General features: G+C 58.0%; 99 protein-coding genes (1 of these 99 running past the window's edge). 49 read left to right on the top strand and 50 right to left on the bottom strand.

Annotated features, from left to right (window positions below; translation table 11 throughout):
- The 5 genes in view from rng to ACSSVV_RS11120 are tightly spaced (at most 29 nt apart) and all read right to left on the bottom strand, a layout consistent with a single transcriptional unit that may run on beyond the window.
- Window positions 1–686: the 5' end (the start) of a ribonuclease G gene (rng, locus tag ACSSVV_RS11140; RefSeq protein WP_454106242.1), read on the bottom strand. 796 nt of this gene lie to the left of the window's left edge; the window shows 686 of its 1,482 coding nt (coding positions 1–686); it begins with the start codon at window positions 684–686; the stop codon falls past the left edge of the window.
- A complete protein-coding gene (locus tag ACSSVV_RS11135) occupies window positions 683–1,285 on the bottom strand; it encodes a Maf family protein (RefSeq protein WP_454106241.1) in 603 nt (200 codons plus the stop codon). The genes rng and ACSSVV_RS11135 overlap by 4 nt, the downstream gene beginning before the upstream one ends.
- A gap of 4 nt (window positions 1,286–1,289) precedes the next feature.
- On the bottom strand, window positions 1,290–1,766 hold the full coding sequence (mreD, locus tag ACSSVV_RS11130) for a rod shape-determining protein MreD (protein ID WP_011786171.1): 477 nt from the start codon (window positions 1,764–1,766) through the stop codon (window positions 1,290–1,292).
- Window positions 1,766–2,632 carry a rod shape-determining protein MreC gene (gene mreC / locus ACSSVV_RS11125; protein WP_454106293.1) on the bottom strand — a complete coding sequence of 289 codons (867 nt, stop codon included), beginning with the start codon at window positions 2,630–2,632 and terminating at the stop codon, window positions 1,766–1,768. Before mreC ends, mreD begins: the two co-directional genes overlap by 1 nt.
- 29 nt (window positions 2,633–2,661) lie before the next feature.
- Window positions 2,662–3,705, bottom strand: a complete 1,044-nt coding sequence (locus ACSSVV_RS11120) for a rod shape-determining protein (RefSeq protein WP_011786173.1) — start codon at window positions 3,703–3,705, stop codon at window positions 2,662–2,664.
- Between the two features lie 392 nt (window positions 3,706–4,097).
- Here ACSSVV_RS11120 and gatC point away from each other — a divergent pair, with 392 nt between their 5' ends.
- Genes gatC through gatB form a run of 3 tightly spaced genes read left to right on the top strand, consistent with a single transcriptional unit; the run spans window position 4,098 to window position 7,350 of the window.
- Window positions 4,098–4,385, top strand: a complete 288-nt coding sequence (gene gatC / locus ACSSVV_RS11115; protein WP_014422114.1) for an Asp-tRNA(Asn)/Glu-tRNA(Gln) amidotransferase subunit GatC — start codon at window positions 4,098–4,100, stop codon at window positions 4,383–4,385.
- 33 nt (window positions 4,386–4,418) lie between these two features.
- Window positions 4,419–5,876 (top strand): Asp-tRNA(Asn)/Glu-tRNA(Gln) amidotransferase subunit GatA, encoded by a 1,458-nt coding sequence (gene gatA / locus ACSSVV_RS11110; RefSeq protein WP_454106240.1) that lies wholly within the window; start codon window positions 4,419–4,421, stop codon window positions 5,874–5,876.
- A gap of 22 nt (window positions 5,877–5,898) precedes the next feature.
- On the top strand, window positions 5,899–7,350 hold the full coding sequence (gene gatB, locus ACSSVV_RS11105; protein ID WP_454106239.1) for an Asp-tRNA(Asn)/Glu-tRNA(Gln) amidotransferase subunit GatB: 1,452 nt from the start codon (window positions 5,899–5,901) through the stop codon (window positions 7,348–7,350).
- Between the two features lie 410 nt (window positions 7,351–7,760).
- On the opposite strand, the gene ACSSVV_RS11100 is transcribed toward gatB, so the two are convergent.
- A complete protein-coding gene (locus ACSSVV_RS11100) occupies window positions 7,761–8,708 on the bottom strand; it encodes a LysR family transcriptional regulator (RefSeq protein ID WP_113880018.1) in 948 nt (315 codons plus the stop codon).
- Between the two features lie 131 nt (window positions 8,709–8,839).
- Between ACSSVV_RS11100 and ACSSVV_RS11095 the strand changes: the two genes are divergently transcribed.
- Entirely contained in the window at window positions 8,840–10,255 is a 1,416-nt protein-coding gene (locus ACSSVV_RS11095) for an acetyl-CoA carboxylase biotin carboxylase subunit (RefSeq protein WP_014422118.1), read from the top strand.
- Window positions 10,256–10,273: 18 nt separating this feature from the next.
- Window positions 10,274–12,079, top strand: a complete 1,806-nt coding sequence (oadA, locus tag ACSSVV_RS11090) for a sodium-extruding oxaloacetate decarboxylase subunit alpha (protein ID WP_454106238.1) — start codon at window positions 10,274–10,276, stop codon at window positions 12,077–12,079.
- Window positions 12,080–12,138: 59 nt separating this feature from the next.
- Here the strand turns inward: oadA and rimO are convergent, their stop codons facing one another.
- On the bottom strand, window positions 12,139–13,479 hold the full coding sequence (gene rimO, locus ACSSVV_RS11085) for a 30S ribosomal protein S12 methylthiotransferase RimO (protein WP_220150697.1): 1,341 nt from the start codon (window positions 13,477–13,479) through the stop codon (window positions 12,139–12,141).
- Window positions 13,480–13,788: 309 nt separating this feature from the next.
- Between rimO and ACSSVV_RS11080 the strand changes: the two genes are divergently transcribed.
- From ACSSVV_RS11080 to ACSSVV_RS11065, 4 genes are all read left to right on the top strand, one after another.
- Window positions 13,789–14,211 carry a PilZ domain-containing protein gene (locus ACSSVV_RS11080; RefSeq protein WP_014422121.1) on the top strand — a complete coding sequence of 141 codons (423 nt, stop codon included), beginning with the start codon at window positions 13,789–13,791 and terminating at the stop codon, window positions 14,209–14,211.
- Between the two features lie 168 nt (window positions 14,212–14,379).
- Window positions 14,380–15,294, top strand: a complete 915-nt coding sequence (cysD, locus tag ACSSVV_RS11075) for a sulfate adenylyltransferase subunit CysD (RefSeq protein ID WP_014422122.1) — start codon at window positions 14,380–14,382, stop codon at window positions 15,292–15,294.
- Between the two features lies 1 nt (window position 15,295).
- The gene (gene cysN, locus ACSSVV_RS11070) at window positions 15,296–16,954 is read left to right on the top strand and encodes a sulfate adenylyltransferase subunit CysN (RefSeq protein ID WP_454106237.1); all 1,659 of its coding nucleotides are present in this window, start codon (window positions 15,296–15,298) and stop codon (window positions 16,952–16,954) included.
- Between the two features lie 124 nt (window positions 16,955–17,078).
- A complete protein-coding gene (locus ACSSVV_RS11065; protein WP_454106236.1) occupies window positions 17,079–18,095 on the top strand; it encodes a nucleoid-associated protein in 1,017 nt (338 codons plus the stop codon).
- A gap of 7 nt (window positions 18,096–18,102) precedes the next feature.
- Here the strand turns inward: ACSSVV_RS11065 and trmH are convergent, their stop codons facing one another.
- Complete coding sequence (gene trmH, locus ACSSVV_RS11060) at window positions 18,103–18,837, bottom strand: tRNA (guanosine(18)-2'-O)-methyltransferase TrmH (protein WP_023009082.1); 735 nt, start codon at window positions 18,835–18,837, stop codon at window positions 18,103–18,105.
- A 342-nt stretch (window positions 18,838–19,179) separates the two neighbouring features.
- Here trmH and miaB point away from each other — a divergent pair, with 342 nt between their 5' ends.
- The 5 genes from miaB to lnt all read left to right on the top strand — a co-directional run bounded on the left by miaB (window position 19,180) and on the right by lnt (window position 24,888).
- On the top strand, window positions 19,180–20,526 hold the full coding sequence (miaB, locus tag ACSSVV_RS11055) for a tRNA (N6-isopentenyl adenosine(37)-C2)-methylthiotransferase MiaB (protein ID WP_183576462.1): 1,347 nt from the start codon (window positions 19,180–19,182) through the stop codon (window positions 20,524–20,526).
- A gap of 529 nt (window positions 20,527–21,055) precedes the next feature.
- The gene (locus tag ACSSVV_RS11050; protein ID WP_454106235.1) at window positions 21,056–22,042 is read left to right on the top strand and encodes a PhoH family protein; all 987 of its coding nucleotides are present in this window, start codon (window positions 21,056–21,058) and stop codon (window positions 22,040–22,042) included.
- Window positions 22,039–22,512 (top strand): rRNA maturation RNase YbeY, encoded by a 474-nt coding sequence (gene ybeY, locus ACSSVV_RS11045; RefSeq protein ID WP_023009083.1) that lies wholly within the window; start codon window positions 22,039–22,041, stop codon window positions 22,510–22,512. Before ACSSVV_RS11050 ends, ybeY begins: the two co-directional genes overlap by 4 nt.
- Window positions 22,509–23,354: an HlyC/CorC family transporter gene (locus tag ACSSVV_RS11040; RefSeq protein WP_011786186.1), complete on the top strand. Its 846-nt coding sequence runs from the start codon at window positions 22,509–22,511 to the stop codon at window positions 23,352–23,354. Before ybeY ends, ACSSVV_RS11040 begins: the two co-directional genes overlap by 4 nt.
- The gene (lnt, locus tag ACSSVV_RS11035) at window positions 23,344–24,888 is read left to right on the top strand and encodes an apolipoprotein N-acyltransferase (RefSeq protein ID WP_454106234.1); all 1,545 of its coding nucleotides are present in this window, start codon (window positions 23,344–23,346) and stop codon (window positions 24,886–24,888) included. The genes ACSSVV_RS11040 and lnt overlap by 11 nt, the downstream gene beginning before the upstream one ends.
- Window positions 24,889–24,937: 49 nt before the next feature.
- On the opposite strand, the gene ACSSVV_RS11030 is transcribed toward lnt, so the two are convergent.
- Window positions 24,938–25,486, bottom strand: a complete 549-nt coding sequence (locus ACSSVV_RS11030) for a zinc ribbon-containing protein (RefSeq protein WP_023011118.1) — start codon at window positions 25,484–25,486, stop codon at window positions 24,938–24,940.
- A gap of 152 nt (window positions 25,487–25,638) precedes the next feature.
- Here ACSSVV_RS11030 and leuS point away from each other — a divergent pair, with 152 nt between their 5' ends.
- The 5 genes from leuS (at window position 25,639) to ACSSVV_RS11005 (ending at window position 31,003) form a co-directional block, all read left to right on the top strand.
- On the top strand, window positions 25,639–28,224 hold the full coding sequence (gene leuS, locus ACSSVV_RS11025) for a leucine--tRNA ligase (protein ID WP_031210193.1): 2,586 nt from the start codon (window positions 25,639–25,641) through the stop codon (window positions 28,222–28,224).
- Window position 28,225: 1 nt separating this feature from the next.
- Window positions 28,226–28,801: an LPS-assembly lipoprotein LptE gene (locus tag ACSSVV_RS11020; RefSeq protein WP_454106233.1), complete on the top strand. Its 576-nt coding sequence runs from the start codon at window positions 28,226–28,228 to the stop codon at window positions 28,799–28,801.
- A complete protein-coding gene (gene holA / locus ACSSVV_RS11015) occupies window positions 28,798–29,811 on the top strand; it encodes a DNA polymerase III subunit delta (RefSeq protein WP_454106232.1) in 1,014 nt (337 codons plus the stop codon). The genes ACSSVV_RS11020 and holA overlap by 4 nt, the downstream gene beginning before the upstream one ends.
- Before the next feature lie 103 nt (window positions 29,812–29,914).
- Window positions 29,915–30,178 carry a hypothetical protein gene (locus tag ACSSVV_RS11010; RefSeq protein ID WP_014422133.1) on the top strand — a complete coding sequence of 88 codons (264 nt, stop codon included), beginning with the start codon at window positions 29,915–29,917 and terminating at the stop codon, window positions 30,176–30,178.
- Between the two features lie 189 nt (window positions 30,179–30,367).
- Window positions 30,368–31,003, top strand: a complete 636-nt coding sequence (locus ACSSVV_RS11005) for an endonuclease (protein ID WP_022991403.1) — start codon at window positions 30,368–30,370, stop codon at window positions 31,001–31,003.
- Between the two features lie 201 nt (window positions 31,004–31,204).
- Here the strand turns inward: ACSSVV_RS11005 and ACSSVV_RS11000 are convergent, their stop codons facing one another.
- From ACSSVV_RS11000 to bioB, 8 genes are all read right to left on the bottom strand, one after another.
- Complete coding sequence (locus ACSSVV_RS11000) at window positions 31,205–32,995, bottom strand: acyl-CoA dehydrogenase C-terminal domain-containing protein (RefSeq protein ID WP_022991404.1); 1,791 nt, start codon at window positions 32,993–32,995, stop codon at window positions 31,205–31,207.
- A 220-nt stretch (window positions 32,996–33,215) separates the two neighbouring features.
- The gene (locus ACSSVV_RS10995; protein WP_454106231.1) at window positions 33,216–35,015 is read right to left on the bottom strand and encodes an acyl-CoA dehydrogenase C-terminal domain-containing protein; all 1,800 of its coding nucleotides are present in this window, start codon (window positions 35,013–35,015) and stop codon (window positions 33,216–33,218) included.
- Between the two features lie 249 nt (window positions 35,016–35,264).
- On the bottom strand, window positions 35,265–35,981 hold the full coding sequence (locus tag ACSSVV_RS10990; RefSeq protein WP_454106230.1) for a putative metalloprotease CJM1_0395 family protein: 717 nt from the start codon (window positions 35,979–35,981) through the stop codon (window positions 35,265–35,267).
- Window positions 35,982–35,992: 11 nt separating this feature from the next.
- Window positions 35,993–36,238: a flagellar basal body rod C-terminal domain-containing protein gene (locus ACSSVV_RS10985; protein ID WP_011786197.1), complete on the bottom strand. Its 246-nt coding sequence runs from the start codon at window positions 36,236–36,238 to the stop codon at window positions 35,993–35,995.
- A 51-nt stretch (window positions 36,239–36,289) separates the two neighbouring features.
- The gene (gene bioD, locus ACSSVV_RS10980) at window positions 36,290–36,994 is read right to left on the bottom strand and encodes a dethiobiotin synthase (protein ID WP_023011122.1); all 705 of its coding nucleotides are present in this window, start codon (window positions 36,992–36,994) and stop codon (window positions 36,290–36,292) included.
- A gap of 182 nt (window positions 36,995–37,176) precedes the next feature.
- The gene (bioC, locus tag ACSSVV_RS10975) at window positions 37,177–37,995 is read right to left on the bottom strand and encodes a malonyl-ACP O-methyltransferase BioC (RefSeq protein ID WP_023011123.1); all 819 of its coding nucleotides are present in this window, start codon (window positions 37,993–37,995) and stop codon (window positions 37,177–37,179) included.
- Window positions 37,992–39,176 (bottom strand): 8-amino-7-oxononanoate synthase, encoded by a 1,185-nt coding sequence (bioF, locus tag ACSSVV_RS10970; RefSeq protein WP_023011124.1) that lies wholly within the window; start codon window positions 39,174–39,176, stop codon window positions 37,992–37,994. Before bioF ends, bioC begins: the two co-directional genes overlap by 4 nt.
- Window positions 39,177–39,182: 6 nt before the next feature.
- Window positions 39,183–40,241 (bottom strand): biotin synthase BioB, encoded by a 1,059-nt coding sequence (bioB, locus tag ACSSVV_RS10965; protein WP_014422142.1) that lies wholly within the window; start codon window positions 40,239–40,241, stop codon window positions 39,183–39,185.
- A 51-nt stretch (window positions 40,242–40,292) separates the two neighbouring features.
- Here bioB and ACSSVV_RS10960 point away from each other — a divergent pair, with 51 nt between their 5' ends.
- On the top strand, window positions 40,293–41,021 hold the full coding sequence (locus ACSSVV_RS10960) for a ComF family protein (protein ID WP_031210194.1): 729 nt from the start codon (window positions 40,293–40,295) through the stop codon (window positions 41,019–41,021).
- Here ACSSVV_RS10960 and ACSSVV_RS10955 read toward each other — a convergent pair whose 3' ends face one another.
- Window positions 41,022–42,134: an NAD(P)/FAD-dependent oxidoreductase gene (locus ACSSVV_RS10955; RefSeq protein ID WP_023011125.1), complete on the bottom strand. Its 1,113-nt coding sequence runs from the start codon at window positions 42,132–42,134 to the stop codon at window positions 41,022–41,024.
- A gap of 123 nt (window positions 42,135–42,257) precedes the next feature.
- On the opposite strand from ACSSVV_RS10955, the gene ACSSVV_RS10950 reads away from it, so the two are divergent.
- The 5 genes from ACSSVV_RS10950 to cmoB are packed head-to-tail and all read left to right on the top strand — an operon-like array spanning window position 42,258 to window position 45,866.
- On the top strand, window positions 42,258–42,680 hold the full coding sequence (locus ACSSVV_RS10950) for a hypothetical protein (protein WP_022991410.1): 423 nt from the start codon (window positions 42,258–42,260) through the stop codon (window positions 42,678–42,680).
- A gap of 5 nt (window positions 42,681–42,685) precedes the next feature.
- Window positions 42,686–43,705, top strand: a complete 1,020-nt coding sequence (locus ACSSVV_RS10945) for a serine/threonine protein kinase (RefSeq protein WP_023011126.1) — start codon at window positions 42,686–42,688, stop codon at window positions 43,703–43,705.
- Window positions 43,706–43,725: 20 nt separating this feature from the next.
- A complete protein-coding gene (locus tag ACSSVV_RS10940) occupies window positions 43,726–44,106 on the top strand; it encodes a hypothetical protein (protein ID WP_011786206.1) in 381 nt (126 codons plus the stop codon).
- Entirely contained in the window at window positions 44,099–44,851 is a 753-nt protein-coding gene (cmoA, locus tag ACSSVV_RS10935; RefSeq protein WP_011786207.1) for a carboxy-S-adenosyl-L-methionine synthase CmoA, read from the top strand. Before ACSSVV_RS10940 ends, cmoA begins: the two co-directional genes overlap by 8 nt.
- Before the next feature lie 22 nt (window positions 44,852–44,873).
- Window positions 44,874–45,866: a tRNA 5-methoxyuridine(34)/uridine 5-oxyacetic acid(34) synthase CmoB gene (cmoB, locus tag ACSSVV_RS10930; RefSeq protein ID WP_454106229.1), complete on the top strand. Its 993-nt coding sequence runs from the start codon at window positions 44,874–44,876 to the stop codon at window positions 45,864–45,866.
- A gap of 76 nt (window positions 45,867–45,942) precedes the next feature.
- Here the strand turns inward: cmoB and ACSSVV_RS10925 are convergent, their stop codons facing one another.
- The 11 genes from ACSSVV_RS10925 to ACSSVV_RS10875 all read right to left on the bottom strand — a co-directional run bounded on the left by ACSSVV_RS10925 (window position 45,943) and on the right by ACSSVV_RS10875 (window position 58,850).
- The gene (locus ACSSVV_RS10925; RefSeq protein WP_121207141.1) at window positions 45,943–47,238 is read right to left on the bottom strand and encodes an adenylosuccinate synthase; all 1,296 of its coding nucleotides are present in this window, start codon (window positions 47,236–47,238) and stop codon (window positions 45,943–45,945) included.
- Between the two features lie 73 nt (window positions 47,239–47,311).
- Window positions 47,312–48,493 (bottom strand): ATP phosphoribosyltransferase regulatory subunit, encoded by a 1,182-nt coding sequence (locus ACSSVV_RS10920; RefSeq protein WP_011786210.1) that lies wholly within the window; start codon window positions 48,491–48,493, stop codon window positions 47,312–47,314.
- Between the two features lie 191 nt (window positions 48,494–48,684).
- The gene (gene hflC, locus ACSSVV_RS10915) at window positions 48,685–49,560 is read right to left on the bottom strand and encodes a protease modulator HflC (RefSeq protein WP_011786211.1); all 876 of its coding nucleotides are present in this window, start codon (window positions 49,558–49,560) and stop codon (window positions 48,685–48,687) included.
- A 3-nt stretch (window positions 49,561–49,563) separates the two neighbouring features.
- Window positions 49,564–50,748, bottom strand: coding sequence for an FtsH protease activity modulator HflK (gene hflK / locus ACSSVV_RS10910; RefSeq protein ID WP_022991411.1), 1,185 nt, complete (start codon window positions 50,746–50,748; stop codon window positions 49,564–49,566).
- A 78-nt stretch (window positions 50,749–50,826) separates the two neighbouring features.
- Window positions 50,827–52,125 (bottom strand): ribosome rescue GTPase HflX, encoded by a 1,299-nt coding sequence (gene hflX / locus ACSSVV_RS10905; RefSeq protein WP_022991412.1) that lies wholly within the window; start codon window positions 52,123–52,125, stop codon window positions 50,827–50,829.
- Between the two features lie 94 nt (window positions 52,126–52,219).
- Window positions 52,220–52,471, bottom strand: coding sequence for an RNA chaperone Hfq (hfq, locus tag ACSSVV_RS10900; protein ID WP_011786214.1), 252 nt, complete (start codon window positions 52,469–52,471; stop codon window positions 52,220–52,222).
- Between the two features lie 37 nt (window positions 52,472–52,508).
- A complete protein-coding gene (gene miaA, locus ACSSVV_RS10895) occupies window positions 52,509–53,498 on the bottom strand; it encodes a tRNA (adenosine(37)-N6)-dimethylallyltransferase MiaA (RefSeq protein WP_220150698.1) in 990 nt (329 codons plus the stop codon).
- 57 nt (window positions 53,499–53,555) lie between these two features.
- A complete protein-coding gene (gene mutL / locus ACSSVV_RS10890; RefSeq protein ID WP_014422152.1) occupies window positions 53,556–55,445 on the bottom strand; it encodes a DNA mismatch repair endonuclease MutL in 1,890 nt (629 codons plus the stop codon).
- 20 nt (window positions 55,446–55,465) lie between these two features.
- Complete coding sequence (locus tag ACSSVV_RS10885; protein WP_014422153.1) at window positions 55,466–56,797, bottom strand: N-acetylmuramoyl-L-alanine amidase; 1,332 nt, start codon at window positions 56,795–56,797, stop codon at window positions 55,466–55,468.
- On the bottom strand, window positions 56,794–57,291 hold the full coding sequence (gene tsaE, locus ACSSVV_RS10880) for a tRNA (adenosine(37)-N6)-threonylcarbamoyltransferase complex ATPase subunit type 1 TsaE (protein ID WP_011786218.1): 498 nt from the start codon (window positions 57,289–57,291) through the stop codon (window positions 56,794–56,796). The genes ACSSVV_RS10885 and tsaE overlap by 4 nt, the downstream gene beginning before the upstream one ends.
- Window positions 57,288–58,850, bottom strand: coding sequence for an NAD(P)H-hydrate dehydratase (locus ACSSVV_RS10875; RefSeq protein ID WP_114434169.1), 1,563 nt, complete (start codon window positions 58,848–58,850; stop codon window positions 57,288–57,290). Before ACSSVV_RS10875 ends, tsaE begins: the two co-directional genes overlap by 4 nt.
- A 136-nt stretch (window positions 58,851–58,986) precedes the next feature.
- Between ACSSVV_RS10875 and queG the strand changes: the two genes are divergently transcribed.
- The gene (gene queG, locus ACSSVV_RS10870) at window positions 58,987–60,075 is read left to right on the top strand and encodes a tRNA epoxyqueuosine(34) reductase QueG (protein ID WP_014422155.1); all 1,089 of its coding nucleotides are present in this window, start codon (window positions 58,987–58,989) and stop codon (window positions 60,073–60,075) included.
- Here queG and orn read toward each other — a convergent pair.
- Window positions 60,070–60,612, bottom strand: a complete 543-nt coding sequence (gene orn, locus ACSSVV_RS10865; RefSeq protein WP_011786221.1) for an oligoribonuclease — start codon at window positions 60,610–60,612, stop codon at window positions 60,070–60,072. The two genes, queG and orn, sit on opposite strands and share 6 nt — an antisense overlap.
- 105 nt (window positions 60,613–60,717) lie before the next feature.
- Between orn and rsgA the strand changes: the two genes are divergently transcribed.
- A complete protein-coding gene (gene rsgA / locus ACSSVV_RS10860; RefSeq protein ID WP_041654876.1) occupies window positions 60,718–61,773 on the top strand; it encodes a small ribosomal subunit biogenesis GTPase RsgA in 1,056 nt (351 codons plus the stop codon).
- Between the two features lie 16 nt (window positions 61,774–61,789).
- Here rsgA and motB read toward each other — a convergent pair whose 3' ends face one another.
- Window positions 61,790–62,749, bottom strand: coding sequence for a flagellar motor protein MotB (gene motB, locus ACSSVV_RS10855; RefSeq protein WP_014422157.1), 960 nt, complete (start codon window positions 62,747–62,749; stop codon window positions 61,790–61,792).
- Window positions 62,750–62,779: 30 nt separating this feature from the next.
- Complete coding sequence (gene motA, locus ACSSVV_RS10850) at window positions 62,780–63,631, bottom strand: flagellar motor stator protein MotA (protein ID WP_141067191.1); 852 nt, start codon at window positions 63,629–63,631, stop codon at window positions 62,780–62,782.
- A 195-nt stretch (window positions 63,632–63,826) separates the two neighbouring features.
- Between motA and asd the strand changes: the two genes are divergently transcribed.
- A complete protein-coding gene (gene asd, locus ACSSVV_RS10845) occupies window positions 63,827–64,687 on the top strand; it encodes an archaetidylserine decarboxylase (protein WP_454106228.1) in 861 nt (286 codons plus the stop codon).
- Window positions 64,688–64,693: 6 nt separating this feature from the next.
- Here asd and epmA read toward each other — a convergent pair whose 3' ends face one another.
- Both epmA and efp read right to left on the bottom strand, forming a co-directional pair.
- On the bottom strand, window positions 64,694–65,662 hold the full coding sequence (gene epmA, locus ACSSVV_RS10840; protein WP_454106227.1) for an EF-P lysine aminoacylase EpmA: 969 nt from the start codon (window positions 65,660–65,662) through the stop codon (window positions 64,694–64,696).
- A 9-nt stretch (window positions 65,663–65,671) separates the two neighbouring features.
- Window positions 65,672–66,247 carry an elongation factor P gene (efp, locus tag ACSSVV_RS10835; protein ID WP_011786227.1) on the bottom strand — a complete coding sequence of 192 codons (576 nt, stop codon included), beginning with the start codon at window positions 66,245–66,247 and terminating at the stop codon, window positions 65,672–65,674.
- A 45-nt stretch (window positions 66,248–66,292) separates the two neighbouring features.
- Here efp and epmB point away from each other — a divergent pair, with 45 nt between their 5' ends.
- From epmB to ACSSVV_RS10820, 3 genes are all read left to right on the top strand, one after another.
- Window positions 66,293–67,360 (top strand): EF-P beta-lysylation protein EpmB, encoded by a 1,068-nt coding sequence (epmB, locus tag ACSSVV_RS10830; RefSeq protein WP_454106226.1) that lies wholly within the window; start codon window positions 66,293–66,295, stop codon window positions 67,358–67,360.
- A 177-nt stretch (window positions 67,361–67,537) separates the two neighbouring features.
- Window positions 67,538–69,352 carry a hypothetical protein gene (locus tag ACSSVV_RS10825; protein WP_011786229.1) on the top strand — a complete coding sequence of 605 codons (1,815 nt, stop codon included), beginning with the start codon at window positions 67,538–67,540 and terminating at the stop codon, window positions 69,350–69,352.
- Between the two features lie 102 nt (window positions 69,353–69,454).
- A complete protein-coding gene (locus tag ACSSVV_RS10820) occupies window positions 69,455–71,539 on the top strand; it encodes an EAL domain-containing protein (protein ID WP_454106225.1) in 2,085 nt (694 codons plus the stop codon).
- A gap of 51 nt (window positions 71,540–71,590) precedes the next feature.
- On the opposite strand, the gene serB is transcribed toward ACSSVV_RS10820, so the two are convergent.
- Together serB and parC are read right to left on the bottom strand one after the other, a co-directional pair.
- The gene (gene serB / locus ACSSVV_RS10815; protein WP_113879993.1) at window positions 71,591–72,823 is read right to left on the bottom strand and encodes a phosphoserine phosphatase SerB; all 1,233 of its coding nucleotides are present in this window, start codon (window positions 72,821–72,823) and stop codon (window positions 71,591–71,593) included.
- On the bottom strand, window positions 72,816–75,122 hold the full coding sequence (parC, locus tag ACSSVV_RS10810; protein ID WP_454106224.1) for a DNA topoisomerase IV subunit A: 2,307 nt from the start codon (window positions 75,120–75,122) through the stop codon (window positions 72,816–72,818). Before parC ends, serB begins: the two co-directional genes overlap by 8 nt.
- A 173-nt stretch (window positions 75,123–75,295) precedes the next feature.
- On the opposite strand from parC, the gene ACSSVV_RS10805 reads away from it, so the two are divergent.
- A complete protein-coding gene (locus ACSSVV_RS10805) occupies window positions 75,296–75,550 on the top strand; it encodes a hypothetical protein (protein WP_011786233.1) in 255 nt (84 codons plus the stop codon).
- A 93-nt stretch (window positions 75,551–75,643) separates the two neighbouring features.
- The gene (locus tag ACSSVV_RS10800) at window positions 75,644–77,281 is read left to right on the top strand and encodes a methyl-accepting chemotaxis protein (protein ID WP_022991421.1); all 1,638 of its coding nucleotides are present in this window, start codon (window positions 75,644–75,646) and stop codon (window positions 77,279–77,281) included.
- 33 nt (window positions 77,282–77,314) lie between these two features.
- On the opposite strand, the gene ACSSVV_RS10795 is transcribed toward ACSSVV_RS10800, so the two are convergent.
- On the bottom strand, window positions 77,315–77,896 hold the full coding sequence (locus tag ACSSVV_RS10795) for a YceI family protein (RefSeq protein ID WP_011786235.1): 582 nt from the start codon (window positions 77,894–77,896) through the stop codon (window positions 77,315–77,317).
- Between the two features lie 60 nt (window positions 77,897–77,956).
- Entirely contained in the window at window positions 77,957–78,505 is a 549-nt protein-coding gene (locus tag ACSSVV_RS10790) for a cytochrome b (protein ID WP_011786236.1), read from the bottom strand.
- A gap of 579 nt (window positions 78,506–79,084) precedes the next feature.
- On the opposite strand from ACSSVV_RS10790, the gene ACSSVV_RS10785 reads away from it, so the two are divergent.
- Window positions 79,085–80,368 carry an EAL domain-containing protein gene (locus tag ACSSVV_RS10785; RefSeq protein ID WP_454106223.1) on the top strand — a complete coding sequence of 428 codons (1,284 nt, stop codon included), beginning with the start codon at window positions 79,085–79,087 and terminating at the stop codon, window positions 80,366–80,368.
- Here the strand turns inward: ACSSVV_RS10785 and ACSSVV_RS10780 are convergent.
- The 8 genes from ACSSVV_RS10780 to ACSSVV_RS10745 all read right to left on the bottom strand — a co-directional run bounded on the left by ACSSVV_RS10780 (window position 80,356) and on the right by ACSSVV_RS10745 (window position 92,562).
- Entirely contained in the window at window positions 80,356–82,122 is a 1,767-nt protein-coding gene (locus tag ACSSVV_RS10780; RefSeq protein WP_454106222.1) for an SLC13 family permease, read from the bottom strand. The genes ACSSVV_RS10785 and ACSSVV_RS10780 overlap by 13 nt on opposite strands.
- A 96-nt stretch (window positions 82,123–82,218) precedes the next feature.
- Entirely contained in the window at window positions 82,219–84,114 is a 1,896-nt protein-coding gene (gene parE, locus ACSSVV_RS10775) for a DNA topoisomerase IV subunit B (protein WP_454106221.1), read from the bottom strand.
- A 94-nt stretch (window positions 84,115–84,208) separates the two neighbouring features.
- Window positions 84,209–84,706: a protease complex subunit PrcB family protein gene (locus ACSSVV_RS10770; RefSeq protein WP_454106220.1), complete on the bottom strand. Its 498-nt coding sequence runs from the start codon at window positions 84,704–84,706 to the stop codon at window positions 84,209–84,211.
- Complete coding sequence (locus ACSSVV_RS10765; RefSeq protein WP_454106219.1) at window positions 84,703–87,282, bottom strand: S8 family serine peptidase; 2,580 nt, start codon at window positions 87,280–87,282, stop codon at window positions 84,703–84,705. The genes ACSSVV_RS10770 and ACSSVV_RS10765 overlap by 4 nt, the downstream gene beginning before the upstream one ends.
- A gap of 150 nt (window positions 87,283–87,432) precedes the next feature.
- The gene (locus ACSSVV_RS10760) at window positions 87,433–89,484 is read right to left on the bottom strand and encodes a TRAP transporter large permease subunit (RefSeq protein ID WP_454106218.1); all 2,052 of its coding nucleotides are present in this window, start codon (window positions 89,482–89,484) and stop codon (window positions 87,433–87,435) included.
- Window positions 89,485–89,499: 15 nt separating this feature from the next.
- Window positions 89,500–90,510 (bottom strand): putative solute-binding protein, encoded by a 1,011-nt coding sequence (locus tag ACSSVV_RS10755; RefSeq protein WP_011786243.1) that lies wholly within the window; start codon window positions 90,508–90,510, stop codon window positions 89,500–89,502.
- Between the two features lie 63 nt (window positions 90,511–90,573).
- Entirely contained in the window at window positions 90,574–91,638 is a 1,065-nt protein-coding gene (locus ACSSVV_RS10750) for a hypothetical protein (RefSeq protein ID WP_014422168.1), read from the bottom strand.
- Window positions 91,639–91,932: 294 nt separating this feature from the next.
- Window positions 91,933–92,562, bottom strand: a complete 630-nt coding sequence (locus tag ACSSVV_RS10745) for a TetR/AcrR family transcriptional regulator (RefSeq protein ID WP_011786245.1) — start codon at window positions 92,560–92,562, stop codon at window positions 91,933–91,935.
- A 132-nt stretch (window positions 92,563–92,694) separates the two neighbouring features.
- On the opposite strand from ACSSVV_RS10745, the gene ACSSVV_RS10740 reads away from it, so the two are divergent.
- The 8 genes from ACSSVV_RS10740 to ACSSVV_RS10705 all read left to right on the top strand — a co-directional run bounded on the left by ACSSVV_RS10740 (window position 92,695) and on the right by ACSSVV_RS10705 (window position 104,305).
- Complete coding sequence (locus ACSSVV_RS10740) at window positions 92,695–94,491, top strand: acyclic terpene utilization AtuA family protein (protein ID WP_022991430.1); 1,797 nt, start codon at window positions 92,695–92,697, stop codon at window positions 94,489–94,491.
- Between the two features lie 224 nt (window positions 94,492–94,715).
- Window positions 94,716–95,582, top strand: coding sequence for an SDR family oxidoreductase (locus tag ACSSVV_RS10735; protein WP_011786247.1), 867 nt, complete (start codon window positions 94,716–94,718; stop codon window positions 95,580–95,582).
- A 9-nt stretch (window positions 95,583–95,591) separates the two neighbouring features.
- Window positions 95,592–97,208: an acyl-CoA carboxylase subunit beta gene (locus tag ACSSVV_RS10730; protein WP_022991431.1), complete on the top strand. Its 1,617-nt coding sequence runs from the start codon at window positions 95,592–95,594 to the stop codon at window positions 97,206–97,208.
- Between the two features lie 30 nt (window positions 97,209–97,238).
- Window positions 97,239–98,399 carry an acyl-CoA dehydrogenase family protein gene (locus tag ACSSVV_RS10725; RefSeq protein ID WP_011786249.1) on the top strand — a complete coding sequence of 387 codons (1,161 nt, stop codon included), beginning with the start codon at window positions 97,239–97,241 and terminating at the stop codon, window positions 98,397–98,399.
- Between the two features lie 181 nt (window positions 98,400–98,580).
- Window positions 98,581–99,399, top strand: coding sequence for an enoyl-CoA hydratase/isomerase family protein (locus tag ACSSVV_RS10720; protein ID WP_222196926.1), 819 nt, complete (start codon window positions 98,581–98,583; stop codon window positions 99,397–99,399).
- A 228-nt stretch (window positions 99,400–99,627) separates the two neighbouring features.
- On the top strand, window positions 99,628–101,586 hold the full coding sequence (locus ACSSVV_RS10715; protein WP_454106217.1) for an acetyl/propionyl/methylcrotonyl-CoA carboxylase subunit alpha: 1,959 nt from the start codon (window positions 99,628–99,630) through the stop codon (window positions 101,584–101,586).
- Window positions 101,583–102,407, top strand: a complete 825-nt coding sequence (locus ACSSVV_RS10710) for an SDR family oxidoreductase (RefSeq protein ID WP_454106216.1) — start codon at window positions 101,583–101,585, stop codon at window positions 102,405–102,407. Before ACSSVV_RS10715 ends, ACSSVV_RS10710 begins: the two co-directional genes overlap by 4 nt.
- 68 nt (window positions 102,408–102,475) lie before the next feature.
- Entirely contained in the window at window positions 102,476–104,305 is a 1,830-nt protein-coding gene (locus tag ACSSVV_RS10705; RefSeq protein WP_113879982.1) for a long-chain-acyl-CoA synthetase, read from the top strand.
- A 396-nt stretch (window positions 104,306–104,701) separates the two neighbouring features.
- On the opposite strand, the gene ACSSVV_RS10700 is transcribed toward ACSSVV_RS10705, so the two are convergent.
- Both ACSSVV_RS10700 and ACSSVV_RS10695 read right to left on the bottom strand, forming a co-directional pair.
- Entirely contained in the window at window positions 104,702–105,682 is a 981-nt protein-coding gene (locus ACSSVV_RS10700; RefSeq protein ID WP_454106215.1) for an NADPH:quinone oxidoreductase family protein, read from the bottom strand.
- A 155-nt stretch (window positions 105,683–105,837) separates the two neighbouring features.
- Window positions 105,838–106,407 carry a BLUF domain-containing protein gene (locus ACSSVV_RS10695; RefSeq protein ID WP_454106214.1) on the bottom strand — a complete coding sequence of 190 codons (570 nt, stop codon included), beginning with the start codon at window positions 106,405–106,407 and terminating at the stop codon, window positions 105,838–105,840.
- Between the two features lie 183 nt (window positions 106,408–106,590).
- Here ACSSVV_RS10695 and ACSSVV_RS10690 point away from each other — a divergent pair, with 183 nt between their 5' ends.
- The 5 genes from ACSSVV_RS10690 (at window position 106,591) to ACSSVV_RS10670 (ending at window position 111,255) form a co-directional block, all read left to right on the top strand.
- On the top strand, window positions 106,591–107,208 hold the full coding sequence (locus ACSSVV_RS10690) for a trimeric intracellular cation channel family protein (protein WP_011786256.1): 618 nt from the start codon (window positions 106,591–106,593) through the stop codon (window positions 107,206–107,208).
- 132 nt (window positions 107,209–107,340) lie between these two features.
- Window positions 107,341–108,639 carry an NCS2 family permease gene (locus tag ACSSVV_RS10685; RefSeq protein ID WP_011786257.1) on the top strand — a complete coding sequence of 433 codons (1,299 nt, stop codon included), beginning with the start codon at window positions 107,341–107,343 and terminating at the stop codon, window positions 108,637–108,639.
- 31 nt (window positions 108,640–108,670) lie between these two features.
- Window positions 108,671–109,213, top strand: a complete 543-nt coding sequence (locus ACSSVV_RS10680; RefSeq protein ID WP_011786258.1) for an adenine phosphoribosyltransferase — start codon at window positions 108,671–108,673, stop codon at window positions 109,211–109,213.
- A 14-nt stretch (window positions 109,214–109,227) separates the two neighbouring features.
- Window positions 109,228–109,890 carry a fumarylacetoacetate hydrolase family protein gene (locus ACSSVV_RS10675; RefSeq protein ID WP_022991437.1) on the top strand — a complete coding sequence of 221 codons (663 nt, stop codon included), beginning with the start codon at window positions 109,228–109,230 and terminating at the stop codon, window positions 109,888–109,890.
- Between the two features lie 60 nt (window positions 109,891–109,950).
- Window positions 109,951–111,255 carry an ABC1 kinase family protein gene (locus ACSSVV_RS10670; protein ID WP_011786260.1) on the top strand — a complete coding sequence of 435 codons (1,305 nt, stop codon included), beginning with the start codon at window positions 109,951–109,953 and terminating at the stop codon, window positions 111,253–111,255.
- 8 nt (window positions 111,256–111,263) lie between these two features.
- On the opposite strand, the gene ACSSVV_RS10665 is transcribed toward ACSSVV_RS10670, so the two are convergent.
- Together ACSSVV_RS10665 and ACSSVV_RS10660 are read right to left on the bottom strand one after the other, a co-directional pair.
- A complete protein-coding gene (locus ACSSVV_RS10665; protein WP_454106213.1) occupies window positions 111,264–111,941 on the bottom strand; it encodes an SIR2 family NAD-dependent protein deacylase in 678 nt (225 codons plus the stop codon).
- Complete coding sequence (locus ACSSVV_RS10660; protein WP_014422184.1) at window positions 111,941–113,344, bottom strand: FAD-binding oxidoreductase; 1,404 nt, start codon at window positions 113,342–113,344, stop codon at window positions 111,941–111,943. Before ACSSVV_RS10660 ends, ACSSVV_RS10665 begins: the two co-directional genes overlap by 1 nt.
- Window positions 113,345–113,533: 189 nt before the next feature.
- Here ACSSVV_RS10660 and serA point away from each other — a divergent pair, with 189 nt between their 5' ends.
- Complete coding sequence (gene serA / locus ACSSVV_RS10655) at window positions 113,534–114,763, top strand: phosphoglycerate dehydrogenase (RefSeq protein WP_011786263.1); 1,230 nt, start codon at window positions 113,534–113,536, stop codon at window positions 114,761–114,763.
- Window positions 114,764–114,951: 188 nt separating this feature from the next.
- Window positions 114,952–115,236: a sll1863 family stress response protein gene (locus ACSSVV_RS10650; RefSeq protein WP_011786264.1), complete on the top strand. Its 285-nt coding sequence runs from the start codon at window positions 114,952–114,954 to the stop codon at window positions 115,234–115,236.
- The last annotated feature ends 107 nt before the right edge of the window (window positions 115,237–115,343 follow it).

The raw sequence follows: 115,343 nt of genomic DNA, 5'->3' as shown, positions 1-115,343 counted from the left end.
CGGATCAGATCCCGGATGGTGCGAATAAACAACGGCAAATCCTGATAGACCACTGAGGGTGCCGGCGCTTTGGCAATGCGCTCCTGGATCGACTGGCTGAGCCGGTGCAGGTAGGTCATATCCGCAATCAGGTCTTCGGCTGAGGCAGCCTCCGCCGCGGTGCGGATGATATAGCCACCCTGCACATCATCATGTTCCGCTGCGCCTTCCTCAATCAGGGATTTCAGCCGCGCGCGCTCATTATCATCTTCAATGCGCTGGGAAATCCCGACATGGCAAACGCCTGGCATGAACACCAGATAACGGGACGGAATGGAAAGCTGGGTGGTGAGTCGCGCGCCCTTGGTACCAATCGGATCCTTGGTTACCTGCACCACCAGGGACTGCCCTTCCCGTAACAGGGTACGGATATCCGGTACAGTCCTGGGGGCATCCGACGGTTCGTCGCCAGACGCCTGGCCACTGACGACATCGGATGCATGAATGAAGGCCGCCCGTTCCAGGCCGATGTCCACGAACGCCGCTTCCATGCCGGGCAGCACCCGAACCACCTTGCCCTTGTAGATGTTGCCAACAATCCCCTTGCGACTGGTGCGCTCGATATAGGCTTCCTGCAACATGCCGTTTTCAACGAGGGCCACCCGGGTTTCTACCGGAGTCACGTTGATCAGGATCTCTTCACTCATGCTTGGCTCTCCTTACTGCATGGCCAGTGGCGCCAGACAGGGTCGCCGGCATTTGCCAATAACTCTGCGGTTTCCTGCAAGGGCAAACCCACCACAGCGCTGTAGCTGCCCTTGAGTTCCTGAACAAAGATACCACCAAGTCCCTGAATTCCGTAGCTTCCCGCCTTGTCCATGGGTTCACCGGTAGCGACGTAGGCAAGGATTTCGGCCTCTGAGAGCTCCCGAAAGCTGACATCGGTGACCACCACCAATGACCGACACGTCTGCTCCTGCGCCAGAGCGATCGCGGTCATCACCTGATGGGTTCTTCCAGATAACCGGCGCAACATCTCACAAGCCTGAGTATCGGACTCCGGTTTCCCAAGAATCTCTCCGTCTACAACAACAGAGGTGTCAGACCCCAGTACCCGGGCACCCGGAGCTCCACCGGCAACACAAGAGGCTTTCTCCCGGGCCAGGCGCTCAACATAGTGCTGAGCCGATTCACCCGGTTGCGGAGTCTCGTCTATCTCGGCGGGCGCCACCTGAAAGTCAGCACCGATCTGTCTCAGCAACTCAGCCCGGCGCGGTGATGCCGAGGCCAGAATGAGGCAGCTCATACAGTTATCCCAGTTTACGGTTGATTGTGTCCAGTACGCCACTGACCACAGGCCAGGCCAGAGCGCTCGTCAAGGCTGGCCACAAGTAGCTGAAACCGGCGCTTTCAGCACCTAGTAACTGTTTCACGAAATGTACCAGCATCTGGTTGATGCCCAATAACAGAAACACCATCAGGCACTGCTGAGGCAGCGGATACATCCGCAACCGCTGGTGAATGGTCAGAACCAGAAAGGCGATCAGGGCCATGCCCATGGCATTCACGCCCAGCGGGGTAGACTCGAGAATATCCAGTAACAACCCCAGGCACCAGGCCATCAGAATGCCAAACTGGGCCGGGGCGCGGAAGGTCCAGTAGAAGACAATCAGTCCGAGCCACTCCGGGCGAAACTGAAACCAGTCCACCGGGAACAGGGAGATACTCAGCACCAACGATAACACCACGGTGATGGCGAACAGCGGATAACTGATGACAGACAACATCAGTTTGCCTCCTCGTTATCCGGGGCCGCCTGCCCATTTTCGGGCACCGAGCGCTCTTCCGGCTGAAACACGATCAGCACCAGCCGGCTCTGGTTGAGGCGGGCTTTCGGCGCGGCCTGAATGGTCACAAAAGGCTCCCCCGGCTCTTTCTCGATCGAGCTGACCTCAGCCACCGGATAACCTCTGGGGAAGCGCCCGCCAAGGCCGGAGCTCACCAACATGTCGCCCTCGCGGATATCGGCAGTATCTGGTACGTGAACCAGATCCAGTTCATCGGTTTCGCCGTTGCCCAACAAAATCGAACGCAGACCGTTACGTACCACCTCAACAGGAACGGCGTGACTGCTGTCGGACACCAGGAGGACACGGGAGGTGAACTGGCTGGTCTGGATCACCTGGCCCATCAGGCCCTCTGCGTCCAGTACCGCCTGACCAGTCGTGACACCATCACTCTCGCCTTTGTTAATGATGATCTCGTGGGAGAACGGATCCGGGGAGACCCCCACCACTTCGCCCACAATGACCCGGTCATCCAGTACTTCGGAAGAATTCAGCAGCCGGCGCAGCTCGTTATTCTCCGACGCCAGAGCCGCGTACTTGAGAGCACGGCGTTCCAGAATCAGCAGTCGGGTTTTGAGCTCTTCGTTCTCCTGCTGCAGATCATCACGGCTGACAAACAGGCCGGAAAACCAGTCGGCAAAGGAATATGGGGCATTGCCAAGCCAGTACACCGGAGCCAGCCCGGTGGCAAGAGTGCTGCGGACGGTGGTGAGCTTGTCAAAACGGGCATCGGCAGCGATTAACGCTGCCGATAACAGAACGACGAGAAACAGCCGGAAACCGGGTACCGGTCCCTGGACAAATATGGTCTTAATGGCTTAGCCCTCCCACGGGGTTACCCCTCCTGGGAGAACATTCCGATGCCACCGCGATCAATCACTTCCAGGGCTTTACCGCCGCCACGGGCTACGCAGGTCAGCGGATCTTCCGCAATAATGACCGGCAGGCCGGTCTCTTCGCTGATGAGCTTGTCCAGGCCCCGCAGCAACGCTCCGCCACCGGTCAGCACAATGCCGCGCTCAGCGATGTCGGAGGCCAGCTCAGGCGGAGACTGTTCCAGGGCGCTCTTCACGGTCTGGACGATCTGGGCCAGGGATTCCTGAAGCGCGTCGAGAATTTCTTCGCTGTTCAGGGTGAAGGCCCGGGGCACACCTTCAGCCAGGTTGCGACCACGAACGTCGATTTCTCGCACTTCAAGGCCTTCATAGGCACAGCCGATTTCATGCTTGATACGCTCGGCTGTGGAATCGCCGATCAGGCTGCCGTAGTTGCGACGGACGTAAGTAACGATGGCTTCGTCGAACTTGTCGCCACCAACCCGGACGGATTCGGCATAGACGATGCCATTCAGGGAGATAATGGCGATCTCGGTGGTACCGCCACCGATGTCGACAATCATGGAGCCGCTGGCTTCTTCCACCGGCAGGCCGGCACCAATGGCGGCCGCCATGGGTTCTTCGATCAGGAACACCTCGCGGGCGCCTGCACCCAGGGCCGATTCGCGGATGGCCTTGCGCTCTACCTGGGTAGATTTGCTGGGCACACACACGAGTACGCGGGGGCTCGGGGTAATGAAACTGTTTTCGTGCACTTTGTGAATAAAGTGCTGGAGCATTTTTTCGGTCACGACGAAGTCGGCGATCACACCATCTTTCATGGGACGGATGGCGGTAATATTGCCCGGGGTGCGGCCCAACATGCGTTTGGCTTCGGACCCGACGGCAGCGACCATTTTCTGGGAGTTATTGGTACGGATGGCCACGACAGAGGGTTCGTTAAGTACAATGCCGCGTTCGCGCACGTAGATAAGGGTGTTGGCGGTGCCCAGGTCGATGGACAGGTCGCTTGAGAATAAGCCTCGGAGTCTTTTGATTAACATTCGTGTTGTTTCAACCTGAGAGTTGCGGTTGCAGAAAAGAATGCGGCAACTTTAGCAGTGAGCACCTACTCAGGCAAGGCGCCATCGGGGCTTCGGGGCTTACCATTCTCACATTTTATGGCTTTAGACGGGGCCAATGTTGCGCGCGGTTCTGGTAATATGTCGGGCTTTGTTGTCGCCAGGGTTCCGCGCGCAGTTAACCGTGGAGCATGGCTGCTTGTGAGGATGGCTTTCCAAAACACGCTCCTTCGGCACATCCCTGTGTCGCTTGAGCTCCGCCATCCATGGCTTCGCACAGTTTTGGAAAGCCATCCTCACAAGCATCCCCATACGTTATTCCTGGCTTCTAACCTGACATTAAATTGTTTTCACACACGCTTTTTGGAGGCAACGTGAGCATTTCCCGCGAGGACATCGAGAAAGTTGCCGTGCTCGCCCGCATCAAAGTGGACGGCGAGCAGGTTTCGGCTCTGGAGAAGGATCTGGGCAATATCCTGGACCTGGTGGATCAGTTGAGTGCCGCGGATACCGATTCGGTGGAGCCCATGGCCCATCCGCTGGATGCGGTGCAGAAGCTGCGGCCGGATGTGGTTACCGAAACCAATCAGCGGGAGGCGTTCCAGGCGATTGCGCCGGCTACCGAGGATGGGTTGTATCTGGTGCCCAGGGTTATCGAGTGATTTGGTCGTCCATCAGAGATTTCGGGATTTATCATGCATAACAAGTCTGTAGCAGAGCTTTCCAGAGAGCTGGAGAGTGGCAGGATTTCGAGTGTGGAGCTGACTCAGCAGTTCCTGGACCGTCTGAAAACGGAAGACGGCAAGTACAACAGTTTTATTACCATCTCAGACGAGCAGGCGCTGGCTGAGGCGAAGGCCGCTGATGAGATGCGCGCAGCCGGTAAGGCCACGGTGTGGACCGGGGTGCCCTTTGCTCACAAGGATATCTTCTGCACCAGCGGCATTCGCACCAGTTGCGGGTCGAAAATGCTGGATAATTTTGTGCCTCCCTACGACGCGACCGTGACGGCTAACTTCAAGGCGGCTGGCGCGGTGTGCCTTGGCAAGACCAACATGGACGAGTTCGCCATGGGCTCGTCTAACGAGTCCAGTTTTTATGGCGCCGTGACCAACCCCTGGGGCCTGTCCGGTGGTGACAAGCGGGTACCAGGTGGTTCATCCGGTGGTTCTGCGGCTGCGGTAGCGGCACGACTGGTGCCGGCGGCGACGGGCACGGATACCGGTGGCTCAATCCGTCAGCCGGCGGCATTGTGCGGCATCACCGGTTTGAAGCCGACCTATGGCCGGGTATCCCGGTACGGGATGATTGCCTTTGCCTCTTCCCTGGATCAGGGCGGGCCGATGGCGCGCACGGCAGAAGATGCCGCGCTGATGTTGAATGTGATGGCGGGGCACGATCCGAAGGACTCCACCTGCATTGACCGGGAAGTACCGGATTACACGACCACCCTGAACGAGCCGCTGAAGGGCCTGAAGATTGGCCTGCCGAAGGAATACTTCAGTGACCAGCTGGCTCCGGCTATGGAAGAGCAGGTTCGTAACGCCATTCGCGAGTATGAAAAGCTGGGCGCGACGGTGAAGGAGGTTTCCTTGCCAAACGCGAAGCTGGCCATCGCAGCGTATTACGTGATCGCTCCGGCGGAGGCGTCCGCCAACCTGTCCCGGTTTGACGGCGTGCGCTATGGCTACCGCTGCGAAGACCCGAAAGACCTGATGGACATGTACACCCGCACCCGGGCGGAAGGCTTCGGCAACGAGGTGAAGCGCCGGATTCTGGTGGGTTCCTATGCCCTGTCCGCCGGTTATTTCGATGCCTATTACCTGAAGGCCCAGAAGGTGCGCCGCCTGATCCAGCAGGATTTCATCAATGCGTTCAAGGAAGTGGACGTGCTGATGAGCCCGGTGTCGCCAACGCCGGCGTTCAAGCAGGGCGAGAAGAACACCGATCCGGTGTCCATGTACCTGGAAGACGTGTTCACCATCGCCATTAACCTTGCAGGCATTCCGGCCATGTCGGTTCCGGCCGGGTTTGTCGACGGCTTGCCGGTGGGGCTGCAGATTATCGGGGATTACTTCTCCGAAGCGCGCCTGCTGAACGCCGCCCATCAGTTCCAGCAGGTGACCGACTGGCACCAGCGTGAACCTCAATAAGCCCGGATTAGGAGACGAACACATGCAGTGGGATATCGTGATCGGGCTGGAAATTCACGTTCAGCTCGCCACCCAGACCAAGATTTTCTCCGGCTCCAGCACCGCTTACGGTGCCGAGCCCAACACCCAGGCCAACGCGGTTGACCTGGCGATGCCCGGCACCCTGCCGGTACCCAACGAACAGGCGTTCCGCTACGCGGTAATGTTCGGCCTGGCCACCAACGCAGAAATCGGCCGTCGCTCGGTGTTCGAGCGCAAGAACTACTTCTACCCGGACCTGCCCAAGGGCTACCAGACCACCCAGCTGGCCCAGCCCATCGTTGGCCCCGGCTACGTCGACATCGACCTGGCCGATGGCAGCACCAAGCGCGTGCGCATTCACCACGCCCACCTGGAAGAGGACGCCGGTAAATCCCTGCACGAGGATTATCATGGCATGACCGGCATCGACCTGAACCGCGCCGGCACCCCGCTGATCGAGGTGGTGACCGAGCCGGATATGACCAGCGCCGAGGAAGCCGTGGCTTTTGCCAAAAAGCTGCACAGCATCGTCACTTCACTGGGCATCTGCGACGGCGATATGTCCCAGGGCTCCATGCGCTTTGACGTCAACATCTCTCTGAAGCCAAAAGGCTCTGACACCCTGGGCACCCGCACCGAGACCAAGAACCTGAACTCGTTCCGGTTCATGGAACAGGCCATCGCCCACGAGGTGGAGCGGCAGATGGATATCCTGGAAGACGGCGGCGTGATTGTGCAGGAAACCCGCCTGTACAACGGTGACCGGGACGAGTCCCGCTCGATGCGCACCAAGGAAGAAGCCAACGACTATCGCTACTTCCCCTGCCCGGACCTGCTGCCGGTGGAAATCGACGATGCCTTCATCGAAGACGCCCGCAGCCGCCTGCCGGAACTGCCGGACGCTCGCAGGGCGCGTTTCAAGGAGCAATACGGCCTGAACGACTATGACGCCGGCATCCTGTCTGCCGACGCCAAACTGGCTGCATTCTTCGAAGAAACCGTGGAACACGGCAAAGATGCCAAGCTGGCCGCCAACTGGATTCAGGGCGAGTTCTCCGCTCGCCTGAATGCGGAGGAGAAGTCCGTCGCCGAGGCGCCGATTACCGGCGCACAACTGGGCGCCATGGTGACCCGCATCGCCGATAACACACTGTCCTCCGCCGGTGCCAAGAAGGTGTTCGACGCGCTATGGACGGGCGAAAACAACGATGTCGATGCCATTATCGAAGCCAAGGGCCTGAAGCAGGTGTCGGATACCGGCGCTCTGGAAACCATGGTGGATGAGGTGCTGGCCGGCATGCCGGATCAGGTGGCTCAATACCAGAACGAGGAAGATCCGAAGAAGCGCAAGAAGATGCTTGGCGGCTTCATGGGCCCTCTGATGAAGGCTTCCAAGGGCCAGGGTAATCCCAAGCTGTTCAATGAGATTCTCGTTCGCAAGCTGGACGGCTAGACCTCTAACCAGGTTGGGGCCCGCTATCTGGGCCCTAGCCTGCCGATTTTGGTGCGGGCAGGATTTGGGCTTCCTTCCCAAAAACCGCTACAAGCACTTCCATGTGCGCTTCTCTCCGGCCATCCATGGCCTCCGAAATTTTTGGGAAGGAAGCCCAAACCCTGCCGATCAAACGTGTTTGCAGCACGCTCGGAAAAACAATGCTCAAAGGGCCCCGCAACATCAAGTCAGTACGAAGGCTTGCGAGACGTTGATGAGCCACAGCGGGAGACGCCTCCCAAAAATTTGTGGAGCCAGGGATGGCGGAACAGAAGCGTCACACGGATGTGCCGAAGGAGCGTTTTTTGGGATGCGTCTCCCGCTGTGGCTAACTCCAGACTCAGAAGGCTGGGCGAAGGAGAACACCAACATTAAGAAGCGAGCCGCCGAAACACCCGTTCAAACTGCGCAATATTTTGCTGGATGTAATCAATAAAGGCCTGCATGGCCGGCGTCGGATGCCGGGCCTGAGGGTAGACCACACACCAGCTACGGCGCAAGGGGAACCCGGTTATGTTGAGGGCATGAAGCGAGCCCAGCGCCAGCTCTGAAACGACACTGAGCTTCGGCACCACCGCCACTCCGAGCCCCGCCAATACCGCGTGTTTTACCGCATCGTTCGAACCCAGTTCCATGGCGGATTCCATTTTCAAACGGTGCTGCTGGCAATAAACCTCCAGCGCCAGACGACTGCCGGAACCGGGCTCACGGGTCAGAAGCTGGTTCTTCAGAAACTCCCCGGCACTGACAGACTGCAGATTTAGCAGTGGGTGGCCATCAGGAACAATCGGAATCAACTCGTTATCCAGAAAGGGAAACGAGGTCAGCGGCCGGTCTGGAGGAACCATCCCCATAATGACCAGATCGCCGCTGTTATCGCTCAGCCGTTCCAGGGCAGCCGCCCGGTTGACCACTGCGACCGAAACATTCACTTGCGGGTTAATCTGCAGAAACGACCGCAAAAGATAAGGCACCACATACTGCGCGGTATTGACCGCCACCAGCTTGAGATCCCCCGCCACGCGACCTTCCAGCGCCGCCATCCGGTTCTGCATGTCCGTCAACTCGCGAAACACCGAGCCTACGCAAGCTGCCATCTCCTCGCCAGCGGCGGTGCAATACAGCTTCCTGCCCACGTACTCAAACATAGGCATCCCAACTGCCTGCTCCAGATGACGCATCTGGCTGGATACGGCGGGCTGGGTCAGTCCAAGCAGATCACCGGCCTTGCTGTAGCTTTTCAGATCGTAAACGGCCTTGAACACCTGCAGCTGCCGAAATGTAAGGCGGCTAGCCAGTTTCTGGACACTTAATGGCACAGGTTCTCCCGACTCACCTATTCATAAGTCATTACTTATATATAACCCAAATAATATCAATTTTAACTCATCAGTTGCCATCGTTAGGCTTTTAACACCTTCATTCGGGACGACGAAACGAGGAATCGCCCATGTTGAAGAAAGTACTGATCGCCAACCGAGGCGAAATTGCGGTGCGTATCGTGCGGGCCTGCGCCGAGGCCGGGATCCGGTCTGTGGCGATCTACACCGAGCCCGATCGCTACGGCTTGCACGTCAAGCGCGCTGATGAAGCCTACTCCCTGGGCGAGGATCCGATTGCCGGCTACCTGGATCCCGCCCGCATCGTCAATCTCGCCCTGGAGGTGGGCTGCGATGCCATTCATCCTGGTTATGGCTTCCTGTCGGAGAACGCCCGCTTCGCTCAGCTGTGCGAAGAAAAGGGTCTGACCTTTATTGGCCCGAAATCCGACGTTATTCACAAGATGGGTGACAAGACCCAGGCCCGCGACAGCATGCGGGCGGCCGGCGTGCCCATTACTCCCGGCTCCGAGGGCAATCTGGCCGATCTGGATGAGGCCCTGAAGCTGGCTAATGAGATTGGCTATCCGGTGATGCTGAAGGCCACCTCCGGCGGTGGCGGCCGGGGGATTCGCCGTTGCGATACACCGGAGGAGCTTAGAACCCAGTACCCACGGGTGATTTCGGAGGCCACCAAGGCTTTCGGCTCGGCCGAGGTGTTCATGGAAAAATGCATCGTCAATCCGCGCCATATCGAGGTGCAGATTCTAGCGGATAGCCGGGGCAACGCCATTCACCTGTATGAGCGCGATTGTTCCATTCAGCGTCGTAACCAGAAACTGATTGAGATCGCCCCCAGCCCGCAACTGACACCGGAACAGCGCCAGTACATCGGCAGCCTCGCCGTCAAGGCCGCAAAAGCCGTGGGCTACGAGAATGCCGGCACGGTGGAGTTTCTACTCTCGGGCAACGAGGTGTACTTCATGGAGATGAACACCCGGGTGCAGGTGGAGCACACCATCACCGAAGCCATTACCGGGGTGGATATTGTCCGGGAACAGTTGCGGGTCGCCGCGGGGGAATCCCTCAGCTACCGGCAGGAGGATATTTCGTACCGGGGCTATGCGCTGCAGTTCCGCATCAACGCCGAAGATCCCAAAAACGACTTCTTGCCCAGTTTCGGGCGCATTACCCACTACTACGCCCCCGGTGGCCCAGGTGTTAGAGTGGACACCGCCATCTACACGGGCTACGAGATTCCACCCTACTACGACTCCATGTGCCTGAAACTGGTGGTCTGGGCACTGACCTGGGATGAAGTTATCGCGCGCGGCAAGCGGGCTCTGGATGACATGCGCCTGCATGGCATCACCACAACCGCCAACTATTACCAGCAAATACTGGATCATCCGGATTTCCAGGCTGGCGTGTTTGACACCAGTTTCGTGCCCAGCCATCCGGAGCTGTTGAACTATTCCACCAAACGCCACCCCAGCGAAATTGCGCTGGCCATCGCAGCCACGATCGCGGCCCACGCCGGCTGGTAATCCACAGGAGGATTGAATATGAGCAACGCCAAAAAAATTGAAGTTACCGATCTTATCCTTCGTGATGCCCACCAGTCCCTGATTGCGACCCGCATGCGCACCGAAGACATGCTGCCGATCTGTGACAAGTTGGACCAGGTGGGTTACTGGTCCTTGGAGGTCTGGGGCGGCGCCACTTTCGACGCCTGCGTGCGCTTTCTGAAAGAGGACCCCTGGGAACGCCTGCGCCAGTTGCGCAAGGCGCTGCCCAACACCCGCCTGCAAATGCTGCTGCGGGGGCAGAACCTGTTGGGTTACCGTCACTACGCTGACGATGTGGTGGAAGCGTTCGTGCAAAAAGCCGCCGACAACGGCATTGATGTGTTCCGCATCTTTGATGCCCTGAACGATCTGCGCAATCTGGAAACCGCCATGAAAGCGGTGAAGAAGGCGGGCAAGCACGCTCAGGGTACCATTTGCTATACCACCAGCCCGGTGCATACACCCGAGCTTTTCGTGAAGCAGGCCCAGGAACTCAAGGCCATGGGCGCCGACTCCATTGCCATCAAGGACATGGCCGGGCTGCTAACTCCTTACGCCACCTACGAGTTGACCAAAGCCATTAAATCGTCCGTGGATCTGCCTCTGGTCATCCATAGCCACGCCACCGCCGGCCTGGCCGCCATGTGCCAACTGAAAGCGGTGGAAGCCGGCGCAGACCGTATCGACACCGCCATTTCCGCCTTTGCCAACGGCACCAGCCATCCTGCAACAGAATCCCAGGTGGCCGCCCTGAAGGGCACGGACTATGACACCGGGCTGGATCTGGAGCTGTTAAGCGAGATTGCCGACTACTTCCGGGAAGTGCGCAAGAAGTACCACCAGTTTGAAAGCGAATTTACCCGCGAGGACATTTCGGTACAGATCAATCAGGTGCCGGGCGGCATGATGTCCAACCTGGCCAACCAGCTCAAAGAGCAGAACGCCCTGGACCGCATACGCGAGGTCTTCGACGAGATTCCCCGTGTGCGCAAGGATCTGGGCTACCCGCCACTGGTCACCCCCACCTCCCAGATTGTGGGGACCCAGGCGGTCTATAACGTGCTGGCTGGTCAACGCTACAAGACCATCACCAACGAAGTGAAACGCTACCTTCAGGGAGGTTACGGCCAGCCACCTGCCGAGGTGAACGCCGAAATCCAGAAAAAGGCTATCGGCAACGAAACCGTCAATGACGGTCGCCCCGCCGACCTGCTTAGCCCGGAACTGAACAAGCTGCGAGAAGACATTGGCAGCCTGGCCACCAGCGAGGAAGACGTGCTGACTTACGCCATGTTTCCGGATCTTGGCCGGGAATATCTGCAACAACGGCAGGATGGCACACTGAAGCCCGAAGAGTTGCTACCGGCCGAGCAAAAGGGCCGGGACCGCCTGGGCACCGCCATCGCCACCGAGTTCCGCATTGACGTACACGGCGAAAGCTACGAAGTGGCCGTTACCGGTGTTGGCGGCTCAGGACCGGGCAAGCGCAAGCTCTATCTGTCTCTGGACGGCATGCCCCAGGAAGTGGTGTTTGAATCCCTGAACGAATACGAAGCCGGCGCCGGCAGCGGTCGGAAACAGGCCACCGATCCCGGCCACGTCACCACGACCATGCCGGGCAATGTGGTGGACGTGCTGGTTAAGGAAGGTGACACCGTAAAAGCTGGCCAGGCGGTACTGATTACCGAGGCCATGAAAATGGAAACCGAGGTACATACAAGTGTTGATGGCACGGTGAAAGGTGTGTATGTCGCCAAAGGCGATCGGGTCACGCCAGGCGAAGTGCTGATCGAAATCGCCTGACCCCAAACGCAAGCGGGGCAACCGATTGGCTGCCCCGCTTCGCCGACGCATTGATCAAGTCAAACCAGAACCGCCCAGAGATCATGCTCGTCGGCATGCTCAACCACGGCCTGAACGATCTGACCGGGAACCAGGTCGGTTTCGTCGTTCAGGTAGACCATCCCGTCAATCTCAGGCGCGTCGGCTTTTGATCTGCCAATCGCACCCTCCTCGTCCACTTCATCAATCAGCACATCAATGGTCTTGCCAATCTTTGCCTTAAGGCGGGCAGCCGAGATTTCTGCCTGTTTGGCCATAAAGCGAGCCAGGCGATCTTCCTTCACGTCCTCGGGGACCGCACCTTCGAGCTCGTTCGCCGGCGCCCCTTCCACCGCGCTATAAGTGAAGGCGCCGACTCGATCCAGCTGAGCCTCGTCCAGCCAGTCCAGCAGGTACTGGAAATCTTCCTCGGTTTCCCCCGGGAAACCCACGATGAAGGTGGAACGAATAGTCAGTTCCGGGCAGATTTCCCGCCACTTCCTGATGCGCTCCAGGGTCTTGCTGTCATGGGCCGGGCGCTTCATGGCTTTGAGTACTCCAGGACTGGCGTGCTGGAACGGGATGTCCAGGTACGGCAGGATCTTGCCTTCGGCCATCAGCGGAATGATGTCGTCCACATGGGGATAGGGATAGACATAGTGCAACCGAACCCACACGCCCATCTCACCCAGCGCTTCACACAACGCCTGCATTTTGGTCTTTACCGGGCGCCCCTGCCAGAAACCGGTGCGGTATTTGATGTCGACGCCGTAGGCGGAGGTGTCCTGGGAAATCACCAGAATCTCTTTCACCCCCGCATCCACCAACCGTTTGGCCTCGTCCATCACGTCGCCAATCGGGCGACTGACAAGGTCACCCCGCATTGAGGGAATGATGCAGAAGGTGCAACGGTGGTTACAGCCTTCCGAGATTTTCAGGTAGGCATAGTGGCGGGGCGTCAGCTTGACGCCCTGCGGCGGCACCAGGTCCACAAACGGGTCATGCTCTTTCCTGGGCGGCACATACTGGTGGACGGCGCCGACCACTTCTTCGTAGGCATGAGGACCGGACACTGCGAGCACGCCCGGATGGGTTTCACGGATCCGGTCGGCCTCAACCCCCATGCAACCGGTGACGATGACCTTGCCATTCTCACTGATTGCCTCACCAATGGCGTCCAGGGATTCCTGCTTGGCGGCATCTATAAAACCACAGGTGTTCACCACCACAATATCGGCGTCGTCGTAGGTGGGCACCACATCGTAGCCGTCCAGGCGCAACTGGGTCAGGATACGTTCAGAATCTACCAGCGCCTTCGGGCAACCAAGGCTGATAAAGCCTACTTTTCCGCTCTGGGGCGCGTTTTGCGTTTTCTCGGTCATAAAAGCCTGCAGGATGTCCGGAGCCATGCTCCCGATGAGTGTAGCGGGCAATTTTACCTCACGACCGGAAGAACTGCAGCAGTAGCACCACCTACTCCGCCACCACAAATCCGCTGACGCAGATCAACTTACCGACTAAAACTGTGACACCGTGTTCAGAATTTTGTAGTAAAAGTGCCACAATTACCGACAGGATTCTTGCTGTTCACTTTTTAAACAGCTAAACTTTCAATCGTTTATGCGTTTTTCTGGAAGGCGTTTATGGGAAAGGCAACTTCTTTTCAAACCACACATGCCAGAAGAGTGAACATGAAACCTCTTGCCGCCAAACCCAATCTGCGAAACCAGCAGCGGGTGGACGTTTCAACCGACATTACCATCGAAAAGCCGGATGGCTGCTGCCTTACCTGCCAGGTATCCAACCTGTCCCGCTCAGGCGTGATGCTCTCCTGTGATCAGGACACCGTCAAACAGCTGGTTCCGGGCCTGAAAACACCGGCCCCCGGCCACTGGATCGAAGTCAAAACCCGTTTTTCGGTGCCCGTCATTGCAAACCAGCCGGTCACGGTGCTTGCCGATGGGAACATCGTACACATGCGTCGCATTGCCCGAGACGAGTTCCAGATTGGTATCCAGTTCTGTGAATTCGAAGGTAACGGCTTTGACTATGTCGATCGTTACGTTGCCAAATTGCTTTCGGACGCACGTAATCCCTCCAGCGAAGCTCACTGAAGGAAGCCAGTGGCGACGTCGCTGGCGTTTACACCCGCCTCCAGACACCGGCGAAGGCTATATTATTAGAACCTGAAATTCTTACAGCACTCCTTCTTATACCCTAAGCTGCTCTGATATAGTTGTTCATCTAAATAACAGCCATTACTTCGCCCTCCATGGCAACGGATGAACATGACCACATATAACCTCACCCATCTCAAACAGCTGGAAGCCGAAAGCATCCACATCATTCGGGAAGTGGCCGCCGAGTTCGACAACCCGGTCATGCTCTACTCCATCGGTAAAGATTCTGCCGTGATGCTGCATCTTGCCCTGAAAGCCTTCTACCCGGGCAAGCCACCGTTCCCGTTGCTTCACGTGGATACCACCTGGAAGTTCCGGGACATGATCTCGTTCCGGGATAATGTAGCGGAGAAGTTCGGGCTAGACCTGATCGTGCACATCAATGAAGAAGGCGTGAAGCAAGGCGTCGGCCCCTTTACTCATGGCAGCGCCAAGCACACGGACATCATGAAAACCCAATCCCTGAAGCAGGCCCTGAACAAGTACAAGTTCGACGCCGCCTTCGGGGGCGCCCGCCGGGACGAAGAAAAATCACGCGCCAAGGAGCGGGTATATTCCTTCCGTGACGAACACCACCGCTGGGACCCGAAGAACCAGCGCCCGGAGCTCTGGAATATTTACAACGGCAAAGTCAACAAGGGCGAAAGCATCCGGGTCTTCCCGCTGTCCAACTGGACTGAGCTGGACATCTGGCAATACATCTACCTTGAAAACATTGACATCGTTCCCCTCTATTACGCAGCGGTGCGGCCCGTGGTAGAGCGCGATGGCACCCTGATCATGGTGGACGACGACCGCATGCCCCTGAAAGAAGGTGAAAAGCCGATGATGAAATCGGTACGCTTCCGCACCCTGGGCTGCTATCCGCTGACCGGCGCCATTGAATCCGAGGCCAACACCCTGCCCGACATCATTCAGGAAATGCTGCTGGCCACCAGCTCAGAGCGGCAAGGCCGGGTGATCGACCACGACTCAGCGGGCTCCATGGAACAGAAAAAGCGGGAAGGGTATTTCTAACATGTCACACCAGTCTGATCTGATCGCAGAAGATATTCAGGCTTACCTGAAGCAACACGAGAACAAGGAACTCCTGCGCCTGCTCACCTGCGGCAGCGTGGATGACGGCAAGAGCACGCTGATTGGCCGGCTGTTGCATGACACCAAGATGATCTATGAAGATCACATGGCCAGCCTGAAAACTGACAGCGCAAAAATGGGCACCACCGGCGAAAAACTGGACCTGGCACTGCTGGTGGATGGCCTTCAGGCCGAGCGGGAACAGGGCATCACCATTGATGTCGCCTACCGTTATTTCAGCACCGACAAGCGCAAGTTCATCATCGCGGACACCCCGGGCCATGAGCAGTACACCCGCAACATGGCCACCGGCGCATCCACTGCGCAACTGGCCATCCTGATGATTGATGCCCGCCACGGCGTACTCACCCAGACCCGCCGGCATTCCTACATTGCTTCGCTGCTGGGCATCCGGCACATCGTGGTCGCCGTGAACAAAATGGATCTAGTGGACTTCAGCGAAGAGCGCTTCAATGAAATCCGCGACGACTACCTGGCCTTCGCCTCACGACTGGGCCTCAAGGATATCCGATTTGTTCCCATCTCGGCGCTGGACGGAGACAACGTCGTCAACAAGAGCAAGAACACCCCCTGGTTTACCGGCCAGCCGCTGATGGAAATTCTGGAAACGGTGGAGGTGTCCCGTGACAAGAACCTGGAGCATTTCCGCTTCCCGGTGCAGTACGTGACCCGTCCGAACCTGAACTTCCGCGGCTTCTGCGGCACCATCGCCTCAGGCGTGATTCGCCCCGGCGATGAAGTGATGGCCCTGCCCTCACGCCGTACCACCAAAGTGAAGGAAGTCGTGACCTTCGACGGCAACCTGGACGAAGCCTACATCGACCAGGCGGTTACCCTGACCCTGGAAGACGAGATCGACATCAGCCGTGGCGACATGCTGGTGAAAGTGGAGGACGAACCGGAAGTCCACAACCGCTTCAATGCCAACATTGTCTGGATGACCGACGCACCGCTGGAAACCGGCCGGCTGTATGACATCAAGCTGGGCCCCACCTTTACTTCCGGTACCGTGAAGAAAATCCACCATCAGACCGATGTAAACACTCTGGATCAGCAAGCCAATCCCAGCCAACTGGCCCTGAACGAGATCGGCCTGTGCGAACTGACCCTGAACCAACCGGTCGCGTTTGACGCCTATCAGCGTAACCACGCCACCGGCAGCTTCATCGTCATTGACCGCCTGACCAACGTAACCATCGGGGCGGGCATGATCGCTGGCCTGGCCGATGGCCTGGAATCCCTGGACCCGGTCACCGCCGAGGAACGCGAACGACGCATGGCCCAGAAACCGGCCATCATCGCCTGTAACGGCAAACATGGCCCGGAACTGGCACTGGCCGTTGAGCGAGCTCTGTTCGATCAGGGCAAGACCGCCGTCGTGGTATCCGAAGAAAATGCGGGCGACGCAGACGAACGCCGTCGGGTAGCGCAGTTGCTGACCGCTCACGGGCTGGTAGCCATTGCCGTGAACCTGGGTTCGGACATTGCCAACGCCAGTGCCAACGCAGAGAACGAAGCTGACATTCCCGGCGCCGTCTCGACACTGGTCCAGGAACTGATTCGCAGCAAGCGAATCTGATTTCCATACCCGCCCATTGAGAACCCCGGCCCGAACGAAGACGTCGGGACCGGGGTTTCTTTCTCTGCCAACCGTGGCACAATCACGCTCCGCCAAGCCGACTGAATCTGACAGGAGCTGACCCATGGCCATCAAACACCTGCGCACCGCCTTCGCAAGCCAATACCAGCCGGGCCAACCTGCCCGCCTCGTAGCGGGCGAGGCCCTGCAGGAACCGGGCGGCGACTACGAAGCCCTGCACAAGCAGATGAAGCGCCTGTTCAACAGCAAACCCGGCAAGAAATACGGCCGCTTCTCAGACGACATCGGCGAATGCCCCTTCAGCGCTTGGCTCAAAGACTACCTGGAAGACAAACAGACCTTCGCGGCCATGACTGACCGTCTTTTCGGCCAGTGGCAGGAACTGCTGACCGGCAGCCAGGAAGAATTCGACGGCCACCTGATGATCGTACACGACGCCCTGGCCGATGCCGAAGTGGTGTACCTGTTTATCCTGGAAACCGACAGCGCCATGCGCTTCGACGGCAGCCAGAAACTGGACGCCACCGACGTACTCAGCCTGTCGCGCCTGAACCTGGCCGTGCGAATTGAACTGGACGACTGGCGCAACGCCAACGGCAGCGAAAACTACATGACCCTGATCCACGGCCGCGGCACCGGCGACCCCGGCGAACTGTTCATCCGCCTGTGCGCCTTCACCAACAGCGTGGACGTGGAAAAGGAAACCATGACCTTTCTGGACGCAGTGGAAGCCTTCGCCAAAAGCAGCGAACCGGAAAAAGCCGGCGAAGTGCGCGCCAAGGCCTACGAATTCTGCAAAGACCAGCACGCCCTGGGCGAGCCCGTGGAAATCGAAGCTCTGTCGAATTACCTGGACGAAAGCCAGCCCCAGCGCTTCAAGGAATTCGCCAGCCAGAACGCCGAACTACCGGAAACCGGCGTACTGCACCCGGACCACCGCAAGGTCAAAAAACTCGTGCGCATCGCTGGCTCCGGCGGAGGTATGAGCGTGTCTTTTTCGTCGGACCTGGTCAACCAGGCGGTGTACTACGACCGTGACAAAGACGCCCTCACCATCACCCGCCTGCCCAAAGCGCTGCGAGAACAACTGCAACGGTACCTGGAAGCCCGCGAGGACTGATCTAAACTCAGTTCTCTGCAACATTCTCCGGCTGATCGTCCCACCGGGGGCGATTGGCCCTGAGCTTCCTGACCTCCTGCATCCAGCCCACGCCATCGATCAACTCCCCGGTTTCATGATCAATAGGCGGATACGGCAGGTTGCGATCATCACAGTACCGCTTCACTGTTGGCTGGCACCAACAGAACAGCAGACGGTTGTACTCGTCATCGGGCATCCGTCGCTGATCAAACATACCTGCCAGCTTCCGCTGACGCTGGGCTTCGGAAAGGATAATCGAGCAGGCTGAAGACACATTCAGCGATTCCACCATTCCCATCATCGGAATCACAATATGCTCATCCGCCTGTTCAGCAGTGACCGGATTCACCCCATCCACCTCGTTACCCATGATAATCGTGCACGGCACGGTGTAATCCACCTCCCGAAAATCCACCGCCCGGTCTGACAATTGCGCCGCATAGAGCTTGTGACCCTGAGCTTTCAGCTCCGTTACCGCGTTATCCATGGTCGGATGGGTGTGAGTTGCTACCCAATGAAAGCTGCCGCCGGCTGTCTTACGAAATGCCCGAAAACCCTCCTTGGGCCAGACCACGTGCATATTAGCCAGACCGAAGGCATCGCAGGACCGAATAATGGCCGACAGGTTTCTGGGTTTGTGCACCTGATCCGTCAGCACCCGCAGGTCTGGTTGGCGAGTGTTGAGGACTTGCTTGATTCGGGCGAGGCGTTCGGGAGTCATAAGTAAATTGGCTAGCGATGATTTTCCGGCTCCCACAAACCAACAATCAAGCTTGTAGAATCCAGTACAGGTGTCTGGGAAGGGTTTTGGGGTGGGCTTTCCAAAAATTTCGAAGGCCATGGATGGCCTGAGAGAAGCGCACATGGATGTGCTCGTAGCGGTTTTTGGAAAGCCCACCCCAAAAGCCTTCATGCACATAAGCGGCGAATAATAGCACAGAGCCAAATGAGGAATACCGAGACAACGGTGGTTGAAGATTAAGCACCCCGTTATAATACGCAGTCCATTTTTGCCAGCGCCCCACTCCACCCCGGCGCCAACACACCAAACTACGTGAGACCCATGGCCAAGAAGCTGTACATCAAAACCCACGGCTGCCAAATGAACGAGTACGACTCTGCCCGCATGGCAGACCTGCTCAAAACCGGCGAAGCGGTCGAAGTCACCGACAACGCCGATGACGCCGACATCCTGCTGCTGAACACCTGCTCCATCCGCGAAAAAGCCCAGGAGAAAGTGTTTCACCAGCTTGGCCGCTGGAAAAGTCTCAAAACCAAAAAGCCCGACCTGATCATCGGCGTCGGCGGCTGCGTCGCCAGCCAGGAAGGCCAGGCCATCATCGACCGGGCGCCTTATGTAGATATGGTCTTCGGCCCCCAAACCCTGCATCGCCTGCCCGACATGATCACCGAAGTACGCACCAAGGGTAATGGCGTTGGCGTGGTCGATGTCAGCTTCCCGGAGATCGAAAAATTCGACAATTTGCCTGAGCCTGGCGCCGACGGCCCCTCTGCGTTTGTCTCCATCATGGAAGGCTGCAGCAAATACTGCACCTTCTGCGTGGTGCCCTACACCCGCGGCGAGGAAGTCAGCCGCCCGGTAGACGATGTCATCGCCGAAGTGGCTCATCTGGCTACCCAGGGAGTGCGGGAGGTGAATCTCCTTGGCCAGAACGTGAACGCTTACCGTGGCGAAACCCACGACGGCGACCAGATGGACCTGGCAGAACTGATCGAAGTCATCGCCACCATCGACGGCATTGACCGCATCCGCTACACCACCTCTCACCCGGTGGAATTCAGCGATGCGCTGATTGAAGTCTACGAGCGGGTTCCCGAACTGGTCAGCCACCTGCACCTGCCGGTACAGAGCGGCTCTGATCGCATCCTCGCAGCGATGAAGCGGGGCCACACGGCGCTGGAGTACAAATCCAAGCTGCGCCGCCTGCGCAAGATCCGCCCGGACATCAGCTTTTCTTCGGATTTCATCATCGGCTTCCCTGGTGAAACCGACAAGGATTTCGAGGACACCATGAAGCTGATCAACGACATCGGCTTCGACATGTCCTTCAGCTTCGTCTACAGCGCCCGCCCCGGCACGCCGGCGTCTGACTTGCCCGACGATACGCCGATGGAGGTGAAGAAGCAGCGGTTGAGCATTCTTCAGGATCGCCTGAATCAGAATGTAATGGATATCAGCCGCAAGATGGTGGGTTCTACTCAGCGTATTCTGGTGACTGGTTTGTCCAAGAAGGATCCTGGTGAGTATGCGGGGCGTACGGAGAACAACCGTATTGTGAATTTCCGCCACGAGAATCCTGAGGTGGTTGGTCATTTCATCGACGTAGAAATCGTCGAGGCCTATCCGAACTCTCTTCGTGGTGTGCCGGTTAGTTCCGAGTTGTTTTAGGCTTCGGCACCCATGTGCTCTTTGTGTGGCGTTGGGAGGCGGGCTGGATCAGCCTCCCAAAAACCGCTACGAGCACCCGCAAGCGGGTCCGGCCAGCAATCATAGATTGCTGTCGTTCGGCGGCGCATGAAGCTTCGCTTCATAAACGCTTGCCTCACCCATGTGCGCTTCTCTACGGCCATCCATGGCCTCCGACATTTTTGGGAGGCTGATCCAGCCCGCCTCCGCGTATCATGCAGTAGCATGCCAGTAATACCTGGACAGGCTTTCAAATTATTCCAGAGCGCAGAGAAAACCGACGCCGCTGAAATGTTCCTCCGCTTGTTTTTTCCTTTCGAGCCTGCACATAGTCAGTAAGGACGGTGCGTGGTTATGCTTCCACAGACTGTTGAGGGCCAGGGACGGCCCGAAACAAGCGCACAGGGATGTGCTCGTAGCGTGTCTGTGGAAGCATAACCACGCATCGGCCATACTCCACCCATAGAAATGCTGACTCCCAACCAGGGGAGTCCAACGAAACGGAGCAAGATTGAACACTCACGATACCAGACAATTTGACCTGCACCCGGTGGACCAGCGCCGCCTGGCGACCTTGTGCGGACAGTTTGATGAACACCTGAAAATGATCGAGCAGCGCCTGCAAGTGAAAGTTGGCCGGCGCGGGCATCACTTTCGGGTGGAAGGCAGCACTGAAAACGTAGCGGCGGCAACCGAGGTTATCCGGCATCTGTACCGGGAAACCGAGGCCAGTGATGACATACCGCCCGATACCGTGCACCTGTTCATCCGCGAAACCGGCCTGGAACGGCTGCCGGATGATGTGCCTTACGATGAAGGCCAGGTCACTGTTATCAAGACACCCAAGCTGACCGCCAAACCCCGTGGCCGGAATCAGCAGAAGTATGTGCACAACATTCGCACCCATGACATCAACTTCGGCATCGGGCCCGCGGGTACCGGTAAGACGTGGTTAGCCGTGGCTTGTGCTGTCGAGGCTCTGAAAGACGAGCAGGTGAAGCGGATTCTGCTGGTTCGACCGGCCGTGGAGGCCGGCGAGAAGCTGGGCTTTCTGCCGGGCGATCTGGCCCAGAAGGTGGACCCGTACCTGCGCCCGCTCTACGACGCTCTCTACGAAATGCTGGGATTCGATCAGGTAACCCGCCTGATCGAGAAAAGCGTAATCGAGATTGCCCCCCTGGCATTCATGCGCGGCCGTACCCTGAACAACTCGTTTATTATTCTGGACGAAAGCCAGAATACCACCCGGGAGCAGATGAAGATGTTCCTGACCCGGATAGGCTTTGGCTCTACCGCGGTCATTACCGGCGATACCACCCAGGTGGACCTGCCCCGCGGACAGAATTCCGGGCTGATTCATGCCGCCAGCGTGTTGAGCAAGGTCCCGGGTATTGGCTTTACCCGTTTCGACGCCAAGGATGTGGTGCGTCACCCCCTGGTTCAACGCATTGTTGAAGCCTACGATTCTTTCAACGACGGGAGTGCCACAAGCCAATGAGCAAGGTAACTGTGGACCTTCAGATGGCCTTTGACGGCACGGGCGTACCTACCGAGGCGTTGTTTGAAGCCTGGGCAGAGGCGGCGTGGCAGGATGAGAATCCAACCGAAGTTACCATCCGTATTGTCGATAACGACGAAAGCCGTGAGCTGAATCACCAGTACCGGGACAAGGACAAGCCTACCAATGTTTTGTCCTTCCCATTTGAAGCACCAGCGGGTATAACGGTGCCATTGGCCGGAGATCTCGTGATTTGCGCGCCAGTTGTTGAACAGGAAGCGCGGGAGCAGAGCAAAGACGCTGTCGCCCACTGGGCCCATATGGTGGTGCACGGTATGTTGCATCTCCAGGGCTACGATCATATTGAAGATAATGAAGCCGAGGTCATGGAAGCCCTCGAGATCCGGCTGCTGGCGCAGCTCGGATTTGCTAACCCTTACGAAGCAGAGGAAACGGAACCAGACTCATGAGCGACGATCAGTCGAGTCGCAGTCAGGGCAACAAGTCCTGGCTGGAGCGTATATCACAGGCCTTTTCCAGCGGGCCTGAGTCCGTCGAGGACGTGCTGGAAATCCTGCGGGATGCTGAATCCCAGAGCATTATTGATGCTGACTCCATGAGCATCATTGAAGGCGCCATGCAAGTGATCGACATGCGGGTGGACGAGATCATGATCCCCCGCTCCCAGATGATCACCGTAAAGGCCTCTCAGGAACCCAAAGAGTTCCTGCCCGAGATTATGTCTTCCGCCCATAGCCGCTTTCCGGTCATCGGCGAGAGCCAGGATGACGTCATCGGGGTATTGCTGGCGAAAGACCTGCTTCCTCTTGCCCTCAACAACGATCTGAACTGGAACCGCATCCGCGAAATCCTGCGGCCGCCCACCTTTGTTCCCGAAAGCAAGCGTTTGAACCAGCTGCTCAAGGAGTTCAAGGAAAATCGTAATCACATGGCGATTGTGGTGGATGAGTACGGCGGAACCGCTGGCCTTATCACCATCGAAGACGTGCTGGAACAGATCGTCGGTGAAATCGAAGACGAACATGACTTCGATGAGGAGACCCATATCAAGGCCCGGGGCGACGGGACCTTTGCGGTGAAGGCCGTGACGCCCATCGATGATTTCAACGAATTCTTCGAGACAGACATGGATGAAGAAGAGTTCGATACCATTGGCGGCCTGGTACTGAAAGAATTTGGACACCTGCCCAGACGGGGCGAAACGGTTGAATTCGGCGGCTTGCAGTTTACTATTGCCAACGCCGATAACCGAGTCATCCGTCTGTTGCAGGTAACCCGCAGTGAGTCATGATCCACAGCACCCGCCACTGAAACTCCCGTTCAGCACCCGAAAATGGCTGGGCGCCGCAATCCTTGTGATTGCCGGCGCTCTGCAAACACTGACCTTCTCGCCATTCTATCTGTGGTGGCTGGGGCCCTTGTCGGTGTTTCTGATCCTGCTGGTCACCGTACACCAGGCGCCGGACAAGCTGTTCCGCTCCGGCTGGCTGGCCGGGCTTGGTCTGTTCGCCTCCGGTGCCAGCTGGATTTACGTCAGCATCAGCGAGCACGGCAATACTTCGGCACCTCTGGCCATTGTACTCATGGTCCTGTTTATTGCCGGGCTGGCCCTGTTCCATGGGCTGGCCTTCTGGTTCTGGGGCAAACTCGCCAAAGACAGCGCACCACGCCGACTCTTGCTGTTCCCTGCCATCTGGGTACTGGGCGACTGGTTGCGTGGCTGGCTGCTGACTGGTTTTCCATGGCTGTATCTGGGCACCGCCCATACCGACGGCCCCCTGGCCGGGCTGGCGCCACTGACTGGCGTGCATGGCATTACCTTCTGGATCACCGTTACCGCAGTGGCTGCTTACGGCGCCTGGTGGCTGTTCAAACTTGACAGGAAGGTCACTGCTGGCGCCGTTCTGGTAGCAGCTCTGCTGCCCTGGCTGATCGCCCCGGCCATGAACAAAGCTGACTGGACCGAGCTCAGCGAAGAGCCCGTCAGCTTTGCGGCGATGCAGGGCAACATACCGCAACAGATCAAGTGGGATCCTGATTTCCTGCGCGATCAGATTGTGGCTTATCTGGGCATGACCGAAGCGCACTGGCAAACCGACCTGATCCTCTGGCCAGAAACAGCCATCCCCATTCCGCAAGACCAGGCTGGCAAGGTCATTGATCATATCCGGGAACAGTTAGGAGAAAACAGCACGCTGATCACCGGCATCCCCTGGTATGGCTACAGCGGCCAGATTGAAGACTACACCTTCCACAACAGCATTATGGCCATCGGCAATGGCGACGGCATGTACCACAAACAGAAGCTGGTGCCCTTTGGCGAATATGTGCCACTTCAAGGTCTGCTGCGGGGGCTGATCGGTTTCTTTGACCTGCCCATGAGTAGCTTCACGCCTGGGCCAGAGCAGCAAGCGCCGCTGGTCGCCAATGGCATGAAAATCACCCCTTACATCTGCTATGAAGTGGCCTACCCCGATTTCGTGGCGTTTAATGCCCGCAACACCGATCTGCTGCTGACGATCAGTAACGACGGCTGGTTCGGTGATTCCATCGGGCCGCTGCAACATCTGCAGCTTGCCCGCATGAGAGCCCTGGAGACCGGCCGCTACATGCTGCGGGGCACCAACAACGGCGTCACTGCAATCATCAATCACAAGGGCGAGATTACCGAGCGCATCCCACAGTTCGAGCGCGCGGTACTGACCGGTGAGGTATTTACGGCAACCGGGAGCACACCCTACATGCAAACAGGATCCTGGCCGGTGCTGACGCTGGCGATCATCCTGATTGTGTTCATCCGAGAACGGGTGATTCCGAAAAACTGAGCGCCTTGAGCCTGCTGCTCAAATGGCTTGCAGGCTCAAGGCGATGGCTTCAGCTTTCTTTCGGTGGCCAGCGGCTGGTTACCCGCTCAAAGTAATGGGAGCCGCAGGCCTCGCAGGGATGCAGGTGGCTGGTCTTGGTCAGACAAAGCATGTGGCTGCAGTTCATGCACCGGAACATACCCGCCGTGGCCACTTCACCGGAGATATAGTGACTGACGTCCTGATTCTCCAGCTTCTGCTTCAGTTCCAGAGTATCAACCAGGGTCTGATCGGCTACCGAGAGAAGCCGGTCTGCCAGGGTGTGTTCCAGCAACGCGATATCCAGTTGCAGCCATTCGCCCAGGCCTTCCCCGGTCTCCTCCACGAAATGCAACAGGTGCTCCAGATCCCGCTGAAGATACGCCCCGAGCAGATCCGCTTCTTCCCGGGTCATTTCCTCGACCTCGTATTCCACTTCTATCGCTTTCTGAACTTCTTCCTCCAGCGTCTGCAACGACGTTTCCTGTAGCACATGCAGGCGTGTCTGCACCCGCTCAAGCATCCGGTCGTAGACCTCAAGGGCTTTTCCGGAGAGGTGACTGCGTTCTGGCTCGCTCATTTGGGCTCCTTATTCTGCACCTTTCACCATACTCTCAGTCTGGCACAAACCCGCAGAATTGGCAGACTACCTGTTAAGCCGCGTGTGCGTTAGAATGTTCGGCCTTTTCTCGAACATCCTTTTCACACAGGGTACTTTTGGCAATGGCAGGAATGGACGAACAATACAACCCACGTGAAGTAGAACAGACCGCCCGCACTTTCTGGGAAACCAACGAGACCTTCAAGGTCAAGGAAGAGCCGGGCAAGCCCAAGTACTACTGCCTGTCCATGTTCCCCTACCCCAGCGGCAAGCTGCATATGGGCCACGTCCGCAACTACACCATCGGCGACGTGATTTCCCGCTACCAGCGTATGCAGGGCAAGAATGTAATGCAGCCTATGGGCTGGGACGCTTTCGGCCTGCCTGCCGAAAATGCCGCGATTGCCAACAAGTCTGCACCGGCCAAGTGGACTCGCTCCAACATTGATTACATGAAGAACCAGCTCAAGCAGCTGGGGTTTGGCTACGACTGGAGCCGCGAACTGGCCACCTGCGACCCGGAATACTACCGCTGGGAACAGTGGTTCTTCGCCCGCCTCTACGAGAAAGGCCTGGTGTACAAGAAGATGTCCACCGTGAACTGGGACCCGGTTGACCAGACCGTACTGGCCAACGAACAGGTGGTTGACGGTCGGGGCTGGCGCTCCGGTGCCCTGGTCGAGCAGAAAAAGATTCCGCAGTGGTTCATCCGCATTACCGACTACGCGGAAGAACTGCTGAACGATCTGGAAGACATGGAGGGCTGGCCCGAGCAGGTCAAGACCATGCAGCGCAACTGGATCGGCAAATCGGTAGGGACCGAGCTGACCTTCCCGCTGAAAGAGCAGGAAGGTGGTCTGACGGTTTACACCACCCGCCCGGACACGCTGATGGGCGTCAGCTACATGGCAGTCGCCGCTGAGCACCCTCTGGCCAAGGCGGCGGCCGAGCGCCACCGCGATGTGGCCGAGTTTGTCGACCAGTGCCGTAACAGCAAGGTGGCCGAAGCCGAGCTGGCGACCATGGAAAAGAAAGGTATAGATACCGGCTTCAAGGCCATTCACCCGCTGACCCAGGAAGAAATCCCGGTCTGGGTCGCCAACTTTGTACTCACGGACTACGGCACCGGAGCCCTGATGGCGGTTCCTGGCCATGATGAGCGGGATCACGAGTTTGCCGTCAAGTACAAGCTGCCCATCAAACAGGTGATTGCACCGAACGACAGCCGCGATATCGATATCCAGGAGCAGGCCTTCACCGAGAAAGGCGTTCTGGTGTCCTCCGGCAAATACAGCGGCCTGACCAGCGAAGAGGCGTTTGAGGAAATCGCGGATTACCTTGAAGCCCAGGGCATTGGCAAACGTACCGTGAACTACCGTCTGCGTGACTGGGGTGTGTCCCGGCAGCGCTACTGGGGTGCGCCCATCCCGATGATGACGCTGGAGGACGGCACCGAGATGCCGGTGCCGGATGACCAGCTACCGGTTCGTCTGCCCGAAGACGTTGAAATGGACGGCGTCCAGTCGCCGATCAAGGCCGACCCGGAGTGGTGCAAGACCGAATACAACGGCCAGCCAGCCACCCTGGAAACCGATACCTTCGATACCTTCATGGAGTCCTCCTGGTATTACGCCCGTTTCTGCAGCCCGAACTACGACAAGGGCATGCTGGACCCGGCTGCCGCCAATTACTGGCTGCCAGTCGACCAGTACATCGGCGGCATCGAGCACGCGATTCTGCACCTGCTGTATGCCCGGTTCTTCCACAAGCTGCTGCGCGACGTTGGTCTGGTGAACAGTTCCGAGCCATTCAAGCGCCTGCTAACCCAGGGCATGGTTCTGGCCGAGACCTACTACCGCAATGAAGCAAATGGCGGGAAAACCTGGTACAACCCGGCCGATGTGACGGTTGAGCGCGATGGCAAGGGCCAGGTAGTGCGAGCGGTGCTGAAATCGGACGGCGAGCCTGTGGAAATCGGTGGCGTTACCAAAATGTCCAAATCCAAGAACAACGGCATCGATCCCCAGGCCATCATCGATCAGCACGGTGCCGACACTGTGCGGTTGTTCATGATGTTTGCGGCACCACCTGAGCAGTCGCTGGAGTGGTCCGACAGCGGCGTTGAGGGCGCCCATCGCTTCCTCAAACGACTGTGGCGGATGGTCAATGAGCATACCGCCGGTGGCGAAGCTCCGGCGGTTGATCCTGCCAGCCTCAATGGTGCTCAGAAAGACCTGCGCCGCAAGACCCACGAAACCATCGCCAAAGTCAGCGATGACATCAGCCGCCGCCTGACCTTCAATACCGCCATCGCGGCTGTCATGGAACTGCTCAACGAAGTGGGCAGGCTCAGCGATGACGAGCCGCAAACCCGCGCGGTGCGTCAGGAAGCCCTGGATACCGCCGTGCTGGTGCTTTCCCCCATTGTGCCGCACATCTGTCACAACCTGTGGCAGGCCCTCGGCCACTCCGACACGGTGGTCGACGCCTCCTGGCCGGTTGCCGACGAAAGCGCCATGGTTCGTAGCGAAATCGAGGTGGTTCTGCAGGTGAACGGCAAGGTCCGGGCCAAGGAGAACGTACCGGCGGATATTGGCAAGACAGATCTGGAGAAGCTTGCCCTGGAGAACGAAAACGTCATGCGTTTCACCGACGGCAAGACCGTACGAAAAGTGATCGTTGTGCCAGGTAAACTCGTGAACGTGGTGGCTAACTAAGATGCCCTGCCCTGTCCCTGAACTGAAAAAGCTGGGCCTTCTGGCACTGCTTGCCTCGCTGCCCACCCTGACCGGCTGTGGCTTTCAGTTACGGGGCAGCTCCCCGGTTCCGGCTGCCCTGCAACCCCTGGCTATTGACTGCCCGTCCTCCCTGCCCGGACAGTTCTGCCAGTCTCTGCGTGAGCAGCTGGAGCTCGGTGGCATCGAGCTGCGGAATCCGGGCCAGGCAGACTACCTGCTGCGCCTGTCGGACTACCGCCAGGACCGCCGGGCTTCAGCCATTACCGCACAGGCAGCGGCGGCTGAGTACATTCTGCGCCACACGGTCGCCATGGAGCTGGTGACCAAAGACCAGATCCCGCTGATTGCCACCACCGACCTGAACGCCAGTGAAACCTACCGCTACGACGAGACCAATGTACTCGCCAAACAGCGCGAGGAAGACGAATTGCGGCAACAATTGGGCGGTCGCCTTGCCCAACAAGTTATCTTCCGGCTGGCGCCTATGTCCCGACAACGAATTGATGCCCTGGTTCAGGAACACACCGCCGATGGTGAGGAGCCTGAATCACCATGAAAACCCAGCCCGGCCAACTCCCGCAACTTCTGAAGAAAGGCCTGGCTTCGGTTTACCTGATCTCCGGCGATGAACCCCTGCTGGTTCAGGAATGCTGTGACCAGATCCGCGCCGCCGCCCGTGAAGCTGGCTATCTGGACCGGCTCACGTTTCACGCAGACAATCAGTTCGACTGGAATACGGTTGCTGACGAATGCAACGCCCTGTCCCTGTTCGCTGAAAAACGTCGCATTGAGATTCATCTGCCCACCGGCAAACTTGGCGATGGCCGCCGGGTTCTGGAGCAGGTACTGCAATCCCCGCCGGAAGACGTCATTCTATTGCTGATCAGCGCCAGACTGGATGCCGCCGAAACCAAGCGCAAATGGTACAAGGAACTTCAGGGCCATGGCGTGCACGTTCCGCTCTGGCCGGTCGAGGGAGACAAGTTTCCCGGATGGTTGCAGCAACGGGCCACCGCAAAAGGCCTCAGCCTGACCCGTGGAGCACTCGGTATTCTTGCAGAGCGCCTGGAAGGCAATCTGCTGGCCGCCAGCCAGGAGCTGGACCGTCTGACGCTGCTCACCAACGGCAAAACCATCGATGAAGAGACGGTGGAACAGGCCGTACAGGATAGTGCCAGGTTCAACGGCTTTGAACTGGTCACGGAACTGCTATCCGGCAAGGCGGTTCATGCCTGCCGCATGATCGGGGTGCTGGAGCAGGAGGGCGAAAATCCTCTTGGACTACTCACTGTGCTCGCTCGTGACCTTCATCTTATTGTTGAGCTTAAAACCGCCTTGCCCGGTGGAGAAAACCCCGCGGGCTTTCTTAAAAAGCGCGGCGTTTTCCAGCCAAAGCGTTCGTCCGCCGTCCAGCAAGCGGCTCGAAGACTTTCACTGGCCCAGTTACACCAGGCAATCAACCTTTGTAGTCTGATTGATCGGGCCGCCAAAGGTTTCGATGATCTTTCCCCCTGGCATCACCTGCGGGATCTCTCCCTTATTCTGGCCGGCAAGCGGGCCAGCTGATCTGAATCAAAGCGGGATAACACCGGCCCGCTCAGGGACTTGACACTTTTTCACGTTCGGGCGCATTGTAGAACTCCCAACTCATCAGGGAAGGAGAAATACCATGAGTCTGCAAGACGATTTCAACAAGCTGTCCGACAAGATCAAGCAATATCGTGACGAGGCGCGCGTTCAGTTGCACCTTGCAAGGGAAGATGTAAAAGACGAATGGGACGATCTGGAGCAGGACTGGGATCGGTTCCGGTCAAAGCTGGATCAGATTTTCCATGATGCCGAGAATGCCAGCAATGAGGCGAGGGAAACTGCTCGCAAGCTGGGTGAGGATCTGAAAACCGGATACCAGAACATCCGTAACAAACTGAAATAAAGCGTTAACTGGTTAACAAATAAACACATCTCTCCGTAAACAGGGGCTTTTGTCTCACTGCCTCTGTGCCATACTTCACAGTAAAGACTGAACAGTTCGTCATAATTTCGTCGAACTGTTCATTTTGCCACCAACCAGTCGTCTGGCTGGCCACGGCGTATGACACGTGCTGTGAGGTATAACGGTCATATGAAAAAAATAATCGCACTCTCCGTCACCCTGACTTTCTCACTTACCGCCGGCATGGTCGTGGGCCAGAATACCCGTTTCAGTGACCCGCAAACGGTCATTGATAATGAATTCTGGAGCAACCTGTATGCCGACGGCGGCTCGTCGTTCTTCTGTGATACTCCCTTCACTGGTAAGGGCTTTGTCATGACCGATGGCTACGTTTATCCACTTGCCGACATTCGCACTGCCCTGGACTGCGGAACAACCTCCCAGTGCCGCCAGGACAATCGCTATCGGCAAATTACGTCTGATCTTCACAACATGGTACCGGTACGAACCCGGGTTGAAATGCGGCGGCGTAACGCCCGGTATGAGAATCTTGGCGAGACCACGGGCGCCGATGATTGCGGGATTCGTGAAAGCGCCCAGTTCTTTGAACCGCCAGAGCGGGTTAAAGGTGACGTTGCCCGCACCATGGCCTATATGGTGGATACTTATGGCCTGCCCTGGCTGGGGGCCACGCCGGTGTTCAAAGGCTGGAGCAAACTGGATCCCCCGGATGACCGGGAGTTGAGCCGGCATAAGCGGATTGCCGAAATTCAGGGCAATGAGAATCCGTTTGTGGTGAATCCGGGGCTGATAGAACGTCTATAGATTGACGCAAGCCAGGAGGTGGGGTAGAGCTTTCCGAAACACGCTGTGAATACTTCCATGTACGCTCTGTTCCGCCATCCCTGGCTCCACAAGGTTTCGGAAAGCTCTACCCCACCTCCTGGCCCAAACCTGAGTAAATAGCATCCATAAAAAAGCAGGCCATCAAGGCCTGCTTTTTTCATTTCTGCTTCAGAAATCAGATCAGATTTCGTTAGCAGCCGGCGCCATCATGGCGTCGCTGCCACTGCGAATGCCTTCGGCCAGAGACACGGTCTTTGGCAACAGGCGGTCGAAGTAGAAGCGAGCAGTCTTGACCTTGCCGGTATAGAAGCCAGAGGTATCGCTCTCGGCTTTCGGAGCAGCAGCTTTGACCACTTTGGCCCACATATACGCCAGAGCGGTGTAGCCGAACATGTCGAGATAATCGACAGCAGCGGCACCAATGGCTTCCGGGTTGTTAGCCGCCTGGTTCACCACGTGTTCGGTGACGTCTGACAGGCGCTCCAGGGAGGCCGCCAGCGGCTCAAGGTAGGGGCGCAAAGCTTCGTCGCTGCTGTTGGCTTCGATGAAGGCGGCAACGTCCTGGGCGAACAGTTCGTACAGTTTGCCCTGGCTGCCCACCACTTTACGACCCATCAGGTCCATGGCCTGGATGCCATTGGTACCCTCATAGATCTGGGTGATGCGGCAGTCACGTACCAGCTGCTCCTGGCCCCACTCGCGGATGAAACCGTGGCCACCAAAGACCTGCTGGCCGATGATGGTGGTGTCCAGACCACGATCGGTCAGGAAGGCCTTGGCGACCGGCGTCAGCAGGGCAACCATGCCTTCGGCATGCTTGCGCTGTTCGTCGTTGTCGGAGTACTTGGAGATATCCAGCCACTGGGCGACGTAGGTAGAGAAGGCACGACCACCCTCTACGTAGCTCTTCATGGTCATCAGCATGCGGCGCACGTCCGGGTGCACCAGAATCGGGTCAGCGGCCTTTTCAGGCTGCTGGGCACCGGTAGGCGCGCGGCTCTGGATACGCTCGTTGGCGTATTCGCGGGCGCTCTGCAGGGACGCTTCGGCGGCACCAATGCCCTGGATGCCCACACCCAGGCGCTCATAGTTCATCATGGTGAACATGGCGGCCAGGCCTTTGTTTTCTTCACCAACCAGCCAGCCTTTGGCACCATCAAAGTTCATCACGCAGGTGGCGGAGCCTTTGATACCCATCTTCTTCTCGATGGAACCACAGCTGAACTGGTTACGCTCGCCCAGGGAACCGTCGTCGTTCACCATGAACTTGGGCACCAGGAACAGGGAAATACCCTTCGGGCCTTTCGGCGCGTCCGGCAGTTTGGCCAGCACCAGGTGGATAATATTCTCCGCCATGTCATGCTCGCCCCAAGTGATGAAAATCTTGGTGCCGGTGATGTTGAAGGAGCCGTCGTCGTTCGGTTCAGCTTTGGTCCGGATAATACCCAGATCGGTTCCGGCGTGAGGCTCAGTCAGGTCCATTGCACCAGACCAGACGCCGGAGTACATGTTCGGCAGGTACTTTTCTTTCAGCTCCTGGCTGCCGTGGGCGTCCAGGGCCAGGCAGGCGCCGGCGGTCAGCATCGGAGCCAGACCAAAGGCCATGTTGGCGCCCTGCATCATTTCTTCAAACTGGGCCACCAGCGTCTTGGGCATACCCATACCACCGAAGTCCGGGTTACCACCCAGACCATTCCAGCCACCTTCCACGATGGTCTGGTAGGCTTCTTTGAACCCTTCCGGCGTGGAAACTTCGCCTTCGTTCCACTTACAGCCCTGTTCGTCGGCTTCGCGGTTCAGGGGCGCCAGCACGCCGCTGGTGATCTTGCCCGCTTCTTCAAGGATGGCGTCAGCGGTGTCGGGATCTACGTTTTCTGCAATCTTTGGCAGTGACGCCCACAGGGAGGGTGCGTCAAACACTTCGTTCAGAACGAAACGCATGTCACGAAGGGGTGCCTGATAATCAGCCATGTAAAACTCTCCAGAAATTCAGTCAGTCACTTGGGGGGCGGTGTTGATGCCTCTTCTGTTGGAGGTCGGAGCCCACCCGCTCGGCTATGTGTCCGAAACAAGGTTGTTGTTCTATGGCGCGCTATTCTACCTCAAAACACGCCGGCAACTCATGAAAAAAGCCCGCCTCCTGCGGGAGAACGGGCTTTCTCTGTGCCATCAACCAGATAGCAACCCCGCCTTAGATGGCGAAGGCTTCTTCCGGCATGTCCAGCAGGCTGTCTGCACCGGCCAGCATGGTTTCTGCGTGAGTCCGGGTGCGCGGCAGCAGACGCTTGAAGTAGAAGCGTGCAGACTGAACCTTGGCGTTGTAGAACATCTCCTCAGAGGTGCCTTCGGCCATCTTGTCCAGTGCTACCTTGGCCATGCGGGCCCACAGGTAAGCGAAGACCGCATAACCGGAGTACATCAGGTAGTCCACAGCAGCAGCACCGACTTCCTCGCGGTTCTTCATGGCGGTCATACCAACCTTCATGGTCAGATCGCCCCACTCCTTGTTGATCGCAGCCAGCGGCTCGATGAATTCTTTCAGCTGCTCGTTGTCTGCGTTCTCTTTGCAGAAGACGTGAACCTGCTTGGTGAACACTTTCAGAGCTTCACCCTGGGTCATCAGAACCTTACGGCCCAGCAGATCCAGCGCCTGGATACCGGTGGTACCCTCGTAGATCATGCCGATGCGGGAATCACGAACGTTCTGCTCCATGCCCCACTCGGTGATGAAGCCGTGACCACCGAATACCTGCATACCCAGGTTGGCAGACTCGTAACCGATCTCGGTCAGGAATGCCTTGGCGATCGGGGTCAGGAAGCCCAGCAGCGCGTCAGCGTGCTTGCGCTCTTCCTCAGTCTTGCCAGAGTGAACCACGTCCACTTGCTGGCCAGCCAGGTAGATCAGAGCACGGGCGCCTTCGGCCACAACTTTCTGAGTCAGCAGCATGCGGCGTACGTCCGGGTGCACGATGATCGGGTCAGCGATGCCGTCCGGATTCTTCGGACCGCTCAGGGAACGCATAGCCAGACGCTCCTTGGCGTAGGCCAGGGAACCCTGGAAGCCCAGCTCGGCAGAACCCAGGCCCTGGATAGCAGTACCGATACGGGCAGTGTTCATGAACGTGAACATGCAGTTCAGGCCTTTGTTCTCCGGCCCGATCAGCCAGCCCTTGGCACCGTCGAAGTTCATCACACAGGTCGCGTTACCGTGAATACCCATCTTGTGCTCCAGGGAGCCACAGGAAACCGCGTTGCGCTCACCGGCAGAACCGTCTTCGTTCGGCAAATGCTTGGGCACGATAAACAGGGAGATACCCTTGGTGCCTTCCGGAGCACCCGGCAGACGAGCCAGTACGATGTGAACGATGTTCTCAGCCATGTCGTGCTCGCCGGCAGAGATGAAGATCTTGGTACCGGTGATGCTGTAGCTGCCATCAGCGTTCGGCTCGGCCTTGGTGCGCAGGGTGCCCAGGTCAGAACCACAATGCGGCTCAGTCAGACACATGGTACCGGTCCACTCACCGCTGATCAGCTTGGTCAGGTAGGTCTGCTTCTGCTCTTCAGTGCCGTGGGCTTCGATCGTGTTGGTGGCACCGTGGCTCAGGCCCGGGTACATACCCCAGGACCAGTTAGAGGTGCCAACCATTTCGCTGATAACCAGGCCAATGGAATGCGGCAGGCCCTGGCCACCGTAGTTGGGATCGGCAGTCATGGACGGCCAGCCACCTTCAACGTACTGCTGGTACGCTTCTTTGAAGCCGGTCGGGGTTTTCACGCCGTCTTCGCTCCAGGTACAGCCCTCCTGGTCACCCACCTGGTTCAGCGGAGACAGTACCTGCTCACAGAATTTCGCACCTTCCTGGATAATGGCATCAACCATATCCGGAGTTGCATCTTCGGCACCTTCCAGATTGGCGTAGTGCTGCTCGCTGTTCAGCAGCTCGTTCATTACGAATTTAATGTCACGCAGGGGCGCTTTGTATTCAGGCATGGAATCCACCTCGGTTCTGGGTCTCAGCTGAAACGGGTTTACAGCTTATGGCCTCGGGTTTGCTCAGACACCATGATGCACCGCATCACGGCCTTAATTAAACACTTGTTTGAAACATACGTTTTGAGGCACAGAATTGTCAATAGCTTTGACTGAAATTTGTGTTGGTTTTGTGTTCGATCAGCAAATTCTCAGGGCAGAAATGACCGGAGAAAACGGGAAGACAAAGAGAAAGGCCAGACGAAGCGATCAGGCGAACAGGGAAGTCACAGACTCGGAATAGCGGGAGTCGCCTGTCATGGCAGAGACATTGCGGTAGCTCTCTTCCGCCTCGCGGGAACGGGCACTGCGAGCATCACCCTGGCTTCCCTCAACACGGGCAGAGGCTTCCGCCGTCCGGGATTCGCCCTCACCTGCCGCCAGCTCCGACTGTGCCTGCAACATGGTCTGCATGGCCTGGGCGGCAACAGCGCGATCCTGACCGGAGGGCTGGGCAGGCGCCATGGCAGCAGCCCGCGCCACGCGCATTTTTTCAATGGTGGCCTGAGGATCCCCCGCCACCGGCGAAACATCAATGGGAACTTCACCGCCTACCGCATACTGGGCGCCATCCGGCCCTCGCTGGTAGGTAAACGACATAGCACCCGCGTACTGCCCACCAGCAGCCTGATGCGCCGCCTCGTGAGCACGCACTTCCCTGTCCCGGGCTTTGAGGTCAGTCAGCTGCTTCAGCTCTTCATCGGTCAGGCCTTGCGGATTCTCGCCCGCGTCGGAGCGTGATTCGGAAGACTGGTCGGATTTTCGTCCTTCGGAAGACTGCTCAACCGATTTTGAGGTTGATGAAGTATCGCCACTGGCAGGCTTTTCACCGGAAGCCTCCGGTGTTCGGCCACTGCCTGCGAACGGCGTGGACGCACCGGTGGGAGAGCCGGAGAAGATGGGAGCGATTGAGGAGAATACGTTCACAGAAACCTGGCTCAGGCGCGAATATCCAGCAGGGTACCCAGCGTTTCATCAGCGGTTTTAACGACCTGAGCAGAGGCCTCGACGCTGCGCTCGTATAGTTTCAGGTCGATCATGGGTTCCACCAGATTTCCAGCGCCCTCCGCTGAGCCCTGAGGACCGTCAACGCCACCTCGGGCAATTTTCCGGGCCGCGTTCTCCATGCCCACCATGCCGTCCTGGATACCCTGAATCCCGATAGCAAGTGTGTTGTTGATCATGAGCAGCCATTCCTGTGACGAACCTTTGACCTGATTAACTCACATTTCTGGTCAATTTTCAATCAGTGGTGTGATATTCAGATACCGAGACAGGATCGCCGGCATCTCGGCGGTATCGGTATTTTCCAACCAGGGAAGCACACCGAGGCAAGGGGCGCCGAGGTGGGTGGACAGGTAGTTCAGGGTATCCTGTTCGCAACTCATCACCTGTTCTTCGGGATGGTTACCTACCCAGCCTGCAACAACCAGTCCGTCGGCGCGAATCGCTTCGGCGCTGAGCATGGCATGATTGATACACCCCAGTTGCAGCGGCACAACCAGTATCACCGGCAGTTTCAACTCTCCCGGCACCGCTGCGTAGGTTTCTCGATCATTGAGTGGTACTCGCCAACCACCGGCGCCTTCGATCAGCAGAAGATCGGCGGGGCGGATCTGCATGCCACGACAAAACCCGACGATTCGCTGGGCGGTGACCTGTTTTCCGGCCTGCTGGGCAGCTACGTGGGGGGCAATGGCTGGTTCCAGGGCGATGGGGTTGATGGTGTCGTACGGAAGTTTTTCGGTGATGGCGGCCTGCAACATCAGGGCGTCTTCGTTTCTCAGGCCTTCAGGTGTCTGGTCGCAGCCGGAAGCGATAGGCTTCATGGCCAGGGTACGTTTGCCGGCGGCTTTGGCTACCTCGAGAATGGCGGCGGAGACAATGGTTTTGCCGACGCCGGTGTCGGTGCCTGTAACGAAGAAAGTATGTTTCGCCATGCTTTATATTCCTACTTTTGGCGCAAGCGAGGGTGCCACTTCTCCTTCCAGGACACGCTACAAGCACATCCATGTGCGCTTGTTTCGGGCCGTCCTTGGCCCTCAACAGTCCTGGAAGGAGAAATGGCACCCTCGCCCAAATGTTTCAGAGGAAGTCCAACCACTAAATACGAACAGCTCAACTAACCAACCCAATACGCCCAAGCCGCACAGTACCCAGCCTCAACGACGTTGTCAGCTCGCGTCGGATAGGCACGACACATCGCCCGAAAACGCCCCGGCGCTGTCACCGTCCGCCGGCGCTCTTCGCCTTTAAACACCGCACCGAGTTCTTTCAACTCACGATTGAGGTGCATTGGTGACTGGTACGGCAGTGAGATGGTTTCAGTAACCTGTTTTGCGTTTGACAGAACCGTCTCCACGAGCGCTTTCCACTGTGCTTCCGGAACAAACCGGTTTACGTGCGCCTGTCCCGGATCGGCCTCGGCCCAGGCCTGCTTCAATTCAGACAAGGTGCCGTCTAGCAGTGTCGATATGGCCAGTCGTCCGCCAGGCCTGAGAATTCTGCGGCACTCCCGAAGGATCAGTTCCGGCCGGGCGCTCCACTGAATCATCAGATTACTGAAAACAAGGTCAACGCTGTTATCGGCCAGCGGAAGTTGTTCGGCATCGGCGTGCAACCAGTGGATCGATCCCGGGCCACGATTAGCAGCCTCTGCCAGCATGCCAGGTGAAAGGTCTGCGCCGGTAACCACCGAGTTCGGGTATTGCTCCGCTAACTTCCGGCTAAACCAGCCGGTTCCGCAGCCTAGATCAAGAACCGATTCGGGCACCGTGCTGTCGGCAAGCTCGGCAAGCATGGAGTCGCCCATGATTTTCTGTAGGCGGGAGGCACCATCATAGGTGGCACTGGCGCCACCGAAGCCGCGAGCAATCGACTGCTTGGTTCCGGTTCCGCCCTCAACAGGAGCCGTTGGCTCTATTCGGGTATAGATGGTCATAGCACTGGCTCCCGGGCCACGGCCTCACTCAGGATGGAACGGCTCTTCGCCAGGGCCCGCAGCAACCGGTCAACATCCGCTTCCGTGTGGGCGGCGCTGAGCGTAACCCGCAAGCGGGCCTCGCCCTCCGGCACCGTGGGCGGCCGTATCGCCGTTACCAGCAGCCCCTCATCCTCCAGTGCGCGGCTGAGCGCCAACGCGGTCCAATTATTTCCGATCATGATGGGCTGAATGGGCGTTCGGGATGACATCAGCTCATAACCCAGATCCTGAGCACCCACCCTGAATTGCTGAATCAACGCGTCAAGATGAGCGCGTCGCTCATCACCGCTCTCAACAGCATCCAGGCTGGCGCAGGTTGCCGCGGCCAGTGCCGGCGGCATGGCGGTGGTGTAGATATAGGTCCGGGCCTTCTGTACCAGGTAGTCAATCAACACGTCAGAGCCAGCGACAAAGGCCCCGGAGGTTCCCACGCCCTTGCCCAGAGTACCGATCAACACCGGCACATCCTCCTGGCACAACCCGGCTTCCAGCACGCTCCCCCGGCCCTGTGGCCCGAGAACACCAATGCCATGGGCATCGTCCACCACCAGAAGCGCATCGTGAGCCTTACAGACGCGAGCCAGTTCCGTGAGTGGCGCAATGTCTCCGTCCATGCTGAACACGCCATCGGTAACCACCAGTTTGTGGCCGGAGGTTGCTGAGAGCATGGCTTCCAACGCGGCCACATCACCGTGAGCATAGCGGCGCACGCGGGCACGGCTGAGAATGCAGCCGTCAATGATCGAAGCGTGATTCAGTCGATCCGAGAAAATGGTATCGCCACGGCCCGCCAGTGCGGAAATGACACCCATGTTTGCCATGTACCCGGTGGAAAAAAACAGCGCCGAACTCCGCCGAGTGAACGCTGCCAGCCTCTGCTCAAGGCGATGATGGGTCTCGTGGTGGCCGCAAACCAGATGCGAAGCAGCTCCGCCCAGGCCGACCTCCGGCAGCGCCTGCTCCAGCGCCCGCATGTTTTCGCCATGACTGGCCAGGCCCAGATAGTCGTTACTGCAGAACGACAGCAACGACCGGCCATCCGCCGTCAGCGTCGGCTGCTGGGGGCCGGCGATCAGGCGGCGGGTTCTGTACAACCCGGCCTGCTTTCGTTCTTCTATCTCTTTGGCGAAGTCACGCATGCGGAATCACGCAGACTCCCGGGTCGCGTCGTAAAACATGTGCCGTGTGGCCTCATATTCCACCGCCTCGGCAATGGCCTCTTCCTCCTGCTCCTCGGTCGCGCACTGCTCCCGCTGCTCCGGCCGGATGCCCAGCTTGCGGAACAACTGCATGTCCGCATCCGCCTCCGGGTTCGAGGTGGTCAGCAGTTTCTCACCGTAGAAAATGGAGTTGGCTCCCGCCATGAAACAGAGTGCCTGCATCTGCTCATTCATCTGCTCACGGCCCGCGGACAAACGTACATGGGAAGCCGGCATCATGATTCGGGCGACGGCGATAATGCGAATGAAATCAAATGGGTCCAGGTCTTCCACATCTTCCAGCGGCGTCCCCTTCACCTTCACCAGCATGTTCACCGGCACGCTCTCCGGGTGCTGGGGTAAATTGGCAAGCTGAACCAGCAGACCGACGCGGTCATCCTCATCCTCACCCATACCCATGATGCCGCCACAACAAACCTTCATACCGGCCTTGCGCACATTGTCGAGCGTATCCAGGCGGTCCTGGTAGGTACGGGTCGTGATGATGTGGTTATAGTATTTCTCGGAGGTATCCAGGTTGTGGTTGTAGTAATCCAGGCCAGCGTCTGCCAACTCCCTGGCTTCCTCTTCTTTGAGCATGCCCAGTGTCATACAGGTTTCCAGGCCCAGGGATTTCACCTGGCGGACCATATCCAGAACGTAGGGCATGTCTTTCTTTGACGGGCTACGCCAGGCGGCACCCATACAGAACCGGGATGCCCCTTTTTCTCTGGCAACGCGGGCCTCAGCCACCACCTTCTCGATTTCCAGCAGCTTCTCCTTTTCAAGCCCGGTGTTGTAATGACCACTCTGCGGGCAATACTTGCAGTCTTCAGGGCAGGCACCGGTCTTGATCGAGAGCAGCGTGCTCACCTGAACCTCATTCGGGTCAAAGTGCTCCCGGTGGATGCTCTGGGCGCGAAACAGAAGATCATTGAACGGAAGATTGAAAAGCTCGCGAGCTTCCTGAAGCGTCCAGTCGTGACGGGTAGCGGTGGCAGTCATGTGAGAGTCCTGTTAACCTTTCCGGGATTTTTGGTTTACGGATAAACCGCGATGATAAACGGACTGATCTCGCTGTCAACCTCGACAAAGGTTAAGGTTAACAGCTCAAGACGCGCCGGACGCTGCGTCATCTGCCTCGCAGGCGCTGCCCAGGATGGCCTTTGCCAGGACTGCCGGAACGACCTGCCCGCCAACCGCTGGTGCTGTCTGACCTGCGCTCTGCCCTTGCCCTTTCCAACCCCGGATGGACATTGCGGCGAATGCCTGGCTTCACCACCGCGTTATAGCCGCTCGCTGATCCCCTGGCGTTACCAGTTCCCGGTTGATGGCATGATCGGCCGCTACAAATACCACGGCCAGCACAAATTCGCGCGACCATTACTGGCGGGTTTTACCGACTACATTGAGCATCATCTGGCAGCCGAGGGCCGGCCGCAGGTTCTGATCCCCGCCCCCATGCACTGGACCCGGCGCTGGCAACGGGGCTTCAATCAGGCCCAGGATATTGCCGAGGCGGTGGGAAGGCGGCTGGACCTGCCTGTCAACGCCCGTCTGGTGCGACGAACGCGACGGGTTCACGCACAACGGAAACTGAACCGGACAAGCCGACTGGCCAATCTTCAGGGGCTGTTTGAGGTTACCGGACCGGTGCCGGCAAACATCGCCATTGTTGATGACGTGGTCACTACCGGAGCCACCGTTCGCGAGCTGGCCTCGGTGCTCACCAGAGCGGGAGCGAAGGAAATCCAGGTCTGGGCACTGGCGCGTACACCCGGCTGATCAATTGGCGAGTTCTGTCAGTACGTGTCCGGCGATAGCCAGACACGAGGTGAGTCCGGGCGACTCAATCCCGAACAGATTGACCAGGCCGTCAACACCATGTTTCTCAGGGCCATCGATGCGGAAATCGGCAAAGCCGCCATCCGGGCCCGCCAGTTTAGGGCGAATGCCCGCATAAGCCGGCTGCAGACGGGCCTCGTCCAGGGACGGCCACCAGCGCCGGATACTGTCGGCAAATCCACGAACACGCTGCGGATCGACCCGATAGTTTTCTTCGTCAATCCATTCCACATCCGGCCCAAACCTGGCCTGACCAGCCAGATCGAGAGTCAGATGAATGCCAAGCCCACCGGGTTCGGGCATGGGATAGATCAGAGTATTGAATGGATGGCGGCCACTGAAGCTGAAATAAACACCCCGGGCCAACCATTGTTTCGGCCTCGCACACTCGGGCAACCCCGACCATAGCCCCGCAAGTGCTGGGGCGCCAAGTCCAGCAGCATTAACCACTTCCCGAGCCTTCAGCAACAGATCTCCGGTCCCACCCACCTTCAGAACATGCCCCTCCGGACCGGATTCGGCAGACACCACCGGACTGTTCAACGCAATCTGACCACCGGCGTCTTCCAGATCACCCTGCAGCGCCAGCATCAGGCCATGACTGTCTACGATCCCGGTTTGCGAAGACCAGAGCCCGGCAGTGGCCTGGATTGAGGGCAATTGGCACGCCATCGCAGTGCCCTCATATAACGCCAGGGACACACCGTTTCGGCCCGCCTGCGCCTGAATGCCAACAAGACGTTCGGCCTGCGCGGCGTCACTGGCAATGATCCACTTCCCGCATTTTCGATGCATAACCTTATGGCTGACACAATATTCATAAAGCTGCTGCCGGCCTTCCACGCAAAATCGAGCCTTGAGGGAATGCTCCGGGTAGTAGATACCGGCATGAATGACTTCGCTGTTGCGGGAGGATATGCCTTCACCAATGGCGGCACCGGCTTCCAGCACCAGCACCTCTCTCCCCGAACGGGCCATCGCACGCGCAATGGCAAGTCCTACTACGCCGGCGCCGATTACTACGGTCTGTATACTGAACTGCTCCTGAGCCACTCCGCATTCCTCTACCCTGCTCTCTGGCAGGGAAATTACCGCAGATCAACGCTGGTTGCATTACCTGCCCGCCAAGAACCGTTATACTTGCCCCAAGACAGAACGAACGCATGGAGCCTGGCGATGTCTGATAGAAAACAGTTTATTACCGTTATGGTGGTTGCCGCGCTTTTTGTTGGCTGGATTGGCTGGCGTGGCTTTGAAGTGACCCACCTGAACGCGCAACTGAAGGAAGACAGAGTCGTCGCCGGTTACCCGTACCAGCACCGCGTATTGAGGGTTGAGGGAGATACTGCCGTCATCAGTTCTCTTCGGTCCCACTCGGTATCAACCCAGAAGGCCCTGACCGCCGTATTCCCCGGCATGCGCCATCTGGCAGACACCCATCGCGACTGGCAGAAAGCAGAACGGGAGCTTGCCCAGGTTCAGGCCAGAGCCGGGGATCTCGTCCTGGCCACGGGTCGGGTCAACCGCATTCGCTGGGAGCTGGACGAAAACTGGTACCATTTGCAATCCATGAAAACCCGATACGACACCACATTCTGAGCCCTATGCAGACTGAACCTCCGGCGATCACCCCATCCTCGCATCCCTACGATGCCCTCACCCCGGAAGTTATTCTGGATGCCATTGAGACGCAGGGATTCGAGGTCAACGGCCGGCTGTTTGCCCTGAACAGCTATGAGAACCGCGTCTATCAGGTCGGCATTGAAGACAAGCCACCGGTAATTGCCAAATTCTACCGTCCAGGCCGCTGGCCAGATGCGGCGATTCTGGAAGAACACGAATTTACCCTGTCACTGCAGGAGGCCGGGGTGCCCGTGGTTGCCCCTTTGGTGCTGCCGGGCGGGCATTCCCTCGGCCAGTACGGGGATTTCAGATTCGCGGTATTTCCGCAACGCGGCGGCCAGGCCCCGGATACCAGTGTGACCGACACCCTGTATAGACTGGGCCAGTGGCTGGGGCAGATTCACAACATTGGTGCCTTGAAACCGTTTGAGCACAGACCTGGGTTTGATCTGTTGGCGGGGCTGGAACAGAACAACCAGCTGCTGGTGGAAGGTAACTGGATTCCGGATGATCTCAGACCGGCCTGGAATTCCCTGATTCCGGACCTGATCGCCAACTGCCGTGAACGGATAGCCGAAGCCGGCCCGGTAGACACCTTGCGCATTCACGGTGATTGTCACGCCGGCAACATTCTGTGCCGGGACGAAACCATGCTGTTTGTGGATCTGGACGACTGTCGCACAGGCCCGGCGGTACAGGACATGTGGCTGCTACTGAACGGAGACGCCAGCGAGCGGGGCGCCCAGCTTGGCGAATTGCTGGAAGGTTATGAAATGTTCCGGGATTTCAATCGTCGCGAACGCCACCTGATTGAACCCCTGCGATGCTACAGGCAAGTCGCCCACTGTGCGTGGCTGGCAAGGCGCTGGGAAGATCCGGCCTTCCCGAGATTCTTCCCCTGGTTTTCACAGCCGCGGTTCTGGTCAGACCAGATCCTGTCCTTACGGGAACAGCTGGCCGCACTACAGGAACCGGCTATCAGCGTGCCGGGCCAATTCTGATTTTCTGACACGAGGTACCCATGAGCGATAACGAACGGCGTTTCACAGCCAAAAGCCTGATTGTTACCGGAGTTGCCGCCATCGTCGGTACGGTACTGGTGCTGGAAGCGTCTGGCCGGATTGATCACTCCGACAACAAGGACCACGCTCCGGTGGGTGAATTTACCGCCATTCACGTCAAACCCGGCGAAACCTTCCGTATGTCCCGCAAATCCTCGGAGCTGCACGCCGTTTGTGAGAATGGCTACCTGGCCATTGCTGCCGATGTCGATCCATCTTTCCGGGGCATTCTGGTCGACTACAAAAACCGTGGGGTTCGCTGCGCACGGCCGTCCCCTACCGACAAGGATCTGGCGACACCTCGCCCCGATGAGCGCGAGGCCGGAGCGGGCGATGAGTAATCGCACGCCCCCGGAGCAATTGACCGACCGGTTATTTGCCACTGAGCGCAATCCCGAGGATTTCCGCTTTGACGCGTCCGTCGCCCGGGTGTTTCCGGACATGATCCGTCGCTCTGTCCCCGGCTACACCACCATCATCCCGATGATTGAGGTGATCACGGAACAGTACGTTCAGCCAGGCTCACATTGTTACGACCTGGGCTGCTCGCTCGGCGCGTCCACTCTTGCCATGCGCCATGGCATCCCCTACCCGGACTGCACTCTGGTGGGCGTGGACAATTCCGAGGCGATGATTGAGCGCTGCGAGCATTATGTCGCTCTGGATGATCACGACCTGCCGGTTACACTGCGCTGCGAGGACATCCTGAGCACCGAACTGAGCAATGCCTCAGTCACCACCCTGAACTTCACGCTGCAGTTCGTGCCGCCCGAGCAGCGGTTGGCCCTGCTGACCCGTATCGGCGACGCCACCCTGCCCGGCGGCGTGCTGGTTCTGTCCGAGAAGATCCGATTTGAATCCGACGCGGAACAGGCCATCCAGACCCGCCTTCATCACGAGTTCAAGCGGGCCAACGGCTATTCGGACCTGGAAATCAGCCAGAAGCGTGCCGCCATCGAGAAAGTACTGATCCCGGAAACCCTGGCAGACCACCGGGATCGATTGCAGCGCGCCGGCTTTGACCAGGTACTGGTGTGGTACCAGTGCTTCAACTTTGTCTCGATGCTGGCCATCAAGAACTCCTGACTTATCCACCGAAAGACATACCATGGCACTGTTTGACTGGCACAAGCACTTTGATCCCGTTCTTTCCTACCTGAACGAAACCGGTAACACCCGGTGGACCACAGCCCTGAAAGAACAACTCACTCGACGGTTTGAGGACAACCCCCACGGCGATATGGAACGCTGGCACAACGCACTGCAGTCCTTGCCAGATGTTGCCGATGCCAGGGTCGACCTGAATCGGTCTGCAATCACGTTGACCAGCCCCAGCGGCCTGGATCCAGACGCCATGACCCGCCTTGAGAATGGATTGCGGGGACTGATGCCCTGGCGTAAGGGCCCGTTCGATTTTTTCGGTACCTACATTGACACCGAATGGCGATCAGACTGGAAATGGGACCGGGTAGCGCCGCATCTGGCGGATCTGGCCGGGCGCACCATTCTGGACGTGGGCTGCGGCTCCGGCTACCATTGCTGGCGCATGGCTGGAGCGGGGGCCAGGCAGGTGATCGGCATCGACCCGGGGCTGTTGTTCATGTTTCAGTTCCTGGCAGTCAAAGGGTATCTGGGCCAGGCTCCGGTCGATCTGCTCCCGGTGCGCATGGAAGACCTCCCGGCCGACATGGAATGCTTTGACACCACCTTCTCCATGGGCGTGCTGTATCATCGTCGTTCACCGCTGGACCATCTGCTGGAACTCAAGGGCACGCTGCGTCGCGGCGGCGAACTGGTGCTGGAAACCCTGGTTGTAGACGGCCCGGAGGGCTACAGCCTGATGCCCGAAGACCGTTACGGCCAGATGCGCAACGTCTGGTTCTTGCCGAGCTGCCCGACCCTGCTCCGGTGGCTGGACAGAACCGGGTTCCGCAACGCCCGGGTGGTAGACGTCAGTGAGACCACCACCGATGAGCAGCGCCAGACCGACTGGGTGCGTTTCAATTCACTGGCGGACTTTCTGGACCCAGACAATCCCTCGAAAACCATTGAAGGCTACCCGGGCCCCAAGCGGGCGACACTGATCGCAGAAAAGCCCTGACACCCTGCACCAGAAAACCGGCACAAAAAAACCGCCTGGGGCATCCACCACAGGCGGTTTTTATTAGCTTCTGAACTTACTCTCCGAACGGATGCCGCAGAGTAATGGTTTCCACACGATCCGGACCGGTGGAAATAATATCAATCGGCGCCTCAATCTGCTCTTCCAAGAAGCGGATATAGGCCTTGGCGTTCTCCGGCAGCTGATCCACGCTGGTCAGGCCAACCGTGCTCTCGCTCCAGCCCGGCAGCTCCTCATACACCGGCTCGATATCGCTGTAGCTGTCGCAGCCGATGGGGGGACGGGTGATTTCGCCGTTCGGAGTCTTGTAGCCAATACACACCTTCACCGTTTCCAGACCGTCCAGAACGTCCAGCTTGGTCAGGCAGATACCGGACACACTGTTGATCTGGATAGCATGGCGCAGGGCGACCGCATCAAACCAGCCACAACGGCGGGAACGACCGGTGGTAGTGCCCACTTCGTTGCCCTTGACGGCGAGGTGCTTGCCCATGTCGTCAAACAGTTCGGTCGGGAACGGGCCGGAACCTACCCGGGTAGTGTAGGCCTTGGTGATACCCAGCACATAGTCCAGATACAGCGGACCAAAACCGGAGCCGGTAGCGGTGCCGCCAGCGGTGGTATTGGAGGACGTCACGTACGGATAGGTACCCAGGTCGATATCCAGCAACGAGCCCTGAGCGCCTTCGAACAGGATGTGCTCTCCGCGCTTGCGGTAGTCGTGCAAAATATCGGTTACGTCTGCGGCCATGGGCAGGATTTCCTCGCCCATCTGCTTGAGCTCTTCCAGGGCCGCATCGATATCCTCGGCCTCTTCCTTGAAGTACTCGGTGAGAACGAAGTTGTGGTACGACATGATTTCCCGCAGCTTGATCTCGAAATCGGCGGGGTTGCACAGGTCACCCAACCGAACACCCCGGCGGGAAACCTTATCCTCATACGCAGGGCCAATTCCCCGGCCGGTGGTACCAATCTTGTCATTGCCACGGGCACGTTCGCGGGCCTGATCAATACGCACGTGGGTGCGCAGGATAATCGGGCACGCCAGGCTGATTTTCAGGCGGTCACGAACGGCAACACCGTTAGCCTCCAGCTCCCGCACTTCTTTCAGCAGGGCTTCCGGCGAGAGCACCACACCGTTACCGATGAGGCACTGGACATCCTGCCGCAGTATGCCGGACGGAATCAGGTGCAGAGCCGTCTTCTTACCTTCGATCACCAGTGTGTGACCGGCATTATGCCCGCCCTGAAAGCGGACAACGGCAGCCACCTTGTCTGTCAGAAGGTCAACAATCTTGCCCTTGCCTTCATCACCCCACTGGGTGCCCAGCACAACTACGTTTTTACCCATGATTCTCTCTCAATTCAGACGGGCCAGAAGCACACGCCCTGAAGATTTACCCCGGAAATTAAACAAAAACAGCTCAGGCGATGGTTTCTACCACCCATTGGCCATCACGATTCACCAGTTGACGGTCACACCCCCGCTCCGAAGGATCCGTCTCACGATCGTCCGGCAATGCCCGGATCACCGTTTCAGTCATTCTCAGGCCGGAAATCACGCCTTCCAGCCTGGCATCGTTGTCCGCTGGCGCCCATATGGCTCCGGCTTTACGGAACGGGCGTTCGCCCAGCGACACCAGTGCGCGGATATCCAGACTGAACCCGGTGGCAGGCCGCGCGCGACCAAAGTCACTGCCAATAGCGTCATATCGGCCACCTTTCGCCACAGCATCGCCATGGCCCGGCACATAGGCCGCAAAGACCAAACCGGTGTGATAGTTGTATCCGCGCAATTCACAAAAGTCGAAGCCCAGGCTGACTTCCGGAAAATCGCGGTTCAACATGTCCGCCACTCGGGCAAGTTGATCCAGCGCCGCATCAATAGCACCGGAGGCGCCACTGAGAATTTCCCGGGCATCGGCCAGGGATTCTACCCCACCGCTGACCCTGGCCAACTGGCGCAACCTGAAACCGGCAGAGCCCGGCACACACTCACCCAGCAGGCGATCCAGCTCGGGTACGGACTTGCGTGCCATGGCATCAAACACCGCCGCTTCGGTATCACGATCAAATCCGGCGTCAGAAACCAGGCTTTCATAAATCGAAACGTGAGCCAGGTCCAGATGCAGCCTGGGCAAACCGGCCACGCGCAGAGTTTCCAGCATCAGACTGATCACTTCCATATCGGCAGCTTCGGAGCCACTGCCAAACAGCTCACAACCGGCCTGTATCGGTGTCCGTCCGGTCAGCATGTGGCGAGGTCGGGTATGCAGCACATGTCCGGCATAGCAGAGCCGGGTAATGCCGTCCTGGCCCAAGGTATGGGCGTCTATGCGGGCAGCCTGGGGCGTCATATCGGCGCGAACACCCATCATCCGACCGGTCAGCTGATCGGTCAGTTTGAACGTCTGCAGTTCCAGGTCGTGGCCTGTACCGGTAAAGAGGGATTCGAGATATTCAATCAGCGGAGGAATAACCAGCTGGTAGCCCCAGCGCTGGCAGGTATCCATAACATCCCGGCGCAGGGACTCGATCCGCCCGGCCAGCGGCGGCAGAATGTCCTCTACCCCGTCAGGCAGTAACCAGCGATCAGATACAGTCATGAGATTCTGTTGTCCGTTTCTCCCACGCTGGCCATAGGACCAGGGGGTAACTCAGGATTTAGGCGCTCGGGCTCAGAAAACCCGACACAAAACCGCCAGAATTTTACACGGTTGGCAGGCACAAAAAAACCGGAATCCAGGGGTTCAGTAAAAATTCCCCGCAGATTCCGGCTTGGCTGGTGTCAGCCGGCTCAGTTAGCGCCGGCAGGACTCTTCAGGAACTTCATAAAGTCACTGTCGGAATCAATCACCATGATGTCGTCCTTGCTGGAGAAGGTATTCTGGTACGCCTGCAGGCTGCGGTAGAAGCTGTAGAACTCCTCGTTGGCACCGTAGGCCTGAGCGTAAATGGCGGCCGCTTCCCCGTCACCTTCACCGCGTGTGGTTTCGGCTTCTGCAAAGGCGTTGGCCAGGATCACCGTTTGCTGACGGTCGGCATCAGCACGGATACCCTCGGCCAGCTCCTGCCCCCGGGAACGGAATTCCTGGGCCAGCTTCTGGCGCTCCGTGGCCATCCGCCGATAGACGTTCTCGCTCACCTGTCCGGGGAACTCGATGGCTTTCACCCGAATATCCAGGACTTCGATACCAAACTCCTTGATGGAGGTCTCGTTGACCCGATCACGTAGCGTGTGCATCAGCTCGTCCCGCTGACCGGACACCACCTCATGCATGGTACGGATACCGAATTCATCCCGGAGACCGTTGTCCACGCGAGACAGGATCAGGGTCTGCGCACGGAACTCATCGCCACCCGTGGCGCGATAGAACTGATCCACGTTAAGGATCTTCCAGGCAACATAGGAATCCACATCCAGCGGCTTCTTCTCAACCGTCAGGTACTGGCGGGAAGGCAGATCCATCGTCAGCACCCGGATATCAAACTCCCTGATCTGGTCAATAACCGGCACTTTGAAATGCAGGCCAGCCTGAATATTGGTTTCAACCAGCTCCCCGAAGCGAAGTTTCACGCCCCGATGGGTCTCAGGAATGATGTAAACACTGGACAGCACGAGCAGGACAACAATAAGGGCGCCTGCAAGGCCCACTACACCTTTAGGTCCCATAACTTATCTGCTCCTCCGGGTATTGGTGTCCTGGCGGGTGCGCAGCTCCTGCAACACCTGATCGGTCAGGGTCTGGATATCCACCTGTTGGCCACTGCTGCCGGACATCCGGCTGCCAGATGACGAAAGCGAACCCTGCGTCAGACGATCCAGGGGCAGATACATCATGTTGCCGCTGCTCTCGGTATCGACAAGGATTTTGCTGCTGTTACCCAGCACCTGCTCCAGTGCCTGGATATACATGCGCTCACGGGTAACGACCGGGGCCTGCTCATACACGGCCAGCAGCTGGTTAAAGCGTGCAGTTTCACCGCGTGCCCGCTCGATTACTTCCTGCTTGTACGCGTTGGCTTCCTCAATCATGCGCTGTGCCTGACCTCGGGCCTCGGGAACAATCTTGTTGCGGTAGGTTTCCGCTTCTTCCTTCAGACGCTGCTCATCCTCGCGAGCACGCTGAACCTCACGGAACGCGTCCTGTACCGGCGCTGGAGGCTGGGTGCTCTCGACGTTGACCCGGACAATCTCGAGGCCGGTTCCGTAATCTCTCAGGAAGCTTTGCAGGCGCTGCTCAACCCGCACGGCGAGTTCCGCCCGACCTTCAGTCAGTACGTCGTCCAGTGAAGAACTACCGACCTCATGACGCAGGGCACTATCGGTGGCAAAAGCCAGGGCCTGGTTGGAATCCCGTACATTCAGCACGTACGCCCGGGCATCACCCACGCGATACTGGACCTGAAGATCCACGGTCACCAGGTTTTCATCCTGGGTCAGCATCTGGCCAGAGGACTCGGCAGTACGGATGCTGGTAACGCGAACCTTGTTGACGGTGTCAATCAAGGGCACCTTGAAGCGGAGACCCGGCTCCTCGGTACGGTTGTATTCACCGAAGCGCAGCACCACCGCCCGCTCCTGTTCGTCAACCGTATAGAACGACTGGTAGATGACATAGCCCGCGACCAGGATGGCCGCAATGGCCAGAATGGCACCAAAACCACCTGCGCTGCCACCGGAGCTGCTGCCACCTCCAGAATTACCGCCTTTGCCGCCAAGCATGCGATTGAGCTTGTCGAGCCCTTTTTTCAGCGCTTCGTCGAGGTCTGGCGGCCCCTGATCATTGCCGCGACGACCACCACCGGTTCCCCAGGGATCGTTGTCGTTACGGTTTCCACCCGGTTCATTCCAGGCCATAGTTCTCTCCGTTCGTGTTTAATCGAATGGCTGCAAATACTAGGGATTTATCAAGGCCCCGGCAATAGCAGGGGCCGTTCAGACCGGCCGGCTTTCCAACCGGATCACGTCTTCACGCACACCGGCACGGCTCAAAAGCTGCAGCCAGTCCCGGTTCTGCAGCCGGACTTCCAGTACCTGATCGCCGTTGTCGCAATGCTCTTCGCTCAGAACCGAACCGGCCTCGTGCAGCAGCGCTCTGAGCTTGCCATCGGCCGGACCCAGGCGCACAAAGTGGTGCACCACATCCTCTGCCAGACGCTCGACGATGGCGTCAAACAGCAGCTGCAGGCCTTCACCGCTTACGGCCGACACCCAGGCTCGCACCGGCAATCCTTCTTCGTTGCGATCAATGCGGGGCTCAAAACCATCAAGCAGGTCAATCTTGTTGAACACCTGTAGCATCGGAATCTCATCGGCTCCGATTTCGGCCAGCACATTTTCCACCTGCTCGATGTTTTCATCCCGGCGGCTGTCGTGACAGTCGATCACATGCAACAGCAACGTGGCCTGCGTGGTTTCTTCCAGCGTCGCCCGGAAGGCCTCCACCAGCTTGTGCGGCAAATGCCGGATGAAGCCCACGGTGTCGGCCATTACGACCGGCCCGATGTCGGGAAGTTCCAGACGGCGCAGGGTCGGATCCAGGGTCGCGAACAACTGGTCTGCTGCATATACGCTGGAAGTGGTAATTCGGTTGAACAGCGTGGACTTGCCCGCGTTGGTGTAACCCACCAGCGACAACGTGGGTATGTCGGCACGCTTGCGTGCGCGACGGCCCTGATCCCGTTGCTTGCGGACTTTTTCCAGGCGCCGGTGAATGGATTTGATGCGTTCGCGCAGCAGCCGGCGGTCGGTTTCGAGCTGGGTTTCACCCGGCCCCCGCAAGCCGATACCCCCTTTCTGGCGCTCCAGGTGAGTCCAGCCCCGCACCAGCCGGGTAGACATATGCTCCAGCTGCGCCAGTTCCACCTGCAGCTTGCCCTCGTGGGTCCGGGCCCGCTGCGCAAAGATATCCAGGATCACGCCCGTGCGATCAAGCACCCGGCACTTGAGCTCGCGCTCAATGTTACGTTCCTGGCTCGGGCTCAGGGCATGATTGAACAGCACCACATCGGCCTCGGAAGCGGCCACGGCATCCCGGATTTCCTCAAGCTTGCCCTCTCCCACAAAAAAACGCGGGCTGGGCTGCTTCCGGGTGCCGGTTACCGTAGCAACCGGCTCTACGCCGGCGGATGTCACCAGTTCCCGGAACTCTCCCGGATCTTCGGTATCGTCGTGGGCGGTAAAATCAATGTGAACGAGAACCGCCCGTTCTCCGACATCTGGACGCTCAAACAAGTTTCATCAACTCCATAAACACAAACACCCGCGACCATTCAAGCACATAGGCTGTCCTGGAGCGCGGGTGTGAAAGCGGGAAAAGCAGGCGTTATCAGTCTTCAGACTCACCTTCACCTGCCGGGTTCTGCTGCGGTAGCCGGACGTTACGAGCAGGAACCACAGTGGAAATAGCGTGCTTGTAAACCATCTGGCTCACCGTGTTCTTGAGAAGAATCACGAACTGGTCAAAAGACTCAATCTGGCCCTGAAGCTTGATACCATTGACCAGAAAGATGGAAACCGGAATGCGTTCCTTGCGCAATGCATTGAGGTAAGGGTCTTGTAAAGAGTGCCCTTTTGACATGTGTTTTCTCCTGTTTATAAGTAAATGCAGATCGTCATTATTCAACGTTAAATGTGGTGTGAAGCCCGGATTTTTTCAAGGTATCCAGCACCACTTGCGGGTCGGCGGAGTCCAGCCAGTGCACATCTCGCCATTTTCGCAACCAGGTAAGCTGCCGTTTCGCCAACTGACGGGTGGCGGCAACGCCCTTGGCAACAAAGCTGTCGTAATCCTCGTTGCCTGACAGGTAATCCCAGGCCTGTCGATAACCCACGCAACGCATCGAGGGAAGATCGGGGCTGAGATCACCCCGCGCCATCAAGGCACGGACTTCATCAAGGAAGCCTGCTTCCAGCATTGCCAGAAACCGTTTCTGTATCCGCGAATGCAGCACAGAGCGCTCGGCAGGCGCCAGGGCAAACTGAAAAACAGTATACGGCAGGCCAGCGCTTTCGTCTGCCTGCCAGCTGGTAAAATACGTGTAATCCTCAATACCAGACTGCGGATGTTGCCCGGAAGTTCCCGATTCTGACTGCCAGAACGAGGAGATCGGCTTATCTGTAAGCCGGATCACCTCAATGGCCCGCATCAGTCGCTGGCGATTGTTGGGATGAATCAGGCGCGCAGCCTCGGGATCTTTTTCTGCCAACTCCTCATGAAGGGCGCCCCAGCCATCGCGTTCGGCTTCCCGCTCAATTTCTGCCCGCAGCGCCTGATTTGCCGAAGGCAGATTCGACATGCCATGCAGCAACGCCTTGAAGTACATCATGGTGCCACCCACCAGCAACGGGATCCGGCCACGGCCAGATATATCGCTCATGGCCGCCAACGCATCGCGGCGAAAATCCGCCGCGGAATAGGTCTCCGCCGGATCACAGATATCGATCAATCGATGTGGTGCCAGGGCGAGTTCTTCAGGCGAAGGTTTGGCAGTGCCAATGTCCATGCCACGATAAACCATCGCGGAATCCACACTGATGATTTCACAGGGCAACGTACGGCAGAGCTCAATGGCAAGATCGGTCTTGCCAGACGCAGTCGGCCCCATCAGAAAGATCGTTGGCGGCAATGAACCCTGCTGGGAGCGGTTATCGGGAATCACCGCTTAGCGCCCCCGCAGAAACAGCTTGTCCAGTTCAGACAGGGTGACCAGGGTCCAGGTGGGACGGCCATGGTTGCACTGTCCGCTGCGCTCCGTTGCTTCCATATCGCGAAGCAACGAATTCATTTCTGGAATCGTGAGCTGCCGGTTTGCCCGCACCGACCCATGGCAGGCCATGGTGCCGAGCAATTCATGGGTGACCGCTTCAACGCGATCACTCTGGCCGTGCTCAATCAGATCTGCCAGCACATCGCGCACCAGCTGCTCAGTGTCTGCCCCTCGGAGCAATGCCGGGATCTGCCGCACTGCCAACGTCTCTGGCCCGATACGCTCAATCTGCAGACCAAGGTGCTGCAGCTCTTCTCCATGGCTCTCCGCAAGCGCCGCCTCTTTCTGGCTCACTGCCAGTGACAGGGGCACCAGCAAAGGCTGGCTCTTAAGATCCTGTTCGACCAGGGCCCGCTTCATGCGCTCATAAGTAATACGCTCATGGGCGGCATGCATATCCACCACGATCAGGCCGGCACGGCTCTGGGCCAGAATGTAGATTCCGTGCAGCTGGGCAATCGCATAACCCAGTGGCGGCTCTTCCGCATCATCCCTGGGCGGCGTAACCGAAGCTGACGCCGCTGGCATTTCTGCCCGAGCAACAGGGGTTGAAACACCGCCACCCTCATTCAACGACTGGTAAAACGCCATCTGATCACTGGCCCGCCACTCCTGCTGGGGTGACTGCCCGGGCGACGACGGATAAGCCTCAGTGCGTGACTGTGTGGGCCAGGGTCCCGATGTACCCGGGGCACTGAAACCGCCAGCCGAATGCTCGGGTTCAACAACCGCAGACTCACGACCAAAGGATTGGGCCGCCGCCCCACGGAGATGATCGTCCGGGCGTACATCCGCCAGGGCTCGATGCAGAGTCCGGAAAATAAAATCGTGAACCAGCCGGCCGTCGCGGAACCGAACCTCATGCTTGGTTGGGTGAACGTTGACATCCACCGTAGCCGGATCTACCTCCAGGTACAGCACAAATGCAGGGTGACGGTTGTTGTACAGAACGTCCCGGTAGGCCTGGCGAACTGCATGGGCGACCAGTTTGTCCCGGATCACCCGGCCATTCACAAAAAAGTACTGCAGATCTGCCTGACTGCGGGAAAAGGTCGGCAGCGCCACCCAACCCCAAAGGCGCAACCCGGTGGCCTCGGCATCAATAACCACCGCATTGTCGATAAACTGCTGGCCACACAGCGAACCAATCCGACGTTCCTTGTCCAGATCCGTCTCAGCAGGGCGCAGGCTTTGCACCACTCTCTGGTTATGACGCAGGGTAAAACCGGTATCGAACCGACTCAGAGCCTGACGGCGAACACACTCTTCAACGTGGTTGAATTCGGTTTTTTCCGTGCGCAGGAATTTGCGGCGGGCAGGAGTATTGAAGAACAGATCCCTCACTTCAACCGTGGTACCCACGGGATGGGCCGCCGGTGAGATGCGAGCATCCATATCGCGGCCCTCCACCTCAACACGGGCCGCCGCTTCCTGCAACTCGGTACGGGAGGTGAGGGTCAGGCGTGACACGGAGCTGATACTGGCCAATGCCTCACCCCGGAATCCCAGAGAGGCCACAGCCTCAAGATCATCCAGGGTCAGGATTTTGCTGGTGGCATGCCGGCTCAGGGCCAGAGGCAGGTCCGCCTCTTCAATACCGGAGCCGTCGTCACGCACCCGGATCAGTTTTGCCCCACCCTGCTCGATCTCTACATCGACGCGCGAGGCCCCGGCATCCAGGGCATTTTCAACCAGCTCTTTAACAACAGAAGCAGGACGTTCTACCACCTCCCCGGCAGCAATCTGGTTGGCAAGCCGGGGGGACAGTAACTGGATGTGGGGCATATCCGGGGACTACCTCTTGATCAGGATGAGGGGATGCGAATGGTTTGCCCTACCATAACACGATCATCGTTCATCCCGTTAAAGCGCATCAGCTCGCTGACGGTGGTCTGATTCTCCCGGGCAACGCCCGAGAGAGTATCACCTCGCTGTATCCGGTACTGGCTGACGTCGGTGCCACCCCGGTTTTGCTGTTTTTCCCAGGCCAGCAACGTGCCGGGAGGTGGTGTGCGACGAAAATACTGCTCGATGCCATCGAAAATGGCGTTGGCCAGCTTGTTGCGGTACCACTCGGACGCAAGATTCTTCTCTTCGGTCGGATTCGAGATGAAACCGGCCTCCACCAGAATCGAGGGGATGTCCGGCGACTTCAAAACCACAAATGCCGCCTGCTCCACCCCCTGTTTGTGAAGCTTGGCCACACGGCCCAACCGGCCCAGCACGGAATCTCCAACCCCCAGACTGGCGTTGATACTTGCGGTCATGGAGAGATCCAGCAATACCCCGGCCAGCATGTCATCACGGCCATCCAGAGAGACACCGCCGGCACCACCGATCAAATCTGAACGGTTCTCGCTCTGGGCGAGCCATCGAGCCGTTTCACTGGTGGCACCGCGCTGAGAAAGCGCGAAGACGGATGCTCCCCGTGGCTGCGGCGTTCTGAAGGCATCGGCGTGCACCGACACGAACAGATCCGCGTTGTACTTGCGGGCCAGCAAGGTGCGGTTCCGCAAGCCCACGTAATAATCGCCTGTCCGAGTAAGCTTGGCAGTGAACCCTTTCTGCTGGTTGATCAGATCGGCCAGACGCTTTGCCATTCTCAGCACGACATCCTTTTCCCGGGTCCCCCGGGGCCCGATTGCGCCCGGATCTTCGCCGCCATGACCGGCGTCGATAACCACGATAATGTCACGCTTACCGGCAGAATCCTGGGTCACCGTCGGGCTCGTCGCCCGATCGAGACGGCTGCCCTGTTCATCAATAAGATCGACCACCAGACGATGGCCATACTGCTGATTCGGCTCCAGCACAAAGCTGCGAGGCTTGATATCACTTTTCAGATCCAGCACCACCCGCAAATCGTTACCATTCCTTGGCGCGCTGCGAATACGCTGAATGGGGCTGCCGGAAAGGTCGACCTTGCTGAAATCCGTGCCGAGAGCAGCATCCTTCAGATCAATAACCAGCCGGGACGGTCCACTCAGAGAGAATACGTTGTGCTCAACCAGACCGGCAGTGTCCAGCACCAGGCGGGTATGATCCGGAGCCGGCCACAAACGCACCCCCTCGACACGGGTACCGGCCAAAACTGTACTGGCTGAAAGCAACAGCGCCATAATCACCAAGATTTTCATGAATCCGGCCCTATCAGTTCTATTTCATTAAGCAAGGAAGCCCCAAGCTCCGAACGGGCGCGCAATACCACAGAGCGCCCCTGACCTTCCCGTTCAAGATGGATTTCCAGATCCGGATCAGGCAAGACTCCCTGACCACGCTCCGGCCACTCAATAATCCGGATGCTCTGGCTGGCAAAATAATCCCGGATTCCCATGTATTCCAGTTCCTCGGGGTCACCCAGCCGGTACAGATCAAAATGGTACACCGGTGGTTCCAGGTGTTCGTAGGGTTCAACCAGTGTATAGGTCGGGCTCTTGACGGCACCCTCGTGGCCAAGCCCTCTCATAACACCACGGCTCAGGGTCGTCTTGCCCATCCCCAATTCGCCGTCGAGAAAAACGGTGAGGCCTTCCCGGGCATGACTGGCCAACCGGGCCAACTCACCACCAAGTTTTTCCGTCTCGGCCTCATCTTCCAGAAACAACCGGCGTTCATTACCAAAAATACTCATCGATTCCCCCGGTCACTAAAACATTCAGGCCGCTCCGACCTTACCAGCACCTGTGGCACGGCTTCGATCACATCAGCCGGGAGCAGCCCCATATAGCCTTTATTCTGCCCCGCCTCATCCGCGGCCGCCAGATGTAAAGCCGCTGAAGCCATTACCGCCTGACGGGCGGACGGAATTTGCCCGAGAAATGCCCCCAGGATGCCCGACAGCACATCGCCCATGCCCCCTGTCGCCATCCCCGGATTACCGCCCGGTATTATGCCGGGCACTCCGCTGCCGGTGGCAACAACCGTACCCGCACCTTTGAGCAGGACAATGCCATGCCACAGCTTCTGTATGCGTGCTGCCGCTCCCATCCTGTCCGCCTCGACTTCCTGAACACTGCAGCCCAGCAGCCTGGCCGCTTCTCCCGGGTGGGGCGTCAGCACATGGTTGTCCGCCGGCGCCGGGGCGCGGTCGGCCATGATGTTGAGTGCATCTGCGTCCAACACTCTGGGCTTGCCACTGGCAATAACCTGCTGCAGCATTTGCTGTCCCCAGGCGGACTGGCCGATCCCGGGTCCGCAGACCACGACATCGGGTTTCTCCAGTAAAGCCGGCAACTCAGACCCGTGGGTTACACCCCTGACCATCAACGACGGACAACGAGCCAGCGCAGCGGTAACGTATTCCGGCCGGGTGGCCAATGACACCAACCCGGCGCCGGCCCTGGAGGCCGCCTCTGCAGCCATGATACCCGCCCCGCCGAAACCGTGATCTCCCGCCACCACCAGGACATGACCGAACATGCCCTTGTGGGCGTTAGCGGGGCGTTCCGGCAACCAGGACTGGCATCGCGCCCAGGGATAAAGCTCGGCCAAGGGCATTTCCCCGCTCTGCTGACCGGCGTTAATCGCCCCCAGCGCTTCAAACATTACCTGACCACAGACACCCGCGCCTGCGCCGGTGAAGAGGCCAGTCTTGGCGCCGATAAAAGTGACCGTCACATCGGCATGCACCACATCCCCTGTCGCGGCACCGGTTGTGGCATCCAGGCCGGACGGCAAATCCACCGCCAATACAGGCTTTCCGGATTGGTTCAACTGACCAATAACATTGGCAAAGGGCTCCCTGGGCGCGCCGGTTACTCCGGTACCGAGCATGGCATCTACCACCACCGCAGCGCTATCCATCCGCGCTTGCAAATCGGCATCGGACAGGGCACTGCCTTCAAGAATCTCGACACCATCGGCCCGGGCTTTCTGGCACGCAGACCGGGCGTCGCCCGTGAGCTTTTCCGTCGGCGCCACGGCAACACACGCCACATCAATGCCATGACGCTTAGCGTTGGCGGCCACCAGGTAACCATCACCGCCATTATTGCCAGCTCCGCACAACACAAGCACAGGCTGCGCACCAGGCCAGAATGCCACCAGATGGCGGAACGCCGATCTAGCTGCCGTTTGCATCAATTCGAAGCCATCCACCCCCTGCTGTTCAATCAGATAGCGATCCATCGCCCGCACCGAGTCGGCGGAATAGAGCGCTTCTGGTAGACTGTGCTCGGAAACAGAGGGCATTTGCCGGGAACTCCCAGATACAGAAACCGGTTTAAGAAAATTGGCCAGATACCTGTAAAGCATAGCAAAACAGGAAAAAAGGTCATAACTTAATCAAATTAAATCTTCGCAGGGCCGCACCTGCCAGCAGTCCACTATGGCCGTTACTCCAGAACACCCAGCTTCAGAAACGCTCCATACAGAGCTCGCGGACCTGCCTGCACAGATCCGCCGTTGGGCACGGGAGCTGGGCTTTTCCGATGCCGGGATTACCCAGGCGGAGACGGGGCCTCACGCTGAACGCCTGCAGCGCTGGCTGGCAGCAGGTTACCACGGCCAGATGGCCTACATGGCCGACCATGGCGACAAACGTTACACACCCGACTCCCTGGTACCCGGGACCACCCGGGTCATTTCCGTCCGACTGGATTACCTGCCAGCACCTGACAACCCGAAACAAGTGCTTACTGACCGGGAACGGGCCTACGTTACTCGCTACGCCCTGGGGCGCGACTACCACAAACTGATGCGCAAACGCCTGGCCACGCTGGCAAAATGGATTGACGAGGCTGTCAACGGCTATGACTACCGGGCATTTGTCGACAGCGCGCCGGTACTTGAGCGCGGACTGGCGCAACGGGCCGGACTGGGTTGGATTGGCAAAAACAACATGCTGATTCACCCCAAAGCCGGTTCGTTCTTTTTTCTGGGTGAAATCTTCACCAATGCCCCTCTGCCCCTGGATGCACCGTTCGACAGCCAACACTGCGGCTCTTGCGCTGCTTGCCTGGACGTATGCCCGACCGACGCCTTTGTAGGCCCTCACCTACTGGATGCCCGGCGCTGCATCAGCTATCTCACTATTGAACTGAAAGGACCGATCCCGGAGGAGCTGCGTTCACAAATGGGCAACCGGGTATTCGGCTGCGACGATTGTCAGTTGGTCTGCCCCTGGAACAAGTTCAACAAGCCCACCGACGAGGAAGACTTCAAACCGAGGCATGGTCTGGACAATTCATCCCTGGCGGAGCTGTTCCTGTGGACCGAGCAGGAGTTTCTGAAGCGCACGGAAGGGTCAGCAATACGGCGCACCGGCTATGAAAACTGGCTCAGGAATCTGGCGGTGGGACTGGGCAACGCCCCCAGCACCATTCCGGTGGTGGAGGCACTCAAAGCCCGGGCCGACCACCCGTCGGAACTGGTCCGCGAGCACGTGGCCTGGGCCTTGAAACAGCACGGACTATAGCTTGAAGAAATGATCCCGGTAGTGACGCAGTTCATTGATGGAGTCACGGATATCGTCCAGAGCCAGATGACTGCCCTGTTTCTTGACTCCTTCCAGCACGTCCGGGCGCCAGCGGCGGGCCAGCTCCTTTACCGTTGAGACATCGAGATTGCGGTAGTGGAAGAAGGCTTCCAGTTTGGGCATGTATTTCACCAGAAACCGCCGATCCTGACCAATACTGTTGCCACAGAGCGGGGATTGTCCTGGCTCAAGATGTTTGCCCAGAAACTCGAGGGTTTGCTGCTCGGCCTCTGCCTCGCTGATGGTACTCTCTTTGACCCGTTGGGTCAGACCACTGGCACCATGGGTGCGGGTACACCATTCATCCATCTGCTCCAGCAGGCTGTCGGGTTGATGAATGGCAATCACCGGCCCCTCTGCCACGATATTCAGCTGGGAGTCGGTGATGATGCTGGCCATCTCGATAATGCGTTCTTGCTCGGGATCCAGACCGGTCATTTCCAGGTCAATCCAGATCAGGCGGTCGCCGTTACTCATCTCGCTGTTACCTATGCCGTTTTGTCGGGTGGATGAAGTTCTGTGTATTGTCCACGATTCACGTATGATGTGATACCCAAACGCCGGTTAACCGATTGAACGCAGATGGCAAAACGACGATTGAACAAACGCCAGCAATGGCGCATCGAAAAGATCCAGAAAGAACGGACGGTGAGAGCTGCACGCAAGGAAAAAGCGGTGGAAGAACAAGCCGCCGCCGGTGAGCTTGGTCCTGAGCAGAATGGACTGGTGATTGCTCACTACGGCCAGCAACTGGATATCGAGGCGCTTGAAGGCCCGGAATCCGGGCAGGTGTTCCGCTGTTTCGTCAGAGCCAACATTGACAGCCTGGTGACCGGAGACCGGGTGGTCTGGCGCCCGGGCAAAAGCAAAACCGGCGTGATTGTTGCCCGCTGTGAACGGGAAAACCTGCTGCAGCGCCCGGACAACTTTGGCGCGCTAAAACCGGTGGCCGCCAATATCGACCATATCATTCTGGTAATTGCCCCCGAGCCCGAGCCCCACGACAACCTGATCGATCGTTATCTGGTGGCGTCTGAAAGCTCTGACATTCCGGCGGTAATCCTGCTGAACAAGACAGATCTGATTAACGACGACAAACGGGATCAGATCGAAGCCCTGCTGGCCAGATATCAGGCGCTGGGCTATGAGGTGGCGCGCACTTCAGCCGCAGAAACCGCCGGCACGCCAGCCCCGGAAGTAGAAGCTCTGGTGCGGAATCAGACCAGTGTCTTTGTGGGTCAGTCCGGCGTGGGCAAGTCTTCCATCATTCAGACACTGTTACCGGATGAACTGCTACGGGTGGGCGCGGTCTCCGAGAGTACCGGCAAAGGCGTGCATACCACCACCACGGCAAAACTGTTCCACCTGCCCGGGGGGGGCGATCTGATCGATTCTCCGGGTATCCGGGAGTTCGGTCTCTGGCACATGACGCCCCAGGAAGTGGAATACGGCTTTCGGGAAATCCGGCCGCTGATCGGGCTCTGCAAGTTCCGCAATTGCCGGCACATGGGAGATCCGGGCTGCGCTCTGGACGCAGCAGCCGAGGCTGGCGAGATTTCAGCGGAACGCCTGAAGAGCTTTCATCGCATCCTTCAGGATATGACCGATCAGCAGGCTCGTGGTCTCAAGCTCACCTGAACCCACAGAACCAACGCTACCAATTCAGCTCACCCGGAGCGGGCTCTTCTTTCGGTTGGAACCAGTCGCCACCTTCCAGCTGTTCCAGAGCCTGCTGCTCCTGCTCCTCCGTCGGGCGAGTAAGATCAATCAGCGGCTGATCGGAGCGCCCTGCCCCGGTCTCGATACTGTCGGCGGTCTTTTTGTTCAGAACAATAATGGAAATGCGACGGTTTACCGGAGCCGTGGGGTTGCTCCTGTCGAACAGCACCGAATCACTCAATCCCACCACCCGGGCGATCTGTTCCAGCCGGACGCCGCCAGCCACCAGCGCTCGACGCGCTGTGTTGGCGCGATCTGCCGACAACTCCCAGTTGGTGTAACCCGGTCGGCCACTAAACGGCGTGGCGTCGGTATGACCTGTGATGCTGAGCTTGTTGTTGACTGACCCCAGGGTCTTGGCCAACTCAAACAGAATGTCCTGAGAGTAGTACTTCAACTCTGCCCGGCCACTGTCGAACATGGGCCGACCGGACCGGTCTACAATCTGAATTCTCAGGCCTTCGTCAGTAATATCGATCAGCAACTGATCCTTGAACTCCTGCAGGGTCTGATTCTGCTCGATCCGTTCCTGCAACTCCTGGAAAAGCTCCTGCATTCGGCGCTGCTCCAGAGTGTCCGCCAGTTCATCCACCACCTCGTCTTCAATCTGAATGGTGCTGGCCTCCTGATCCTGGGTAGATTCCTCAATGACCGAGGCACTGCCCTCAAGGTCTACCGGGTTGGGCGAGCCGCCTTCGGTAAAGCCAACAGGATCCTTGAAGTAGCCTTCGACCGCCCTTTTCTGTTCGGGGCTCGCCGTGGCGGTGAGCCAGAGCACCAGAAAAAACGCCATCATCGCGGTCGCAAAATCGGCAAACGCAACTTTCCAGGAGCCGCCGTGATGCCCGCCGACAACCTTTTTCTTGCGTTTGATGATGATCGGCTGTTCTTCCAAGATACTCTCCGAGGCTAACCAGGCTTTTTGTTACTTTGAGCGAACGTGGTCATTGAGCTCCTGAAATCCCGGTCGCTTTTCGGTAGGGAGTGCCTTGCGCCCAAATTCGATTGCCATTTGGGGAGCCTGTCCTGACACCGTCGCGACAATGGCCGATTTAACACATTCGTAGGCTTTCAGCTCATATTTGGCGGCATGCTCAAGCGCAATCGAGGTTGGCCCGACAAAACCATACCCCATCCAGATGCCCAGAAAGGTACCAACAAGTGCGGCCGCAACGCTCAAGCCGATTTTCTCCGGCCCTTCCGTGAGGAACCCCATGGTGATAACGATCCCGAGCACGGCGGCAACAATACCCAGCCCTGGCAGAGCATCAGCAATCTTGTTGACCGCATGAGCAGGCTCTTCAAGCTCGTGCTGTCGATTTTCGATTTCGTTTTCCATCATGCCTTCCAGCTCATGCGGGGCCATATTGCCGGAGCTGATGATGCGCAGGTAATCAGTGATGAAATCCAGCAGGTGCCGGGATTTCATAATCGCCGGATAACGACTGAAGATCTGGCTCGACTCCGGATTATCGATGTCCTCCTCAATGGCCATGACGCCCTGCTTGCGGGACTTGTCGAACACCTCATAGAGCAGACTCAACAAATCCATGTAATAGGATTTATTGAAAGGAGACCCGGTCAACAACCGGATACACGCCTGAAACACCTCTTTTACGGTGTGTAAAGGGTTGGCGATGATAAATGAACCAACGGCCGCTCCGCCGATAATCAGGATTTCTGTCGGCTGCCACAAAACCGCCAGATTGCCGCCGTGCAGAACGTACCCACCAAGAACGCACGCAACAACGACCACAGCTCCAATGATCAATAACATGGTGACTATGCACGCCTTTTGTCTGGTTAACGGCCGGGGCCGGTTACTACCCGAAGCTGGCTCAGCCGGGAACACCCAAAATGTGATCTGATAATAGCAAGCATCAACCGTAACAGCGAAGCTGTGAAACAATTTCTATACACTGCGCCGGGTTTGGTAGACTACCGCGCTTTATGATCGCAAGAGTCTCTCGGAATGCTTGATAAACTGTTTGTTCTTAGCCAATACGTCACACCCCAGCTGGCGGTTTCCCGCCTGGCAGGCCGTCTGGCCGACAGCGAGAGCACTCCAGCCCTGAAAAACCGTGTGATCAAATGGTTTATCGGCCGCTATGGCGTGAACATGAGCGAGGCCGCTGAGCCAGACTTTACCGCCTACCCCACGTTCAACGCGTTTTTTACCCGTGCACTCAAGCCGGGCGCTCGCACCATAGAGCCCGCACCGGAAACCCTCACCAGCCCGGTGGACGGCGCCATCAGCCAGATTGGCCAGATCAGCACAGACCGTGTATTCCAGGCCAAGGGACAGTCATTCAGTCTCACTGAACTGCTCGGCGGCGATGACGAACGGGCCGAGCCCTTCCGGGAAGGCGAGTTCGCCACTATTTACCTGTCGCCCAAGGATTACCACCGTATTCACATGCCCATGGCTGGCACCCTGAAAGAAATGGTCTACGTACCCGGGAAGCTGTTCTCAGTCAATCCGGTAACCGCCGAAAATGTGCCGAACCTGTTCGCCCGAAACGAACGGGTGGCTTGCCTGTTCGACACCGAGGCGGGCCCCATGGCTATGGTATTGGTCGGCGCGATGATTGTGGGCAGCGTGGAAACCACCTGGGCCGGCGTGGTAGCGCCCAATTCCGGCAAAGTTATGCAATGGCAGTACCACGGAGACGATGCCGTTAAGTTTGAAAAAGGTCAGGAAATGGGCCGCTTCCGCCTGGGCTCCACCGTGGTACTGGTGATGCCCAAGGGTGCGGTTAAATGGCAGCCGAATCAGGTGGCCGAGAAAACGGTGCAGCTGGGTGAAGCCTTCGGCAAACTGAACGTCAAGTAGCAGGGCTCAGGCCCGCTCAATCGGAAACGCAATAACGTCCTGAATGTTGCGACTGCCCAGCTTGAGCATCAACAGCCGGTCAAGGCCCATGGCCACACCGGCGCATTCCGGCAGGCCTGTCTCCAGCGCTGCCAGAAAAGACTCGTCCAGCGCCATCTCCGGCTTGCCACTGGCACGCCGGAGATAGTTATCGGCGGCAAAACGGGCCCGCTGCTCGGCCGGATCGGTCAATTCCCAGTAACCATTACATAGCTCCAGGCCATGAATGTAGAGCTCAAACCGGTGCGCCACTCTAAAGCCCTGATGCTCAGAGATGCGTGCCAGAGCGGCCTGAGAGGCGGGATAGCGGTTAATGAAAACCGGTTGCTCTCGGCCCAATTCCGGTTCCACCACGAAACTCATGACCAGATCCAGGCAGCCATCGCGGCCTAGGCCGGCCAGCTGTTCCGGCTCCAGCCACTGTTCACAGTAGCGTTCAAGGTCCCGGTCGGTGATGGTCATCGGGTCGATACCCGCAATGGACTGCATCGCCTCACGGTAGCTCAGGGTTACCGGAGGCGAGCACTCCAGCCAGCCACAGACCAGATCTGCGACTTCCCGCATCAGCTGTTGATCGTCAAAGCCAACGCGGTACCACTCCAGCATGGAGAATTCCGGATTGTGACGTTTGCCGCGCTCACCGTTACGAAACACTCGGGCAATCTGGAAGATTGATCCTGAACCTGCGGCCAGCAGCCGCTTCATGTGATACTCAGGGGACGTCTGCAACCAGCCCCCCTGAACGCCGCCAGCGTCGACCGCAGAGGGAATGCCGTCGAGATTGACGTCGGTTACGCCGTGGCGTCCCAGTACCGGGGTTTCTACCTCCAGCACCCGCCGCTCAGAAAAAAAGCCGCGCACGTGGGCCAGAAGCTGTGCGCGGCTTTCCAGAGCGGCCCGGGAGGCAGAGGGCTGCCAGACAGGGCGATCAGTCATGATCGATGATCAGCTGCTTTTGACACGGTTGACGTATTCACCGGAGCGGGTATCAACCTTCAGCACCTCACCAATGGTGATGAACAGGGGCACGTTCACAACGGCACCTGTGGACAGGGTCGCGGGCTTGGAGCCACCCTGGGCAGTGTCGCCTTTCATGCCGGGATCGGTATCAACCACTTCCAGCTCGACAAAGTTCGGCGGGGTCACGGTCAGCGGCGCGCCGTTGTACAGAGTCACGGTGTAAACGTCCTGCTCTTTCAGCCACTTGACGGTATCGCCAACCGCCTTGGCATCAGCCGCGTACTGCTCGAAGGAGCCATCAGTCAGCATGAAGTGCCAGAACTCGCCATCGGTATACAGGTATTCCATATCCTGCTCGACAACGTCGGCCGCTTCCAGAGACTCTCCGGATTTGAAGGTACGCTCCCAAACCCGGTTGGTCATGAGGTTGCGCAGCTTGACCCGGTTGAATGCCTGGCCCTTGCCCGGCTTGACGAATTCATTCTCGAGCATGATACAAGGGTCGCCATCCAGCAAAACCTTGAGACCGCTGCGAAATTCGTTGGTAGAATATGAAGCCATGAAATGTCCACCTGACAGACTGTCGTTAAAATTTCAAAGGTCGCTATGATACAGCGAACCCCCGCCCGTATAGAAGCCCGCGATGCCAGCCATCCACCCGATGTCCGGGTTGAACCAGGCAACACACCGGACTGGCAACAGATACTGAGCCAATCGGTCACTACGCCGGAACAACTGCTGGAACGTCTGGGGCTCGCTCCGGAGGACTGGTACAGAGGCGCCGCCTGCGGCCACAGACTGTTTCCGATCCGGGTGCCCGAGCCCTACCTGGCACGGATTGAGCCAGGCAACCCGGATGACCCCTTGCTGCGGCAAGTACTTCCTGTCGCCCAGGAGACGGAGGTTCATCCCGATTTCGTATCGGACCCGCTGGAAGAGGCGTCGGCCATCCAGACCACCGGCCTGATTCGCAAATACACCAGCCGTGCCTTGCTCATGATCACGGGACAATGCGCTATCAATTGCCGCTACTGTTTTCGTCGGCATTTTCCCTACGGCGATCACCGTCTTGGGCCGGAAGACCGACGCCAGGTCATCGACAGCCTGTCCGCCAGCCCGGAAATCAACGAAGTGATTTTCAGTGGTGGCGACCCACTGGCAGTGAACGACCGCCTGCTCTCGCAATGGGCCGAACTGCTTGGTGACATCCCCCATCTTCGCCGGTTGCGCATTCATTCCCGCCTGCCCGTGGTGATACCACAGCGGGTATGCGACAGCCTGATTGACTGGCTGTCCCGAACCCGACTGCAAAAGGTCCTGGTGGTGCACGTGAATCACCCGGCAGAAATCGACCAGGCCACCCGCCAGGCATTCCGACGTCTGAGCGAGGCCGGGGTTACCCTGCTGAACCAGAGCGTAATCCTCAGAGGTGTCAACAATAGCAGCGCCACACTCTCAGCCTTGAGCGAGACGCTGTTCGAAGCGGGGGTTATGCCCTATTACCTGCACGCCTTTGATCCCGTCTCCGGTGCCCGGCACTTCTCCGTGAGTGACACCGACGCCATCCGGATAGTTAACGAAATGCTGGAAAATCTGCCCGGCTTCCTGGTTCCAAAGCTGGTTCGGGAGCTTCCCGGCCGCGCCAGCAAGACCCCGCTGGACCTGGGCTCGTGAGACCTGTCGCAAAAGATGGCCTATTTTCACTTGTCAAAGATTGTCAACTCGTGATTTTCTCGCTTTTTGTCGTTGCTTTGCTATCTTAAAGTGCAAGATCCATAAACAATAACGACCTGTATTTTCGGCGTTTTCGCTGAGTTACAACTACCGCGGTCCCGACATTGGCGTGAGAACATGGATGGTAAGATCCTGAAACCAGAGCTCAAGGTTCCTGAACAGAAAACAGCCAGCCTGTCGTTTTGCGACACCAGCCCCAAGGCCTTTCGCGCCTGGGCGGATCAGTTGCCGATGGCCAATACCGGTGAGGCATCTCGTCAGCTATATCACGCGATCATTGAGCTGAACCATCTGTTCCTGTCGCCGCTCCAGCGCCTGCAATTTCTGGAAATCGTGCGGGACAAGATTCATTTTGTCTGTAATGAGCTATCGCGACACTTCCTCGGGCTCGCCATCGCGCTGCCTGAAAAGCAGCGAAAGATTGCCAATCTGACCCAGGCACTTCAGCTGCATCTGGCCGCCGGGTACAAGCTTTGTCTGCTGGAATACGTCGACAATGGCGGAGTAGACAAACACCGGCGCCAAATTGCCACGGCAATCCATAGGGCAATGTCGGAGCTGGCCGCCACCATACTTCGGTCCCATCAACTGTATTGTCCGAGCCCGGCCAGCAGCTGGCTGGAATGCCATCGCATGTTCCGTTTTGCGCACCGGAACAAACTGGCCAACATGGAGGTGGATGACGACACCCTCACGCACCGACGAGCCAGTACGGTTGTCGACAGCTACAAACGTATTCTTCTGCTCGGCTGTGCGCGGCCTAACCAACTGCGTCAGGCCGAATTGACACAGGTGTATGATCTGTTCGAATCCTGGACCGAGCACTGCCAGTGTGCCCCGGACCTGGGCCCCGACAGCCTGTTCGTCATCAATATGGAAAAAGACAATCCGCCGGTCTACCGCAGCCTGCTCGAAAATACACCGGGCAATGAAAGCTTCAGCTTCGACACCCGCGATCTGTCCACCCTGCTGGCAGAGACCCTGCACGCCAGGCGCCAAGACGGCCATGGAGGCGAAGCTCTCAAGATTCCCTCCACGGTGAGCGATACCTTACTTACGCACCTGAGCCAGGCACTCGGCATTCTGGCCAAGCGCAACTTTAACCGCATCGCCAGCCAGGGCACGCTGGAAGTGTGCGTAGGTCTCACCGCTGCGCACTACTTCGTAGCCGGCCAGAAAGCGTTCTCGGAGTTCCTGGATGGCAACGAAAGCAGTCATCTCGAATCCGATAACCTGTTTATCCGGAATGCCAATCGCAAGGCAGATGCCTGGTCCGGCGCACACGATGCCGGCCCGAACGAAGACCGGCTGCATTCTGCCGATGCCCCGATCAACTTCCGCACCAGTGGTGGCAGTCATCAGCCCTCCGGCAGCCAGGACAAAAACCGGCCGCGATCGCACCATGCACTACTGGTCAATACCAGCCCCGGCGGCTACTGCGTAGCTTGGGAGAGTAATGTCCCGGCGTCACTCCAGGCCGGTGAAATTCTGGGCGTACGAGAACAGAGCTCGCACCCCTGGAGCATTGCCGTTGTGCGCTGGCTGCGCCAGATCCGCAACCAGGGCACTCAGGTGGGCATTGAGCTACTGGCGCCGAGCGCCGCGCCCTGTGCCGTGCGACTTATCCAGAAAGTCGGCAACAGCAGCGAGTACCTCAGGGGCCTGCTGCTGCCCGAAATCAGCGTAGTCAATCAGGCCGCGACACTGATTACCCCGCGACTGCCGTTCCAGACCGGCAGCCGGATCTCGCTGCTGCAAGATGGCAGGGAAGACCAGGGACAGCTACTGAAAAAGGTCTCGGCCACTGGCAGCATCAGCCAGTTCGAACTGAAACTCCAGAATCCCATCACCCCAACTGCCGGCCGTGGTGCTCCCCCATCAACGCCAGGCACTACGGAAGACGAATTTGACTCACTGTGGCCGTCGCTTTAAATAGTGCGGCCCGTCAACTGCCGGCATGGCCAGGGTTGTTATTGCTGGCCAACCCCTGCATCATTCATCCGTGAATATCCGGCACCACGAGACGTCTGACGAATGCAGAAGAAAAACACGACCGTACACCTGCTGATTCTTGACCCATCACAAAACGATGCGGAATCCATGGTCAGCTTGCTCCGCAACTCCGGCAAGGCTACCCGCGCTCACCGGATTACCTCGGAAGAAGATCTGGAAGAAGCGCTCAAGACCTCCAACTGGGACTTGCTGTTGGCACGCGACCTGGAACAGGAATTCGGGGCAGACGATGCTCTGGCCATGGTCAAGCGCATGGACAAGGACATCCCCTTCGTTCTGCTGACCGAGGAATACATCCGCGAGCGTACCGTCAACATCATCCGTGCCGGTGCCCAGGATGCCGTGCCCTTTCAGTACACCGACCAGCTCGTTCTGGTGGTCAAGCGGGAGCTGGCAGCTCTTGAGGAACGTCGCAAACGCCGGGTACTGGAATCTCATCTGCGTGAGGCCGAGCAGCGATGCCAGTTGCTGCTGGAAAGTTCCAAGGATGCCATTGCCTACATCAACGATGGCATGCACATCTATGCCAACCAGTCCTACATGGAATTCCTGGGCTACGACGACATCGACGAGCTGATTTGTATTCCGGTGCTCGATACCCTTACGCCGGAAAGCCAGGAGAAATACAAGGAGTTCATGAAAGCGTTCGCCGAAGAGCGCAAAGATGGCATGACTCTGAACTGCACCGCGCGCCGCAGTGACGACCACGAATTGAATGTCACCATGTCGGTGTCCGCAGCCACATACGACGGAGAGGCCTGCACCCAGATCGTTCTGCAACCGGAACACAGCGATGCCGAGCTGGAGGAAAAGCTGAAACAGATCAGCAGCCAGGATTTGCTGACCGGCCTGTACAACCGTCAGTACCTGATGGATGCCCTGGCCCAGGCTATCGCCACGGCTGGCAAGGACAACAAGACCGGCGCCCTTGCCTACATTGCCCTGGATAATTTCCTGAGCATGAAGAGCCAGGTCGGCATCTCCGGCGCGGATCTGTTGTTGGGCGATCTCGCCACCCTGCTTCGGGAACAGGCCGGCGACGAGGTCACCCTGGCCCGCCTGAGCGACGATGCCTTCTGCGTCATGTGTCTGCCCTGTGATGAAGCCAGCATGGAAAGTCTGTGCGAGCGCATCCGCAAAGCGGTCGAGGACCACTTGTTCGACATCAACGGCCGGACAGTTCCGCTGACCGTGTCCATCGGTATCGCCGCGATCACGGAAAACTCACCAAAGGCCGAAGAACTCATGGGCCGGGCCCATACTGCCTCGGCCGATGTGAAAAAACAGGAAGGCCACGAGCGTGGCAACGGCATCCTGGTCTATAACCCGGCTGAATACGAGAGCCTTGATGAAACCAACTCGGTGGAGGCCATTCTCAAGGCTCTGGACGATAACCGTTTCCGGCTGCTGTTCCAGCCCATCATCAACCTGCGCGGTGAGGGTGAGGAGCATTACGAGGCCTTTGTCCGGATGCTCAACAAAGACAACGAAGAAGTCTCGCCGTATGACTTCCTGCCGCCGATGGGACCCAGCGATACCGCCATCAAGATCGACCGCTGGGTTATCCTGCAAACCATCAAGCAGCTATCGAGCCACCGCTCAAGGGGCCACGACACTCGCCTGTTCCTGAACATCACAGCCGAGACGCTGCAGGACAAGACCTTCACGCCCTGGCTCAGCGTTGCCCTCAAAGCTGCCCGCTTGCCGGGAGATTCGCTGATCTTCCAGATCCGCGAAGGCGATGCCAACAACTACATGAAGCAGGCCAAGGACTTCACCAAGGCGGTGCACGAACTGCACAGCAAGGTATCCATTTCCCAGTTCGGCTGCGCACTCAATCCGTTCAACACCCTCAAGCACATTGAGGCGGATTACGTGAAGATTGATGGTTCGTTCACGGAAGAGATTCAGAAGAGTGACGAGGCCAAAGAGCAGGTCAAGGAAATGGTCAAGAGCCTGCAGAATGCCGGCAAGCTGACCATCATCCCGCTGGTGGAAAACGCCGGCGTTCTTGCGACGCTCTGGCAGGCAGGCGTGAACTACATTCAGGGCTACTACCTGCAGGCGCCGGTACCGGAGATGAACTACGACTTCGGCGACAACTGATCAACGGCCGCTTAACCAAAAAGGGCGAGATCATTCTCGCCCTTTTTGGTTTCAGAGGTGGGTATTCTGAAGCGTTTGATTGGTCTCGCTTTCCCGGAACCCGATCAGGTACAGGATGGCATCCAACCCTAAGGTAGAGATGGAGTGGCGTGCCGACTCCTTGACCAGTGGCTTGGCCCGGAAAGCAACTCCCAGGCCCGCCTGACTGAGCATTGGCAGATCATTGGCGCCGTCCCCAACGGCAATCACCTGTTCCCGGGAAATGTGCTCTTTCTCAGCTATTTCCAGCAACAACTCCGCCTTTCGCTTACCATCTACAATCTGACCTTTCACCTCACCGGTTACTTTGCCGTCGATAATCTCCAGCTCGTTGGCGTAGATATAGTCAATGCCCAGCTTACCCTGAAGATGACGAGCAAAATAGGTGAAGCCGCCAGACAGGATAGCGGTCCGATAGCCCAGCGCCTTCAGACTGCGAATCAGGTGCTCGGCCCCTTCGGTCATTCGCAGTCGGTTGGCGATCCCTTCAAGCACCGACTCGTCCAGCCCCTTCAACAGGGCCAGGCGCTCGGCAAAGCTCTGACTGAAATCCAGCTCACCCTGCATGGCACGCTCGGTGATCTCAGCGACCTGCTCACCGACTCCCGCTTCATGGGCCAGCTCATCGATCACCTCAGCTTCAATCAGCGTGGAGTCCATATCGAACACCACCAGCCTGCGGTTGCGTCGGAAGATCGAATCTTCCTGGAAGGCGATATCCACATTCATCTCGCCGGCAATGTGCAGGAAATCGGCCCGAAGCTGTTCAAGATCCGAGGGCGTCCCCCTTACCGAGAACTCGACACAGGCAATACGGTTTTCCGAGGTGTTCAGCGACGGCCTTGCCGACAGCCGGGTAATATTGTCAATGTTCAGGCCATGACGCGCCGTAATCGCCGACACCCTGGCGATCTGCTCAGCCTTGATGTCGCGGGAAAGCAGGGTCACGATGTAACAGGCCCGGTTGCGGCCCTCAGCCCAGGCCTGATATTCCTGCTCGGTAATCGGCGCAAAATGCACCTGCAGATCCAGCGCGTGCAGCCGGAACAGCAAATCCCGGATTACCGGAGAGGATTTTGACTCATCCGGGATCTCGATCAGAATGCCCCAGGTCAGATGGTCATGAATGACCGCCTGGCCTATATCCAGAATGCGGACATCGTAACGCCCCATGATTCCGGTGATTTCCGAGGTCAGGCCGGGTTTGTCCCGGCCCGATACGTTTACCAGCACCAGCTCACTCACTGTCTGTATTCTCCCCGCTCTGGGCTTCTTCCTCGGCCCGCGCAGCCGAAGGAATCACATCAATACCATCCACACGCTGCAGGCCCCGTGGCAGCTTGTGACCACGACGGCCCCGCTCACCCAGATAGTGCTCAAGATCGCCAAACCGCAGGCCAAGCTTGCGCTTGCCCGCTTTCACTTCCAACTGATCCTCTTCACCGAACACGGCGACAGCAACCACGTATTCTTCGCGATTCTGCACCTGGGCGGAGGGAATACTGATGATCTTGTTACCTTTACCCTTGGCCAGCTCCGGCAGCTCGCTGAGCGGGAACACCAGCATGCGGCCCTCATTGGATATGGCCGCCAGGTACAGGGTCGATGCCGTTTCCGGAATCATTACCGGTGGCATGATTCTGGCGCCTTTGGGTACGCTGACCACGGCCTTGCCCGCGCGATTCTTGCTGATCATGTCGTTCAGCGACGTGACGAAACCATAGCCACCGTCGGTGACCAGCAGTGTCTTACGCTCGGGATTACCCATCAACAAACCGGAGAAAGTAGCTCCGGAGGGGGGATTGATCCGCCCGGTCAGGGGCTCGCCCTGCCCCCTGGCAGACGGCAGACTGTGGGCCATTAATGAATAGGCCCGGCCGGTGGAATCCAGGAAAATCGCCTGCTGGTTGTTGCGCCCCTTCGCCGCCAGGGCAAAACGGTCGCCAGACTTGTAGCTGAGACCAGCGGGGTCAATGTCGTGACCCTTGGCCGCGCGAACCCAACCCTTATCGGACAGCACCACCGTCACCGGATCGTTGGATACCAGATCGGTTTCGCTGAAGGCGCGGGCTTCCTCCCGCTCGACAATCGGCGAACGGCGGTCATCACCAAAGGTCTCGGCATCCTGCTCGAGTTCGGTCTTGATCAGTTCGCGAAGCCGATCTTCTGAGCCCAGAATGGCCTGCAGCTCATCGCGCTCGGCGGAGAGCTCATCCTGTTCGCCGCGAATTTTCATTTCTTCGAGCTTGGCCAAATGCCGGAGTTTCAGCTCCAGAATGGCCTCGGCCTGCTCCGCCGACAAACCAAAGCGCGCCATCAGTTCGGCCTTGGGCTTGTCTTCGGTGCGGATAATCTCGATTACCTCATCAATATTGAGGTAGGCAATCAACAAGCCTTCCAGAAGATGCAGCCGGGCCAGCACCTTGTCCAGGCGATGCTGCAAACGGCGTGTTACCGTTGTTTTCCGGAATGCCAGCCACTCGGTCAGAATGGTGTACAAGCCTTTTACGCCTGGCCGGCCATCGTTGCCAATCACGTTGATGTTGACCCGATAGGTCTTCTCCAGATCGGTACTGGCAAACAAGTGAGCCATCAGCCCGTCCAGATCAACCCGATTGGAGCGGGGCACAATCACCAGACGGGTCGGATTTTCATGATCCGATTCATCGCGCAGGTCTGCCACCATGGGCAGCTTCTTGGTCTGCATCTGCTGGGCAATCTGCTCCAGCACCCGGTTTCCGGAGACCTGGTGGGGCAAATCAGTGATCACCACTTCGCCATTCTCGCGCATCCAGCGTGCGCGCATCCGCAGCGAACCTCGCCCGGTCTCGTACATCTGGCGCAAGTCTTTGCGGGGAGTGATGATTTCAGCCCTGGTTGGGAAATCCGGCCCCTTGATGTGCTCACACAGCTCATCTACGGACGCATCGGGCTGATCCAGCAAACGAATACAGGCGGCTGTAACTTCCCGAACATTATGGGGTGGAATATCCGTCGCCATACCAACGGCAATACCCGTGGTACCGTTGAGCAGCACGTGCGGAAGCCGGGCCGGAAGCACCGAGGGTTCTTCCATGGTGCCATCAAAGTTTGGCACCCAATCCACGGTTCCCTGCCCGAGCTCACTGAGCAGCACTTCCGCAAAGGGTGCCAGCCGCGATTCGGTATATCGCATGGCGGCAAAGGATTTGGGATCATCCGGAGACCCCCAGTTACCCTGCCCGTCTACCAGCGGGTAGCGGTAAGAAAACGGCTGGGCCATGAGCACCATGGCCTCGTAACAGGCACTGTCGCCGTGCGGGTGGAACTTACCAAGCACATCACCCACGGTACGAGCCGATTTCTTGTACTTGGAGGTGGACTTCAGCCCCAGCTCCGACATGGCGTATACAATCCGCCGCTGTACGGGCTTGAGCCCGTCCCCTACGTTGGGCAGAGCCCGGTCCAGAATGACATACATGGAATAGTCCAGGTACGCCTTCTCGGTGTAGTCCCGGAGTGATACCCGCTCGAAACCTTCATCCGTTGTCTGAAACTCTGGCATGGACGCCTCTTTGCCTTGGATGCCTATCAATGTTGTGGCGCACATTATATGGACGCCAGCCCCGATACACCAATTTCCAATAGCGGAATTCCCGCATGGAGACTCTGTAAGGTGAGCCGTATTCTCGCCACAGTGATTAGAACGCCGTTTACTCTCTGAACAAGCGGAAACCTATGAAACCCAATCTCAAAGCCTGCGGGCAAGCCATGGTTACGGCCATGGTCAATGCGGTTCTGGCCGTTGCCCTGATGCTCCTGGTGGAGTTTGCCATCAGTGGTACCTTCCAGGTTCCCGAGCCCTATATCTGGGCGGGGGTACTGATATGGGCCGTTATTTTCGCCGCCCAGTTCCTCCGTCAACGGCATCTTTGCCGTGCCTGTGAACAGACTGACGAACCTTCATCCGCCGAAACCGTCGGCAAATCCTGACCCATATCAAGGGCCTGGCATCTCAAATGTGACAAATCTGCCCCCCCTGCTACGCTTTGGATAAGACATTAACGTCGAAGCCTGGGGGGTTAGATGACCGCTCTGAAGAAACTCGGATTACGCACCAAAATCGCACTTCCTTTTGCCATCACGGCGCTTGCCTTGGTCATCGTCGGTGTCTTCAGCGTTCTGACGGCACGTAATCTGGTTTCCGATACCGACGACATAGCCGCCACCTACCTGCCTTCGGTCAGCCAGATCCTCAATGGTGACCGCGATCTCTATCAGGCACTGGTGGCCCAAATGACACTGCTGGACCAGGCCTTCAACAATGAAGACACCTCCGGAGCTCTGGAGGATTCCAATGAAAACACCGAGCAAGCCAGGCAGCGCTTCCTGGAAAGCTCTCAACGCCTTGCAGGAACGGGCATTTCGGATGTCAGCGACGGATTCGAAGGGGCATTTGATCGCTGGGAACAATCCGCTCGGAGGGTGATGGAGCTGGCCTCAAACGGCAATCCGGAACAAGCCCGGAGTCTCGCTGCCACAGAAACAGCCCCATTGTTTGACCAACTCCGGGATTATTACGACAACGCCGGTGCTCACGCTGACGAGCAGGCTCAACAACGTTCCGCTGAAGCCTCCGCCGAAGGCACTTCCAGTTCGGCCACCGTTCTTGCGATCACCGTGATTGCCATCATTATCGCCATTGCGTTGTTCTTTGTATTCATGAAACTGATCATCTCTTCGATCAGCGCCCTCCGGGATCAGCTCGACAACATTGCCCAGGGCGAAGGCGACCTGACTCAGCGGGTTCCGGTAACGGTCGAGGATGATCTCGGCAAATTGGCCAGAAGTTTCAACCAGGTACTGGAAAACCTGCAGGGCATGATCGGGTCCATTCAGAATCTGAGTCGCGATCTCGGTGCGGGTGCCACCGAGCTGGCCACTGCCGCCCGGGACAACAACGATGGTGTGACCCGCCAGACCGACTCCATTTCCATGGTGGCCACCGCTATCAACGAAATGCAGAGTGCGATTGAAGAAGTAGCCGGGAACGCCTCCCGCGCCGCAGAGATCACTCGCGAAGCGGAAACCAAGGGGAACAACAGCGCCCAGATCATCCGCAACTCGTCGAAACAGGTGCACCGCCTGGCCGCCCAGATTTCCAAAGCGGTTGAGGTTATCCGCAAACTTTCTGCGGATTCCGACAACATTACTTCGGTGCTGGATGTCATTCGCGGCATTGCCGAGCAGACCAACCTGCTGGCTCTGAACGCCGCCATTGAGGCTGCCCGGGCCGGTGAGCAAGGCCGTGGGTTCGCCGTGGTGGCGGATGAAGTCCGTACTCTGGCGCAACGCACCGGCCAGTCGACAGAAGATATTCAGACCATGATAACCGCACTGCAGACCGGTGTTTCGGACGTCGTGAGCGTGATGGAGACCGGCAGCAAGGAGGCCACCGAAACCGAACGGCTGGCAACGGAAGCGGAACAGGAACTCCAGGCCATTCTGGAAGCGATCTCCAGTATCACCGACGTCAACACCAGTGTGGCGTCCGCCACCGAAGAGCAGACTCAGGTGGTAGATGAAATTAACCGGAGCATTACTGATATCAATGATCTGGCTGCGGCCAGTGCCGATCGGTCCAAAGCCATCGATGGCATTGCCAAATCGCTGGAGAGCTATGTCAGGGAGCTGGAACAACAGACAGGGCGGTTCCGGGTTTAACCGGACCGCCGCGTCATCGCCGGAAGGATCCGATTACTGGCGAATGCCTTCTACCGAGATTTCGATTTCCACGGTTTCGGAGGCTTTGCCAAGATCCATGGGAATGCCGAAATCCTTCAGGCGCAACTCGGTTTCAGCCTCAAAACCCATGCGATAGCCTCCCCAGGGGTCTTCACCGTGGCCAACCAGCTCAGCATCCAGGGTGATTTCCCGGGTAACGCCACGCAGAGTCAGATCACCAATGATGTCCGCCTCACCGGCCTCGTCAACCACTACGCGCTTGCTCTTGAACGTCGCTTCCGGGAACTCACTCACGTACAGGAAGTCTTCGCTGCGCAAATGCTTGTCGCGCTCGGCATGGTTGCTGTCAACGCTGGAGGTATCGATCGTTACTGATACAGAGCTGTTTTCGGGATTGTCCGCATCGTAGGTGAACTCACCATCAAAATCGTTGAATCGACCGTACAGCCAGCTGTAGCCCAGATGGGAAATCTTGAAGGTTACGAACTGGTGCGTGCCCTGGGTATCGAAGGCGTAAGTACCGCTGTGCTCGTTTGCCTGCACAGAGGCAACCATCGCGGCTGAAATGGCTGAAGCCAGAAGAATCTTCTTCATTAATCACTCCTTTTGAGTCTGTTTTGCGTTGAGTTAAGAGAGTTAGCTGTCCCGGAACTGTCAGGCCAACCCAAGCATTCTGCGAAGCGTACTGTCCCGGTCGATCAAGTGATGCTTCAACGCCCCCAGCGCATGAACGCCGGCCAGGACGACAATCGCCCAGGTGCTCCAGTAATGGATGGCTCCCGCCGTATCTTCGAGGCCTTTCACCTGGCCTGTCACCGATGGCACCTGAAACCAGCCGAACACATGGATCGCAGAGCCGTCAGCCGTTGAAATCAGATAGCCACTGATCATGGCGACAAAGATCAACAGATACAGCGCCACATGCGCCAGGTGAGCAGAAACCACCTCCCAGCGCTGGTGATTGGGCAAAGGCCTGGGCGGCGGGCTTAACAGCCGCCAGACCAGTCTGAGCACCATCGCCATGAACAGGAGAATACCCACGCTGCGGTGGATGTCCGGCCCCTGTCGGTACCAGGGATCATAATAAGAGAGATCGACCATCCAGAAGCCCAGGGCAAACAGGCCGATAATGGTGACGGCCACCAGCCAATGCAGCAGGATTGCCACCCACCCGTATGCGTCTTCTGAATTCTTTGCCTGCATAAAAACAATCGCCTCCGTTGCTGATGTGGACCCAAACGGCTTTTCCACGTCCTCCAGATAAGATCAGCATAGTCTAGAAGGACAGAGAGCTGACCAAAATCAAAATGTTTTGCTGGCCTGCATCAGATTTTCTGACCATAGCATCCACGATCCGCAAACACTTGACAGCAACCACTTTGGTCGTATGCGGTTTTACGGATTGTTGAAAATTATGACAGCGATAAACTTTAACCATACTTTTAATCCGCCCCGTCCGGGGCCTCAGTGACCGAGAGGAAACGACATGGAACTTGAATTTGACGAGTCTGTGGTAGTACCCAGCAACAACTGATTTGATACAGACCCGGCTACTGCCGGGTTTTTTTACCACCGTTTTAATGCCTGAAAGATACAAACTGTTTCGTCTTTTATGCATTAAGTAGTGGTAATGGTTCTTGTTTTTTGGCAATCTTCGACGAATTGATGAGGTAATGCCTGAATTTCAGGCGTCCGTGCCAGGGACACAGGCACAGTGGCTAACAGATTTGCGTGTACTTCTGAACTGCGCCAATGTATTCGTTGAAGGGTACAAACCTGCCTATGTCCCACAATCTTGCCGAATCGCTACCCGCGCCGGAAGTAGACCTGCTCTCCCCCATGCTTAATCAGCAGGGGCAGGTGTGGACAGCGGATTTTCGCGGGCTCAAACTGCGCACTGCCCTTCAGCCGATTTACAGCATTTCCCACAAACGTACTGTCGGTTACGAAGCCCTGATCCGGGCCTTCGACAACGACAATTCAGCCGTCCTGCCGTTGCACCTGTTCGAGCTGCCCGCTTCCGAAGCCGAAAATCTGTTGCTGGACAGACTCTGCCGGTACCTGCACATTCGCAACTACAGCGAGATCAAGGATCAGGTCAACTGGCTGTTCCTGAACGTCTCCCCGAGGGTGGTCACTTCCGGCTCTCAATCCGATTCCTTTTTTGGACAATTGCTTGAGAAAACCGGGCTGCCGCCACATCGAATCGTGATGGAAATCGTTGAACAGCCAACCGACGATGCTGAACGACTACGGGATACCGTTGCCTACTACCGCAAACTGGGCTGCCTGACCGCCATTGACGATTTTGGTGCCGGGCACTCCAATTTCGAGCGCATCTGGAATCTGTCACCGGACATCGTCAAGCTGGACCGTACCCTGCTGACCCGGGCAACCGAAGATCGCCGCGCCAGGCAGATACTGAACGGCATGGTATCCCTGCTGCATCAATCTGGCTGCCTGGTGTTGCTGGAAGGAGTGGAAACCCGGGATCAGGCCATGATTGCCATTGATGCCGGTGTCGACTTTGTACAGGGCTTCTACTTTCGCCGACCCTGCCTGGAACTGGACGAACTGCCCCAGAGCACAATGAATTTCGAGGATTTGCTCGAAGAGTACAAAAGCAGCAAGCAGATTAGCCACGATCCAACCCAACTGGTCGTCAACCATTTCAGCGGGCCTTTCCGGCGGGTGATCGAGCGCCTGCAGAAGGGTCTGTCCATGGATCAGGCCTGCTTTGAGCTGCTCAGCCACCACACGGTTTCCCGCTGCTATCTGGTGGACGATCAGGGCGTTCAGCTGGAAGACACTCTGGTTTCCGAGTCCGCCGTTAAAAAGCAGGACCCAAGATTCCGACCACTGGAAAACACCAGCAGTGCAGACTGGTTTCGCCAGCAGTATCTCCGCCAGGCGCTGGCCCAGCCAGAGAACATTCATGTGACCACTCCCTATCTGTGCGTCACTGGCGCCTACATGTGCGTGACCCTGTCACTGGCCTTCCGGCAGGACGGCAAACTCCGGGTAATCTGCTGCGATATTCTTGCCAACGCGGATCACAACCCGTAAACCACCGCAATCACCGCGACCGTTACCAACCCCACCAGCACATTCATGGGCAACCCCACTTTCACGAAATCGGAAAACCGGTAGCCACCAGGACCAAACACCATCATATTGGTCTGATACCCCAATGGCGTGGCGAAGCTGGCGGAGGCTGCCATCATCACTGCAATAACAAAGGGTTCTGCAGGCACCCCCATGCTCCCGGTCATCGACAGCACAACCGGAATCACCAGTACAGCTGCGGCATTGTTCGTGATGACCTCGGTCAGAAACGACACAGCGCAGTATACGAGAAACAGTGTTATCAGCACCTGGCCTGCACTGAAAGCCAGAATACCCTCGGCCATAAACGCCGCTGCTCCGGTTTCCTCCAATGCCGCTCCCAGCGCAAAGGACGCTGCGATGGTGAGGATGACCGGCACATCCACCGATTTCTGAGCCTGCCCCACCGAGCAGCAGCCGGACAGGATCATCAGAGCGGCTCCCAGTAAGGCGGCGTTGAGCATACTCATCACCCCGCAGGCCGCCAGGCTCACCAACACAAGCAGGATCCCCCAGGAAAGCCAGGCCCGGTCATGTCGGGGCGTTTCCGTTTCCAGGTCGTTGATGAGCAGAAAATCCTTATTGTAGCACTGACGGCTGACGAAGGCCGGACGCGCCTCAAGCAGCAGGACGTCGCCAGGTTTCAGGCGAATGTTGCCGAGGTTGCCTGACACACGCTCGCCGCCCCGGGCCACCGCCAGCACCACGGCGCCGTAACGGTCCCGGAACCTTGCGTCCCGGATGGTCAGGCCCAGCACATCCGATTGCGGAGACAAAGCGGCTTCCACCAACCGCCGCTCGGCACGATCCTGACTGAGACTGGGCTCATCGTCGTGCACCGACGGCACGATGCCATTGATGCGCAACAGGTCTGAGATCGCCTGGGTATCGCCCGCAAACACCAGCCGATCACCGCCACGCAGCCGTTCTTCCGAGGGGACGGCAGTGACCACACTGCCATCCCGCTCGATTTCCACCAGATACAATCGCTCCAGTTCCCGCAAGCCAGCTTCACCTACGGTCCGGCCCACCAGCGGACCTTCAAAGGACACCGCCACTTCCAGCGTGAACTCCCTCATGGAGCCAAACTTCTGCTGATCCTTACGGTCTGGCAGCACCCGCGGCATGACCAGAAGCATGACCGCCAGACCGATAATGGCCACCGGTAAACCAACCGCCGTAATGGAAAAGATCGAGAACCCGGCCTCACCGGTCAGCTGCTGATACTGACCATTAACAACCAGATTGGTGCTGGTGCCAATCAGTGTCAGTGTGCCGCCCAGAATCGCTGAGTAACTCAGCGGAATCATCAACTTGGAGGGTGAAATACCGATCTTCCGGGACCAGGCATGGACGGCGGGAATCATGGTGGCAACCACCGGTGTATTGTTGAGGAAGCCACTCAGCAGGGAAACCGGCAGGGCAATGCGCGCCTGCGCGGAGCGGACGGATTTCGGATTGCGAAGCAGGTGGTTGACCAGCAGATCCACACCGCCGGAATGATGAATACCGGCGGCCACCACAAACATGGCCACCACGGTGATCAGACCGCTGTTACTGAACCCGGCCAGAGCCTGTTCGGCAGAGATAATGCCACCGGCACTGAGCACCACCAGCACCGCCATCATCACCAGATGCGGCGCAAAGCGGCCTGAACTCATCAATAACAGGGCGGTGAGCGCCAACCCCAGGGAAAACCATCCTTGCCAGTCCATAACTCGGTCTTTTCCGATTTGAAAACTGGCAGGATAGCGAGACAGAGCAATTCTGAGAAAGAATAACTATCGATTTTTATAGCAGCTTATGGAATATCAAACTGCCACGTCGGCCATGTTCCCGTAGGCTTCCAGCCAGGCCCGACGATCCGACGCGCGCTTCTTGCCCAGCAGCATATCCATCCGCTCGTCGGTGTCATCCCCGTCTTCCAGGGTGAGCATGACCAGGCGGCGGGTGTCCGGTGCCATGGTGGTTTCTCTCAGCTGCAACGGATTCATCTCACCCAGGCCTTTGAAGCGCGTCACCTGAATCTTGCCTTTGCGCTTTTCCGCCGCCAGGCGGTCGATGATGCCCTGCTTCTCGTGCTCGTCCAGGGCGTAGAAGGTTTCCTTGCCCAGGTCCACCCGGTACAGGGGGGGCATTGCCACGAACACGTGCCCGGCCGCCACCAGCGGCCGGAAGTGTTTCACAAACAAAGCGCACAGCAGCGTGGCGATGTGCAGGCCGTCCGAATCCGCATCGGCCAAGATACAGATCTTGTTGTAGCGCAGGCCGGCAAGGTCATCAGAGCCGGGATCCACGCCAATGGCAACGGCAATATCGTGCACTTCCTGGGACGCCAGGATCTCACCCGAGTCCACTTCCCAGGTGTTCAGAATCTTGCCCCGCAACGGCATGACCGCCTGGAACTCCCGGTCTCGAGCCTGCTTGGCGGAACCGCCGGCGGAATCACCTTCCACCAGGAACAACTCTGATCTTGCGGTATCACCGCCGGAACAGTCCGCCAATTTGCCGGGCAACGCCGGACCGGAGGTCACCTTCTTTCGGGCCACCTTCTTGCTCGCCCTCAACCGGCGCTGGGCATTACTGATAAACAGTTCCGCCAGAGCTTCGGCAATGTCGGTGTGCTGGTTCAGCCACAGGCTGAAGGCATCTTTCACCACCCCGGAGACAAAGGCTGCGGCTTCCCTGGAAGACAACCGCTCCTTGGTCTGGCCGGAAAACTGGGGTTCCTGCATCTTGAACGACAGCACATAGGCGACCCGTTCCCAGATATCCTCGGGCGACAACTTCACCCCCCGGGGCAATAGGTTTCTGAACTCACAGAACTCACGCATGGCCTCCAGCAGACCGGTGCGCAGGCCATTGACGTGGGTACCGCCCTGGGCAGTGGGAATCAGGTTGACATAACTTTCCAGTACCGCGTCGCCGCCTTCCGGCAGCCACTGAATAGCCCAGTCCACAGCTTCCTTGTTGCCGGAAAAACTGCCGGTAAAAGGTTCCAGCGGCACCGCTTCAATATCGGCCAGAGCCGTTCGCAGGTAATCCCGAAGACCGTCCTCGTAGAACCACTCGTCTTTCTCGCCGGTTTTCTCCTGCAGGAAGGTCACCGTCAGCCCCGGGCACAGAACCGCCTTGGCGCGAAGGTTGTGGCGCAAGCGGCTGACCGAGAAATTGGGACTGTCGAAGTATTTGGGGTCCGGCGTGAACTTCAGGCGGGTACCGGTGTTGCGCTTGCCTACGGTATCAATCACTTCCAGCTCGGAGGCCTTGTCACCGTTGGCGAACGTCATCCGGTGCACCTGACCATCCCGTTTAATGGTCACTTCCAGATGCGTGGACAGAGCATTGACCACGGAAACGCCCACACCGTGCAGACCACCGGAGAAATTGTAGTTGCCCTGGGAGAATTTGCCACCGGCGTGCAACCGGGAAAGGATAAGCTCCACCCCGGGCAGTCCTTCTTCCTTGTGCAGATCGACCGGCATGCCCCGGCCGTCGTCCTCCACACTCAGGGAATTGTCGCTGTGCAGCACCACATCAATCCGCCGGGCGTGGCCGGCGAGGGCCTCGTCAACGCTGTTATCAATGACTTCCTGGGCCAGGTGGTTGGGCCGCGATGTATCGGTATACATGCCCGGGCGCTTGCGCACCGGATCAAGACCGCTCAGGACTTCAATGGCATCGGCGTTGTACTGTTGCTCGCTCATAGGAATGGCATGGCTCCGCAAATGATCGTTGCGCCATAGCTTAGGGATTCAGGCTGAAAGATCAACGGTTGTTTTGTGGCGGCGCCAAGTGGTTTCAGTTTTCCAGCGTCCGAACCAGCGGCTGCTCTGTCAGGCCCCGCACACGAATCTGCTGCCAGCTGCGGGGCTCAACGGCCAGCACCACACAGGGCGAGGTAATCACCTGAGCGACCATCATGTCCGGCGCCGGTTCACTCACCCGCATATCGAGCACCAGACTCTTGCCCTGCGCCAGCGCAGACTGGAGCCCGACGCTGTAACCGGCGGTTGGTTTCTGGCCGAGCGTGACCATCACCAGTGCCTCCCGGCTCAGATCAACCTTGCGCACCACATCCGTGGCCATATTCTGGCCACTCACATCCAGGAGTGCTTCGCGATCGGCCTCCGAACGCACAAACGCCACCCCCGGCCCCGTCAGGCCGCAATAAGCGGACTGGGTAATCTGCCGCACCATGACACCCTCACCCTCGCCGGGACCGCCCGTGGCGCTGCACGCCGCCAGAAGCAGCATCGCAGCGGAGATGATAAATGGTCGAACCAGAGTCCTTTTCATTGAACTGCTTTTACTCCGTCGTTGGTCGAGGGCGCCTGGTCAGGCTGCAGTAATCTGTAACCTTTAAACCCGGGCCTAGGAAGGATATCAGGGTTGGAGGTAGAAATGGTTGGACGCGAGAAACTGGTGGTCATGCGGATATCAGACAGGCTTGACTCATCCGTAATGGAAACGATCTCACGCAAACCCGCAACCGGGTATTCTGCACAGGCTTCTCCAGGCTGGCAGATGAGGCCATCTCCGTCATGGTCTGTTCCGGCCACCAGATAGTAGTCACCCGGACGAACCTCACTCAAACGCCGCGGCTCCTCGCCATCATCAAACTCGAAACGGAAGGGATATTGGCCGGACTCAGCATCCACTACCACCTGGGATTCCGCCAGATAAAACCCGCGTGAATCAGGCTCGGTATTCACCAGCAACACAAAGTGCCGACCGGCATTTCTCGCCTCCTGATCGCTGACTAGTTGGCCAATCGCAGGAATGGACAGAGTCTCCGATGAACTGTTCACCGAATAGGAAATTTCAATAGTGCCCTTTGCCGCCTCTCCAGCCACAAGCCGGTCTCTGAGTAATGCCAGGGTCAGTGAATAGGGTCTCGAATCCAGGTTATCCGTAGTCACCGAAAGCCAGTCCGGGAGAGAACTGACCGAAACACCGGAAATCGCATCATTGCCGAAAACATTGAGATCAACCCTCTGCTGGTCCTGGCCCTCACTGCTCAACGACACCACGGCCGGGGAAGCTGAGAGTACGGTCTGCTCAAAAGTGCTGGAGGCGGCAGAGACTGCTTTGGCAGCGTCAATCACTCCGTAACCCAGAGCATCACTTCGGCTACCGTTATAATCAGTAAGCTGGCCATTTCTAAGCGCCCGGATTACCTGGGCATGGTTAAGATCGGGACTCTCCTCCTTCATCAGGGCCAAAACGCCTGCCACATGGGGCGACGCCATGGAGGTCCCCTGAAGACCAAGATAACCCGCTCGCGGGCCAGTCGCCGTTAGTTCACCGCTGGAGCTCCAGACCACATCCGAGCTGCCATCCAGGTTCCCATCACGACTAGCATCGCCGCCCGGCGCAGCGAGATCAATCCAACTGCCAAAGTTCGAGTAGCCCGCCAGATTGCCGGCGCCATCCACAGCACTGACAGCCAATACGTAGGGCGAAGCCGCTGGATAAGATTTTACTGAGGTTGATGAATTACCTGCGGCGGCAACGAAAAGTACATCCCTCTCAACGCCTTTTTGTAGCGCAGACTCCAACTGGGGAATCTCTGGCAATCCCCCCAGGCTCATATTGACGACATCGACCAGCCCCTCATTAACCACCCAGTTGATTGCCTCAATTAGATCGGAGGCTGAGCCAGTGCCGCCCTCACCCAGCACACGCACCGGGACAATACCTGAGCCAAAGGCGACGCCGCCGATACCGTCTCCATTTATAACAGCGCCGATGGTGCCAGCCACATGGGTGCCATGAAACACGTCACCGCCAATGCTGTTACCGGGATCTGCGGGATTATTGTCATTATCCACGAAGTCCCAACCGGCAACGATGTTGGCATCCAGATCCGGGTGCCATTGGCCAGAATTCAGCCGAAGGATACCCGTATCCAAAACGGCCACATTGACCCCTGCGCCACCTCCATGAACCAGTTGCCATGCCGCCGGCCCGTTGATCAAGCCATAGTGCCACTGACGAGGATAGAAAGGTTCGTTGATGGGGGTGCCTGCCTGCTGACTGCTGAACAGGTAATCCGGCTGCACCTGCGCAAAACCCGGCTTTTGCCGGAGGTTCCGGATCCAGTTCAGGGTTTCATGCTTACGTTGGTTGGCATTGGTAATACGGGATGCCGGGGCCGTTCGGGTTAACAGCCAGCTCTCGCCGCCGAGATGCCTGGGGGCAATGCCCTGCATGGATGCCAGCGCCATCTGCGCGCCCTGATCACCCTCCACTGTGATCAACGCCCGGTCCTCGGCAAATTCGTAATCAGGCCATTGAAAGGAGAGGCCATTCGACGTCATGCTGACAGTCTTGGCGAGGATGTACCTCGCCGGTACAGCGCTTCGGTTCGTAATGCTGACCCTGTAATCGCGAGCCTCCGTAAAGTTCGAAAGAACGACGGAACTGCCAATTGTCGCCGTTTTCACGGGCAGTGAGTCAAGCTGCAGCTCTAGTTCTGGATCGCCCAGGCAGCTACCAAAACTCTGCAATACAAGCGTTTCGCCCGGGGCCAGCGGGACGGTGTAGGTATCGTTGGAATCGGCCGAGTAGAACAACGGCTGGCAAGCGGATTGATTGGCGGGATAGGTTCCACCACTCCCACTGACATAGCCAGCCAGCACGAAGTTTTCGGGGAGTCTCTGAGTCCCAGGTGCAGGGATTGCCCCATCCAGCCCCAGCTGGTCCATCGTGTCCTGATCAACCCGGCTGTTGGCTTCAATACTGATAACCCCGGAAAGCGGACTGGGCGGCGCTATCGGTGCAACGGCATCGGAACCGCCCGAACCACCGCCACAACCGGTGAGCAATGCCATCCCTGGCACCAGAACAAAAGCAAGAATCGACAATCTCACGGCGTCTCTCTTATTCTTTGTTGAAACTGTTCACAGAGTATACGGCCAGACATCCCTGATCGACCTGTGTCAGACCTTTAAGGGCCCCATGAAAAAACCCGCGGGCCTTGGCATCGCGGGTTCTTTCATAGTACTTCGCTTCTCCTGGCCTTACAAAGCGTAGAAAAGCATGGGCACAAAGGCCACCAGCAGAAGCGTGGGAATCATCACAACCAGCGGCAGCAACAATCTCTCATAGCGGTGCCAGAAGGTGCCGGTACGTTCCGCTGCCAGCACTTCGGTTTCACCCACCACCTGCCGGGTCAGCAGGTGATTCAGGGCAACCGGCGGGCTGAGATAGCCAAGTTCAAATGCCACCAGGCAGACGATCCAGAAATGCAGTGGATCAATGCCAATCTGCAGGGCCGGTTGGGCAATAGTGGCGGAAACCAGTATGACGGCACCGAACGGATCCATCACCATCCCGATCACCGTCAGCATGACCACGATGACCAGCATGGCAATCCAGGGGCTGGTCAGATCCTCCGGGAACAGCGCATGAACAATATCAGAACGCTCAAGAATACCGCCCAGGCAGATCGAGAAACCAATCAGCGCCAGTAGTGCGCCAATGTGCACAGCAGAATCGCTGGCAGCCGCTGTGCTTCGGGAGAAAAACGCACTGGTACGGCTCTGGCCATCGTCACGGCTATTCCGGCCGGCGTCCAGGGCTACCAGCGCCAGCATAACCAGCGGCAGAATCAAAGGCGCACTGTACTCGTTGAATTGAAGCCCCAGGATCGCCCAGATGGCCAGGATCACTGCCGTTGCCGTCAGTGCATAAGGCAACAACGGTCGCAGCTCCATGACGGCCGCGCGGAATGCACCCGGGACCGGCCTTGGTCTCCAGTTGCCTTCGGTCTTACACACCACAAAGGAGAACAGGGTGGCCGACATGATGAACACCCAGAACCCCCATCCATACATTTCGGTGGTGGTCACTTCCTTGTTCAGTGCGGCAACCACCACGATCAGCAAGCAGGGATTGAGCACCACCCCAAGGCTGCCAGACATGGCGGTCGTAGCCAGTGACAATTGACGCCCTGCCCCGGCCCGCCGAAGCTCGTCGTAGACAACCCCGCCCACGGCCAGAATGAAAATGCCGGAGGCTCCGGTAAATGCTGTCGGGAAGGCAGTGGCAAAGATGATCACCGAAGCCAGCAAGGGTGCGGGCAGATTGAAGGGCTTCACCAGATTCAGCAACAGCTCCGGAACCCGGGTCTGTTTGAGCATCATACCCACCAGCACGTACAGTCCGATGTTGATGAACATGGACGACAGGTTCGACATCATGCCGAAGTAGATTGCCAGCCCGGAGGAGTAGCCATCCACAAAGAAAAAATAGCTCATGGCAATGAAGCCCATGGTGCAATACAGCGGCACCACAAGGCCGGAAGCCAGCGCCAGACTGCCCGCCCTCATTCGCTCCGGCACATAGACGAAGCGAAAAGCATTGATGATCATGAACAGCCCGAACACGCCTGCCCAGGCGTACTGCAGGACAATGTTCGCCTCAGACCCCGGAGACTGAGCCAGCCGGCCCATGTACGCGTTCAATGACAGCACCATCAGGCCATTGATGACGAACTGCACGCCCTGGCTTAAACGCCACTCCGCCCGATTGCGGGGCAGACGCAAAGCAATGTGGTCGGCATCCATTGCGGCAATGGCTGCAGCCAGAGCAAACATGCCGATAAACAGGAACTTGGTCAGGTCGATGTTATCGAGCAGAAAGTCGGCCAAACCCTGCTCTACAGCCTTGTAGACACCGAGCGCCCAGGTGGCGTGTTTCTGGTTTTCAGCAAACTGCAAGTGGCGTTGCTCGCACAGCGCCAGGTTACTCTTCAGGGACTGCCGGATAGCCTGGGGATCCGGCGGCGAACTGAACAGGTCGTCCGGGTCTGGCTTATAGGCCTGGACCCGTCGCTCTACCTCTTTATCAATGTCCATGAAAAGGTTGCAGGTAGGCTCTGTTGCATCCGGATTGAGCAGGTAATAGTTAGGCCAAACCTGCTCGCCGACCCATAGCAACCGGGAGTGGAGCGAGTTGCCCATCCCCAGCAGCAGGGTGGCCAGAAGCAACAGCAGCAGAATCATCCCATGCAACCTGTGCATGGGATACAACGTTCTTACGCCGGTTGCAGTCATTGCGCGCCAGTTCATGGTCAGGCTCTCCGCTTATTCCCGGTTTTCCGCTGTGCACTCGGAGGCGCCGGGATTGCTGGCACATCGGATCTTGCTGAGCAGGCTCAGCATTTTCGGGTGATAAACGTTGGGAGCTCCGTCAACCCCATCGCGCATTTCCAAACGGTTCTGGCGGAACATCTCCTGGTAACCAACGATGTCCTTTTCCGGGATCCGTATCCACTGCTCGTCGGGAATCCCGTTTTCCTGGCTTTTAATCAGATTCATTGCCTGTGGGTACATGCCCCAGGCAACTTCCCGAGCCTTCTGGGCCGTGTCGTCTTCGATCACGCCATCACGGGCAATGATCTGAATGGTCAGCTGGGCGAGCGGGTAGTCGACAATGCCACCCTTGTCACCGATCCCCTTGTACAGCTCCAGAGCCTGGTAGGCGAACGCAGGCGCATAGGCAGTATCAACCGACCCATTGTTGAACTTGCCAGCAAAGTTGGTGATATCAGAGGGAACCACCGTCGCTTTTACATAGTTCACCATGTGGATGGCGTCTTTCTGGTAGTCCAGGGTGGCAATACGCTTTCCGGCCAGTTCGCCCGCTGTATCAATGCTGCGATCATTCACAAACAGATAACCGGCACCCGCCGGTACAATGCCCAGTACCTCATAGTCACCGTCCTTCATGAGGGACGCGGCCTTGGGCTGTGCCAGGGTGGCCAGCAGGGTTTTCAGGTCGTCGTAACTTGGCAGGGCACCGACGGCACTGATGCTTCCGGTAAAACGATTGAATGGGCGAATACGGATGTCGGTCGCGGCGACGGCATCGCACTGGCCCGCGTTGAAGTCGCCAATGGCCACGCCTTCATCGGTGTAGGGCTTGAGTTGGAAATCTACCCCATGGGCTTTCATTTCCAGAGCGTAGTCCTTGACCATGTTGTAGACGTCGCCGTTAGCGCCGATGACATCAAACACACACATGGAAACCGACTGGGCAGATGCCAGTGGTGCGACAATGGCAAGAGACAAGGCTGCAAGGGATTTGCGAATCATGACGACCTCCGGGTCATTCTTGTGTTTTTGATATTTAAGTCATAGATAACTGAAAGGCCAGCCTCAGAGCAGGCCTTCCAGATCCATGGTTTCAACGTTCTCGGTATTGCGCTCCGGACTCATCTTGCCGAAGAAGGTCCGTGGTGTGCGGTGGCCGTAGTTGGCGCTCCAGTGTTTGTCCGATGCGAACTGGACAATCCTGCGGGCCACTTCGTCCACCAGCCGATATTCCTCCCAAACCTCGATGCGCTCTTCAGCCTCTGCGAATTCCGAAATGGCCTGTGCCAGCACCTGCGGTCGCCCAAAGGTTTCCGCAGCGACTACCTGAACGGCGTAAGAGGCACGGATACCGGACTCAACACTCAGCTCTGCGCTGTTTTCCATCACCTGCCAGGGGTCTGGAGACAGGTCCGGTCGGGTGTCAGGCAACAGTAACCAGACGAGGGCGCGAACGGCGTTGGGCAAACCGCCCCATTTTTCATTATCCACGCACTGGGCGGCACGCTCGGCCTGGGGCGCAATGTTGCGAGGCACACCCGCCAGGGCGCCGGAGTTGGAGTCGTTCACAATGGCCTGCATCCCCGTTAGCAGCCCGAGCAGGAACGTGAGTTCGTCCTGATCACTGAAAAGGAACGGGCATTCCAGAGGTTCGGCCGCCGGGTCAAAATCGTAGGCGGCCATGGCACGCTTGAAGGCTTCGTAGCGGCGCTCAGCGGTGCGCGCGTAGAGTCTTTTGGAGACTTCCCGGGCATCTTTGGCGGCGGGAACATCGCCACGGTATTCCGCCCGCAGATAAGCCAGTTCAGCCTCCCAGGCCCGGTATTCCATGCAATTCGCCGCCAGCAGCATGAGCAGGGAACCGGTTGAATCCGGTGCATCAGTGACTCTCGAAAACGAGTAAACCAGCGGATCCGTGCCCTCACCCAGCGCACAGGCCATGCCCGGATCGGACATCTGCATAACGTAGGGGGTTGCCTCGGACTCCGAGTAGTTCGACAACACGATGCCGGTGGTGGTGTAAATAGGGTTGGCAGAACATCCGGCCAGCAGCAGTACCGAACTTCCCAGCATTGCCTGGCGTACACGAGCCGAAAACCGGCGCGCTTGAGAGACCATTGAGGAGATCATAATTCGACCTGTCTGACATTGTTTTTGTATGTAAGGGAGTGCGAGAAATTTTTATCACATTTGATTCTCGTCAATCCGTGAACCAGCTCCAGCTACCTCTGGCCAGAGCTCGAACGAGAGCAAGAATGCGAGGAATATTGTCAGACAGAAATGGCTTTATTGCCGAAACCGGCATGCCGATCAGGCCAATGGCCCGGGATGAATCGAATAATTTTTTGATTTATTGATTTATAACAAGGAGTTAAATATGTAGTGCGTTTCGGAACAAGCGTGCCACTTTGTGACTTGTGCACATTAACATTGAGCAAGACCCAGCATTGCCATCACCTGATCGGTCAGTCCATCGAGGGTCAGACCGCCCCGTTCCGGGCGATACCAGGTGACCGTCCAGCTCAGGGCGCCGGTCAGCATTCTTCGGGTAATGAAAGGGTCCGCTCCAAGCTGGTGTTCCTTCGACAGCTGTTGAAGCGTAGACAACCACAGGTTTTCATAGATATCCCGCAACTCCAGCACTTCAGCCTGGGAGCTTTCCGAAAGACTGCGCCACTCATACACCAACACCGCCATGGCCTCTCCGGTCTGGCCGTTAATCGACTCCAGTTCTGCCCTGATCAGCGCCCGCAGTTTTTCTCTCGCTGAATCCGCCTGGTCGGCAGCGGCCTGCATCAAGGCGGTATTCAGCCGAATGGTCTCGACCATCACCGCCTTGAGAATTTCCTCCTTGGTGCGGAAATGGTGGAACAAGCTCCCTGACTGAATACCCACAGCCGCCGCCAGATCCCGCACCGTCGTGCGCTCGTAGCCTTTATCCCTGAACAGTCTTGCTGCTTCGTTTAACAGGCGCCCGCGGGCGCTGGAGGGATCAGACACAAGTTGCTCGGCAATGAGGGATTGCAGGATTGGGTTCTGGTTCACAAAGGCCATCCGGTTGTCTTGCTGGGACTTTTTATTCTACCCGAGATTTGCCTGTTTACAAACCAAGCGCTTGCTTGGTATTGTCGTTTCGATCGTTGGATAACCTCTCGCCAGTGCGGGTATCAGAACAAGGCCAAGAACATGTCAGACGCCAACAAAACCATCCGTATCGGTTGCTCCGCCGCTTTCTGGGGCGATACCGAAACCGCCGCTGCCCAACTGGTACGCCAGGGCAATATTGATTACCTGGTCGCCGATTACCTGGCCGAGATCACCATGTCGATCATGGCCGGCCAGAAGATGAAAGACCCGACTCAGGGCTACGCCCGGGATTTTGTGCAGACGGTGATGGCGCCTCTGCTCGGCGAGATAAAGGATAAAGGCATCCGGGTTCTGGCCAATGCCGGTGGAGTAAACCCGGTGGCTTGCCGCGATGCTCTGCAGGCCCTGTGTGAAAAGGCCGGCGTCGATCTGAAGATTGCGCTGGTGCTCGGCGATGATCTGTTGATGAAAAAGAAAAAGCTGGGCGATGCCGGCATTACTGAAATGACCACCGGTCAGCCCTTCCCCGCCATGATGGTGAGCCTGAACGCCTATCTGGGTGCGCCCGGCCTGGTGGCGGCCCTGGAACAGGGTGCCGACATCATTATCACCGGCCGTGTCGCAGACAGTGCGCTGGTGCTGGCGCCGCTGGTGCATGAATTCGGCTGGCGCTGGAACGACTACGACAAACTGGCCCAGGGCAGCCTGGCCGGGCATTTGCTGGAATGCGGCGCACAGTCTACCGGCGGTAATTTCACCGACTGGGAACAGGTGGCTGATGGCTACGCCAATATGGGCTTTCCCATCGCCGAGGTCAGCGCCTCTGGCGATTTTGTGATGACCAAGCCCGAGGGCACCGGCGGCATGGTCAGCAGGGGCACTGTGGGCGAGCAGCTGGTGTATGAGATTGGCGACCCACGGGCTTACCTGCTGCCAGATGTAACCTGCGATTTCACTCAGGTGACACTGGAGGAAATCGACAAGGACCAGGTCCGGGTGTCCGGTGCCAGGGGACGCCCGCCGACAGACAGCTACAAGGTGTCAGGCACCTGGCCAGATGGATTCAAGTGCACAGTGACGTTCCTGCTGGCCGGCCTTGATGCCCGCGCCAAAGCACAACGAGTGGCGCAGGCTATTCTGGCCAGGACGTCAGCGATGTTTGCCGAGCGCGGCCTGCCGGATTATTCCGAAACCAGTATCGAATTGCTGGGCACCGAGACTACCTATGGCCCCCATGGCAAGGGCGACCAATGCCGGGAAGTGGTGGTGAAGATTGCCACCGCCCATCCGAAGAAAGAAGCCCTGGTGCTGTTTTCCAGGGAAATTGCCCAGGCCGCTACCGGTATGGCGCCTGGCATCACCGGTATTGTCGGCGGTCGGCCAACCGTGTGGCCGAAGATTCGTTTGTATTCCTGTCTGGTACCGAAATCGGAGGTAGCGGTTTCGGTGGATCTGGCTGGTGAGAAGTCTGAGGTGGAGGTAGCGACCGAAGGTGGTTTCAATCCGGGCGATCTCGCGGCTGAGCCGGAGTCCCGGATGGAGGTGGCAACGGATACCACAGTGCCGCTGCTCAAGCTGGCTTGGGCGCGGTCCGGGGATAAGGGCGATCACAGCAATATCGGGGTGATCGCGCGGGATCGAGAGTATGTTCCTTATATTGAGGCTGCGTTAACGGAACAGGCGGTGGCCGAGTGGATGGCTCATACGCTGAATCCTGAGTCCGGCAAGGTGACTCGCTGGTCTATGCCTGGGTTGCATGCGTTCAATTTCTTGCTGGAGCACAGTCTAGGTGGCGGCGGTGTGGCGTCGCTTCGAATTGATCCGCAGGGTAAGGCGTTTGCTCAGCAGTTGCTGGAGCTTCCAGTGCCTGTGCCTTCGAATCTGGTTCCTCAATGAATTTATTAACCCCGGTTCTGGGGCAAGAGCCCCGACAGGGCATTACTTCCCTGAGCTTGGGTGCAAGCGCCCCACCGGGGTACAGCCTTCCGGGACACGCCGTAAATACGTCCGTGTAGGCTTGAGCGCAGCTTCCCTGCTGCGCACAGTCCCGGAAGGCTGTACCCCGGCGGAGCGCCCGAACGTTTTTCGTGGATTCTTTGGATTGGAATAGGGAATTTTGTATGAGTTATCAGTCTGTTCTTCGCCCGGGCTTGTTTGAAGGCCAGGTTTTTATTGTCACCGGTGGCGGTTCGGGGATTGGCCGCTGCACGGCTCACGAACTGGCGGCGCTCGGTGCCCGGGTTGCGCTGGTCGGTCGTAAGCAGGAGAAGGTAGACGCGGTTAAGGCCGAAATTGAGGAAGACGGTGGTATTGCCAGCGCCCATGCCTGCGATATTCGCGAGGAGGAGTCGGTCAAGGCCACGGTGAAGGCCATTATTGAGACCCACGGCGGTCTGAACGGGGTGGTGAACAATGCCGGCGGGCAGTTTGCGTCTCCGTTAACAGGCATTAACCAGAAGGGTTGGGAAACCGTGGTGCGCACGAATCTGACCGGCGGTTTTCTGATTTCCCGGGAGGCCTATACCCAGGCCTTGAGTAAAACCGGCGGTTCGATTGTGAACATTGTGGCGGATATGTGGGGTGGTATGCCTGGCATGGGCCACTCAGGGGCCGCACGGGCCGGTATGGTGAATTTCACCCAGACAGCCGCGGTCGAATGGGCGCCGTCCGGGGTTCGGGTGAATGCGGTGGCGCCGGGGTGGATTGCGTCCAGCGGGATGGACAACTACCCGGCCCACATGAAGTCGTGGATTCGCAGCCTGGCGGATGCGGTGCCGATCAAGCGGATGGGTACAGAATCAGAGGTGAGTTCGGCGATCTGTTTCCTGCTTAGCCCGGGCGCGGCGTTTATCAGTGGTGATTGTCTGCGGATTGACGGCGCGGCGTCCCAGGGTGGGCGTGTGTGGCCGATGCCGAAGGCGAAGAATAACGAGCCCTACAACGGTTTCCATCGGGCGGTAACGCCGAAAGTGTTGAGTGACGACTGAGGATTTCCCATGCAGGTACTGGAAACAACAATAAGCCCCCAGTCCGACGAGTTCCGGGCCAATATCGAGGCCATGGAAGCGCATATCTCGACTTTCCGGGATGTGGAGCAAAAGGTTCTGGACCTGGCGGAATCGGCCCGGGAGAAGTTTACCAAGCGAGGCAAGCTGCTACCGCGGGATCGCATCAATCGGTTGCTGGATCGTGGCAGTGAGTTTCTGGAGCTGTGCTCCCTGGCCGGTTACAAGATGCATGATGACAAAGACGGTTCCATGGCCGGAGGCGGGATTATTGCCGGCATCGGCAGAGTAGCCGGAGTACGCTGCCTGGTGGTCGCAAGCAACAGCGCCATCAAGGGCGGAACCATCACCCCCGCCGGTCTGGACAAAACCCTGCGACTGCAGCAGATCGCCATGGAGAACAAATTGCCGGTGGTATCGCTGTCAGAATCCGGCGGTGCCAACCTGAACTATGCCACCGATATCTTCGTGCTGGGCGCCCGAGGCTTTGCGAACCAGGCCCGGATGTCTGCAGCCGGTATTCCACAGGTAACCGTCGTCCATGGCAACGCCACTGCCGGCGGGGCCTATCAGCCGGGCCTGTCGGATTACGTAATTACCGTACGCGAGCAGGCGAAGATGTTCCTGGCAGGCCCGCCGCTTTTAAAAGCCGCGACCGGTGAGGTCGCCACCGATGAGGAACTGGGTGGAGCAGAAATGCACGCCACAGTTGCCGGCACCGCCGAATACCTGGCCGAAGACGATGCGGATGGCATCCGCCAGGCCCGGGAGATTCTGGGCGCCCTGCCCTGGAACGAAAATCTGCCACTACACCAGGAACCACAGTGGGATGAGCCGCTGTATCCGGCTGAAGAGCTACTGGGTGTGATTCCTTCCGACGCCAAGAAACCCTACGACGTGCGCGAGATCCTCGCCCGCATCGCCGACGGCTCCCGGTTCCTGGATTTCAAGAACGATTACGACAGCCAGACGGTGTGCGGCACCATCCGGATTCACGGCCACAGTGTAGGTATTATAGGCAACAATGGCCCGATCACCCCTGCCGGCTCCACCAAGGCTGCCCAGTTTATCCAGCTTTGCGATCAGGCAGGCACGCCTATCCTGTTTCTGCATAACACCACCGGATTCATGGTCGGCACCCACTCCGAACAGAACGGCATCATCAAACACGGGTCGAAGATGATTCAGGCCGTGGCCAACTGCCGGGTACCAAAACTCGCCGTGGTGGTGGGCGGTTCCTACGGCGCCGGCAACTACGCCATGTGCGGCCGGGGCCTGGACCCGAGATTCATCTTCGCCTGGCCCAACAGCCGCACCGCCGTCATGGGCCCCGCCCAGGCCGGCAAGGTGATGCGCATCGTGGCTGAAGAAAAACAACGCAAAAGCGGTATCGAGCCGGACGAAAAGACCCTGTCGTTCCTGGAACAGGCGACCGCCAAAAAGCTGGAAGACGGCTCCACCGCCCTCTACGGCACTGCCAGACTCTGGGACGACGGCCTGATCGATCCGCGGGATACCCGCCGTGTCCTGGCCATGGTGCTTTCCGTTTGCCGTGAAGCCGAACAACGACCACTGCGACCCAACGTTTACGGCGTCGCCCGTTTCTGATTTCCACACTGATTTACCGGGAGAACAACAATGAAATTCACAGCCGAACACGAAGCCCTCAGAAAGACCGTCCGTGATTTCGTCGAAAAGGAAATCAATCCGCACTGCGATGAATGGGAGGAAGCCGGCGAGTTTCCCATTCACGACCTGTTCAAGAAACTCGGCAACCTGGGCCTGCTGGGCATTCAGAAGCCGGAGGAATACGGCGGCATGGGTCTGGATTACAGCTACAACCTCGTGGCTGCTGAAGAACTGGGCATGGCCAAGTGCGGCGGTGTTCCGCTGGCCGTGGGCGTACAGACTGACATGTGCACTCCCGCGATTGCGCGCTTCGGTTCCGATGAACTGAAACGGGACTTCCTGGCCCCGGCTATTGCCGGCGATATGGTGGGCTGTATCGGTGTGAGTGAAGTGGGCGCAGGCTCCGATGTGGCCGGCCTGAAAACCACGGCAAAGAAAGACGGCGATGACTACGTCATCAACGGCTCCAAGATGTGGATCACCAACTCCCCGAAAGCGGATTTCATGTGTCTGCTGGCCAACACCAGCGACGACAAACCCCACAAGAATAAAACCCTGATGATCGTGCCCATGAACACACCGGGCATCACTTTCAGCCCGCACCTGAACAAGCTGGGCATGCGTTCGTCAGAAACCGCCCAGGTGTTTCTGGACGACGTGCGAATTCCCCAACGCAACCGCATCGGCGCAGAAGGCACCGGCTTTATGATGCAGATGCTGCAGTTCCAGGAGGAGCGCATGTGGGGGGCCGCCAACGTAATCAAGGCCCTGGAAAACTGTGTCACGCAGACCATTGAATACTGCCGCGAGCGCAAGACCTTTGGCCAGCCGCTGATCGACAACCAGTACATTCATTTCCGCCTGGCGGAGTTACAGACCGAAATCGAAGCGCTGCGCGCGCTGACCTATCAGGCCTGTGAGCTGCACATTGAGGGCAAAGATGTCACCAAGCTGGCGTCAATGGCGAAACTGAAGGCCGGGCGTCTGGGTCGAGAAGTGACCGATGCTTGCCTGCAGTTCTGGGGTGGCAACGGTTACATGTGGGACAACCCCCTGTCACGGGCTTACCGCGATGTGCGGTTGGTCTCCATCGGCGGCGGTGCCGACGAAATCATGCTGGGCATCATCTGCAAGCTGATGGGCACCTTGCCTGGAAAGAAACGCGACTGACGCTGTGCAAGGCCTTGTGGGCAGGCAGGGCTTGGTGGAGGGCCATGAGGCGGGGATCCCTTTTCGGGACACGCCTACAAGCACATCCATGTGGGCTCGTTTCGGGCCGTCCATGGCCCTCAACGGTCCCGAAAAGGGATCCCCGCCTCATAGCCCCGAACATTTTACGTGGAGTCCTTTTATGGAACAGCAGCTACCACATTGCGAAACCCTGATTCTCGAAAAACAGGGCCCTACCCTGTTCATCACCATCAACCGCCCGGACGTCCGCAACGCTATGAGTCTGCAGATGGTCGCTGAACTGTCCACCATCTTCAGCGAGATCGAAAACGACATCAGCATCCGCGCCGCCGTCATCCGCGGCGCAGGTGGACATTTCTGCGCCGGCGGCGATATCAAAGACATGGCCGGCGCCCGGAGCCAGAAAGCTGGCGAAGGCCGCGATGACCCGTTCTACAAACTCAACCGCGCCTTCGGCCAGATGATCCAGCAAGTCAACGAATCCTCCAAAGTCGTCATCGCCATCACCGAAGGCGCCGTCATGGGCGGCGGCTTCGGCCTGGCCTGCGTCTCCGACCTGGCCATCGCCGGCCCGACTGCCAAATTCGGTATGCCGGAAACCACCCTCGGCGTCATCCCGGCCCAGATCGCCCCGTTCGTTGTCGAACGCATCGGCCTGACCCAGGCCCGTCGATTGGCGCTGCTAGGTTTGAGAATCGACGCAACGGAAGCCTGCAAACTCGGCATCGTTCACCAGGTTGCGGAATCCGAAGAACAGCTAAGCGACATGCTGAACCAGGCTCTGGAACGGGTACGCCTGTGCGCCCCCGATGCCACGGCAGAAACCAAGGCCTTACTGCATCGGGTGGGACATGAAGCCATGGCCGGTTTACTCGATGACGCCGCTGAAAAATTCGCGGCCGCCATCCGGGGGCCCGAGGGCACGGAAGGCACTATGGCGTTCATGCAAAAGCGTGAGCCAAAGTGGGCCGAGAGTTAACGAAAACAAATATTAAAACAAGCCACTCAACAATCATTGGGCAGGCAAACACCCAAGGTCGCGGGAGCGCCACTGGCGGGATAAGCCTCCGGAAAATTTCGAAGGCCAAGGATGGCCTGAGAGAAGCGCACAGGGATGTGCTCGTAGCGGTTTTCCGGAGGCTTATCCCGCCAGTGGTGCGGACGAACACCAACCTGGGGCGGTCCAGTAACAAGGTAGATAACGCGTATGCTAAAAAAACTACTCATCGCTAACCGAGGCGAAATCGCCGTCAGGGTCATCCGTACAGCCAAAGCGCTGGGCTACCGAACCGTTGCCGTCTACTCCGAAGCCGACGCCAACGCCCTGCACGTTGAACAAGCCGACGAAGCCGTCTGCATCGGCCCGGCACAGGTTGCCGCCTCCTACCTCAACGCCGACGCCATCCTCGATGCCGCAAGGAAAGCAGGCGCCGACTGCATCCACCCGGGCTACGGCTTCCTCTCCGAAAACTCCGGCTTCGCCAAAGCCGTCAAACAGGCCGGCCTCACCTTTGTAGGCCCTCCCGAAAACGCCATTGAACTCATGGGCAGCAAACGCCGCTCGAAAATCGCCATGCAGGAAGCCGGCGTGCCCGTAGTCCCTGGCTACGAAGGCAACAACGCTAGTGATGATGAACTCATCGCCGCAGCCCAGGACATCGGCTACCCCCTCATGCTCAAAGCCTCCGCAGGTGGCGGTGGCCGGGGCATGCGCCTGGTCGAGAGCGAGAGCGAGTTGGCCGACAACATTAAAAGGGCCCGCTCAGAAGCCAAACAGGCCTTCGGTGACGACGAACTGATCATCGAAAAAGCGGTCATCGAACCCCGGCACGTGGAAATCCAGGTTTTCGCAGACCACCACGGCAACGCCGTTTACCTGGGCGAGCGGGACTGCTCCGTACAGCGCCGGCACCAGAAAGTGGTTGAAGAAGCGCCCTCACCTTTTGTCACCCCGGAACTGCGTAAGGCCATGGGCGAAGCTGCTGTCAAAGCGGCCCTGGCCTGCGGTTACGAGGGCGCCGGTACCGTGGAATTCCTGGTCGACAAAGACCGCAATTTCTACTTCCTGGAAATGAACACTCGCCTGCAGGTAGAACATCCGGTCACCGAACTGATTACCGGCCAGGATCTGGTGGCCTGGCAGTTGATGGTCGCTGAAGGCCGCCCGCTGCCTCTGGCCCAGGATGACATCCAACTCAATGGCCACGCCATCGAGGTGCGACTTTACGCCGAAGACCCGGCCAGTGGTTTCACCCCGCAAACCGGTACCCTGCACCAGTTCACCCCGGCGGAAGGCGAAGGCCTGCGGTTTGATACCGGCGTGCGCTCCGGTGACGTGGTCAGCCCCCACTACGATCCCATGCTGGCGAAAGTCATCGCCTGGGGCCAGAACCGGGACGAAGCCCGTCGCCGCCTGATCCGGGCGCTGGAAGACACCACAGTCTTTGGTGTGACCACCAACCGCCATTTCCTCAGCCGCATCATCGCCGATGACACCTTTGGTGCCGGTGAAGCCACCACGGCCTTCCTGCAGCAGGCCTTCAAGAATGATCCGTCACTGGCGCCTCAGCCGCTCACCATCCGCGAGCTGGCCCTGAGCGCCTGCGCATTGAGCCTCGGCCAATCCGCCCAGAAAGGCTGGAGTAACGCCCCCGCCACCGTCATGCCGATGAAGCTTGAGGCCCGGGACGAAACCGTGGAACTGCTGGTTCGGCACAGTGGCCACAAACTGCTGGTGGCCCACGGCGAAGAACACTATGAATTGCAACTGCAAAGCCAGGAACCAGGCCTGCTGTGCATTATCGACAACGGGGTTCGTCAGCGGTGCCAATACTACCGGAGCGGAGATTCCCTATATTTGCAGGCGTTCGGCCGTTCCTGGTGCGTTCGGGATATTACGCACCAACCCGCCCAAGGTGCCCTGGGCACCGGCAGCGGCAAGGTCCAGGCCACTATGGACGGTGCCATTATTGATGTACTGGTGGCAGAGGGAGATCAGGTGGAACAGGGCCAGACCCTGGTGATTCTGGAAGCCATGAAAATGGAGCATCCGGTTAAGGCGGATCGCAGGGGCACCGTTGGCCAGTTGCTCGCCCGCAAAGGAGACCAGGTCAAGCGTGGCCAACTTCTGGCAGACGTGCAGTCCACTGAGGAAGCAGCATCATGAGCCGGCTACAGCAGCGCACAGTGTTTATAACCGGCGGCAGCCGGGGAATCGGCCGGGCCATTGCCCTGGCCTGTGCCCGGGAAGGCGCCAACGTGGTCATTGCAGCGAAAACCGATACCCCGCATCAGAAACTACCCGGCACCATCCACACGGTCGCTGAGGAAATTCGCAACGCCGGAGGCCAGGCGCTACCGCTGGTACTGGACGTGCGGGATGAACGACAGGTCCGCCAGCGAATAGACGAAGCCGCCGGTTATTTTGGCGGTATCGATGCCCTGGTGAACAACGCCGGGGCGATACGCCTGACCGGTGTCGAAAACCTGAAAGTGAGCCGATACGACCTGATGCATCAGGTCAACGCCCGGGCCGTATTCACCTGCAGTCAGGCGGCCCTGCCCTGGCTGAAGGAATCCGGTGGCCACATTCTCAGCCTGTCGCCGCCGCTGAACCTGAATACCCGGTGGTTTTCCCAGTACGGGCCATACACCACCACAAAATACGGAATGACCATGCTCAGCATGGGCATGGCCGAGGAGTTCCGACGCTATGGCATTGCCGTGAACTGCCTGTGGCCAAAGACTCTGATTGCCACTGCCGCCATAGAACACGAAGTGGGCGGACCTCAATTGATGGCGCAGGGACGAAAGCCGGAAATCATGGCCGATGCTGCGGTCAGCATACTGTCCCGCAGTGCGGACGAACTGACCGGGCAAGCGCTGATTGACGAGGATGTACTTCGTCAGGATGGCGTGAAGGACTTCGAACACTACCGGTATGCCGCAGGCGACAAGCCACTGCTGCCGGATCTGTTCCTGGATTAGCCGCGGAGCAATGGGTTGGTCCGCGGTTCAAAACCTACAAAGACAATGACGACTGAAACGGACGCACCATGAGCCAAGACATCGTAACCGCACGCGACATCATGCGCAGCCTGCCCACGGTTCTGAAAAAATTTCCCTTCGTGGCAAAAGGGCTTTACTACTACCGGGTAAAGGACGACAAAAAAGAGCTGACCCTTGGCAAGCTGGTAGAGCGCAACGCTGACAAACACCCCACGCGCCCTGCCATTCTCTTCGATGATCGCAGCATTACCTGGGCAGAACTGGATGCCTGGAGCAATCGAATTGCCCATTACCTGAAAGATCAGGGGCTGGTAAAGGGCGATGCCATTGCGGTACTGCTGGAAAACCGACCGGAACTACTGGCGACCGTGGTTGGCGCAGCCAAGGTCGGCGTGGCCTGCGCCATGCTGAACACCTCCCAGAAAGGCAAAGTGCTGGCCCACAGTATCAACCTGATCGAGCCACGACTGCTGGTGGTTGGTAGCGAACTGATCGACAATGCCGAGTCGGTTCGTGGAGAGGTTCAGCTCCGGCACACGCATCCCTTGCTCTACCTGCACGACGGCAACACTCTGAACACCTTTGGTGACGCGCCGGAGGGCTACGTCAACCTGGCCCTGGAAGTCAGCCGCCGGCCCTCAACCCGACCGGTCCTGAGCAACCCGGTAACCATGGGCGATACCGCCGTGTATCTTTACACCTCAGGCACCACCGGCCTGCCCAAGGCGGCGCCCGGCTCACATCGCAAATTTATCAAAGCCTACGGCGGCTTTGGCATGCTCTCCCTGGCCATGGAACCGGAAGACGTCCTGTACTGTACGCTGCCGCTGTATCATGGCACCGCCCTGCTGGTGTGCTGGGGCTCGGTCCTCGCCGGTGGCTCTGCCATCGCCCTGCGCCGAAAATTCTCCGCCAGCGCCTTCTGGGACGACGTCCGACGCTACAACGCCACCACCTTCGGCTACGTGGGCGAACTGTGCCGCTACCTGCTGAATCAACCTCCCGGCAGCCAGGACCGCAACCACGGCCTGACCAAAATGATCGGCAACGGCCTGCGCCCCTCCATCTGGAAAGAATTCAAGGAACGTTTTGGCATCGACAAGGTGGCTGAACTGTATGCCTCATCAGAAGGCAATATCGGCTTCAGCAACTTTTTCAACATGGACAACACCGTGGGCTTCTCCACCGCGCCCTACAAACTGGTCAAGTACCACGAAGGCACCCGGGACCCGATCCGCAACGACAAGGGCCGTCTGGAGGAAGTGGAAAAAGGCCAGCCCGGCCTGTTGATCGGGGAGATCAACAAGAAGTGGGCATTCGAGGGCTACACCCAGAAGGAAGCCACTGAGAAATCCATCCTGCGCGATGGTTTCAAGAAAGGCGATGCCTGGTTCAATACCGGTGATGTATTAAAAGAAATCGGCTGCCGTCACCTGCAGTTTGTCGATCGCATGGGCGACACCTTCCGCTGGAAGGGTGAGAACGTGTCGACAACGGAGGTGGAAAATATCATTGATGGCTCCGCCATGGTGGAGGAAGCCATTGTGTACGGTGTCGAGATTCCCAAAACCAACGGCAAGGCGGGCATGGTAACGCTGGTGCCTCAGTCCAATGGTTCGTCCTTCGATATCAACAAGCTGTTTGACTATCTGCAGGAGAATCTGCCGGCCTATGCGGTGCCGGTGTTTGTGCGGGTGACCAATGCCATCGAGAAGACGGGAACGTTCAAGTACCGGAAGGTGGACATCCAGAAGCTCGGCTATTCTCTGGAGCGGTCGGAAGACGATGTGTACGCCTGGCTGCCCGGTTCGTCCGGTTATACTTTGCTGACTCCGGAGCTAGTCTCGGATATTGATTCGGGGGATGTTCGGTTTTGATCCTGACTTTTGGAGAGGGGCCTCATAACCTAGCCTGCAACGCTTGGTGACAGTGAGTACGGGGTGCCCCTCCCAAAAACCGCTAAAAGCACATCCATGTGCGCTTCTCTCCGGCCATCCATGGCCTCCGACATTTTTGGGAGGGGCACCCCGCACTCACTTCCGAGCCAAGGAGTGATAGTCAGTTTACTGAAAAACCTAGCTTTTCTCCCTGACTATTACTGTGAAGCTGACCGGCCGTGATGGGGAACGCTTCCAAAAAATTTTGAGGGCCATGGATGGCCCGAAATAAGCGCACATGGATGTGCTTGTAGCGGTTTTTTGGAAGCGTTCCCCAGCGCGGCCCACACCGAAACCTAAAGGCTAGGAGGGAGGCTATCCCTCAGGCTCCAAGAACTATTCTTCAACCCGCAAAACGATCTTGCCAGTGGCCCGACGCCCCGTGAGTGCCCCAAGCGCCGCCGCATATTCCTCGAACGGGAAAACCTCGCTGACCTTGGGATCGATCTTGCCGTCGGCATACATCTGCAACAGCTCCATCATGTTCTGGGCGCTGGTCTGCGGCTCGCGCTGGGTGAAGCTACCCCAGAATACACCTACCACAGAACAGCCCTTGAGCAGCGTCAGGTTCGCAGGAATCTTGGGGATATCCCCTGCGGCGAAGCCGATCACCAGATGGCGGCCGCTCCAGCCCATGGTGCGCAGGGCCTGTTCGGTGAAATCTCCGCCGACCGGGTCGTAGATCACATCCACACCTTTGCCCTTGGTCAGTTTCTTCACCGCATCTTTCAGCGATTCCTCGGTGTAATTCACCAGTTCATCAGCACCGGCTTCCCTGGCCACCGCGAGTTTTTCAGCAGAGCTGGCCGCCGCGATCACTTTCGCGCCCATAGCCTTGCCCAGCTCCACCGCTGCCAGGCCAACACCACCGCTGGCACCGAGTACCAGCAGGGTTTCGCCGGGCTGCAGGTTGCCTCGCTGTTTCAGCGCATAATAGGAGGTGCCATACACCATCATGAAAGCCGCTGCTTTCTCATCGGACATAGAGTCCGGAATTGGCAACAGGTTGGATTCCGGAGCAACCACTTCTTCGGCAAACGCACCCCAGCCGGTCAGAGCGGCTACCCGGTCTCCGGGTTTGAAACGGCTGACTTTTTCGCCCACTTCAAGCACTTCACCGGACAGTTCGCCACCGGGGGAAAACGGCATGGGCGGCTGGAACTGGTATTTGCCCTGAATGATCAGGGTGTCCGGGAAGTTCAGGCCTGCAGCCTTGACCCGGATTTTTACGCCGCTGCCTTTTACGTCTGGGCTGGCAATGTCTTCGATGACCAGATTCTCTGCCGGGCCATAGTCTTTGCACAGAATGGCTTTCATGGTTGCTCCTGGGCTGTCTGTCTTACCCCGATGGCGTCAGGGCGGGTCTGATTTGATGTTGTAATTGACCCGGATCAACCTAAACGCACAGGGCCCGTGAAGCAAATCAAGGCTGCTTATTCATGGCAATAAGCCCGGCTGATAAACCGGCGGATTCAGAACAGTACAGCGCCCGCTACCACAGCGACGATGACCATCACACCGGCGGCCAGAAGCCCATACCTGACACCGGGAGACAGGGTTTGTGAGTGTTGAACCCGGGCTGGGCTGTCTTCGTCGTGATTGACCAGTTTCTGGTCTTCGCTGGAGCGCCGAATCAGGTCAATCATTTCCTCACACTGGTGGCTGGAGAACGCCGCCGGGTTGAAGTCCGGTAACTGGTGCTTGTCCAGAAAGGCCTGCACGTCGGATGACAGGGGTACATACTTCATCGACCAGTTGGAGAAGGTCGGGACGTCCAGCGGCTCTTCAATCAGCATGTGGATATTGCGGTGACGAGAGTCCTGGCGGATTCGTTCGAAGGTTTCCCGGACAAATTCTTCCTCGCCCTCAAGGTACTGGAAAAACCGGTTGTCGCCATAATACAAGCCACCGACCAGGCCTGCCCGACCGTTATTTCTTCGGGACACCATGAGAATTCTGGCCACGTGGGGTTCGACACCCTTTTCCAGGGGCTGGGCTTCAAACGTTGCTTCGCTGGCGTAGGCGAGTCGCATCAGGGCCATATTGCAGTACTCCGGATCAATCAAACGGGAAACAAGGCAGTGATACGCGTAACTGTCGCGCAACAGATCACATTGGCCGAATCGGCCATCAACGCCTGAAGATGAATCCCGGGACGAATTCCGCTATTCTTCCAGCCTTTCACCCACGCCCCGGACCGAATTTCGTCAAATCAGAGCTGCCCCATGTTTGACATCATCTATACTCTTGAAATGATTGGCGTTGTGGCGTTTGCCATTTCCGGCATGATCGTCGCACGGTCCAAAAACATGGATCCGGTGGGTGTTTTTGCCATCGGTTTTATTACCGCTCTGGGTGGCGGCACATTGCGGGATCTGATCATGGACAATCACCCGCTGTACTGGATCAAGCACCAGGAGCAGCCGATCATGATCCTGGCCATGGCAATCGTGTTCAGCTACTGGAGCCGGGCCCATTCCCTGAAAGAATCGAGAATCGTCTTCCCGGACGCCATCGGCCTTGGCATTTTTTCCATTCTCGGTGCGCAACTGGCTCTCGATCTGGGCCACTCCTGGTTTATCGCTTCCATGCTGGGTGTAATGACAGGCTGCTTCGGCGGCGCCCTGCGTGACACCCTGTGCAACGAAGTTCCCTTTATTTTCCGCAAGGACCAGATCTACGCCTCTATCGCCTTCGCCGGTTGCTGGCTGTACTTTGTGTGCCAGTGGTTGCTGGAGAGCGAATCCATGGCGCTGACTATTGGCCTGCTGTTTATCGTGATTGTTCGCATGCTCGCGGTGCGCTTTGATATCCGCCTGCAACGAGACCAGATGCTGAACTGAACTCTGAATCATCCCTTGGCGTGAGGCGCCTGAGCCGGTAACATTGCCGTTTTTTCACCCAATTCACGTTTTCCGCACGCAAACTGACTTTCAAACTCCCTAATCCAGGCATTCTAGAGGCAGACCCAAGTCATGCTTGAACGACTGTTCCAACTCCAGGCCCACGGCACCACTGTCCGTAAAGAAGTGGTAGCTGGCATTACCACCTTCCTGACCATGGCCTACATCATCGTGGTCAACCCCAGCATCCTGTCGTCCACCGGCATGGATTTCGGAGCCGTTTTCGTGGCTACCTGTCTGGCCGCAACCATCGGTACGCTGATTATGGGCCTCTGGGCAAACTATCCAATTGCCCTGGCCCCCGGCATGGGCCTGAACGCTTTTTTCTCGTTCACGGTCGTCGGCAGTATGGGATACAGCTGGGAAGTGGCGCTGGGCGCTGTCTTTCTCTCCGGGTTTATTTTCTTCATTCTGAGTGTGGTCAAGATCCGGGAATGGATCATCAACAGCATTCCGATGTCCTTACGCTTTGGCATTTCTGCCGGCATCGGATTCTTTCTTGCTCTGATCGCACTGAAAAACGCCGGCATCGTGGTAGATAACCCTGCGACCCTTGTGGGTCTGGGCGACATCAAAGTGGCTGAGAGCCTGCTGTTCTTCGCAGGATTCGTACTGATCTGTGCACTTTCATTCCGCAGAATCACTGGCGCCGTGATGATCGGCATCCTTGCTGTTACCGTGGCCGCCATGATGCTTGGCATGGTGGAATACAAAGGTTTTGTGTCTGCCCCACCCAGCCTTGCCCCCACCTTTATGCAACTTGATCTGGCCGGCGCACTGAATGTTGGCATGATCAGCATTATCTTTGCCTTTCTGTTCGTGGATCTTTTCGATACCTCCGGCACCCTGATCGGAGCAGCCCAGCGTGGTGGATTGCTGGATAAAGATGGCAAGCTGCCCCGTCTCGGACGAGCTCTGATGTCGGATTCCGTCGCAACCATGTCAGGCGCAGCCCTGGGTACCTCAACCACCACCAGCTATATCGAATCAACCGCTGGCATTTCCGCCGGTGGTCGCACAGGACTGACGGCGGTTGTCGTCGCCCTGCTTTTCCTCGCCTGTTTGCTGCTGTCACCGATCGCGAGCATCATCCCTGCCTATGCGACCGCACCGGCCCTGTTCTACGTCGCCGTGCTGATGGCAAGCGGCCTCAAACTGATCGATTGGGATGACATCACCGACGCCGCACCAGCGATCGTCACGGCACTGACCATGCCGCTGACCTTCTCTATTGCAAACGGCATTGCCCTGGGTTTCATCACCTACGCCGTGATCAAGGCGTTGTCTGGCCGCTGGTCCGATCTTAACGCCAGCGTCGTTACCATTGCCGTTGTATTTGTTCTGAAATTCATGTTCCTGGACGCCGCCTGAGCGGCGCCCAGAGTAATCACCGGACCCGCCCATGGACTATTTTTCCGAGAGCATCAAAAAAGCCATCCGCACTGTGCCGGACTGGCCCAAACCCGGCGTTTCCTTCCGGGACATCACCACGGTCCTTCAGGACAAAACGGCATTTCGTAAACTGATTGATGCCTTTGTTCATCGCTACCATGGCCAGCACATTGATGCGGTTGCCGCCGTCGATGCCCGGGGCTTCATTATTGGCTCGGCGCTGGCCTACGAGCTGAATGCGTCTCTGGTACTCGTGCGCAAGAAGGGCAAACTGCCCTTCGACACCCTGGTGGAAGACTACGAACTGGAATACGGCACGGCTTCCGTCGAGCTGCACGAAGACGCTTTCAAACCCGGCGACAAGGTCATCCTGGTGGACGATCTGATTGCCACTGGCGGCACCATGCTGGCCGCAACCCGTCTGATCCGCCGTATCGGTGCTGAAATCGTAGAGGTCGCAGCCATGATTGATCTGCCGGATCTGGGTGGCTCACGCAAGCTGCAGGAAGAAGGTCTGCAGGTTTATACTGTCTGCTCATTCGAAGGAGACTGAGCGGAGGCGCCACCATGGGCGATTATCAGCATCACTGGAAAGATGGAACACCGGTTCATCTTCCCCTTGGCAAAATCGTTTGTGTGGGGCGCAACTACGCCGAACACGCCCGGGAGCTGAACAACCCGGTACCGGAAGAACCGCTACTGTTTATCAAACCCTCCACCGCAGCGGTTCATATCACCCGCCCGCTGGTCTACCCCAGAGGCCAGGGTGCGGTGCACTTTGAAACCGAACTGGCCGTACTTATCGGCCGCCCCCTGACCAATGCCTCCGCCAGCGAAGTGGAAAGTGCCATTCTCGGTTATGGCCTGGCCCTGGACCTCACCTTGCGGGACGTGCAAAGCAGCCTGAAAGAAAAGGGACACCCCTGGGAGCGCGCAAAGGCCTTCGACGGCGCCTGCCCGCTTTCACCGTTCGTTGCCGCCGACCAACTTGCCAAGGGCAACCTGAACTTCACACTGGATATCGACGGCCAGCGCCAGCAGACCGGGAATACCGGCGACATGCTGAACCCGATCGTGCCCCTGATTGCTCATATGAGCACCCAGTTCACCCTGTTACCCGGCGATGTGGTGCTGACTGGCACGCCCAAAGGCGTTGGCCCGCTTGTCAGCGGCCAGACTCTGTCCCTGGAGCTGGAAGATGTGTTATTTGTGGAGACCACAGTGGTCTGAACGCAACACGGATACGGATATTCAGACGAGCTGCAAACTTCCCGTAGAACAGGCACTACCATGGCCAGGAAACCCGTTACTTCACGCACAGGACGCTTCTTCAAACTCGCAGGCATGACCGCCACGGTGGCGGGCCAGTACGCCGGCCAGAGAGCGCGGCGCATGTTCCGCACCGAAAATGACGAAGGCGCCCAGAGCGAAAGCTACACCCGGATGGCCGGGCAAATTGCCGATACCCTGGGCGAGCTCAAGGGGGCGGTGATGAAGGTGGGGCAGATAGCCTCCCAGACCCAGGACTTCCTGCCCAAAGAATTCTCGGACGCGCTGGAAAAACTCCAGAAAGAAGCACCACCGATGCCATTCGAGGTGATTCTGGAACAGGTGGAAAGTGAGCTGGGCAAGCCGGTTGGCGAGCTGTTTGAATACCTGCAGGAAACACCCTACGCCTCTGCCTCCATCGGCCAGGTACACCGCGCCCGCCTGCACGATGGCACGGATGTGATCGTGAAAGTGCAATACCCCGGCGTGGATGAATCCTGCGACTCCGACCTCAAACAGCTACGACTGGCCCTGAAGCTCGGCGGCCTGCTGAAAATGCCCAAGGAGACGGTTGACCAGCTGTTCGGCGAAATCCGGGTGCGACTGAAGGAAGAGCTGGATTACGAGAACGAGGCGCGAAACCTCAAGCTGTTCCACGAATTCCACAAAGATCAGCCGTGGGTGATCATCCCGGAGGTGGTCGACAGCCATTCAACCCGTCGGGTCCTGACCCTGGGGCTGGTGGAGGGCGACCACGTCAGCAAGGTCACGCCGGAACACTACTCCCAGGAAACCCTCAACCTGATTGGCCACCGGATTTTCACGATCATGGCCGATCAGCTGTTCCGGTTCCAGTGCATTCACGGCGACCCTCACGCGGGCAATTTCGCCTACCGGCCGGATGGCACCATTATCATGTATGACTTCGGCTGCGTGAAGAAACTCAAACCGGAGATTGTCGAAGCCTACCGCAAAGCCTTGATCGCAGCGCTGGATGAGGACTACCAGGCCCTGGACCAGTACCTGATCGACCTGGGCGCTCGCGTGGACAGCCAACCGGCGGTCGATGAAGCCTATTACGCCATGTGGAGGGATATCCTGATCATCCCGTTCCTGAACGATGAGCCCTACGACTTCGCCGAGGCCGATATCCATAAACACGTGGCCGCAAAAACCAGCACGGTGTTCAAATACCTGGATTACTTCAAACCGCCGGTCGAGAGTATTTTCATAGACCGGATGATTGCGGGGCATTACTGGATGCTAAAACGCTTAGGTGTCCAGGCAGCATTCAGAAGTGAACTGGAGAAATACCTCCGAGGCTAACGCCAAGTTCACAAATAACGCGAAACCCACTCCCGCACCCCTTCCGACGCCCCCTTACGAATCACCGGCGCCCGGGAGACTGACGCCGGCTCTCCCGGATCAATCACCGTGATGGGCACATCAATGTCCACCTCGTAGATCAGCCCCGCCGCAGGATATACCTGCAGCGACGTACCCACAATCAGCAGCTGGTCTGCGGTGCGCACCACCTCTGCCGCCGCATCCAGCATCGGGACTTCTTCGCCGAACCAGACGATATGGGGCCGAAGCTGGGCACCGCGATCACAGGTATCCCCGGGATTGATGTCGTTGTAGCCGATGTCGTAAATGAGGTCCGGATAGGCGGAACTGCGGGCCTTGGTGAGTTCACCGTGCAGGTGCAGCACATTGCTGGAACCGCCGCGCTCATGCAGGTCGTCCACATTCTGGGTGACCACGGTCACCTGAAAACGGCTTTCCAGCTCCGCCAGCAAGCGGTGCGCAGGATTGGGCTCAACGGTTTGAAGTTGCCGCCTGCGCTCGTTATAGAACCTCAGCACCAGATCCCGGTTGCGCTCGAACGCCTCCGGCGTGGCCACGTCGTACACACTGTGCTGCTCCCACAGCCCACCGTTGTCCCGGAAGGTGGAGAGGCCGCTTTCGGCGCTGATTCCAGCGCCAGTGAGTACGACAATGTGCTCTTGCATCAGTCGAAGATCTTACCCGGATTCATGATGTTATTGGGGTCGAATACCTGCTTGATACCGCGCAGGTAGGCAATTTCCGCCTCGCTGCGGGTGTACTGCAGGTAGGGTTTCTTGGTCATGCCCACACCGTGCTCAGCAGAGACACTGCCCTGATAACGCTCGACAATTTCAAATACCCACTTGTTCACCTGCTGGCATTTTTCGAAGAAATCTTCCTTCGCCATGTCCTCCGGTTTGAGGATGTTCAGGTGCAGGTTGCCGTCACCAATGTGGCCGAACCAGATGATCTCGAAGTCCGGGTAGTGTTCGGTAACCACGTTGTCGATTTCCTGGAGGAAGCCCGGCACCTTGGAAACCACCACCGAAATATCGTTCTTGTAGGGAATTCGCGGCGCGATGGATTCGGAAATCCGCTCACGCAGCTGCCAAAGGTTCTGTGCCTGGGTTTCACTCTGGCTGATGACACCATCCAGCACCCAACCTTCTTCCACACACTGCTCAAACAGTGCCATGGCATCGTCCATCACCTGATCAGAAACAGCCTCGAACTCCAGCAACGCATAATATGGCGCCTCGGTCTCGAACGGTGCCTGAACCTGGCCGTGGGCCAGTACATGCCCCATGGCCTGGTGAGAGAAAAACTCGTAGGCGGTCAGATCCAGTTTTTTCTGGAAAGCCTGCAAGACATCCATGGTGTTGGTGAGGTCATTCAGGCCCAGCACCAGCACGGTCAGGTCGTCCGGCTTGCGGGTAAGCTTCATGGTGGCTTCGGTAATGAAACCCAGGGTGCCCTCGGCACCGATGAACAGATGTCGCAGATCGTAGCCGGTGTTGTTCTTGGCCAGATCCTTGTTCAGATCCAGCACATCACCTTTACCGGTCACCACTTTCAGTCCGGCAACCCAGTCCCGGCTCATGCCCCAGCGAATGACCTTGATGCCGCCGGCATTGGTGGACAGGTTGCCACCGAGCTGGCTCGACCCGGCGGAGGCAAAATCCACCGGATAGTACAGGCCGTTTTCTTCGGCAAAGGTCTGCAGTTGCTCGGTCACCACCCCGGCCTGGCAACGTACGGTGCGATCACTGGCGTTGAAATCCAGAATCTGGTTCATGTTGTCGAACGCTACCACCACTTCGCCATTGGCGGCCACGGCGCCTGCACTCAGGCCGGTACGTCCGCCCGAAGGTACCAGAGCCACCTGATTGTCATTGGCAAACTTCACCAGCGCCTGCACCTGCTCCGTGGTTTTCGGCAGGACAATGGCCAGCGGCTTGGGCGGGTAGATTTTGGTCCAGTCCTTGCCGTAATTGTCCAGATCCGCAGGATCGGTGAGAACCTTGCCCGGGTTTTCGGAGGTGGCAACCAGCTCTTTAAGGGAAGCGATGATCTGTTCGGAACTCATGGATGTGTCAGTCTCTTCGAAGTTGGGCCAGGGCCTGTTCAGAGATCACTCACAAAGAATTGATTCAGGCAAACCGGCGCGCTGTGAAAATCTGCGTTTATGGTATCATACCGCCCCTGTTCTGTGAGCCAGGCCGACGATCCCTGGCTGCAGGTCATTTCACGTGACGAAAGGTTCGGAAGCAAGCCCATGTCAAATACGTCTCTCGAAAAGAGCAAAATCCGGATCCTGCTGCTGGAAGGCGTGCATCAATCTGCCATTGATACCCTGAATGCCGCGGGTTACACCAATATCGAGTATCTGACCCATTCATTGGGTGAGGAAGAGCTGATCGAGAAGATTGCCGATGCGCACTTCGTTGGTATCCGCTCTCGCACCCAGTTGACCGAGAAAGTATTTGAAGCCGCCAGGAAGCTGGTGGCTGTGGGCTGCTTCTGTATCGGCACCAACCAGGTAGACCTGCAGGCCGCGACCCGCCGTGGCGTGGCCGTGTTCAACGCGCCTTTCTCCAACACCCGTTCCGTGGCAGAACTGGTTCTGGCCCAGGCCATCCTGCTGCTGCGCGGCGTGCCGGAAAAGAACGCCAAAGCCCACCGTGGCGAGTGGCTGAAATCCGCCAAGAACAGCTACGAGATTCGTGGCAAGAAGCTTGGCATCATCGGTTACGGCAACATCGGCACCCAGTTCAGCGTGCTGGCCGAAAGCCTGGGAATGGACGTCTATTTCTACGACGTGGTTTCCAAACTGCCGATTGGTAACGCCACGCAAGTGGGCACGCTGCAGGAACTGCTGAACATTTCCGATGTGGTTTCCCTGCACGTACCGGAGACTCCGGCGACCAAATACATGTTCAAGGCCGAGCAGTTTGCCCAGATGAAGCCGGGCAGCATTCTGATGAACGCTTCCCGCGGTACCGTGGTGGATATCGACGCCCTGGCCGATGCGCTGAGTTCCGGTAAACTGCTGGGCGCAGCCATCGACGTATTCCCGGTGGAGCCCAAGTCCAACGACGAAGAGTTTGTCTCTCCACTGCGCGAGTTCGACAACTGCATCCTGACTCCGCACGTGGGTGGCTCAACCATTGAAGCCCAGGAAAACATCGGGCGCGAAGTGGCTGAGAAGCTGGCCATGTACAGCGACAACGGCACCTCCGTCTCTTCGGTGAACTTCCCGGAAGTGGCGCTGCCGTCCCACCCGAACCAGCACCGCCTGCTGCACATTCACGAGAACGTGCCGGGCGTGATGTCGGAAATCAACCAGGTGTTCTCCGAAAACGGCATCAACGTCTGTGGCCAGTACCTGCAAACCAAGGAAGATATTGGTTATGTGGTGGTCGATGTGGACAAGGCCTACGGTGAGCTGGCGCTGGAAAAACTCCGCCAGGTAAAAGGCACTATTCGCTGCCGCGTACTGTTCTGACAGACTGCTGCCTTCAAGAACCGGAGCATCCCCCTGGGAGCTCCGGTTTTTTTATGCCATTTCGGGCCACAACGCCGCATTTCAACAAAACTTCATGCTGCCGCCCTTGAGATTCGGCCATACGTAGCCATGCTGAAAAGTACCAGTCATTCAAACCGGGCCGGAACAGGCCCAGCATGGAGGTAATTATGTCCTTGAAGGAATCTCTGCAGAAGAAACTGGAAACCCAGACCGAGTACTGGAGCAAACAGATCGACAGCCTGCGTGCCGAAGCCGACGAAAAGATGGCCAAGGCAAAGGATGACCAAGCGGAAGCCGAAATTCAGAGAGAGTTTTCAGAGCGCATTCAGGCCGTTGAAGACCACATCGAGACTGCCCGAAGCAAACTGGGCGAACTCAAGGACTCCGGCGAAGATCAGCTGGAGGATCTGAAGAAGCGAATCGACGAATGGCTGCCGAGCAACACCAACTGATTGCGACAGCCAGAATCGGGTAGGGTCCGGGGTCACCCCCGGAGCCCTCCCACACCACCGGGCATACGGTTCCGTACCACGGCGGTTCACGAAGAACGGCTAAGCCC

Source organism: Marinobacter sp. MBR-105, assembly GCF_053628895.1.
Note: the sequence above shows the minus strand (reverse complement) of the source record. Positions and strands in the feature narration are given on the sequence as shown.

Coding starts and splice junctions, on each gene's coding strand:
- ACSSVV_RS11010 (WP_014422133.1), top strand. CDS start 29,915: ATGAGTCTGCAAGACGATTTCAACAAGCTGTCCGACAAGATCAAGCAA.
- ACSSVV_RS10650 (WP_011786264.1), top strand. CDS start 114,952: ATGTCCTTGAAGGAATCTCTGCAGAAGAAACTGGAAACCCAGACCGAG.
- mreD (WP_011786171.1), bottom strand. CDS start 1,766: ATGTTGTCTGTCATCAGTTATCCGCTGTTCGCCATCACCGTGGTGTTA.
- hflC (WP_011786211.1), bottom strand. CDS start 49,560: ATGGGACCTAAAGGTGTAGTGGGCCTTGCAGGCGCCCTTATTGTTGTC.
- ACSSVV_RS10825 (WP_011786229.1), top strand. CDS start 67,538: ATGGATGGTAAGATCCTGAAACCAGAGCTCAAGGTTCCTGAACAGAAA.
- epmB (WP_454106226.1), top strand. CDS start 66,293: ATGATACAGCGAACCCCCGCCCGTATAGAAGCCCGCGATGCCAGCCAT.
- orn (WP_011786221.1), bottom strand. CDS start 60,612: ATGAGTAACGGCGACCGCCTGATCTGGATTGACCTGGAAATGACCGGT.
- rsgA (WP_041654876.1), top strand. CDS start 60,718: ATGGCAAAACGACGATTGAACAAACGCCAGCAATGGCGCATCGAAAAG.
- ACSSVV_RS10925 (WP_121207141.1), bottom strand. CDS start 47,238: ATGGGTAAAAACGTAGTTGTGCTGGGCACCCAGTGGGGTGATGAAGGC.
- cysD (WP_014422122.1), top strand. CDS start 14,380: ATGAACATGACCACATATAACCTCACCCATCTCAAACAGCTGGAAGCC.
- ACSSVV_RS10730 (WP_022991431.1), top strand. CDS start 95,592: ATGCAGGTACTGGAAACAACAATAAGCCCCCAGTCCGACGAGTTCCGG.
- oadA (WP_454106238.1), top strand. CDS start 10,274: ATGAGCAACGCCAAAAAAATTGAAGTTACCGATCTTATCCTTCGTGAT.
- ACSSVV_RS11020 (WP_454106233.1), top strand. CDS start 28,226: ATGCCCTGCCCTGTCCCTGAACTGAAAAAGCTGGGCCTTCTGGCACTG.
- efp (WP_011786227.1), bottom strand. CDS start 66,247: ATGGCTTCATATTCTACCAACGAATTTCGCAGCGGTCTCAAGGTTTTG.
- miaB (WP_183576462.1), top strand. CDS start 19,180: ATGGCCAAGAAGCTGTACATCAAAACCCACGGCTGCCAAATGAACGAG.
- ACSSVV_RS10710 (WP_454106216.1), top strand. CDS start 101,583: ATGAGCCGGCTACAGCAGCGCACAGTGTTTATAACCGGCGGCAGCCGG.
- ACSSVV_RS10760 (WP_454106218.1), bottom strand. CDS start 89,484: ATGAACTGGCGCGCAATGACTGCAACCGGCGTAAGAACGTTGTATCCC.
- mutL (WP_014422152.1), bottom strand. CDS start 55,445: ATGCCCCACATCCAGTTACTGTCCCCCCGGCTTGCCAACCAGATTGCT.
- ACSSVV_RS11005 (WP_022991403.1), top strand. CDS start 30,368: ATGAAAAAAATAATCGCACTCTCCGTCACCCTGACTTTCTCACTTACC.
- ACSSVV_RS10985 (WP_011786197.1), bottom strand. CDS start 36,238: ATGATCAACAACACACTTGCTATCGGGATTCAGGGTATCCAGGACGGC.
- ACSSVV_RS10675 (WP_022991437.1), top strand. CDS start 109,228: ATGGGCGATTATCAGCATCACTGGAAAGATGGAACACCGGTTCATCTT.
- ACSSVV_RS10735 (WP_011786247.1), top strand. CDS start 94,716: ATGAGTTATCAGTCTGTTCTTCGCCCGGGCTTGTTTGAAGGCCAGGTT.
- ACSSVV_RS10755 (WP_011786243.1), bottom strand. CDS start 90,510: ATGATTCGCAAATCCCTTGCAGCCTTGTCTCTTGCCATTGTCGCACCA.
- ACSSVV_RS10700 (WP_454106215.1), bottom strand. CDS start 105,682: ATGAAAGCCATTCTGTGCAAAGACTATGGCCCGGCAGAGAATCTGGTC.
- serA (WP_011786263.1), top strand. CDS start 113,534: ATGTCAAATACGTCTCTCGAAAAGAGCAAAATCCGGATCCTGCTGCTG.
- queG (WP_014422155.1), top strand. CDS start 58,987: ATGGCCGTTACTCCAGAACACCCAGCTTCAGAAACGCTCCATACAGAG.
- cmoA (WP_011786207.1), top strand. CDS start 44,099: ATGAGTAATCGCACGCCCCCGGAGCAATTGACCGACCGGTTATTTGCC.
- ACSSVV_RS10670 (WP_011786260.1), top strand. CDS start 109,951: ATGGCCAGGAAACCCGTTACTTCACGCACAGGACGCTTCTTCAAACTC.
- trmH (WP_023009082.1), bottom strand. CDS start 18,837: ATGACTCCCGAACGCCTCGCCCGAATCAAGCAAGTCCTCAACACTCGC.
- parC (WP_454106224.1), bottom strand. CDS start 75,122: ATGCCAGAGTTTCAGACAACGGATGAAGGTTTCGAGCGGGTATCACTC.
- asd (WP_454106228.1), top strand. CDS start 63,827: ATGCTTGATAAACTGTTTGTTCTTAGCCAATACGTCACACCCCAGCTG.
- ACSSVV_RS11000 (WP_022991404.1), bottom strand. CDS start 32,995: ATGGCTGATTATCAGGCACCCCTTCGTGACATGCGTTTCGTTCTGAAC.
- bioF (WP_023011124.1), bottom strand. CDS start 39,176: ATGCGTGACTTCGCCAAAGAGATAGAAGAACGAAAGCAGGCCGGGTTG.
- ACSSVV_RS10665 (WP_454106213.1), bottom strand. CDS start 111,941: ATGCAAGAGCACATTGTCGTACTCACTGGCGCTGGAATCAGCGCCGAA.
- ybeY (WP_023009083.1), top strand. CDS start 22,039: ATGAGCAAGGTAACTGTGGACCTTCAGATGGCCTTTGACGGCACGGGC.
- motA (WP_141067191.1), bottom strand. CDS start 63,631: ATGTTATTGATCATTGGAGCTGTGGTCGTTGTTGCGTGCGTTCTTGGT.
- ACSSVV_RS10690 (WP_011786256.1), top strand. CDS start 106,591: ATGTTTGACATCATCTATACTCTTGAAATGATTGGCGTTGTGGCGTTT.
- ACSSVV_RS10750 (WP_014422168.1), bottom strand. CDS start 91,638: ATGATCTCCTCAATGGTCTCTCAAGCGCGCCGGTTTTCGGCTCGTGTA.
- cysN (WP_454106237.1), top strand. CDS start 15,296: ATGTCACACCAGTCTGATCTGATCGCAGAAGATATTCAGGCTTACCTG.
- rimO (WP_220150697.1), bottom strand. CDS start 13,479: ATGACCGAGAAAACGCAAAACGCGCCCCAGAGCGGAAAAGTAGGCTTT.
- ACSSVV_RS10740 (WP_022991430.1), top strand. CDS start 92,695: ATGTCAGACGCCAACAAAACCATCCGTATCGGTTGCTCCGCCGCTTTC.
- ACSSVV_RS10800 (WP_022991421.1), top strand. CDS start 75,644: ATGACCGCTCTGAAGAAACTCGGATTACGCACCAAAATCGCACTTCCT.
- ACSSVV_RS10950 (WP_022991410.1), top strand. CDS start 42,258: ATGTCTGATAGAAAACAGTTTATTACCGTTATGGTGGTTGCCGCGCTT.
- leuS (WP_031210193.1), top strand. CDS start 25,639: ATGGACGAACAATACAACCCACGTGAAGTAGAACAGACCGCCCGCACT.
- ACSSVV_RS10885 (WP_014422153.1), bottom strand. CDS start 56,797: ATGAAAATCTTGGTGATTATGGCGCTGTTGCTTTCAGCCAGTACAGTT.
- ACSSVV_RS10685 (WP_011786257.1), top strand. CDS start 107,341: ATGCTTGAACGACTGTTCCAACTCCAGGCCCACGGCACCACTGTCCGT.
- gatA (WP_454106240.1), top strand. CDS start 4,419: ATGCATAACAAGTCTGTAGCAGAGCTTTCCAGAGAGCTGGAGAGTGGC.
- ACSSVV_RS10660 (WP_014422184.1), bottom strand. CDS start 113,344: ATGAGTTCCGAACAGATCATCGCTTCCCTTAAAGAGCTGGTTGCCACC.
- ACSSVV_RS10920 (WP_011786210.1), bottom strand. CDS start 48,493: ATGACTGTATCTGATCGCTGGTTACTGCCTGACGGGGTAGAGGACATT.
- ACSSVV_RS10695 (WP_454106214.1), bottom strand. CDS start 106,407: ATGGCCCTGATGCGACTCGCCTACGCCAGCGAAGCAACGTTTGAAGCC.
- ACSSVV_RS10715 (WP_454106217.1), top strand. CDS start 99,628: ATGCTAAAAAAACTACTCATCGCTAACCGAGGCGAAATCGCCGTCAGG.
- ACSSVV_RS11040 (WP_011786186.1), top strand. CDS start 22,509: ATGAGCGACGATCAGTCGAGTCGCAGTCAGGGCAACAAGTCCTGGCTG.
- holA (WP_454106232.1), top strand. CDS start 28,798: ATGAAAACCCAGCCCGGCCAACTCCCGCAACTTCTGAAGAAAGGCCTG.
- ACSSVV_RS10725 (WP_011786249.1), top strand. CDS start 97,239: ATGAAATTCACAGCCGAACACGAAGCCCTCAGAAAGACCGTCCGTGAT.
- ACSSVV_RS10960 (WP_031210194.1), top strand. CDS start 40,293: ATGATAAACGGACTGATCTCGCTGTCAACCTCGACAAAGGTTAAGGTT.
- ACSSVV_RS11120 (WP_011786173.1), bottom strand. CDS start 3,705: ATGTTAATCAAAAGACTCCGAGGCTTATTCTCAAGCGACCTGTCCATC.
- tsaE (WP_011786218.1), bottom strand. CDS start 57,291: ATGAGTATTTTTGGTAATGAACGCCGGTTGTTTCTGGAAGATGAGGCC.
- ACSSVV_RS10785 (WP_454106223.1), top strand. CDS start 79,085: ATGTCCCACAATCTTGCCGAATCGCTACCCGCGCCGGAAGTAGACCTG.
- ACSSVV_RS10945 (WP_023011126.1), top strand. CDS start 42,686: ATGCAGACTGAACCTCCGGCGATCACCCCATCCTCGCATCCCTACGAT.
- ACSSVV_RS11080 (WP_014422121.1), top strand. CDS start 13,789: ATGAAACCTCTTGCCGCCAAACCCAATCTGCGAAACCAGCAGCGGGTG.
- ACSSVV_RS10995 (WP_454106231.1), bottom strand. CDS start 35,015: ATGCCTGAATACAAAGCGCCCCTGCGTGACATTAAATTCGTAATGAAC.
- ACSSVV_RS10705 (WP_113879982.1), top strand. CDS start 102,476: ATGAGCCAAGACATCGTAACCGCACGCGACATCATGCGCAGCCTGCCC.
- ACSSVV_RS10770 (WP_454106220.1), bottom strand. CDS start 84,706: ATGAAAAGGACTCTGGTTCGACCATTTATCATCTCCGCTGCGATGCTG.
- miaA (WP_220150698.1), bottom strand. CDS start 53,498: ATGGGGCCGACTGCGTCTGGCAAGACCGATCTTGCCATTGAGCTCTGC.
- ACSSVV_RS11065 (WP_454106236.1), top strand. CDS start 17,079: ATGGCCATCAAACACCTGCGCACCGCCTTCGCAAGCCAATACCAGCCG.
- bioD (WP_023011122.1), bottom strand. CDS start 36,994: ATGGCGAAACATACTTTCTTCGTTACAGGCACCGACACCGGCGTCGGC.
- ACSSVV_RS10720 (WP_222196926.1), top strand. CDS start 98,581: ATGGAACAGCAGCTACCACATTGCGAAACCCTGATTCTCGAAAAACAG.
- ACSSVV_RS10795 (WP_011786235.1), bottom strand. CDS start 77,896: ATGAAGAAGATTCTTCTGGCTTCAGCCATTTCAGCCGCGATGGTTGCC.
- ACSSVV_RS10805 (WP_011786233.1), top strand. CDS start 75,296: ATGAAACCCAATCTCAAAGCCTGCGGGCAAGCCATGGTTACGGCCATG.
- bioB (WP_014422142.1), bottom strand. CDS start 40,241: ATGACTGCCACCGCTACCCGTCACGACTGGACGCTTCAGGAAGCTCGC.
- ACSSVV_RS10745 (WP_011786245.1), bottom strand. CDS start 92,562: ATGGCCTTTGTGAACCAGAACCCAATCCTGCAATCCCTCATTGCCGAG.
- ACSSVV_RS10680 (WP_011786258.1), top strand. CDS start 108,671: ATGGACTATTTTTCCGAGAGCATCAAAAAAGCCATCCGCACTGTGCCG.
- bioC (WP_023011123.1), bottom strand. CDS start 37,995: ATGACCATCTATACCCGAATAGAGCCAACGGCTCCTGTTGAGGGCGGA.
- ACSSVV_RS10790 (WP_011786236.1), bottom strand. CDS start 78,505: ATGCAGGCAAAGAATTCAGAAGACGCATACGGGTGGGTGGCAATCCTG.
- ACSSVV_RS11095 (WP_014422118.1), top strand. CDS start 8,840: ATGTTGAAGAAAGTACTGATCGCCAACCGAGGCGAAATTGCGGTGCGT.
- cmoB (WP_454106229.1), top strand. CDS start 44,874: ATGGCACTGTTTGACTGGCACAAGCACTTTGATCCCGTTCTTTCCTAC.
- ACSSVV_RS11030 (WP_023011118.1), bottom strand. CDS start 25,486: ATGAGCGAGCCAGAACGCAGTCACCTCTCCGGAAAAGCCCTTGAGGTC.
- gatB (WP_454106239.1), top strand. CDS start 5,899: ATGCAGTGGGATATCGTGATCGGGCTGGAAATTCACGTTCAGCTCGCC.
- ACSSVV_RS10780 (WP_454106222.1), bottom strand. CDS start 82,122: ATGGACTGGCAAGGATGGTTTTCCCTGGGGTTGGCGCTCACCGCCCTG.
- epmA (WP_454106227.1), bottom strand. CDS start 65,662: ATGACTGATCGCCCTGTCTGGCAGCCCTCTGCCTCCCGGGCCGCTCTG.
- ACSSVV_RS11135 (WP_454106241.1), bottom strand. CDS start 1,285: ATGAGCTGCCTCATTCTGGCCTCGGCATCACCGCGCCGGGCTGAGTTG.
- ACSSVV_RS10820 (WP_454106225.1), top strand. CDS start 69,455: ATGCAGAAGAAAAACACGACCGTACACCTGCTGATTCTTGACCCATCA.
- ACSSVV_RS10875 (WP_114434169.1), bottom strand. CDS start 58,850: ATGCCCTCTGTTTCCGAGCACAGTCTACCAGAAGCGCTCTATTCCGCC.
- ACSSVV_RS10940 (WP_011786206.1), top strand. CDS start 43,726: ATGAGCGATAACGAACGGCGTTTCACAGCCAAAAGCCTGATTGTTACC.
- parE (WP_454106221.1), bottom strand. CDS start 84,114: ATGAGCGAGCAACAGTACAACGCCGATGCCATTGAAGTCCTGAGCGGT.
- hflK (WP_022991411.1), bottom strand. CDS start 50,748: ATGGCCTGGAATGAACCGGGTGGAAACCGTAACGACAACGATCCCTGG.
- hfq (WP_011786214.1), bottom strand. CDS start 52,471: ATGTCAAAAGGGCACTCTTTACAAGACCCTTACCTCAATGCATTGCGC.